The 115,343-nt window shown below is 58.5% G+C and carries 104 protein-coding genes, 1 tRNA gene, 5 pseudogenes and 1 riboswitch (2 of these 111 cut by a window edge); of the genes and pseudogenes, 54 read left to right on the top strand and 56 right to left on the bottom strand.

Annotation, left to right across the window (positions count from 1 at the left end; all coding sequences use genetic code 11):
* Positions 1–7: the start of an AraC family transcriptional regulator gene (locus ACA055_RS23865; protein ID WP_497680865.1), read on the bottom strand. The gene continues 923 nt to the left of window position 1, outside the view; only the first 7 of its 930 coding nucleotides appear in the window; its start codon is at positions 5–7; the stop codon falls past the left edge of the window.
* A gap of 333 nt (positions 8–340) precedes the next feature.
* Here ACA055_RS23865 and ACA055_RS23860 point away from each other — a divergent pair, with 333 nt between their 5' ends.
* A complete protein-coding gene (locus ACA055_RS23860; RefSeq protein ID WP_497680864.1) occupies positions 341–694 on the top strand; it encodes a putative quinol monooxygenase in 354 nt (117 codons plus the stop codon).
* 41 nt (positions 695–735) lie between these two features.
* The gene (locus ACA055_RS23855; protein ID WP_497680863.1) at positions 736–966 is read left to right on the top strand and encodes a hypothetical protein; all 231 of its coding nucleotides are present in this window, start codon (positions 736–738) and stop codon (positions 964–966) included.
* Here ACA055_RS23855 and ACA055_RS23850 read toward each other — a convergent pair whose 3' ends face one another.
* The 6 genes from ACA055_RS23850 to ACA055_RS23825 all read right to left on the bottom strand — a co-directional run bounded on the left by ACA055_RS23850 (position 967) and on the right by ACA055_RS23825 (position 8,775).
* On the bottom strand, positions 967–1,596 hold the full coding sequence (locus ACA055_RS23850; RefSeq protein WP_497680862.1) for a flavin reductase family protein: 630 nt from the start codon (positions 1,594–1,596) through the stop codon (positions 967–969).
* Positions 1,597–1,866: 270 nt separating this feature from the next.
* Positions 1,867–2,058: a hypothetical protein gene (locus ACA055_RS23845; protein WP_497680861.1), complete on the bottom strand. Its 192-nt coding sequence runs from the start codon at positions 2,056–2,058 to the stop codon at positions 1,867–1,869.
* A 324-nt stretch (positions 2,059–2,382) separates the two neighbouring features.
* Complete coding sequence (locus ACA055_RS23840; protein ID WP_497680860.1) at positions 2,383–3,702, bottom strand: MFS transporter; 1,320 nt, start codon at positions 3,700–3,702, stop codon at positions 2,383–2,385.
* Positions 3,703–4,004: 302 nt separating this feature from the next.
* Positions 4,005–5,339 (bottom strand): sigma-54-dependent transcriptional regulator, encoded by a 1,335-nt coding sequence (locus ACA055_RS23835; RefSeq protein WP_497680859.1) that lies wholly within the window; start codon positions 5,337–5,339, stop codon positions 4,005–4,007.
* Positions 5,333–7,099: a sensor histidine kinase gene (locus ACA055_RS23830; protein WP_497680858.1), complete on the bottom strand. Its 1,767-nt coding sequence runs from the start codon at positions 7,097–7,099 to the stop codon at positions 5,333–5,335. The genes ACA055_RS23835 and ACA055_RS23830 overlap by 7 nt, the downstream gene beginning before the upstream one ends.
* Positions 7,100–7,251: 152 nt before the next feature.
* On the bottom strand, positions 7,252–8,775 hold the full coding sequence (locus ACA055_RS23825; RefSeq protein ID WP_497680857.1) for a fumarate hydratase: 1,524 nt from the start codon (positions 8,773–8,775) through the stop codon (positions 7,252–7,254).
* Positions 8,776–9,226: 451 nt separating this feature from the next.
* Between ACA055_RS23825 and ACA055_RS23820 the strand changes: the two genes are divergently transcribed.
* The 3 genes from ACA055_RS23820 to ACA055_RS23810 are packed head-to-tail and all read left to right on the top strand — an operon-like array spanning position 9,227 to position 12,041.
* Entirely contained in the window at positions 9,227–10,333 is a 1,107-nt protein-coding gene (locus ACA055_RS23820; protein WP_497680856.1) for a GGDEF domain-containing protein, read from the top strand.
* The gene (locus ACA055_RS23815) at positions 10,326–11,261 is read left to right on the top strand and encodes an iron-sulfur-binding ferredoxin reductase (RefSeq protein ID WP_497680855.1); all 936 of its coding nucleotides are present in this window, start codon (positions 10,326–10,328) and stop codon (positions 11,259–11,261) included. Before ACA055_RS23820 ends, ACA055_RS23815 begins: the two co-directional genes overlap by 8 nt.
* A gap of 30 nt (positions 11,262–11,291) precedes the next feature.
* Positions 11,292–12,041 carry an enoyl-CoA hydratase-related protein gene (locus ACA055_RS23810; protein ID WP_497680854.1) on the top strand — a complete coding sequence of 250 codons (750 nt, stop codon included), beginning with the start codon at positions 11,292–11,294 and terminating at the stop codon, positions 12,039–12,041.
* A 200-nt stretch (positions 12,042–12,241) separates the two neighbouring features.
* Here ACA055_RS23810 and pyk read toward each other — a convergent pair whose 3' ends face one another.
* Positions 12,242–13,693, bottom strand: a complete 1,452-nt coding sequence (gene pyk / locus ACA055_RS23805; protein ID WP_497680853.1) for a pyruvate kinase — start codon at positions 13,691–13,693, stop codon at positions 12,242–12,244.
* Positions 13,694–13,850: 157 nt separating this feature from the next.
* Between pyk and ACA055_RS23800 the strand changes: the two genes are divergently transcribed.
* Positions 13,851–14,225 carry a tetratricopeptide repeat protein gene (locus ACA055_RS23800; RefSeq protein WP_497680852.1) on the top strand — a complete coding sequence of 125 codons (375 nt, stop codon included), beginning with the start codon at positions 13,851–13,853 and terminating at the stop codon, positions 14,223–14,225.
* A gap of 249 nt (positions 14,226–14,474) precedes the next feature.
* Positions 14,475–14,834: a PilZ domain-containing protein gene (locus ACA055_RS23795; RefSeq protein WP_497684476.1), complete on the top strand. Its 360-nt coding sequence runs from the start codon at positions 14,475–14,477 to the stop codon at positions 14,832–14,834.
* A 190-nt stretch (positions 14,835–15,024) separates the two neighbouring features.
* Here ACA055_RS23795 and ACA055_RS23790 read toward each other — a convergent pair whose 3' ends face one another.
* The 4 genes from ACA055_RS23790 to ACA055_RS23775 form a co-directional block, all read right to left on the bottom strand.
* Positions 15,025–16,356, bottom strand: coding sequence for a DUF58 domain-containing protein (locus tag ACA055_RS23790; RefSeq protein WP_497680851.1), 1,332 nt, complete (start codon positions 16,354–16,356; stop codon positions 15,025–15,027).
* Positions 16,353–17,354, bottom strand: coding sequence for an AAA family ATPase (locus ACA055_RS23785; RefSeq protein ID WP_497680850.1), 1,002 nt, complete (start codon positions 17,352–17,354; stop codon positions 16,353–16,355). The genes ACA055_RS23790 and ACA055_RS23785 overlap by 4 nt, the downstream gene beginning before the upstream one ends.
* A gap of 546 nt (positions 17,355–17,900) precedes the next feature.
* Complete coding sequence (locus ACA055_RS23780; RefSeq protein ID WP_497680849.1) at positions 17,901–18,335, bottom strand: universal stress protein; 435 nt, start codon at positions 18,333–18,335, stop codon at positions 17,901–17,903.
* A 70-nt stretch (positions 18,336–18,405) separates the two neighbouring features.
* A complete protein-coding gene (locus ACA055_RS23775; protein ID WP_497680848.1) occupies positions 18,406–21,138 on the bottom strand; it encodes a cation-transporting P-type ATPase in 2,733 nt (910 codons plus the stop codon).
* A gap of 803 nt (positions 21,139–21,941) precedes the next feature.
* On the opposite strand from ACA055_RS23775, the gene nhaA reads away from it, so the two are divergent.
* The 5 genes from nhaA (at position 21,942) to ACA055_RS23750 (ending at position 28,497) form a co-directional block, all read left to right on the top strand.
* Positions 21,942–23,138 (top strand): Na+/H+ antiporter NhaA, encoded by a 1,197-nt coding sequence (gene nhaA, locus ACA055_RS23770; protein WP_497680847.1) that lies wholly within the window; start codon positions 21,942–21,944, stop codon positions 23,136–23,138.
* Positions 23,139–23,301: 163 nt separating this feature from the next.
* Positions 23,302–24,756 carry a TrkH family potassium uptake protein gene (locus ACA055_RS23765; protein WP_497680846.1) on the top strand — a complete coding sequence of 485 codons (1,455 nt, stop codon included), beginning with the start codon at positions 23,302–23,304 and terminating at the stop codon, positions 24,754–24,756.
* Positions 24,757–25,039: 283 nt separating this feature from the next.
* A complete protein-coding gene (locus ACA055_RS23760; protein ID WP_497680845.1) occupies positions 25,040–25,993 on the top strand; it encodes a TAXI family TRAP transporter solute-binding subunit in 954 nt (317 codons plus the stop codon).
* Positions 25,994–26,074: 81 nt separating this feature from the next.
* Positions 26,075–28,102, top strand: a complete 2,028-nt coding sequence (locus ACA055_RS23755) for a TRAP transporter permease (protein ID WP_497680844.1) — start codon at positions 26,075–26,077, stop codon at positions 28,100–28,102.
* Positions 28,099–28,497, top strand: a complete 399-nt coding sequence (locus ACA055_RS23750; RefSeq protein WP_497680843.1) for a DUF1850 domain-containing protein — start codon at positions 28,099–28,101, stop codon at positions 28,495–28,497. Before ACA055_RS23755 ends, ACA055_RS23750 begins: the two co-directional genes overlap by 4 nt.
* 67 nt (positions 28,498–28,564) lie before the next feature.
* On the opposite strand, the gene dctM is transcribed toward ACA055_RS23750, so the two are convergent.
* From dctM to crcB, 5 genes and pseudogenes are all read right to left on the bottom strand, one after another.
* Positions 28,565–29,848: a C4-dicarboxylate TRAP transporter large permease protein DctM gene (gene dctM / locus ACA055_RS23745; RefSeq protein ID WP_497680842.1), complete on the bottom strand. Its 1,284-nt coding sequence runs from the start codon at positions 29,846–29,848 to the stop codon at positions 28,565–28,567.
* Positions 29,845–30,477, bottom strand: a complete 633-nt coding sequence (locus tag ACA055_RS23740; RefSeq protein ID WP_497680841.1) for a TRAP transporter small permease — start codon at positions 30,475–30,477, stop codon at positions 29,845–29,847. Before ACA055_RS23740 ends, dctM begins: the two co-directional genes overlap by 4 nt.
* Before the next feature lie 67 nt (positions 30,478–30,544).
* Positions 30,545–31,540, bottom strand: a complete 996-nt coding sequence (locus ACA055_RS23735; protein ID WP_497680840.1) for a TRAP transporter substrate-binding protein — start codon at positions 31,538–31,540, stop codon at positions 30,545–30,547.
* A gap of 218 nt (positions 31,541–31,758) precedes the next feature.
* A pseudogene (locus ACA055_RS23730) lies at positions 31,759–31,923 on the bottom strand (DUF190 domain-containing protein); the annotation flags it as partial.
* A 10-nt stretch (positions 31,924–31,933) separates the two neighbouring features.
* Positions 31,934–32,317, bottom strand: coding sequence for a fluoride efflux transporter CrcB (crcB, locus tag ACA055_RS23725; RefSeq protein ID WP_497680839.1), 384 nt, complete (start codon positions 32,315–32,317; stop codon positions 31,934–31,936).
* Positions 32,318–32,459: 142 nt separating this feature from the next.
* Positions 32,460–32,521, bottom strand: a riboswitch (Fluoride riboswitch).
* 245 nt (positions 32,522–32,766) lie between these two features.
* Here crcB and ACA055_RS23720 point away from each other — a divergent pair.
* The 9 genes from ACA055_RS23720 to arsJ all read left to right on the top strand — a co-directional run bounded on the left by ACA055_RS23720 (position 32,767) and on the right by arsJ (position 40,197).
* On the top strand, positions 32,767–34,152 hold the full coding sequence (locus tag ACA055_RS23720) for an NfeD family protein (protein WP_497680838.1): 1,386 nt from the start codon (positions 32,767–32,769) through the stop codon (positions 34,150–34,152).
* 361 nt (positions 34,153–34,513) lie between these two features.
* Entirely contained in the window at positions 34,514–34,852 is a 339-nt protein-coding gene (locus tag ACA055_RS23715; RefSeq protein ID WP_497680837.1) for an arsenate reductase ArsC, read from the top strand.
* Between the two features lie 9 nt (positions 34,853–34,861).
* On the top strand, positions 34,862–35,233 hold the full coding sequence (locus tag ACA055_RS23710) for a metalloregulator ArsR/SmtB family transcription factor (RefSeq protein WP_010455862.1): 372 nt from the start codon (positions 34,862–34,864) through the stop codon (positions 35,231–35,233).
* 27 nt (positions 35,234–35,260) lie between these two features.
* Complete coding sequence (locus ACA055_RS23705) at positions 35,261–35,731, top strand: arsenate reductase ArsC (RefSeq protein WP_497680836.1); 471 nt, start codon at positions 35,261–35,263, stop codon at positions 35,729–35,731.
* A gap of 17 nt (positions 35,732–35,748) precedes the next feature.
* Positions 35,749–36,822, top strand: a complete 1,074-nt coding sequence (gene arsB, locus ACA055_RS23700) for an ACR3 family arsenite efflux transporter (RefSeq protein WP_497680835.1) — start codon at positions 35,749–35,751, stop codon at positions 36,820–36,822.
* A complete protein-coding gene (gene arsH, locus ACA055_RS23695) occupies positions 36,815–37,531 on the top strand; it encodes an arsenical resistance protein ArsH (RefSeq protein ID WP_497680834.1) in 717 nt (238 codons plus the stop codon). The genes arsB and arsH overlap by 8 nt, the downstream gene beginning before the upstream one ends.
* Before the next feature lie 12 nt (positions 37,532–37,543).
* The gene (locus tag ACA055_RS23690) at positions 37,544–37,939 is read left to right on the top strand and encodes a protein-tyrosine phosphatase family protein (RefSeq protein ID WP_497680833.1); all 396 of its coding nucleotides are present in this window, start codon (positions 37,544–37,546) and stop codon (positions 37,937–37,939) included.
* A 23-nt stretch (positions 37,940–37,962) separates the two neighbouring features.
* Positions 37,963–38,967, top strand: coding sequence for an ArsJ-associated glyceraldehyde-3-phosphate dehydrogenase (locus tag ACA055_RS23685; protein ID WP_497680832.1), 1,005 nt, complete (start codon positions 37,963–37,965; stop codon positions 38,965–38,967).
* A 9-nt stretch (positions 38,968–38,976) separates the two neighbouring features.
* Positions 38,977–40,197: an organoarsenical effux MFS transporter ArsJ gene (gene arsJ / locus ACA055_RS23680; RefSeq protein ID WP_497680831.1), complete on the top strand. Its 1,221-nt coding sequence runs from the start codon at positions 38,977–38,979 to the stop codon at positions 40,195–40,197.
* Here arsJ and ACA055_RS23675 read toward each other — a convergent pair.
* Genes ACA055_RS23675 through ACA055_RS23655 form a run of 5 tightly spaced genes read right to left on the bottom strand, consistent with a single transcriptional unit; the run spans position 40,120 to position 45,395 of the window.
* Entirely contained in the window at positions 40,120–40,995 is an 876-nt protein-coding gene (locus ACA055_RS23675; RefSeq protein WP_497680830.1) for a tyrosine-type recombinase/integrase, read from the bottom strand. The two genes, arsJ and ACA055_RS23675, sit on opposite strands and share 78 nt — an antisense overlap.
* A gap of 9 nt (positions 40,996–41,004) precedes the next feature.
* A complete protein-coding gene (locus ACA055_RS23670; RefSeq protein WP_497680829.1) occupies positions 41,005–42,168 on the bottom strand; it encodes a DUF4350 domain-containing protein in 1,164 nt (387 codons plus the stop codon).
* The gene (locus ACA055_RS23665) at positions 42,165–43,709 is read right to left on the bottom strand and encodes a DUF4129 domain-containing protein (protein WP_497680828.1); all 1,545 of its coding nucleotides are present in this window, start codon (positions 43,707–43,709) and stop codon (positions 42,165–42,167) included. The genes ACA055_RS23670 and ACA055_RS23665 overlap by 4 nt, the downstream gene beginning before the upstream one ends.
* Positions 43,696–44,673 (bottom strand): stage II sporulation protein M, encoded by a 978-nt coding sequence (locus ACA055_RS23660; RefSeq protein WP_497680827.1) that lies wholly within the window; start codon positions 44,671–44,673, stop codon positions 43,696–43,698. The genes ACA055_RS23665 and ACA055_RS23660 overlap by 14 nt, the downstream gene beginning before the upstream one ends.
* On the bottom strand, positions 44,670–45,395 hold the full coding sequence (locus ACA055_RS23655; protein ID WP_497680826.1) for an RDD family protein: 726 nt from the start codon (positions 45,393–45,395) through the stop codon (positions 44,670–44,672). The genes ACA055_RS23660 and ACA055_RS23655 overlap by 4 nt, the downstream gene beginning before the upstream one ends.
* Positions 45,396–45,578: 183 nt before the next feature.
* Here ACA055_RS23655 and sbcB point away from each other — a divergent pair, with 183 nt between their 5' ends.
* On the top strand, positions 45,579–47,009 hold the full coding sequence (sbcB, locus tag ACA055_RS23650; protein ID WP_497680825.1) for an exodeoxyribonuclease I: 1,431 nt from the start codon (positions 45,579–45,581) through the stop codon (positions 47,007–47,009).
* Between the two features lie 98 nt (positions 47,010–47,107).
* Here the strand turns inward: sbcB and mvaT are convergent, their stop codons facing one another.
* Positions 47,108–47,485, bottom strand: coding sequence for a histone-like nucleoid-structuring protein MvaT (mvaT, locus tag ACA055_RS23645; RefSeq protein WP_007933316.1), 378 nt, complete (start codon positions 47,483–47,485; stop codon positions 47,108–47,110).
* Between the two features lie 338 nt (positions 47,486–47,823).
* Between mvaT and purU the strand changes: the two genes are divergently transcribed.
* Together purU and ACA055_RS23635 are read left to right on the top strand one after the other, a co-directional pair.
* Complete coding sequence (gene purU, locus ACA055_RS23640; RefSeq protein WP_497680824.1) at positions 47,824–48,672, top strand: formyltetrahydrofolate deformylase; 849 nt, start codon at positions 47,824–47,826, stop codon at positions 48,670–48,672.
* Between the two features lie 86 nt (positions 48,673–48,758).
* A complete protein-coding gene (locus ACA055_RS23635; protein WP_497680823.1) occupies positions 48,759–48,956 on the top strand; it encodes a hypothetical protein in 198 nt (65 codons plus the stop codon).
* Between the two features lie 797 nt (positions 48,957–49,753).
* On the opposite strand, the gene gpgF is transcribed toward ACA055_RS23635, so the two are convergent.
* The 5 genes and pseudogenes from gpgF to ACA055_RS23610 all read right to left on the bottom strand — a co-directional run.
* On the bottom strand, positions 49,754–50,749 hold the full coding sequence (gene gpgF / locus ACA055_RS23630) for a glucosaminyl phosphatidylglycerol flippase (protein WP_497680822.1): 996 nt from the start codon (positions 50,747–50,749) through the stop codon (positions 49,754–49,756).
* Positions 50,746–51,522 carry an N-acetylglucosaminyl phosphatidylglycerol deacetylase gene (gene gpgD, locus ACA055_RS23625; protein ID WP_497680821.1) on the bottom strand — a complete coding sequence of 259 codons (777 nt, stop codon included), beginning with the start codon at positions 51,520–51,522 and terminating at the stop codon, positions 50,746–50,748. The genes gpgF and gpgD overlap by 4 nt, the downstream gene beginning before the upstream one ends.
* Positions 51,515–52,636, bottom strand: a complete 1,122-nt coding sequence (gene gpgS / locus ACA055_RS23620) for an N-acetylglucosaminyl phosphatidylglycerol synthase (RefSeq protein WP_497680820.1) — start codon at positions 52,634–52,636, stop codon at positions 51,515–51,517. The genes gpgD and gpgS overlap by 8 nt, the downstream gene beginning before the upstream one ends.
* Before the next feature lie 199 nt (positions 52,637–52,835).
* Positions 52,836–53,600, bottom strand: coding sequence for a methyl-accepting chemotaxis protein (locus ACA055_RS23615; RefSeq protein ID WP_497684475.1), 765 nt, complete (start codon positions 53,598–53,600; stop codon positions 52,836–52,838).
* A 93-nt stretch (positions 53,601–53,693) separates the two neighbouring features.
* Positions 53,694–54,725 (bottom strand): annotated as a pseudogene (locus ACA055_RS23610) (HAMP domain-containing protein); the annotation flags it as partial.
* Between the two features lie 173 nt (positions 54,726–54,898).
* Between ACA055_RS23610 and ACA055_RS23605 the strand changes: the two are divergent.
* Positions 54,899–56,386, top strand: coding sequence for a helicase HerA-like domain-containing protein (locus tag ACA055_RS23605; RefSeq protein WP_497684474.1), 1,488 nt, complete (start codon positions 54,899–54,901; stop codon positions 56,384–56,386).
* Positions 56,387–56,409: 23 nt separating this feature from the next.
* Here the strand turns inward: ACA055_RS23605 and ACA055_RS23600 are convergent, their stop codons facing one another.
* Positions 56,410–56,865, bottom strand: coding sequence for a DUF721 domain-containing protein (locus tag ACA055_RS23600; RefSeq protein ID WP_008147416.1), 456 nt, complete (start codon positions 56,863–56,865; stop codon positions 56,410–56,412).
* A gap of 307 nt (positions 56,866–57,172) precedes the next feature.
* On the opposite strand from ACA055_RS23600, the gene secA reads away from it, so the two are divergent.
* The 4 genes from secA to ACA055_RS23580 all read left to right on the top strand — a co-directional run bounded on the left by secA (position 57,173) and on the right by ACA055_RS23580 (position 62,962).
* On the top strand, positions 57,173–59,908 hold the full coding sequence (gene secA, locus ACA055_RS23595) for a preprotein translocase subunit SecA (protein WP_497680819.1): 2,736 nt from the start codon (positions 57,173–57,175) through the stop codon (positions 59,906–59,908).
* A gap of 122 nt (positions 59,909–60,030) precedes the next feature.
* Positions 60,031–61,248, top strand: coding sequence for a bifunctional glutamate N-acetyltransferase/amino-acid acetyltransferase ArgJ (gene argJ, locus ACA055_RS23590; RefSeq protein WP_497680818.1), 1,218 nt, complete (start codon positions 60,031–60,033; stop codon positions 61,246–61,248).
* 140 nt (positions 61,249–61,388) lie between these two features.
* On the top strand, positions 61,389–62,021 hold the full coding sequence (locus ACA055_RS23585) for a glutathione S-transferase (RefSeq protein ID WP_497680817.1): 633 nt from the start codon (positions 61,389–61,391) through the stop codon (positions 62,019–62,021).
* A complete protein-coding gene (locus ACA055_RS23580) occupies positions 62,018–62,962 on the top strand; it encodes a Nudix family hydrolase (RefSeq protein ID WP_497680816.1) in 945 nt (314 codons plus the stop codon). Before ACA055_RS23585 ends, ACA055_RS23580 begins: the two co-directional genes overlap by 4 nt.
* Positions 62,963–63,081: 119 nt before the next feature.
* Here ACA055_RS23580 and ACA055_RS23575 read toward each other — a convergent pair whose 3' ends face one another.
* From ACA055_RS23575 to ACA055_RS23565, 3 genes are read right to left on the bottom strand one after another with little or no spacing between them, the layout of a single operon-like run.
* Positions 63,082–63,663 carry a cob(I)yrinic acid a,c-diamide adenosyltransferase gene (locus ACA055_RS23575; RefSeq protein WP_497680815.1) on the bottom strand — a complete coding sequence of 194 codons (582 nt, stop codon included), beginning with the start codon at positions 63,661–63,663 and terminating at the stop codon, positions 63,082–63,084.
* Between the two features lie 2 nt (positions 63,664–63,665).
* A complete protein-coding gene (locus tag ACA055_RS23570) occupies positions 63,666–65,702 on the bottom strand; it encodes a sensor histidine kinase (protein WP_497680814.1) in 2,037 nt (678 codons plus the stop codon).
* Between the two features lie 45 nt (positions 65,703–65,747).
* Entirely contained in the window at positions 65,748–66,665 is a 918-nt protein-coding gene (locus ACA055_RS23565) for a putative 2-dehydropantoate 2-reductase (protein WP_497680813.1), read from the bottom strand.
* 141 nt (positions 66,666–66,806) lie between these two features.
* On the opposite strand from ACA055_RS23565, the gene ACA055_RS23560 reads away from it, so the two are divergent.
* Entirely contained in the window at positions 66,807–67,292 is a 486-nt protein-coding gene (locus ACA055_RS23560) for a YajQ family cyclic di-GMP-binding protein (protein ID WP_032862482.1), read from the top strand.
* Between the two features lie 185 nt (positions 67,293–67,477).
* A complete protein-coding gene (locus ACA055_RS23555) occupies positions 67,478–68,320 on the top strand; it encodes a mechanosensitive ion channel family protein (RefSeq protein ID WP_497680812.1) in 843 nt (280 codons plus the stop codon).
* Between the two features lie 141 nt (positions 68,321–68,461).
* Here the strand turns inward: ACA055_RS23555 and ACA055_RS23550 are convergent, their stop codons facing one another.
* A complete protein-coding gene (locus tag ACA055_RS23550; RefSeq protein ID WP_497680811.1) occupies positions 68,462–69,805 on the bottom strand; it encodes an OprD family porin in 1,344 nt (447 codons plus the stop codon).
* 904 nt (positions 69,806–70,709) lie between these two features.
* On the opposite strand from ACA055_RS23550, the gene ACA055_RS23545 reads away from it, so the two are divergent.
* Both ACA055_RS23545 and ACA055_RS23540 read left to right on the top strand, forming a co-directional pair.
* Positions 70,710–71,135, top strand: a complete 426-nt coding sequence (locus tag ACA055_RS23545) for an HIT domain-containing protein (protein ID WP_497684473.1) — start codon at positions 70,710–70,712, stop codon at positions 71,133–71,135.
* Positions 71,136–71,138: 3 nt separating this feature from the next.
* Positions 71,139–71,345, top strand: a complete 207-nt coding sequence (locus tag ACA055_RS23540) for a SlyX family protein (RefSeq protein WP_497680810.1) — start codon at positions 71,139–71,141, stop codon at positions 71,343–71,345.
* Between the two features lie 115 nt (positions 71,346–71,460).
* Here ACA055_RS23540 and ACA055_RS23535 read toward each other — a convergent pair whose 3' ends face one another.
* Positions 71,461–72,063 (bottom strand): cold-shock protein, encoded by a 603-nt coding sequence (locus ACA055_RS23535; protein WP_497680809.1) that lies wholly within the window; start codon positions 72,061–72,063, stop codon positions 71,461–71,463.
* A gap of 309 nt (positions 72,064–72,372) precedes the next feature.
* On the opposite strand from ACA055_RS23535, the gene ACA055_RS23530 reads away from it, so the two are divergent.
* The 19 genes from ACA055_RS23530 to nadA all read left to right on the top strand — a co-directional run bounded on the left by ACA055_RS23530 (position 72,373) and on the right by nadA (position 87,542).
* Complete coding sequence (locus ACA055_RS23530) at positions 72,373–72,843, top strand: Dps family protein (protein ID WP_497680808.1); 471 nt, start codon at positions 72,373–72,375, stop codon at positions 72,841–72,843.
* A gap of 267 nt (positions 72,844–73,110) precedes the next feature.
* The gene (locus ACA055_RS23525) at positions 73,111–73,449 is read left to right on the top strand and encodes a ribbon-helix-helix domain-containing protein (RefSeq protein ID WP_497680807.1); all 339 of its coding nucleotides are present in this window, start codon (positions 73,111–73,113) and stop codon (positions 73,447–73,449) included.
* Positions 73,450–73,586: 137 nt separating this feature from the next.
* Complete coding sequence (locus ACA055_RS23520) at positions 73,587–73,808, top strand: FmdB family zinc ribbon protein (RefSeq protein WP_010457489.1); 222 nt, start codon at positions 73,587–73,589, stop codon at positions 73,806–73,808.
* A 109-nt stretch (positions 73,809–73,917) separates the two neighbouring features.
* Entirely contained in the window at positions 73,918–75,693 is a 1,776-nt protein-coding gene (gene aspS, locus ACA055_RS23515) for an aspartate--tRNA ligase (protein ID WP_497680806.1), read from the top strand.
* A 125-nt stretch (positions 75,694–75,818) separates the two neighbouring features.
* Complete coding sequence (locus tag ACA055_RS23510) at positions 75,819–76,565, top strand: YebC/PmpR family DNA-binding transcriptional regulator (RefSeq protein WP_497443537.1); 747 nt, start codon at positions 75,819–75,821, stop codon at positions 76,563–76,565.
* A gap of 158 nt (positions 76,566–76,723) precedes the next feature.
* Entirely contained in the window at positions 76,724–77,248 is a 525-nt protein-coding gene (gene ruvC / locus ACA055_RS23505) for a crossover junction endodeoxyribonuclease RuvC (RefSeq protein WP_008147379.1), read from the top strand.
* 115 nt (positions 77,249–77,363) lie between these two features.
* Complete coding sequence (gene ruvA / locus ACA055_RS23500; protein WP_497680805.1) at positions 77,364–77,972, top strand: Holliday junction branch migration protein RuvA; 609 nt, start codon at positions 77,364–77,366, stop codon at positions 77,970–77,972.
* The gene (gene ruvB, locus ACA055_RS23495) at positions 77,973–79,034 is read left to right on the top strand and encodes a Holliday junction branch migration DNA helicase RuvB (RefSeq protein WP_008006678.1); all 1,062 of its coding nucleotides are present in this window, start codon (positions 77,973–77,975) and stop codon (positions 79,032–79,034) included.
* Positions 79,035–79,161: 127 nt separating this feature from the next.
* Positions 79,162–79,629: a tol-pal system-associated acyl-CoA thioesterase gene (gene ybgC / locus ACA055_RS23490; protein ID WP_497680804.1), complete on the top strand. Its 468-nt coding sequence runs from the start codon at positions 79,162–79,164 to the stop codon at positions 79,627–79,629.
* The gene (gene tolQ / locus ACA055_RS23485) at positions 79,619–80,314 is read left to right on the top strand and encodes a protein TolQ (RefSeq protein WP_497680803.1); all 696 of its coding nucleotides are present in this window, start codon (positions 79,619–79,621) and stop codon (positions 80,312–80,314) included. Before ybgC ends, tolQ begins: the two co-directional genes overlap by 11 nt.
* A gap of 23 nt (positions 80,315–80,337) precedes the next feature.
* Positions 80,338–80,790 carry a protein TolR gene (gene tolR, locus ACA055_RS23480; RefSeq protein WP_497684472.1) on the top strand — a complete coding sequence of 151 codons (453 nt, stop codon included), beginning with the start codon at positions 80,338–80,340 and terminating at the stop codon, positions 80,788–80,790.
* Positions 80,790–81,869, top strand: a complete 1,080-nt coding sequence (tolA, locus tag ACA055_RS23475; RefSeq protein WP_497680802.1) for a cell envelope integrity protein TolA — start codon at positions 80,790–80,792, stop codon at positions 81,867–81,869. The genes tolR and tolA overlap by 1 nt, the downstream gene beginning before the upstream one ends.
* 29 nt (positions 81,870–81,898) lie before the next feature.
* The gene (tolB, locus tag ACA055_RS23470; protein ID WP_497680801.1) at positions 81,899–83,167 is read left to right on the top strand and encodes a Tol-Pal system beta propeller repeat protein TolB; all 1,269 of its coding nucleotides are present in this window, start codon (positions 81,899–81,901) and stop codon (positions 83,165–83,167) included.
* 52 nt (positions 83,168–83,219) lie between these two features.
* Positions 83,220–83,717 (top strand): peptidoglycan-associated lipoprotein Pal, encoded by a 498-nt coding sequence (gene pal, locus ACA055_RS23465; RefSeq protein ID WP_003178634.1) that lies wholly within the window; start codon positions 83,220–83,222, stop codon positions 83,715–83,717.
* Positions 83,718–83,723: 6 nt separating this feature from the next.
* Complete coding sequence (ybgF, locus tag ACA055_RS23460) at positions 83,724–84,563, top strand: tol-pal system protein YbgF (RefSeq protein WP_497680800.1); 840 nt, start codon at positions 83,724–83,726, stop codon at positions 84,561–84,563.
* A 166-nt stretch (positions 84,564–84,729) separates the two neighbouring features.
* Positions 84,730–85,377 (top strand): 7-carboxy-7-deazaguanine synthase QueE, encoded by a 648-nt coding sequence (gene queE / locus ACA055_RS23455; RefSeq protein ID WP_497680799.1) that lies wholly within the window; start codon positions 84,730–84,732, stop codon positions 85,375–85,377.
* A gap of 1 nt (position 85,378) precedes the next feature.
* Positions 85,379–86,071: a 7-cyano-7-deazaguanine synthase QueC gene (gene queC, locus ACA055_RS23450; protein WP_497680798.1), complete on the top strand. Its 693-nt coding sequence runs from the start codon at positions 85,379–85,381 to the stop codon at positions 86,069–86,071.
* Positions 86,072–86,134: 63 nt separating this feature from the next.
* Positions 86,135–86,210, top strand: a tRNA-Lys gene (locus ACA055_RS23445).
* Positions 86,211–86,483: 273 nt separating this feature from the next.
* A complete protein-coding gene (nadA, locus tag ACA055_RS23440) occupies positions 86,484–87,542 on the top strand; it encodes a quinolinate synthase NadA (RefSeq protein WP_497680797.1) in 1,059 nt (352 codons plus the stop codon).
* Positions 87,543–87,675: 133 nt separating this feature from the next.
* Here the strand turns inward: nadA and ACA055_RS23435 are convergent, their stop codons facing one another.
* The 12 genes from ACA055_RS23435 to arcD all read right to left on the bottom strand — a co-directional run bounded on the left by ACA055_RS23435 (position 87,676) and on the right by arcD (position 102,447).
* Positions 87,676–88,164, bottom strand: a complete 489-nt coding sequence (locus ACA055_RS23435) for an RDD family protein (protein WP_497680796.1) — start codon at positions 88,162–88,164, stop codon at positions 87,676–87,678.
* A gap of 95 nt (positions 88,165–88,259) precedes the next feature.
* Positions 88,260–88,472, bottom strand: coding sequence for a cold-shock protein (locus ACA055_RS23430; RefSeq protein ID WP_003175786.1), 213 nt, complete (start codon positions 88,470–88,472; stop codon positions 88,260–88,262).
* Between the two features lie 404 nt (positions 88,473–88,876).
* Complete coding sequence (gene gcvT / locus ACA055_RS23425; RefSeq protein ID WP_497680795.1) at positions 88,877–90,001, bottom strand: glycine cleavage system aminomethyltransferase GcvT; 1,125 nt, start codon at positions 89,999–90,001, stop codon at positions 88,877–88,879.
* 42 nt (positions 90,002–90,043) lie between these two features.
* Entirely contained in the window at positions 90,044–91,420 is a 1,377-nt protein-coding gene (locus ACA055_RS23420; RefSeq protein ID WP_497680794.1) for an L-serine ammonia-lyase, read from the bottom strand.
* Positions 91,421–91,621: 201 nt separating this feature from the next.
* Complete coding sequence (gene gcvP, locus ACA055_RS23415; RefSeq protein WP_497680793.1) at positions 91,622–94,474, bottom strand: aminomethyl-transferring glycine dehydrogenase; 2,853 nt, start codon at positions 94,472–94,474, stop codon at positions 91,622–91,624.
* An 11-nt stretch (positions 94,475–94,485) separates the two neighbouring features.
* On the bottom strand, positions 94,486–94,869 hold the full coding sequence (gene gcvH / locus ACA055_RS23410; RefSeq protein WP_497680792.1) for a glycine cleavage system protein GcvH: 384 nt from the start codon (positions 94,867–94,869) through the stop codon (positions 94,486–94,488).
* A gap of 432 nt (positions 94,870–95,301) precedes the next feature.
* Positions 95,302–96,810 carry a transcriptional regulator GcsR gene (gene gcsR, locus ACA055_RS23405; protein ID WP_497680791.1) on the bottom strand — a complete coding sequence of 503 codons (1,509 nt, stop codon included), beginning with the start codon at positions 96,808–96,810 and terminating at the stop codon, positions 95,302–95,304.
* A gap of 201 nt (positions 96,811–97,011) precedes the next feature.
* A complete protein-coding gene (locus ACA055_RS23400; RefSeq protein WP_497680790.1) occupies positions 97,012–97,371 on the bottom strand; it encodes a DUF5064 family protein in 360 nt (119 codons plus the stop codon).
* Between the two features lie 66 nt (positions 97,372–97,437).
* Positions 97,438–98,367: a carbamate kinase gene (arcC, locus tag ACA055_RS23395; protein ID WP_497680789.1), complete on the bottom strand. Its 930-nt coding sequence runs from the start codon at positions 98,365–98,367 to the stop codon at positions 97,438–97,440.
* Positions 98,368–98,519: 152 nt separating this feature from the next.
* Positions 98,520–99,530 carry an ornithine carbamoyltransferase gene (locus ACA055_RS23390; RefSeq protein WP_497680788.1) on the bottom strand — a complete coding sequence of 337 codons (1,011 nt, stop codon included), beginning with the start codon at positions 99,528–99,530 and terminating at the stop codon, positions 98,520–98,522.
* Positions 99,531–99,728: 198 nt separating this feature from the next.
* Positions 99,729–100,985, bottom strand: a complete 1,257-nt coding sequence (gene arcA, locus ACA055_RS23385) for an arginine deiminase (protein WP_497680787.1) — start codon at positions 100,983–100,985, stop codon at positions 99,729–99,731.
* Positions 100,986–101,019: 34 nt separating this feature from the next.
* Positions 101,020–102,447: an arginine-ornithine antiporter gene (arcD, locus tag ACA055_RS23380; RefSeq protein ID WP_497680786.1), complete on the bottom strand. Its 1,428-nt coding sequence runs from the start codon at positions 102,445–102,447 to the stop codon at positions 101,020–101,022.
* A gap of 332 nt (positions 102,448–102,779) precedes the next feature.
* Here arcD and ACA055_RS23375 point away from each other — a divergent pair.
* Positions 102,780–102,902 (top strand): annotated as a pseudogene (locus tag ACA055_RS23375) (AlkA N-terminal domain-containing protein); the annotation flags it as partial.
* 85 nt (positions 102,903–102,987) lie between these two features.
* Here the strand turns inward: ACA055_RS23375 and ACA055_RS23370 are convergent.
* The 10 genes and pseudogenes from ACA055_RS23370 to gap form a co-directional block, all read right to left on the bottom strand.
* Positions 102,988–104,337, bottom strand: coding sequence for a CoA transferase (locus ACA055_RS23370; protein ID WP_497680785.1), 1,350 nt, complete (start codon positions 104,335–104,337; stop codon positions 102,988–102,990).
* Positions 104,338–104,507: 170 nt separating this feature from the next.
* Positions 104,508–105,035, bottom strand: a pseudogene (locus ACA055_RS23365) (methyl-accepting chemotaxis protein); the annotation flags it as partial.
* A gap of 330 nt (positions 105,036–105,365) precedes the next feature.
* A pseudogene (locus tag ACA055_RS23360) lies at positions 105,366–106,373 on the bottom strand (methyl-accepting chemotaxis protein); the annotation flags it as partial.
* A 451-nt stretch (positions 106,374–106,824) separates the two neighbouring features.
* Positions 106,825–107,226 (bottom strand): YbaN family protein, encoded by a 402-nt coding sequence (locus tag ACA055_RS23355; protein ID WP_497680784.1) that lies wholly within the window; start codon positions 107,224–107,226, stop codon positions 106,825–106,827.
* A 69-nt stretch (positions 107,227–107,295) separates the two neighbouring features.
* Entirely contained in the window at positions 107,296–107,922 is a 627-nt protein-coding gene (locus ACA055_RS23350) for a biliverdin-producing heme oxygenase (protein ID WP_497680783.1), read from the bottom strand.
* Positions 107,923–108,049: 127 nt separating this feature from the next.
* Positions 108,050–110,644 carry a TonB-dependent receptor gene (locus ACA055_RS23345; protein ID WP_497680782.1) on the bottom strand — a complete coding sequence of 865 codons (2,595 nt, stop codon included), beginning with the start codon at positions 110,642–110,644 and terminating at the stop codon, positions 108,050–108,052.
* Positions 110,645–110,766: 122 nt separating this feature from the next.
* Positions 110,767–111,732: a FecR family protein gene (locus ACA055_RS23340; protein WP_497680781.1), complete on the bottom strand. Its 966-nt coding sequence runs from the start codon at positions 111,730–111,732 to the stop codon at positions 110,767–110,769.
* A 126-nt stretch (positions 111,733–111,858) separates the two neighbouring features.
* The gene (locus tag ACA055_RS23335) at positions 111,859–112,377 is read right to left on the bottom strand and encodes an RNA polymerase sigma factor (RefSeq protein ID WP_497680780.1); all 519 of its coding nucleotides are present in this window, start codon (positions 112,375–112,377) and stop codon (positions 111,859–111,861) included.
* A gap of 77 nt (positions 112,378–112,454) precedes the next feature.
* Positions 112,455–112,919, bottom strand: coding sequence for a methylglyoxal synthase (locus ACA055_RS23330; protein WP_497680779.1), 465 nt, complete (start codon positions 112,917–112,919; stop codon positions 112,455–112,457).
* Positions 112,920–112,949: 30 nt separating this feature from the next.
* Positions 112,950–113,951 carry a type I glyceraldehyde-3-phosphate dehydrogenase gene (gene gap / locus ACA055_RS23325; RefSeq protein ID WP_497680778.1) on the bottom strand — a complete coding sequence of 334 codons (1,002 nt, stop codon included), beginning with the start codon at positions 113,949–113,951 and terminating at the stop codon, positions 112,950–112,952.
* 220 nt (positions 113,952–114,171) lie between these two features.
* Between gap and edd the strand changes: the two genes are divergently transcribed.
* A protein-coding gene (gene edd, locus ACA055_RS23320; protein ID WP_497680777.1) for a phosphogluconate dehydratase crosses the window boundary here: on the top strand, positions 114,172–115,343 show its 5' portion. Its footprint extends 655 nt past the window's final position; the window shows 1,172 of its 1,827 coding nt (coding positions 1–1,172); it begins with the start codon at positions 114,172–114,174; the stop codon falls past the right edge of the window.

The following is a 115,343-nucleotide window of genomic DNA, read 5'->3' as shown; positions in this document are numbered from 1 at the left end:
ACGACATGCGGGGCATCCTCGTTGAGGCGTTGGTGATGAGCTGAGCTTAAATTTGTGCAAGGCACAGCGGTAGACACATCCTGCCAAAAGATTGCCTGATTCTGCACGGGGTAGACGGGGGGCGCTTCTATGGCAGGTTGTCGCCCGGAAAACTTGCTTGAAAGTCGTATTACAGTGCTGTGACGGGTTTACACGTTGTTACAGGTGCGCGGAACAGCTTCGCAGGATTGTGCAACAAGCCGGCAGGAATCGACTAACGACACATCGCACGGGCGCTTAACCTTGGATCCTGTCGCAGCCCGTCCCACGGCTGCCACTCGACTCCCTGGGAGGGTTGAACATGTCTAATCAGATCCCCGTCAGCCACATGGCCTTTGTCCGTGCCCGCGCCGGGCGTTCGGCGGAACTTGGCGCGCGCCTCAGTGCCTTGATCGAGCCGTCTCGCACCGCACCGGGCTGCCTGAGCTTCGCCCTGCAACATTCGCAATGCGATCCCGAGTTGTGGCTGGTGTCCGGTTTCTGGACTAACCAACAAGCAATGACGGCGTATTTCAGTAGCCCGGCCATGGAGATTTTTGCCGAGCTGGTTCAGGAGTTGGTGGTCAACAGTCTGGATTTCCATACCTTCAAGGAAGTGTCGGCCGATCAGGCGCTGGGTCAGTCTCAGTCGTGGGTACACAAAATGGCGGGTTGAGGGTTTAATGGCTCAATTCTCCATTAGCCAGGATCCGCGACATGGCACGCAAAGCCTTTGAAACCTTCGAAGCCGTATCTGCCGTAGTACCCCGCGAGGGCGGTTATCACGCCGCGATCGCCACCAAAGCCATCGGTGGTACGGGTGCGCCGCGCTTTCATAAGCTGCTCGAAGCGCAAACCTTCAAAACTGCCCACGATGCCGACCAAGCCGCCGCGTTGGAACTGACACGCCTCAAGGGCGTCAGCGAAGACGGCGACCTGATCTGGTAATCACTTGACCGCCCCCGGGCGGAACATCTTGAACAACGCCTCTGGCCCCAGCTGGAAATAATCCGCTGGCCCACCGCCGCGCAGGATCGGTTCTGCCGCGGCGGTGTCGTACACCCCATCCTTCAACAGCCACTTGGCGATATGCACGGCGACCACTTCGCCGAGAATCAGCCAACTCGGCACCACGTCGCCGTCCGCTCGCTGCAACTGAATGATCTGCGTGACCTTGCATTCGAAGGACACCGGACTCTCGGCGACTCGTGGCACCTGAATGATCTTCGAGGCGGCTGGCGTCAGCCCGGACAGCTCGAACTCGTTGACCTCAGGCCCGACCATGGCGCAGCTCTGGTTCATCTGCTCGGCCAGTGGCCGGGTCGCCAGGTTCCAGGCGAACTCGCCGGTCTGTTCGATGTTATTCAGGCTGTCTTTGCGCCCGACGCTGGAAAAACCAATGATCGGCGGAATGTAGTTGAAGGCGTTGAAGAAGCTGTAGGGCGCCAGGTTCAAGCGGCCATTGGCATCCTGTGAAGAAATCCAGCCGATGGGACGCGGGCCGACGATGGCGTTGAACGGATCGTGAGGCAGGCCGTGGCCGTTGGCGGGTTCGTAGAAGTGGATGTCGTCGGGCATGGAGCGAATTCCTGGGGCTCTCGGGAGGCGGTCATGGTGCAAGGACCGGCGGCAGATTTCCAGTCGAACCCTCTATCGGATTCAACGAAAATAAAATGTGGGAGCGGGCTTGTTCGCGAAAGCGGCTTCACATCCAACTCATACGCTGACTGATACACCGCTTTCGCGAGCAAGCCCGCTCCCACCATGGATTTGTGTTGTGTCGAACATTTCGTTTCTCCAGAAACGACGAAGCCCGGCCGAAGCCGGGCTGTAACCTTCCTCCCACTATCAGCCGATAGCCTCTGCGGTGCCGGTTTTATCGAACCCGTCAGCCGCGTAGGTGCCCGAATGAGCGCGGTCAACGGAGGCACTGGCTTCGGCGTTAAAAGAAGCCGAGCCGGTTTTGTCGTAACCGTCGGCGGCGAAGGTATTGGCCGCCAGGACGGAAAGGATCATGGCGAGGAACAGTTTGGTTTTCATCTCAGTCACTCCAGATTCGTTGGCGCTTGTGTCTTGGGCATGAATGCCATGCTGCGCCGATTAAGTTGATTGAAAATCGCCAAATGATGCTAGAAGTAATCGATTAATTAGATGTTAAGACCGTCAGGCTTTTCCGCTTTCAAAGACTGAAGTGGGCGCATAACAATGAATCGATCGAGCAGGTGCAGGATGGATTCCGCGCATTAACCGGTGATTAATCCGGGGCCGTGCTTGAGTGACAGATTTTTCATTCAGCGCTTTCACGCGCAATAAAAAAGGGGCAGACCTCAGCAGGTCTGCCCCTTTTTTGTGACGCTAGCGGAGTTAGTCAGTTTCGATCCGCGAATGCTTGCGGGTGTCTTTCATGGTCACGTAGACCAGCAACGACACGGCAATGCACCCCGTGACATACCAGTAGTAACCGGTTTCCATGCCGATGCTCTTGAACCACAGCGCGATGTATTCAGCGGTGCCGCCGAAGATCGATACGGTCAGCGCGTACGGCAGGCCAACGCCCAGGGCGCGGATTGAAGTCGGGAACAGTTCAGCTTTGACCACGGCGTTGATCGAGGTGTAGCCGCTGACGATGATCAGCGCCGCCATGATCAGGAAGAACGCGCCCCACCAGGTGGTGATGGTGTGGAGGGTGGTGAGGATCGGCACGGTGAACAGCGTCCCGAGGACACCGAAGGCAATCAGGATCGGTCGACGACCGACTTTATCCGACAGCCCGCCGATGATCGGTTGCAGGCACATGAACAGGAACAGTGTGGCGGCGGAAATGGTGGTGGAGTCGGAGATGCTCATGCCGACGGTGTTCACCAGGTATTTCTGCATGTACGTGGTGTAGGTGTAGAACGCCAGGGTGCCGCCCATGGTCAGGCCGACCACGGTCATCAGTTCCTTCGGATGGCGCATCAAGGTGCGCATTGCGCTTTCCTTGGCCTTTTCCTTCTTGGTGAACGACTCGGTTTCTTCCATGCCGCGACGCAGGTAGAGCGCGACCACGGCACACAGTGCGCCGATGGCGAACGGGATACGCCAGCCCCAGGCATACAGCTCTTCGGTGGTCAGGACGTTTTGCAGCACGATCAGCACGCCCAGCGCGATGAGCTGGCCGGAGATCAGGGTCACGTACTGGAAACTGGAGAAGAAGCCGCGACGTTCCTTGGTCGCCATCTCACTGAGGTAAGTTGCCGAGGTGCCGTATTCGCCACCGACCGACAGGCCTTGCAGCAAACGCGCGAACACCAGCAGGATCGGCGCGCCGATACCGATGGTTTCGTAACCCGGGCTCAGGGCGATCAGCAGTGAGCCGAAGCACATCAGGTACACCGACGCCATCAACGCCTTTTTGCGCCCGACTTTGTCGGCATACAGGCCCATCAGCCAGCCGCCGATCGGACGCATCAGGAAGCCCACGGCGAAGATCGCTGCGGTGTTCAGCAGTTGTGCGGTGGTGTCGCCTTTAGGGAAAAAGGCCTTGGCGAAGTACAACGAGAAAGCAGCATAAACGTACCAGTCGTACCACTCGACCATGTTGCCGACAGAGCCGCTGAAGATCGACTTGATGCGGCTGGACGTGGTTCTTGCTTTGGCCGGCGCGACAGCCGACCCAAGGGGCAGGGTATTGGAGTTATCCATTGAAGGATCCTTCGTTTAATTGTTTTTGTGGAGCGCGTTGAAACGCAGCCTGCGTGAGCTATAGCAGGAGCTGTGCCAATCGAGGGAGGGCCGGTTTAGAGGGGGTAGGATGTTTGTTTGAGCGGAAATCCGCTTGCTTTCTGGAGGGTGGTGAGCGGAAATCCGCTTATCTGGCTTATGGATTTGCATTGCCTGTGCTGGCCTCTTCGCGAGCAAGCCCGCTCCCACAATGGACCGGTGTACGCAGATCAAATGTGGGAGCGGGCTTGCCCGCGAAGAGGCCACTACAGGCGCTAAAGAACTCAGTTCTCTTGCAAAAACATCTCCCGACTCAACCCATGCCGCTGCATCTTTTCATTGAAGGTTCGGCGCGGCAGTTGCAGTTCTTCGAGCACCGCTTTCACATCGCCCTTGTGCCGAGTCAATGCCGCGCGCAAGCAGTGCGCTTCAAACGCTTCCTGCTGCGCCGCCAGCGACTGTCCGGGGTCGATGCCCGCAGGTTCCGGCTCGTCCAGCCCCAGCACCTGACGTTCGGCCACGTTCGCCAATTCACGCACATTGCCCGGCCAGTCGTGGCTCAGCAGATGGCTCAACTGCGGGCCGCTGAGCGGTGGAAACTTGCGACCCAAACGCTCGGCGGCGTTCTGGGCAAAGAATTCGAACAGCAACGGAATGTCTTCACGACGCTCGCGCAACGGCGGCAGACGCAACTCGGCGACGTTCAACCGATAGGCCAGATCCTCGCGAAAACGCCCGGCCCGTGCTTCGTCCAGCAGATCGGGTTTGGTGGCGGCGATGATCCGCAAATCCACGCGGATGCTCTGATTGGAACCCAGTCGCTCCAGCTTCTGCTCCTGCAACACCCGCAGCAATTTCACCTGCTGGGCCAGGGGCATGCTTTCGATTTCATCGAGAAACAATGTGCCGCCATCGGCGTATTCAAGCTTGCCGATGCGCTTGCCCGACGCGCCGGTGAACGCACCGCTCTCGTGACCGAACAGCTCCGCTTCGAACAACTGTTCGGGGATCGCCGCGCAGTTCAACGCCACAAACGGCTTGTCGGCGCGGGGGCCGAAGTCATGCAGGCAACGGGCAACCAGCTCCTTGCCGCTGCCGGTTTCACCGCGAATCAACACGTTGACCGGCAGCGCGGCCAGGTCCAGCACCTGCCGGCGCAGCGTCTGCAAACCACGGGACACACCCAGCAGCGTTGCATCGAGTTTGGCGCGGTTGTCCGCCTGTTCGTGCAAGGCGCGGTTTTCCAACACCAGTCGGCGCTTGTCCAGTGCTCGACGCAGACTGCCGAGCAGGGTTTCCGGGCTGAAGGGTTTTTCCAGGAAGTCGTAGGCGCCGTCACGCATGGCGTCGACGGCCATCGGCACATCGCCGTGGCCGGTCAGCAGGATCACCGGCAAGTCGGCATCGCGGCGCTGCACTTCGGCCAACAGTTCCAGGCCCGTCATGCCGGGCATGCGCACGTCGCTGAGGATTACTCCGGGGAAATGCTTGGGCAATTGCGCCAGGCATTCATCGGCACGGCTGAACAGCTGCACCTCGAAGCCCGACAGGCTCAGCCATTGTTCGACCGCGCTGCGGATGCTGCTTTCGTCGTCGACCACCATCACGGAATTCAGCATGGGTCATGAGCCTCCAGATCGATCGGCAGGGTCAGGGTGAACACCGCGCCGTTGGCCTGATTGTCCGCGCTCAGGCGTCCGCCCGATTCGTGCACGATGGCGAACGATACCGCCAAGCCGATGCCCAGGCCGTCACCCACCGGTTTGGTGGTGAAAAACGGATCGAACACCTTCGGCAGATGTTCTTCGGCGATGCCGCCACCGTTGTCGGCGACGGTCAGGCGCCACAGTTGTTCGTCGGCTTCGAGACGGATTTCCAGGCGTTTGCAGGGTTTATCGTGCATCGCATCCAGAGCGTTGCGCAGCAAATTGATCAGTACCTGTTCCAGCCGGATCGCATCGCCGCGCACCCAGGCCGGGCGCGTCAGGTGCAACACCGTACTGACCTGTTCATCGCGTATCCGAGTGTCGAGCAGTTGCAATGATTGGTCTACCACCGCCGCCAGGTCCAGACGTTCGCGCAAGCCGCTGGGGCTTTTGCGGGCGAAGGTTTTCAAGTGGCCGGTGAGGGCGGCCATGCGCGTGAGCATGTCATCCACCGGTTTGAGCGCCTTGTAGGCTTCGTCGACGCGGCCGTGATCGAGCAGCAGGCGCAAGGTCGCCAGTTGCATGCGTTGGGCGGTCAGCGGCTGGTTGATCTCATGGGCGAGGGCGGCGGACATCTGGCCGAGGGCCGCGAGTTTGGCCGATTGCACCAGCCCGTCCTGGGCGGTGCGCAGGTCGCGGGTGCGTTCTTCCACCAGTTGTTCGAGTTCTTCGCGACTGCGCTGGCGCATTTTGGCCAGGCGCCAGCGCTGGTTGAGAAACAGCAACAGAAACACCAGCGTCAGCCACACCCCGGCAGCGGCGAGCGCGGCGTTGCGGCTGTCTTCGAAGGCGATTTGCGGGCGGCGCAGCAGGTGCAGCGTCCAGCCTTCGGCGTCCAGCGGCAGGGACTCCCACAGATAATCGGCCTGGCCGCCAGGGCCCTCGACCCGCGTCAGGTCGCTGTTGTCGTCGAAGCGTCGCAGTGATTTAAATTCAAGGGGTGTCAGAGGTTGCTTGTCGTACTGACGAGTGGCTTTCAGTTCGGCATGATCACTGTCGTTCAGCGGTTTCAACAGGCGATAGCGCCAGCCTGGCTGATTGGCGATGAAGATGACTCCGCGTGCATCGCTGACCAGCAATGTGTCGGTGCCCTGACGCCATTCGCGTTCGAGCTCCGGAAACTCGAGTTTGACCACCATCGCGCCGAGAAACCGGCCATTGTCATTGGTCACGGCGCTGGATAAGAAGTAACCGGGAATTCCACTGGTCACTCCCACCGCATAAAAGCGCCCGGTGCCCTGGGTGCGGGTCTGGCTGAAGTAGGGGCGAAATCCGTAGTTGTGGCCAACGTAACTGCTGGGCAAACGCCAGTTGCTCGCTGCCACGGCGAGGCCGGTGTGATCGAGCAGTTCCAGGGTCGAGGAGTCGGCGACGCCGTTGATCTTTTCCAGTTTGCGGTTCAATGCGTCCTGTTGCTCGGGCGTCACCGGACCGTCGAGCGCCGTGCGCAACTCCGGGTCCAGGGCCAGCACGGCGGGCAGGGCGCGGTAACGTTCGATCAGGGTATGCAGCGACGTCGCGTACAGCCCCAACTGCTGACTGGCGCGGGCAGCGTCTTCCACCAGGGCCTGACGCTCGGCGTGGCGTATGGCCAGGGTGGCGGCGATGGCTGCACCGGCGACGATAACAACGGTATAGAACGTCAGGCGCAGTGGGCGGGATGACTCAAACATGCTGGGCGTTACACACGTGTACGGAGGGGGCGCACGATAGCATGCACAACTTGGGCATTCCCATGTTCAACAAGTCACCGGTCAAAACGCGCGCAATAAAAAAGGCGACAGGAGGATCACCCCTGTCGCCTTTGCTTGGTCAGTCGATGCGCTTACTGCACTTCTACGGCCAGGCTTTCACTGATCTTTTTCTGCCAGATGGCAGGACCGGTGATGTGTACCGACTCACCCTTGCTGTCGACCGCAACAGTGACCGGCATGTCTTTCACGTCGAACTCGTAGATCGCTTCCATGCCCAGTTCGGCGAAAGCCACCACGCGGGATTTCTTGATGGCTTGCGCTACCAGGTACGCCGCGCCGCCGACAGCCATCAGGTAAACGGCCTTGTGGTCCTTGATCGCTTCGATCGCGGTCGGGCCGCGTTCGGATTTGCCGATCATGCCCAACAGGCCGGTTTGCTCGAGGATCTGACGGGTGAACTTGTCCATCCGCGTGGCGGTAGTAGGGCCAGCAGGGCCAACCACTTCTTCGCGCACCGGATCAACCGGGCCGACGTAGTAGATGAAGCGACCTTTCAGGTCCACCGGCAGGGTTTCACCCTTGTTCAGCATCTCGACCATGCGCTTGTGCGCAGCGTCGCGACCGGTGAGCATCTTGCCGTTGAGCAGGACGGTTTCGCCCGGCTTCCAGTTCTGCACGTCTTCCGGGGTCAGGGTGTCGAGGTTGACGCGACGGGCCGACGGGCCGGCTTCCCAGACGATTTCCGGGTAGGCGTCCAGCGGTGGCGCTTCCAGCGAGGCCGGGCCGGAACCGTCGAGCACGAAGTGCGCGTGACGGGTGGCGGCGCAGTTCGGGATCATGCACACCGGCAACGAAGCGGCGTGGGTCGGGTAGTCCATGATCTTCACGTCGAGCACGGTGGTCAGGCCACCCAGGCCTTGGGCGCCGATGCCCAGTTGGTTGACCTTCTCGAACAGCTCCAGGCGCATCTCTTCGATACGGTTGGACGGGCCGCGCTTTTTCAGCTCGTGAATGTCGATGGATTCCATCAACACTTCCTTGGCCATCACCGCGGCTTTCTCGGCGGTGCCGCCGATGCCGATGCCGAGCATGCCCGGTGGGCACCAGCCGGCGCCCATGGTCGGCACAGTCTTCAGTACCCAGTCGACGATCGAGTCGGACGGGTTGAGCATGGCCATCTTCGATTTGTTCTCGGAACCACCGCCCTTGGCCGCCACGTCCACTTCCACGGTGTTACCCGGAACGATGGAGTAGTGGATAACGGCAGGGGTGTTGTCCTTGGTGTTTTTGCGAGCGCCCGCCGGGTCGGCGAGGATCGAGGCACGCAGGACGTTTTCCGGCAGGTTGTAGGCGCGACGCACGCCTTCGTTGATCATGTCGTCCAGGCCCATGGTGGCGCCATCCCAACGCACGTCCATGCCTACGCGGACGAACACGGTCACGATGCCGGTGTCCTGGCAGATCGGGCGGTGGCCGGTGGCGCACATGCGCGAGTTGATCAGGATCTGCGCCATGGAATCGCGGGCTGCCGGCGATTCTTCACGCAGATAGGCCTCGTGCATCGCCTGGATGAAGTCAACGGGGTGGTAATAGGAAATGAATTGCAGGGCGTCGGCAACGCTCTGAATCAGGTCGTCTTGCTTGATCACGGTCATGAGTCGCGCTCCTCTAAAAGACGGGAACATTCAATAAGGTGCTTGCAGCTTGGGTGCATCGGTCGGTTGCAAGCACCTTTCAAGGCACGCCGGGCATGCTGGCGCGACGCTAAAAAGGCGCGGCAGTATACCGCGCCTCGCTGGCGGGTACACGCGCCGACAGTCAAACGTTGGTCGCATAAGCCGGCGATGCAGAAGAACCCTGTGGGAGCGGGCTTGCTCGCGAATGCGGTCTGACATTCAACAGACAAGGTGGCTGACACACCGCTTTCGCGAGCAAGCCCGCTCCCACAGGTTCATGTGCAAATTTGCGGGAACAGGGTCATGACTTTGACGCCAGTTTTTTCGCCCTGAAAATTGAATGGTCATTTATCAGGCACGCCACTAAAGTGGCAGTCGGCCTGTAGAGTAGGACACTCTGACAGCCTCCTTTCGCACGGTGAGTCAACGATTGACGCATAACGCCATCCAGCGCCTGTTACTCAAACGCTTTGCCCTCGCAGCCGGCACCTACGCCCTGGCTTTACTGCTGCTGTGGCTGGCGTTTTTCACTGGCCATTACGATGAACCACTGACCAGCGTGGCCGTCGGCAGTGCGCTGGTGGTCATCAGCCAGGCGACGTTGTTCGCGGTGTTCTACAGCGGCTGCAATTTGCGTTTTTCCGACCCCAGCCTGACCGAAGCCCAGGTGTTGATGGGGCTGGGATGGCAAACCTGGCTGATCGCCAACCTGGATGAGGCACGCGGCACGTTCCTGGTGTTCTATGTGCTGATTCTGTTGTTCGGATTATTTCATCTGTCGCGCCGGGCCTTTTTGCGTTGCGTGTTGTTGGTGTTCTTCAGTTTCAGCGCGATCACGCTGTGGGAGGGCTACCACTTCCAGTTAGCCGACCCGGCGCTGTCCGCGCTGCAAGTGTGCGTGCTGTTCATCGTGCTGGTCTGGCTGGAGCTGTATGCCCGTTACGTCCAGGCCTCCCGCCAACGCATGCGCCAGCGCCGATTCGCCTTGCAGGCGCATCAGGACACCCTGCGCGGGATGATGCGTCAGCTTGAAGACCTGGTCGCCACCGACGAACTGACCGGGCTGTTCAATCGCCGGCATTTCCTGCGCCTGGCCTCCCGCGAGCTGAATGCCATGGACGTTGGTGTCGTGCACGGCCTGGCGCTGATCGACCTCGACCATTTCAAACGCATCAACGATGTGCACGGCCATGCCGCCGGCGATCAGGTGCTGCAAGCCTTTGCCGGCGTGGCCACCGCTTGCCTGCGCGAGGGCGATGTTCTGGCGCGCTACGGCGGTGAAGAATTTGTGGTGCTGCTGCCTGATTGCGACACCGAAAGTTTGACCTCGTGCTGCGAGCGGCTGCGCATTGCGTTCACCGATGTCGAGCTGATCGGTCTCGACGTCAACCATCTCAGTTTGTCGGCGGGCATGACATTGCTGGAGCTGGGCGACGACCTTGACGATGCGTTGCAGCGGGCCGATCAGGCGCTGTATCGCGCCAAGCGTGACGGCCGCAATCGCTGCGCGGCGGCGTGGGAGAATGTCGATGCCTGAGCTGCGCGTCGGTGAACGTCAATGGTCGGTCGCGACCGGCAGCAACCTGCTCGATGCGCTGAATCAGAACGGCGTGTCGGTGCCCTATAGCTGTCGCGCCGGCAGTTGTCATGCGTGCCTGGTGCAGTGTGTGCAAGGGTTGCCGATCGACAGCCGGCCCGATGCCTTGAGCGCGGACCAGCGTCAGCAAGGCTGGCGGTTGGCGTGTCAGTGTCAGGTAGTCGAAGACCTTGAAGTGCACACCTTCGACCCGCAACAGGATGGCAGCCCGGCCGAGGTGGCTGCCGTCGATTGGTTGAGCGCCAGCGTGTTGCGTTTGCGCCTGACTCCGCAGCGGCCGTTGCGCTACAGCGCCGGGCAGCATCTGGTGTTGTGGGCAGGCCACATCGCACGCCCGTACTCCCTGGCCAGCTTGCCGGATGAGGACCGTTTTCTGGAGTTTCACCTCGATTGTCGGCAGTCGGGGGAATTCAGTGATGCCGCCCGTCAATTGCGGATCGGCGACTCTATCCGTCTCGGTGAGTTGCGCGGTGGGGCCTTGCATTACGACCCGGACTGGAACACCCGGCCATTGTGGTTGATGGCTGCCGGCACCGGGTTGGGGCCGTTGTTCGGTGTCTTGCGCGAAGCATTGCGTCAGGATCACCAAGGCGCTATCCGCGTCATTCACCTGGCTCATGATGCCGACGAGCATTACCTGGCCAAACTCCTGCAAGCCATGGCCGGCAGCCGCCCGAACCTCAGTATCGAGCTGTGGACCCCGGCCGAGTTGCCTGAGGCTTTGGCGCAACTGCGGCTTGTTTCCCGGCAAACCCAAGCCTTACTCTGCGGAGCCCCTGACAGCGTCGATGCCTTTGCCCGGCGTCTGTACCTGGCGGGACTGCCGCGCAATCAACTGCTGGCCGACGTCTTCCTGCCCCGCGGTTGAGCGCTGAGTTTTTCAGACGCGAGACCTCCCATGACCGATGCCATTACCGTTGAACGAGAACGCGGCCTGCTGACCTTGCGTCTGAACCGCCCCGACAAGAAAAACGCCCTGACCCGCGCCATGTACAGCCACCTGGCCGAAATGTTGAAGCTGGCCGATACCGACCCGGAAATCAACGCGGTGCTGATCACTGGCTCCAGCGAATGTTTCACCGCCGGCAACGACATCGCCGACTTCCTTCAGCAACCACCGAGCAACCTCGACAGCCCGGTGTTCCAGTTCATGCTCACGCTGCTGGAATGCCGCAAACCGGTGATCGCCGCCGTGGCCGGTGCAGCGGTGGGCATTGGCACGACGATGCTGCTGCATTGTGATCTGGTGTATGTCAGCCGCGATGCACGCTTGCGCATGCCGTTCGTCAACCTCGGGTTATGCCCGGAATTCGCTTCCAGCCTGATCCTGCCGCGTTTGCTCGGGCATGCCAAAGCGGCGGAGTTGCTGTTACTGGGCGAAGGGTTCAGTGGTGAGCAAGCTGCCGAATGGGGGATTGCGACCGAGGCATTGGGCAGTGGCGAAGCGGCGCTGGCCAAGGCGCGGGAGATGGCGCTGCGTTTCGAGTCGCTGCCGCCGGAGGCCGTGCGGATCAGCAAGCAATTGATGAAAGCACCGGACCGGGCGTTGTTGCGTCAGGTCATCGAAGAAGAGGGCGCATTATTTACCCAGCGGCTGCGCTCGCAGGAAGCGATTGCGGCGTTGTCAGGGTTTATCAACCGGCATTGATTTTTCGTTGACTGGGCGGGCCTCTTCGCGAGCAAGCCCGCTCCCACATTCGACCGTATTTTTCCTGAAGGAACTCGGTTAAATGTGGGAGCGGGCTTGCTCGCGAAGACGGCATTCCAGGCAACACTGTCGCTGGACCAGAAACCAAAAAGCCCCGCCATTCACATGGCAGGGCTTTTGTTTTTTCAGCAACCGGTCACTCAGACCATTGGATCGCCAACATGCAGGATCTTCATGCCGTTGGTGCCGCCAATGGTGTGGTAGCTGTCGCCCTTGGTCAGGATGACCCAGTCGCCTTTCTCCACGACGCCGCGCTTGAGCAACTCGTCGATCGCGGCCTGGCTGACTTGCTCAGGCGGCAACGATGCCGGGTCGAACGGAACGGTGTAGACGCCACGGAACATGGCCGCGCGGGCCTGGGTTTCGCGGTGCGGGGAGAACGCGTAGATCGGCACCGAAGAGCGGATGCGCGACATGATCAATGGCGTGTAGCCACTTTCGGTCAAGGCGATAATCGCCTTCACGCCCGGGAAGTGGTTGGCGGTGTACATGGCCGCCAGGGCGATGCTCTGGTCGCAGCTTTCGAAGACCTTGCCGATGCGGTGGCTGGAGGTCTTGCTGGTCGGGTGCTTTTCAGCGCCGATGCAGATGCGGGCCATGGCTTGCACCGCTTCCAGCGGGTACAGACCGGCCGCACTTTCAGCCGAAAGCATCACGGCGTCGGTGTAGTCGAGCACGGCGTTGGCCACGTCGGACACTTCGGCGCGGGTCGGCATCGGGTTCTGGATCATCGACTCCATCATCTGGGTCGCGACGATCACCGCCTTGTTGTGGCGACGCGCGTGCAGAATGATCTTCTTCTGAATGCCCACCAGCTCGGCGTCGCCGATTTCCACACCCAGGTCACCACGGGCCACCATGACAGCGTCGGAAGCGTTGATCAGCGCGTCGAGGGTTTCGTCATCGGCCACGGCTTCGGCGCGTTCGATCTTCGCCACCAGCCAGGCAGTACCGCCGGCTTCGTCGCGCAGTTGACGAGCGTATTCCATGTCGGCAGCGTCGCGCGGGAAGGACACGGCGAGGTAGTCGACCTGCATTTCTGCCGCGAGCTTGATGTCGGCCTTGTCTTTTTCAGTCAGGGCTGGAGCGGTCAGGCCACCGCCGCGACGGTTGATGCCTTTATGGTCCGACAGCGGACCGCCGATCAGCACGGTGCAATTCAGTTCGGTGGCGTTGGCGGTATCAACACGCATCACCACGCGGCCGTCGTCGAGCAGGAGCTCGTCGCCCACGCCGCAGTCCTTGACCAAGTCCGGGTAGTCGATGCCGACAACTTGCTGGGTGCCTTCGGTCAGAGGATGGCTGGTGGAGAAGGTGAATTGATCACCGATCTTCAGCTCGATTTTCTTGTTGGCGAATTTGGCGATACGGATTTTTGGGCCTTGCAGGTCACCCAGCAGGGCGACGAACCGGCCGTGCTTGGCAGCCAGGTCACGCACCAGCTTCGCGCGAGCCTTGTGCTCGTCGGGGGTGCCGTGGGAGAAGTTCAGGCGGGCGACGTCCAGGCCAGCCAGAATCAGCTGTTCGAGAACTTCCGGCGAGTTACTGGCCGGGCCAAGGGTAGCGACGATTTTGGTGCGACGGACGGACATGCATAGACTCCTGAGTTCAAGCGCTGAGTGAGGCTACTATGGTCTTTGGGTGTAGTCATTGTTCATGTGCACTACTTATTCGCTTCTTTCTTTAAACGAACATTCCTGAAGATTTTCGCCAACGGGTCGATACAGAGCTCAAGACAGGAGAACTCCCATGCGATTCGTGCTCATAGCCGTCCTTGCCCTCAGTGTTGTGGGCTGCACCCGTTGGTCGATGAACCATCATTTGAATAATGCCTACAAAGCCTATGATCGCGGCAACTGCGAGCAGGTGATGCTCGAACTGTCCAAGGTCGACCGCGCCAGCCGTGCGCGGCGCTATGTGCAGCCGGAAGTGTCGATGATGCGTGGCCAGTGCCTGGAACGGCAGAAGATGTTCATTGATGCGGCGCAAACCTATCAGTTCATCATCGCCTCGTACCCACAAAGCGAATACGCCTTTCGCGCCCGCGCTCGCCTGGAAACCTTGCAGAGCCTGGGTCACTACCCGACTCGCAGCGCAGCGGCGGTACGTCCGACTCAATTCTGAAACACTTGCCCTTCAAACGGTGGCCGACCGGCGGCGGTGAGCTATAGTCGAATAGAGCGGTTTTAGAGCCTTGTTTCTAAACCGGCGTAACACCTGATATCGGCAGACGTCGGCGGCAGCGGTTTTTTGCACTGTCGCACCGGGATCGGGGAGAGCGCGCTTATGCCTATGCCTATTCAGCAACAGTGGCAGGCGCGTTCCGAAGCATTAGTGCGGCCCTGCTTAAGGGCCTTGCGTAGCGAATTCAGCATGTTCACCGACCGCCGGATCGAGCGGCATCAACTGCCGTATTTTCTGAAAGTGTTCAACAGCGTCACCGACAAACCCATCGGTTATCTGGGCAACGTCTCTGAAGATGGATTGATGCTTATCAGCCAGTTGCCGATGATGATCGGCGCCGACTTCGATTTGCGTCTGAAAATCCCCGCCAGCGACGGCATCCTGCAGGTTATCGACGTGCAGGCGTGTTGCCTGTGGTGCCATGAAGACGAAACGCCCCAACACTATGACGCCGGGTTCAGCCTGAAATCGACGCCCCCGGAATATGGGCAACTGGTGGAGGCGCTGAAGCAGTACTTCAGTTTTCAGCCGTTGCCGGCTTCGGCGTGAGTTGAATCGCTAAAAGCTTCGCGAGCAAGCCCGCTCCCACACTTGATCGGTGTTGTGCACAAATTTTGTGTACGCAGCAGATCCAGTGTGGGAGCGGGCTTGCTCGCGAAGGCGTCAGCTCAAACAAAACATCTGAACGGATAAACGCTAAGCCGCGCCATGTCCCGATCTGCACACCGCATCACAGACACTAAAACACCCCGGCTTTCTTCCATTCCAGGTAGCGCGTCACCAGCGTGGCGCCCAGCTCCTGCGTGGTTGCATCCAGCATCGGCACGCCATGGGCATTCAAGCGTTCATGGAGTTCGGCCCGTGCATTCAAGTAATCCACCGTGCCGCAATAGGTCAGCGCCTCGGGCAAGGTCTGCACCGGCGCCTGACGCAAATGGTCGAGCACGTCTTCGCGCAAACTGGCAACCATCACCCGATGCTGTTTGGTCAGGCGTTTGACGGCGGTGAGCAGTTCTTCGTCGTCCTCGTCCCGCAGGTTGGTCACCAGCACCACCAATGACCGGCGTTTTTGCCGGGCCAACAGTTGGGTGGTGGCGGCTTGATAGTCAGCGCTGCGTTGGGTGCTTTTCAGGTCGTAGACCGTATTGAGCAAAACGTTGAGTTGGCCGGTGCCTTTCACCGGCGCGAGGTAGCGCGGTTGCTCGCTGGCAAAGGTGCTCAGGCCCACCGCATCGCCCTGGCGCAAGGCGACATAACTCAGCAACAGACAGGCATTGAGCGCGTGATCGAAATGCGCCAGCTCGCCGTCCTGGCTGCGCATGCGCCGACCACAGTCGAGCATGAAAATGATTTGCTGGTCGCGCTCGTCCTGATACTCCCGGGCAATCGGTGTGCGCTGGCGGGCGGTGGCTTTCCAGTCGATCTGACGCAGGCTGTCGCCTTCGCGAAATTCCCGTAGCTGATGAAACTCCAGCCCCAGGCCTCGACGCTGCCGCTGACGCACGCCGAGTTGGCTGAGCCAGTTGTCCACCGCCAGTAACTGACCGCCGTAGAGTCGGGCGAAATCCGGGTAGACGCGGGTGTGGTCGGTCACGCTCACGTGACGTTTGTCGGACCACAGCCCTAACGGGCTCGGCAGGTTGACTTCACACTGTTCGAACGTGAAGTGGCCGCGCTTGAGCGGGCGCAGGCGATAGCCGATCTGGCTGTGCTGATCGGGGTGAAGCTCGACGGACAAGGGAAGGTTTTCGAAGCTCAGGCCGTCCGGGACATGATCAAAGATCTGAATCTTCAGCGGGTGGGTAAAGTCGTGCTCGACCTCCAGTCGTACTTCACCCCAACGGCCCAGTGCCAGACTGCCGGGCATTTGGCGTTGCACGCGCGGGGAGGGCAGGCGTTTGAGGCGCATGCCATCGAGAATCGCCAAGGCCAACAGCGCAAGCAGCAAGCCCCAGTGGATCGACACAAGCCTCGATGGAACATCGAACTCCAATGCCCGCAAGGCGCCCAGCACGATACCGATGACCAGCAGGATCGCGAGCCAGATCAACAGCAGGCGGGTCGGTTTCACGCCCGTGGCGCCGGCACTTGATCGAGCAATTGTTTGAGCACCTGATCCACCTCCAGCCCTTCGATGTCCAGCTCCGGCGCGATGCGCACGCGATGGCGCAGCACCGCCAGCGCGCAGCCTTTAATGTCATCCGGAATCACGAACTCGCCACCGCGCAACAAGGCTCGCGCCCGGGCGCAGCGCACCAGGGCAATGGAGGCCCGAGGCCCGGCGCCGAGGGTCAAACCGGGCCAGCTACGGGTGGTCCGCGCCAGGCGCACGGCGTAATCGAGCACCTGATCGTCCAGCGGCAAATCGCTGGCGATGCGTTGCAAGGCCAGCACATCCTTGGCTTGCAGCACCGTGCGCAGCGGTTGCACGTCGAGCATGTCGGCCCGGGTCGAACGGCTGACCTGACGCACCATGTTCACTTCCTGATCGGCGTCGGGGTAGTCCATGCGCACCTTGAGCATGAAGCGATCCAGCTCGGCTTCCGGCAGGGGATAAGTGCCTTCCTGTTCGATGGGGTTTTGCGTGGCGAGCACCATGAACGGTTGAACGATGGGCAGGGCACGGCCTTCGAGGGTGACCTGGCGTTCCTGCATGGCTTCGAGCAGCGCGGCCTGGGTTTTCGCCGGTGCGCGGTTGATTTCGTCGGCCAGCAACAGGTTGGTGAACAACGGCCCTTTGCGCAGTTTGAATTGCTCGGTCTGCAAGTCGTACACCGCATGGCCGGTGACGTCACTGGGCATCAGGTCCGGGGTGAACTGGATGCGCGCGAACTCGCCGCCGAAGCAGCGCGCCAGTGCTCGCACCAGCAAGGTCTTGCCCAGCCCCGGCACGCCTTCGAGCAACACATGGCCGCCGGCGATCAGTGCGGTGAGAACGTCGTCAATCACCGTGTGCTGGCCGATCACGGCTTTTTGCAGTTCGACACGTATCGCTTGGGCCAACTGGCTGGCGCGTTGGCGTTGCTGGACGGCGTGACCCTGTGCGTCAGGCTCGATCTGTTCACTCATCTGTTCTGGAGCCTTGCTAGCTGTTACATGTGTTTTATCTTCCATAATTCAGTCACTTACCTAATTTAACTTTGTTTAAGTTTTTTTCGCGCGTAACGAGTGAGTGATTGCCAATCTGCACGACTGTAATTCGACTGAACAGCCTCCGTGCTTGTAGTGCTCGCGTAGCGACAATCGCGGGTAAGTCGTCCGCACCTTGAGCGTATGCGTGGAGTTTGGAACACGAGAGACTTAGACTCAATGGCGCTTGTACTACAAAAGGAGGGGTGGGCATAGCCGCGAAGGGTGGCGTATCGACCACTAGGGCCGATCACCCTTGCGGGTGCCGACGCGACCCCGCCCAAAAAGCATACATCGCGGTGATGCGGTTACAAAACACCCTAAGCAGTAGTTATCTACCTAAGATTTCTTGTACGGTCAGTTCTAACCTACGCGATATGAAGTCTTTGTTGAGAACATATTCAATATAAAATTTATCAACCGAACTCCCTGTCAGAATGCTCTATGCAGCTTGGGTCGTGCCAGCAACGAGCAATTCACGATCTATTATTTGACTAAGGTTATTGGTATATCCGAGAGTTGAATCACCTTAGCCGCGACAGAACCCAGAAAGATCCCCGCCAGAAAACCGTTACCATGTGAGCCTAAAATGATGCTGTCACATCCGAGGGATTGGGAGCTCGCCACGATTCGGCTGGCTGCATCGCCTTGTAACGTATGGAGTGTGAATGCAATCCCTTCCTGCTTCAGAAGCTCGACAGCCTTTTGTGAATCTTCAGCACTTTTATCACCGTAGTAACAATCAAGCTCATCCTCGCTCATGTCGTGTGCGATTCGAGTTGGTAAAAGTGGCTGCACATTCACCAGATATACCTCAACACTCCCTCCCAGTAATCCGCCATCTTGGATCAGCCCAATAAGGTAACGCACCGCCCGTTCCGAATGCTCGGAACCATCGACAGCTACAAGTATTTTATGCATTTTCTATATCCTCTTTCACTGGCATGAAGATGCTTGTCGTTAGCGTATGGCTAGCTTGCAACCCTCCGTTCTACTCGGACAAACGGATTCGAATCTGTTTTTCAATCTCAATGATCGCAAAGAGCGCAACACCAACCCCGATGATCAGTAGACCATCAAGGAAGGGGATCGCTTCAGTGGCAAACACCCTTTGCAGCGGTGGTGCATACGTGATGGAGAACTGAGCGACGGTAACCACTGCGACGGTCATCCACACGACCTTGGTGCCGCGAATGCCCTTCCAGGTAAGCGATGTGCTGTAGAGATTGCGAATGAAGAACAAATGGAATATTTCCATCACGACTAGCGTGTTCACTGCGATGGTTCGGGCCAACTCCACGGAGTAGCCACGGTCCAGCGCATACGAAAAAATGCCGTAAACGCCGCAGAGAAACAGAATAGAGACAAGCACCATGTGCCAGACTAATGCGCCACTTATGAGTGGCTCTTTGCGTGAACGGGGCGGTCTGCGCATAGTGTTTTCTTCGGTAGGCTCGAACGCCAGTGCAATGCCAAGTGTCACTGCAGTAATCAGATTGATCCACAGAATCTGTATCGGCGTCACCGGCAGTGTAAGGCCGAGTAGCAGGGCCACGATGATGGTCATGGTCTCGCCCGCGTTGGTAGGCAGCGTCCAGCTCAGTACTTTCTTGATGTTGTCGTAGACCGTCCGGCCTTCGCGCACCGCTGCCACGATGGACGCGAAGTTGTCATCTGCCAGTACCAGGTCTGCTGCTTCCTTGGCCGCTTCGCTGCCTTTTTCGCCCATGGCGATACCGGCATCGGCGCGCTTAAGCGCTGGTGCGTCGTTAACGCCGTCACCGGTCATGGCCACTGTCATGCCATTCGATTGCAGCAGCATTACCAGCCTCAGCTTATGTTCAGGGCTGGTGCGCGCAAAGATATTGACATCCTTTACCGCCTCCTTGAGGGCGGCATCATTCATGGCGTCTAGGTCTACGCCAGTCAGCACCTTGTCGGGATTTTGCAGGCCAATCTGGCGACCGATAGCGGCGGCGGTGCCGCCATGATCGCCAGTGATCATTTTTACGACAATCCCCGCCGCTTGGCATTGCTGAACTGCCGTTATCGTCTCGGGTCTAGGGGGGTCAATCAGCCCGACCATACCCAGCAGGGTTAACCTTCCTTGCACGTCCTCAAACTCCAAAACAGTGTGTTCGGGCGGAACTGATCTAACTGCAAACGCCAATACACGCTGCCCCTTGGCAGCAATGGCGTTTGCCTGTGCGTGCCAGTAGTCCGCATTGAGCGGTTCAGTCCCGCCGGCGTTTACGAACTGCTGCGTGCTCATGGCCAATATTTGCTCTGGCGCGCCTTTCACATAGATAGAGGCATGGCGATCGTGGTTGTGATGAAGCGTCGCCATAAAGCGGTGTTTCGCGTCAAACGGAATGGCATCGGTGCGGGGCCAGACCCGATGATCTTCATCGCTATCAATTCCGGTCTTTCCGGAAAATGCTAGCAAGGCACCCTCCATCGGGTCTCCCTCTACCTTCCATAAGTCATCATGCAGGCGCAGCGCAGCATCGTTGCACAGGCCAGCTGCTCGCCCCAGTTCTACCAACGCAGGATAAGTAGATACATCGACTAGCTGATCGGCAAGACTGATGCTTCCCGCTGGCTGATAACCTGCGCCATCGACCGTGAAGATGAGATCGTTCGTGACGACCGATGCCACCATCATTTCGTTGCGGGTCAGTGTGCCAGTCTTGTCAGTGCAGATGACGGATACCGAGCCTAGTGTTTCGATGGCTGGCAGGCGACGCACGATGGCGTTGCGGCGAGCCATTGCCCGAACTCCGACAGCCAGCGTAATGGTAAGGACGGCGGGCAGCCCTTCAGGTATCGCCGCTACCGACATCCCGACCACGACCATGAAGATCTCGGTGAACTCGTAGTGCCCGACATAATGGCCGAACACGAGCAAAAGGCCGCCGACTAACAAGATCAAGATCGTCAGCCAGCGCGCAAATACGTTCATTTGCTGCACCAGCGGGGTTGTCAGCGTTTCTACTCTTGCAAGTAGAGTGCTGATGCGGCCGATCTCGGCTGCAGCTGCAGTGGCAACTACAACGCCTGTCGCTTGTCCGCAAGTCACGAGCGTACCGCTGAACGCCATGCATGTACGATCACCCAGGGCGGCTTCAAGCCCCACAGGTTCGGTATGTTTTTCTACTGGTATGGATTCACCGGTGAGAATTGCTTCTTGAATTTGTAGTCTTTTCGCGTGCAGCAGGCGTAAATCAGCAGGCACTTTGTCTCCGGCCTCCAGCATTACGATATCGCCCGGTACTAGCTCCTCGCCTACAACACTCGAGCGTTCGCCTGCGCGAATCACTGCGGCGTGCGGTGCCAGCATCTGCCGTATAGCGTCCATGGCTTTTTCTGCTTTGCCTTCCTGGACGTAGCCAATGATTGCGTTTGCGATAACCACCGCAAGAATCACCACCGTATCCCACAGATGTTGCAGCATCGCGGTAATCGCAGCAGATCCTAGAAGTACATAAATCAGAATGTTGTGAAATTGCAGCAAGAGACGCAGCCACGCAGGTCGACGTGCTGCTTCTGGTAGGCGATTGAAACCAGTGCGGTCAAGACGGGCTTGAACCTCGGCGGCCTCTAGCCCGACATGTTCATTGACCTCAAGTAGGTTCGTCACCTGCTCTGCAGGAAGTGTGTGCCAGGCCACGGAATGCGTGGAAGTTGGTGTTTGCTCAGTTGTTGCGTCGGCCACCGCCTTCATCAATGAGTATCTCCTGTGCGCACAGCTCGACTGAACGGGGCTGAGGTGGTCATGGGCAGGCGTGGGTATAGCAGAACGCTAAAAAATCGTTGGATGTTCTTACATTCTCTCAATTATCCAGTTGATACGAACTAAAAGACCCATGCAAACAACAGCTTGATGATTATTGACTCAAATCAGGTTTTTAGCGGTCGGTAGTGTGACAAGATATTTTAATTGGTAATCCAATCTCGGTGTCATTAATGGTGCTGGCTCATAATATTGCTCAGATTAGGAGCGGCAATATATAAAATGTGAAATGCCGCAATTTGCGTCAGTCTCATCCATTAAATGTATGGCACGCAGCTGCAATGCTTTGATAGTTAATTACTTTACAGTCCGCATATGGGTTGTACCCAAAGTAGGAGACTATTGATACGAAGTCCCCTAGCTTGATTGAATACTGCTATCGACCGAGGTCTGTCCAGCACCCCTGGTGCTTCTGGTAACCGGGAAATCAACCCAAACTGTATCTCGGCAGATGGACCAAGAACACCTTGCGCGATTGTGGATTGTCGAACTGAAGTCCATCTCCAGTGGCTGCTCTGCAGTGACAACCATTTCTTCCGGCACGTCCAATCACGTATCGGCTCCAGCTCCTTTGCCTTGAAGGAGGTAGATGGTATGGATATCGTTGCTCGCGCAGCTCTGTTAGCCCCCAATCCAGAGCGCCGAGAGTGGAATGTTTTGAGGCTGTTTAATACAGCCATGTTTATCTAGGCCAGCTGTTAATATATTACCTTTTAAGTGATCCAAGGACGCTGATGACCAAGCAACAAGCTACCGCCGAAACCCCTAGAGCTGCCGCAATTCTGGCCCGCTTCCTATCGTCGGAATCCGCGGGAGGTCTTGTGCTGATGGGCGCAGCGCTGGCAGCTCTGATTGTGGCTAACTCCCCTCTATCCCAGGGTTATTTTGCAGCCCTGCACACGGCTTGGTTGGGCATGTCTGTTGCGCACTGGGTGAATGACGGGCTGATGGCGATCTTCTTCCTGATGGTCGGCCTCGAGATCAAAAGAGAAGTGCTGGCGGGCGGGCTTTCCACCTGGGGCCAGCGCGCTTTACCAGGGTTTGGTGCCTTTGGCGGCATGGTTGTCCCTGCGCTGATCTACATCGCAATCAACTGGGGCCATCCTGAGACCCTAGGTGGGTGGGCCATACCTGCTGCTACCGACATCGCATTTGCCTTGGGTGTCTTATCGCTGCTGGGCAAGCGAGTCCCGATTTCACTGAAGGTATTCCTCGCCGCCTTAGCGATAATTGACGATCTCGGTGCGGTCGTGATCATTGCCTTTTTCTATACATCGGGCCTTTCCATGCCGATGTTGCTGGCATCACTCGCGACTCTGGTCATTCTTATCGCAATGAATCGATTGGGCGTAAGACGGCTGCTCCCGTATCTCCTGGTTGGGGGCGTGCTGTGGTTCTTCGTGCTGCAATCGGGTGTGCATGCCACCTTGGCGGGCGTCGCACTGGCAATGTGCATTCCAATGGGCAAGCCGGAAGAAGAAGCACGTTCCCCATTGATGTTCCTAGAAGAGAAGCTGCACTCATGGGTAGCGTTTGCTGTAGTGCCTGTATTTGGCTTCGCCAACGCAGGTGTTTCATTGAACGGTATTTCCATGGAAAACCTGGTCGACCCCGTTCCGCTGGGTGTCGCGCTGGGTCTGTTGGTAGGCAAACAGGTCGGTATTTTTCTGTCGGCTGCGCTGGCTATTCGTTTTGGCCTGGCCAAATTGCCGGAAGGGAGTAGCTGGATACAACTTTATGGCGTAGCGCTCTTGTGTGGCATTGGCTTCACCATGAGCTTGTTCATTGGCAATCTGGCGTTCCCTGGATCGCCTCATTTAGTCGATGAAGTCAAAGTCGGGGTATTGATCGGTTCGATTCTGGCTGCGATTTGTGGCGTCACCGTTCTGCGCCGCTGCAGCGCCCAAGCGAGTGCTGCCGTTGCCAAGTAATCTCGCCTGAGATGACCGCAGTATTTCTCGAGGCGAAGAAATACTGTGGTTTAGTAACCTGCGTCAGTGAACAAGATTCCCGTCGAAATTTTACGCAAAAATTACGGGGGAGATGAGGGTACGTATCTGATACTGCGCGGCGTTGATTTGGCAGGTTACTTTTATGTCCCTCGCGGCAATGCGGCTTATCGGTTTCATCTTAGGTATTTTTCTGATCACGCTGGCCGTAAGCATGGCTATTCCAATGATCACACTGGTGGCCTTCGAGCGTAGCGACGACCTGTCGGCCTTTCTCTGGTCGAGTTTGATTACCTTCATCTGTGGCATTCTGTTGATCGTGCGGGGGCGCCCAGAAACTACCCAGCTTCGTCCGAGGGACATGTACCTGCTGACGACTGCCAGTTGGGTGGTGGTGTGTACCTTCGCGGCGTTGCCGATGGTGTTCATCAGTAACATTAGTTACACCGATGCTTTCTTTGAAACAATGTCCGGTATCACGACCACTGGCTCCACTGTTCTGAGTGGTTTGGATACCGCTTCACCAGGATTGTTGATCTGGCGCTCGATGCTTCACTGGCTGGGTGGTATCGGCTTTATCGGCATGGCTGTGGCGATTCTTCCGCTGTTACGAGTAGGTGGCATGCGTCTTTTCCAGACAGAGTCCTCAGACTGGTCGGAGAAAGTGACCCCGCGCTCCCATGTGGCAGCCAAATATATTCTTTTACTCTATTTGGGGCTCACTGGCGCCGGGACTCTGGCGCTCTGGATCGCGGGGATGACGCCGTTTGAAGCGATCAACCACGCAATGTCGTTGATCTCTACTGGGGGATTCTCAACGTCGGACGCTTCACTTGGGCACTGGGCGCAGCCAGCGATTCACTGGATAGCTGTGGTCATCATGATTCTGGGTAGCCTGCCCTTTACCTTGTACGTCGCGACATTGCGCGGCCATCGGCGTGCGCTACTGAAGGATCACCAGGTACGTGGATTTCTCGGATTCTTGATTGTCACCTGGCTGGCTGTGGGTACATGGCTATGCTTTCACAGCGACTACGTTTGGTGGGATGCATTTCGTATCGTGGCGGTCAACGTGACCTCCGTCGTCACGACCACAGGAGTTGCGGTTGGCGATTACACGCTATGGGGTAGTTTTGCCGTTCTGTTGTTCTTCTATCTGACCTTTGTCGGCGGATGCTCAGGCTCGACGGCTGGTGGACTGAAAATCTTCCGTTTTCAGGTTGCTGCATCTCTACTTGTGAGTAGTTTGAAGCAACTGATTCATCCTCGAGCTGTTATTCAAAAGAAGTACAACGGTCACCCCATTGACGAGGAGATCTTGCGCTCACTCTTGACCTTCTCGTTTTTCTTCACCGTCACCATTGCCATAATCGCCTTAGGGCTAGCTCTGATCGGGCTGGATTGGACGACTGCCTTAAGTGGCGCTGCTACTGCGGTGTGTAACGTTGGGCCAGGCTTGGGCACGATTATCGGGCCTGCCGGTAACTTCTCATCATTACCTGATGCAGCGAAATGGTTACTCACTATCGGTATGTTACTGGGGCGCTTGGAAATCCTCACCGTACTGGTACTTATTACTCCGGTCTTTTGGAGGTATTAGCCGACCAATTGTGAGTTTGAGCCGAGTGCGGTGCAGACGTTGTTGAGTCGTGGCGCACTCAATAACATCATTTGTAAGTACAAAGGGCCCTGTGAGGGTAATGCCAGTCAGCTAAGCTGACTGGCATTTTTTTTTCGGGGGTGAGAATCCCGATTAGGCGCCATTGCAGCGACCGATTGAGATGCCCAAAATTATTAGGCTAACTCAGCTACCCACTCAAGGCGTTGGTTTCGACTACAGTAGAAAGACTCTGCATAAAGCCATAACAAGACGGAGAGTTTCCATGCGAGTAAACAAACGCTTTAGCCTCTTTGCGGCCACCGCTGCGTTGACAGTCTCGTGCGCAGCTAACGCCGCACCTGTGTTCATAAACATCCTTACAGGTGGTACTAGCGGGGTTTATTACCCCATTGGGGTTGGGCTGTCACAGATATACAGCGATGGGATTCCGGGGGCGAAGACTTCTGTCCAAGCGACCAAAGCCTCAGTGGAAAACCTCAACCTTTTACAAGCTGGTCGTGGGGAGCTCGCTCTGGCGCTTGGGGACTCTGTGGCTGATGCAAAAAGCGGCGTGGAAGATGCCGGATTCAAGGCCCCGCTGACAAAGTTGCGAGCAATTGCAGGAGCCTATCCGAATTACATTCAAATTGTTGCGAACAAAGAGTCCGGCATCAAAACCTTGGCGGATTTGAAAGGGAAAACCATCTCCGTCGGCGCCCCGAAGTCCGGTACCGAGCTGAACGCGCGTGCGATCTTCAAAGCTGCGGGATTGACGTACGAAGACATGAGCAAAGTCCAATACCTACCCTTTGCGGAGTCGGTCGAGCTGATCAAAAACCGTCAGTTAGATGCCACGCTTCAGTCCTCGGGGTTAGGAATGGCAGCCATCCGCGACCTTTCCTCAACCATGCCATTGAACTACGTCTCCATCCCTCCTGATGTGGTTTCGAAAATCGGCAATGCCGCTTATCAGCCTGCACAAATTCCAGCCAATACCTATGACGGACAGCCTGAGTCAGTGCCTACGGTGGCGATCACTAATATTTTGGTGACGCGCGAGGACGTCTCGGATGACGTTGCCTACCAGATGACTAAGCTGATGTTCGAAAACCTCACTCGCTTAGGTAATTCTCACTCAGCCGCCAAGGACATCAAGTTGCAAAATGCTGCCAAGAATCTGCCCATTCCACTTCACCCCGGCGCCGAGCGCTACTACAAGGAAGCTGGAGCGCTGTAATCCAAAAATGCGCCACGGGGATGGTCGCTAGAGCGATAGAGCGGTTCGTACCCTTCTATGTAGTTTTGAGGCAGGTACCCAATGAGCGAAGATCATCATGGCATCGCCGCCAACCCACGCGACTGGCCTAAGACGCTGTTCTATGTGGCGTTGTTGTTTTCAGTTTTCCAGATTGTCACCGCTGCGTTTGCGCCTGTTTCCAGCCAGGTGCTGCGCGCGGTGCACGTTGGTTTCTTGCTGTGGGTGGTGTTTCTGAGTTACCCGGCGTATGGCAGAGCACGTCCTTGGCAGCCGTTGGCCTGGATATTGAGCCTCGCTGGGATTACCACTGCCTTATATCAATGGTTCTTCGAGGCGGATTTGATCCAGCGCTCAGGTGACCTGACATCTGCAGACATGGTGGTTGGGCTGGTATTGATCGCATTGGTGTTTGAGGCGGCCCGTCGGGTGATGGGGATCGCGTTGCCTGTCATCTGTGGACTGTTTTTGGCATACGGTCTATTGGGTGAATACCTGCCAGGCGACCTGGCACATCGAGGCTACGGATTCGATCAAATCGTCAACCAGTTGTCATTCGGCACCGAGGGGCTCTACGGCACACCAACTTACGTTTCCGCTACCTATATTTTCCTGTTCATTTTGTTCGGTTCCTTTCTCGAACAGGCGGGAATGATCAAATTGTTCACTGACTTCGCGATGGGATTGTTTGGCCACAAACTCGGGGGGCCGGCAAAAGTATCAGTCGCGTCATCGGCTTTGATGGGGACGATCACAGGCTCAGGCATTGCAAACGTTGTCACGACCGGACAGTTCACGATTCCATTGATGAAGCGCTTCGGCTACAAGGCAGCATTTGCTGGCGGCGTAGAGGCAACTTCGAGCATGGGCAGCCAGCTGATGCCGCCTGTGATGGGGGCTGTCGCCTTCATTATGGCGGAAACAATTAATGTCCCGTTTGTAGAGATCGCCAAAGCTGCGTTAATTCCAGCCATCCTGTATTTCGGTTCGGTGTTCTGGATGGTTCACCTTGAGGCAAAACGCTCCGACCTTAAGGGGTTACCCAAAGACCAATGTCCCAGCGCATGGGGTGCGGTAAAGGAAAGCTGGTATTTGCTGATTCCGCTTTTTGTCCTGGTCTACCTACTGTTTTCGGGACGTACTCCCCTATTCTCCGGAATGGTGGGTCTGGCGCTAACAGCCATCGTTATTCTCGGTTCGGCAATCATTCTTCGGGTGTCCAGTTTCGCGTTGCGGTGTGCGTTTTGGATCGCTCTTGGTGTCCTCTGCGTCGGTTTTTTCCAGTTGGGTATCAGCGTGATCTTTGCGGTGATCGCCACGTTAGTGGTCATCTGTTGGTTCATTCAGGGGGGCCGAGAAACCCTGAGTATTTGCCTGCATGCGTTGGTCGAAGGTGCTCGTCATGCTGTGCCGGTCGGGATTGCTTGCGCGTTAGTGGGAGTCATCATCGGTGTAGTGTCATTGACGGGCATAGCCTCGACCTTCGCCGGTTACATACTGGCCATTGGCAGGGATAACTTGTTGTTGTCACTCATACTGACGATGGTTACCTGCCTTGTGTTGGGTATGGGTATCCCGACGATTCCCAACTACATCATTACCAGTTCGATTGCAGCACCCGCTTTGCTTGAGTTGGGTGTGCCGCTGATCGTGTCGCACATGTTCGTTTTCTATTTCGGAATTCTTGCAGACCTTACTCCACCGGTTGCTTTGGCATGCTTTGCCGCAGCGCCCATCGCCAAGGAAACAGGATTCAAGATCAGTCTGTGGGCGGTTCGTATTGCACTCGCTGGCTTTGTCATTCCTTTCATGGCGGTCTACAACCCTGCGCTCATGATGCAAGGCGACAATTTGTGGATGACTGCCTACATGTTGGTGAAGACGGTGTTGGCCGTTGGCCTCTGGGGAATGGCGTCCACAGGCTATCTGCAACAGAAGATGCCGATTTGGGAGCGTCTATTGAGTTTCGCCGCAGGTGCTTTGTTGGTCGTTGCGCTGCCGTTGACTGACGAAATCGGTTTCGTGCTGGGTGTGTTGATAATACTTCAGCATGTCTGGCGGTCTCGTCGTGTCGGACCGGCCATAGCATGATTGGCTTGTGCCTGGGTTTGGCCGGCGTCGCCTGGGCCGAACTCCCTGTTTCAAGCTTTACACTGGCTTGGAATCACACAATTGAAAAAATTCGTTGGGAAGAAGACTACCGCGTCTCGGAACAGGGACTTGTGCTCACCGAGGCCAGGGTCAAAGGGAATGGCGCAGGAATGGAAATTCCCCCTGGGGCCAGGTTGGTAAAAGGCAGTTGGCACTATCAGCGCCAACTGCCGCCCTTACAACCGCTGAACCTTGGACGTACCCCGCAAGCAGGTGACTACCAGTTATGCTTCGATCAGCAATGTCATGAGATGAGCGAGTGGCTGGGGCCACCTGTCAGCAATCCGTCCTCAGTAGAGCTATGGAGTTGCTGGACGGACTCAGGACAACAATAAGTGGCCAGAAGCACAAACGTGAAAGCCCTGTCCGGATACGAACGTCCAGTACCCGGACAGGTAGGCATCAACTCATGCCCAGCCAGTTTGGCAAAACCAGGGAGATCCAAGGCACATAGGTAATCAGGATCAGGAACAGGAACAGTATCATCAGCCAAGGCATGGCTGCTCTGATCGTTGCAGGCAGCGTCATACCTGTCACAGCAGAGGTCACGAACAGGTTCAGACCCACGGGCGGCGTGATCAAGCCGATCTCCAGATTCACCACCATAATGATGCCCAGGTGAATGGGATCGATACCCAGTTTCATGGCGATGGGGAAAAGGATCGGTGCCAGGATCAGGATGATGGCCGAAGGTTCCATAAAGGCCCCTGCAATCAACAGCACAATGTTCACCACCAGCAGGAACATTACCGGTGTCAGGCCCGCTTCAATCACCCACGCGGTGATCTGTTGCGGTAGCTGCTCGGTGGTCAAAACGTGCGCGAAGAGCATGGCGTTGGCAATAATGAACATCAGCATGATGCTCAGCTTGGCCGAGTCCAGCAGGACCTTTGGCGTTTCGCGGAACGTTAAGTCTTTGTAGACGAACAAGGCGATGAAGGCCGAGTACACGGCCGCCACCGCCGCAGCTTCGGTGGGGGTGAACATCCCGGAGTAGATACCCCCCAAGATGATGAACATCAGCAATAGACCCCAGATCGCCTGGCGTGCCGTGCCAAGCCATTCACGGAACGTCGCGCGCGGCATGGCGGGCAGTTTTTTCTTCACGGCGACGATGTAGATTGCCACCATCAACGCCAGCCCCAGCAGCAGGCCCGGTAACACGCCCGCCATGAACAATTTGCCGACAGACGTTTCGGTCGCGGCTGCGTAGACCACCATGACGATCGAGGGTGGAATCAGGATGCCCAAGGTCCCCGCGTTACAGACGATCCCTGCACCGAAGGCCTGCGGATAACCGGAGCGGACCATGCCGGCAATGGCAATCGAACCCACCGCGGCGACAGTGGCCGGGCTCGATCCGGAAAGGGCAGCGAACAACATGCACGCCAACACGGCAGCGATGGCCAGACCACCACGGATATGGCCGACGCAGGCATTGGCAAAGTCAATCAGTCGCCGAGCGACGCCACCGGTGGTCATGAAGGCCCCCGCGAGCAGAAAGAACGGGATGGCCAGCAGGGTGTAGTGCTCGGACGTCTCGAACAGTTTGATCGCCAGAGAGCGCACGGAGTCAGGACTGAAGAAAACGATGGTCAGTGAGCCCGCCAACCCCAGGGAGATGGCAATGGGAACGCCGATCAACATCAGCACGAACAGCGATGCAAACAGGAAGGCAATGGTCATGACTTGTCATCCTCGTGTTCGGTCAGTTTCATCGCATCTGCGGCTTCATCGGCCAAGCCCAGGCCGGTCTGCCTGTTTTGCAGGATGCGCACGAGAATTTCAGCGAAACGGATGAAGACCAAGGCGAACCCTACGGGGACGATCAACCCAATGTGCCATTGCATGATCCCGTACTGGCCCAGGTCTTCGGCACCTATGCGCGCAATCATCAGGGTCTGGATCCACCCGAAACTGGCAATGCTGAGCAGTCCGGCATAAGTCAGGCAGAAAATACAGGCGATGATGCCAATGAGCCGTTGCACCCGTTTACTAGCCAGCCTGACCAGCGCGTCGACGCCGATATGGCCTGCCGTGCGCACGCCGTACGACAGGCCGAAAAATATCAGCCAGCCAAACAAGGCCTTGGTCAGTGAGGTGCTCCAAGTCATAGCCTGGGCCATTCCCATGACCCCATCGCCGATGGCGAACAGCGATTCGCTGGCGCCTTCCCAGCTCTCGGCGAGGCTGTAGAACAGGGTGTAGAGATTGTTGAGGACAACGTAGACGAATGTTACCAACGTCATGGCGGCCAGCAGGAAGACGATGAAGCCTTCCTCGAAGTGTTCCCAGATGCGCCGAATAGCATTCATGGATGGCATCTCCTGTAGCGGATGACAGGCAGGTGCTGCCAGGGCGGCAACACCTGTCGTCCACCGATCATTGGGCCTGGTTGGCAGCTTCAGCAGCAGTGATCAGCTCGGCGCCGATATCGCCTTCGAACTTCTTCCACACTGGCTTCATCGCGACACGCCATTGGTCGCGCTGCTCAGGCGTCAGGGTGATGATCTCGGTGGTTTTGGCCGCAATGATGCTCTGCTTGGCGTTCTGATTCAGTTGCTCGGCCTCTTTGTTCACATGGGCGGTGACTTCGACGAGGATCTTGTCCAGCTCGCCACGAAGCTCCGGCGATAAACCACTCCAGAACTTGGTGTTGGTGATTAGCATGTAGTCCAGTACACCGTGGTTGGATTCGGTGATGTACTTCTGCACTTCATGCATTTTCTGGCTGTAGATGTTCGAGTAAGGATTCTCCGCGCCGTTGACGACACCGGTCTGCAAGCCTTGATAAACCTCGGCGAAACTCATCTTGCGCGGATTGGCGCGTATGACCTTGAACTGCTCCTCGAGCACTGCAGAGGCCTGCACCCGGAACTTCAGGCCACGGGCATCACCCGGCACTCGTAGCGCTTTGTTCGCGGACAGTTGTTTCATCCCGTTGTGCCAATAGGCCAGTCCTGTGATGTTTTTGTCTTCCATGGACTTGAGCAGTCCCTGGCCCTGCGGACTCAGCTGGAAGCGGTCAACAGCGGTGATGTCATCAAACAGGAAAGGCAGGTCGAACAGTTGAACGGTCTTGGTGTAGTGCTCGAACTTGGCCAGCGACGGTGCAATCATCTGTACGTCCCCGAGCAGTAAGGCCTCCATCTCTTTGCCATCGCCAAACAACGAGGAGTTGGGGTAGACCTCGACTTTGACCTTGCCGGGCAAGCGTTCTTCCACCAATTTCTTGAACAACAGGGCGCCCTGGCCTTTGGGAGTCTGCTCTGCAACGACGTGGGAGAATTTTATAATCACCGGATCTGCAGCCATGGCCGTGCTCATGGTGCCAAGGGCAAGGGCGCAGGCGACTGCTTTCCACATAGGTTTGAACATTGGGGGGGATTCCTCTTGTTTTAGTTTTTCGTACAATTCCATGCTCTGAAAAGCATGTGCACGGCGGACAAGAGCAAGTCTAGGCAGAAAACTGCCATTTGGAGGGTGATGACTGAATGTAGTTAGAAATCTTGCATGTAATATGCTATTTCCCCTGGAAACACCCTCTTACATATGAATGCTTGGGGCGATTGCGCTAAGGGTTAGCGGTGTGCGGTGTTGGAGTGCAACCGCCCGGTGTGCCCAAAACCCTGGATGCCTGTGGAGAGGGTCGCACCGCGGAGCCCCATTTCTTTGGCCAAATCAACGATCCAGTCGCCGAGCATCTTTCCCTGATAACGACGGTTCTGTTGGGTAAAGAAAATCACCAGAAAACCTTTCATTCTCATCTCCTCAACGCGTGCCAATCATTTGATAGGAAAGAAGCCCGGCAGCCGTCATCGTCAACGAGCCTAAGACATGCAATGAAATTGAGCCGAGTGCCCACAGAAGTCTGCCTTCCTGAATCAGGGCGACTGTTTCGGCGGAAAAAGTGGAAAAGGTGGTAAGTCCCCCACAGAAACCCGTAATGATCAGCAGGCGCCATTCAGGGCTTAGGGAGGGGGAGGCAGCCAAGAACGCGATGGCCAAGCCAATGATGTAGCCTCCCACCATGTTCGCTGCCACAGTCCCAGGGGGAATCGTAGGGAACAGGGCGTTGAGCTTCATGCCCAAGAGCCAGCGCAACCAGGCACCCAACGATGCGCCGACAGCGATGACTAGAAATGATTTCAGCATGGTTGTAAGTCTCCTCTGGGCTGATATGGCCGAGGAGGTGTCGATAACCGCACGATACGAGGGGGCGCTGATATGAGCTTGGAAGTCACGATCCTGTCCTGAATTGGGGGACAGGGAGACACACCTACGCACCCTGTCCAGGGTTCACGTAGGCATCATCAGCACAAAGGCGGTTAAAGGAGGAATGCCATCTCCTGTTTTCATCCTATAGCGGCGGCGCTAAGACTTTCAAGCTAACAAACACTCGTATCAGTACAGCCCGTAGAGCCGAGATTGCTTTGGTACACCATTTGCCCTCCGAGAGGCGCTGTACGGTGACGCGAGATCTTGGCGAACAGTTTCGGCACATGCCCTGCATTAACCGCCGCGTCTGCATCACCTCCACAACTGACTCAACTACGCTTTAAGTGAAGGTTGCAGGCTGCCGAACCCGCAACCGGGAGGGTCCCATGAACAGTCGCTGGTGGTGCCGCCTGCTCCTGCTGATGATACTGGTCGGGTTGCCGATGGGGTCGGTGACGGCTGCGGGCAGCATCGTGGTCCTGACGGTCAACGATGCCATTGGCCCGGCCAATGCCGATTACGTGGTGCGGGGCCTGACGCGTGCGGAGACCGAGGGCGCACAGTTGGTGGTCATCAAGCTCGACACCCCCGGCGGGCTGGACACTTCGATGCGCTTGATCATCAAGGCGATTCTGGCCAGCCCTCTGCCAGTGGCCAGTTTCGTCGCCCCCAGTGGCGCACGCGCGGCCAGCGCCGGCACCTATATCCTATATGCCAGTAACATTGCCGCCATGACCCCGGGCACCAATCTAGGCGCCGCTACGCCGGTGCAGATCGGCGGCCTGCCCGGGACCGCGCCAGATCCACCGCGCCCACCAGCCGCACCTGCCACCGACAAAAACTCACCGCCCGAGCCGCAAGATACCTTGACTCGCAAACAGATCAACGATGCAGCGGCTTACATCCGCGGCCTAGCACAACTGCGCGGACGTAACGCCGACTGGGCCGAACAAGCGGTACGTGAATCGCTCAGCCTGTCGGCCGACGAAGCGCTCAAACTCAAGGTGGTCGATTATGTAGCCAATGACGTGGCAGACCTGCTCAAGCAACTGGACGGTAAGAGCCTGAATGTCGCGGGTCAGACGTTGAAGCTGAGTACCGCCGGGGTTGCACTTCTCGATCATGCACCTGATTGGCGCACACAACTGCTGGCGGTGATCACTAACCCCAGCGTGGCATTGCTGCTGATCATGTTCGGGGTCTATGGGTTGATATTCGAATTCATGAACCCAGGGTCGGGCGTCGGTGGAGTGCTCGGTGGTATCTGCCTGTTGCTGGGGCTGTATGCCCTGCAACTTTTGCCCGTGAATTACGCCGGGGTCGGACTGATTCTGCTGGGACTCGCCTTCATGATCGCCGAGGCGTTTCTACCGAGTTTCGGTGTAATCGGCTTCGGTGGGGTGGTTGCTTTTGTAGTCGGCGCAGTGATTTTGATGGACACCGATGTACCGGGCTTCGGCATCCCGTTGGCGCTGATCATCGGCATGGCACTGATCAGCGCCCTGTTGCTGATGACTCTGGTTGGCATGGCGCTCAAGGCCCGACGCCGTGCCCTGGTCAGCGGCGATGCGGGCTTGGTCGGCAGCCTGGTCACGGTGACGGGGTTGCTGCCGGGTCTGCCGATGAGCGGCTGGGTGCAACTGCAGGGCGAAAAATGGCAAGTTCAGAGCCGCTCGCCCCTGCACCTGGGCCAACAGGTCCGGGTGGTGGCGCGCACGGGCGTGATGCTGGACGTCATTGCGCCGGATGAAACGCCACCGCGAGGAGGTTGATCCGACCGATTGAATCCACAGTTGAATGCAGTCTTTGGTGAACGACCGTTATGGGCGTTCTCTGCTGGTGATATCAGGATGTGTGCAGCCAAGTCCGATGCAAGCTGCTGGTTGGGTGGAACAGGAGTGAAGCTATCGTTGTGTGAATGACAGGTACATTACAAAAAACGTATATGTAATTTTCTAAATATTTCTAAAGCGTTCTGCCCACTGAATACCTATTCAGCTTGAAATTAAGGGCTTTTATAGGATGCTTTTCGGCAGGAATTAGGACCCTGCAGAACTATTTCGAAGCGGGGGCTTTACCTTATATGCGGGAAAACATATATTCGTTATGCCGTATATGAGCTGAGACTTCACAATGACCACCGACTCAAAGCATTTGGAGGCGTTCAGCGCCGGCACACCTCCGACTCAGGTAGATCCACGCACCTTTGAGGCGCTTTCACACATCGGTGTGAGCACCGAAGGATTACGCAGCAAGTCGATAGACGAGTTCCGTGGTGAGCGTTTCGATTACGTCATCACCTTGTGTGATAAAGCCGCAGCGGAATGCCTGTCTTTACCAAGCGCGGGTGAGGCACTGGCCTGGAGTTTTGAGGACCCGGTCACCAGCACCAAACTCGCCGCCTTCCGTCACACCCTTCACGAAATTCATGAGCGCATCAAGATGTTCGTCTTGGTCAAAAACAAACACTGAGAAAACGATATGGCTGACCATCTGACACCGACCACTGTTTTCAAATGCCTGGCTGACGACACTCGGGTGCGCACGATGATGCTCATCACTCGTGAAGGAGAGCTTTGTGTTTGCGAGCTGACCTGCGCGTTGAATGAAAGTCAGCCAAAAATCTCCAGGCACCTGGCGCAACTGCGTACTTGCGGCTTGTTGTCGGACCGTCGGCAAGGCCAATGGGTGTATTACCGACTGCACCCAAATCTCCCAGATTGGGTTCATCAAGTGCTGACCACCGTGCTGGAAAGCAACAAGCATTGGTTGAGCCCTGATGCCAAACGCCTTGATGAAATGGGTGACCGTCCTGAACGGGCAGCCGTGTGCTGTGAAAGCAAAATCGCCTGATTCCGCCTTCGACTACGAGATCGCTCGATGAAAATCCTGTTCCTCTGCACTGCCAATAGCTGTCGCAGCATTCTCTGTGAAGCGGTCTTCAATCACTTGGCACCGGAAGGCATGAAAGCCTACAGCGCGGGCAGTCAGCCCAAAGGTGAAGTGCATCCGCTGAGTCTCAAGACTCTGGAAAACGCGGGTATGTCGACGCTCGGGCTGTTCAGTAAGTCCAGCGATGTCCACGTGAACTTGGCACCTGATTTCGTCATCACTGTGTGCGACAAGGCTGCCGGTGAGGCCTGTCCGGTATTTTTCGGGCCGGCCACCAAGGCCCACTGGGGGCTGGCTGACCCTTCGGATTACCACGGAACTCAAGAAGAGATCGAGGCGGCTTTTGAAGCCACTTTGGAGCAGATCAAAACCCGTATTGAAGCCTTCCTGGCTTTACCGCTTTCGCAACTGAGTGCCCAACAGCTCAAGGCAGAGCTGGCCCTGATTGGCACGCTGTAACCACAGGAGCAATGACCATGAGTAAAAGCCGCCTTTCCTTTCTAGACCGTTACCTGACGCTGTGGATTTTTCTCGCCATGGCCCTGGGCACCGGTCTGGGGAGTCTGTTCGAAGGCTGGCCGCAGTGGCTCAACAGTCTTTCTGTGGGCACAACCAACGTCCCCATCGCTATCGGCTTAATCGTGATGATGTATCCGCCTCTGGCCAAGGTTCGTTATGAGGAACTGCCGGAAGTCTTCAAGGACAAGCGCATTCTTGTTTTGTCTTTGGTTCAGAACTGGGTCATCGGCCCGGTGTTGATGTTCGCACTAGCGATCATCTTCTTGCGGGACCAGCCGGAATACATGACGGGCCTGATCCTGATCGGCTTGGCTCGTTGCATCGCGATGGTGCTGGTCTGGAATCAGATCGCAGGTGGCAACAATCAGTACGTCGCCGGGCTGGTGGCGTTCAACAGCATCTTCCAAATCCTGTTTTTCAGTGTGTATGCCTGGGTCTTCCTTGGTCTGCTGCCGCCGCTGTTTGGGTTAGAAGGCAGTGTGATTCAGACCAGCTTTGTCAGCATTGCCGAGTCCGTCCTGATCTACCTGGGTGTGCCATTCCTGGCGGGCTTCCTGACCCGCAAGATTCTCATCGCCCGTAAAGGCGAAACTTGGTTCCAAGAACGCTTCATTCCGAAGATCAGCCCGCTGACGCTGGTGGCGCTGTTGTTGACCATCGTGGCCATGTTCAGCCTCAAGGGTGACGTGGTGCTGCAATTGCCATTCGATGTATTGCGCATCGCGATCCCTCTGACGATCTATTTCGTGGTGATGTTTTTCATCAGCTTCTGGATGGGCAAGCTGCTCAAGGCTGACTACCCGCGCACCACCGCATTGGCTTTCACCGCCGCAAGCAACAACTTCGAACTGGCGATTGCCGTGGCCATTGCCACATTTGGCCTGGCTTCTCCGGTCGCCTTTGCCACGGTGATTGGTCCGCTGGTGGAAGTACCGGTACTGATTTCCCTGGTCGGTGTGGCCCTCTGGTTGAAGCGCCGCTGGTTCGATGAATCCAAGAGCGCTATTGCGCAGGACAAAGACTATGTTTGATGACCATATCCCCCAACTCGATACCGAACTGGTTGATCTCCCATCGACAGACAAACTCGGTATCGAAAAGACCTCCATTCATAAACCGCGAATTTTGCTGCTGTACGGATCAATCCGTGGGCGCTCCTTCAGTCGCCTGATGGTCGAGGAGGCTGCTCGACTGCTGGAGCACTTCGGCGCCGAGGCGCGGATTTTCAATCCTTCAGGCTTGCCGCTGCCAGATGACGCCCCCGACGATCATCCCCGTGTGAAGGAACTGCGCGAGCTGATGCTGTGGTCCGAGGGGCAGGTCTGGTGCTCTCCAGAACGTCACGGCTCCATGAGCGCAGTGTTCAAAGCGCAGATCGACTGGGTGCCGCTGGCCATGGGCGCAGTGCGCCCGACCCAGGGCAAAACCCTCGCCGTCATGCAGGTGTGCGGTGGCTCGCAGTCGTTCAACGTGGTCAATCAGCTACGAGTGCTGGGACGTTGGATGCGCATGTTCACCATCCCCAACCAATCCTCTGTGCCGAAGGCCTATATGGAATTCGACGACAACGGCCGGATGAAGCCCTCTCCGTTCTACGACCGTGTCGTGGATGTGATGGAAGAGTTGGTGAAATTCACGCTGCTGCTTCGCGACCGTCAAGACTATCTGGTGGATCGTTATTCCGAGCGCAAGGAGTCGGCGGAAGAACTCATGAGCCGTGTCAATCAGCGCTCCATCTGAGGAATTTTCACTGTGCAACAACACCCATATTCCGTACTGCCCCTGGCACAGTTCAATGGCCAATTAATCTTCACTCCGTGCCCAGGCACGAAGGGCACCCGACCTTTCGAGGCGTTGCAAACCCTCAAGGATGCGGGGACCTCGGCGTTGCTGACGCTGATGCCAACCGAGGAGTTGCTCCAGAACGAAATCGACCTGCTGCCCGAAAAGTGCCAAATGCTTGGCATCGAGTGGTTTCACCTGCCCGTCGAAGATGATCAAGTGCCTGGCGAAGCATTTAAAGCCGCCTGGGAACAGCATCATCCGCGACTCCAGCAACTGCTGACCGATGGGAAAACCATTGCCATTCAGCATCCTGCCCACATTGAATACATCGGCAAGTTCGACACCCAGTCGAACTCCCACTGACAGCAGATACAGAGCACAACAACATGACTATCAAAGTTGGCATCAATGGTTTTGGACGGATTGGTCGCCTCGCGCTGCGAGCCGCCTGGAACTGGCCAGAATTCGAATTCGTGCAGATCAACGATCCGGCGGGTGACGCGGCGACCCATGCGCACCTGCTGAACTTCGACTCCGTGCATGGCCGTTGGAATTACCAGGCCGACTCCGAGGGTGACAGCATCGTCATCGACGGCAAACGCATCAAGGTAACGGCCAACAAGGCGATTGCCGACACTGATTGGTCGGGCTGCGATCTGGTGATTGAAGCCAGCGGCAAGATGAAGACCGTCGCGGTGCTTCAGGCTTACCTCGACCAAGGCGTGAAGCGCGTAGTGGTCAGCGCCCCCGTGAAGGAAAAAGGCGCGCTCAACATCGTCATGGGCGTCAATCATCAGCTGTTCAATGCGGCGGAACATCGCATCGTCACGGCGGCGTCATGCACCACCAATTGCCTCGCTCCAGTAGTCAAAGTGATCCACGAAAAGCTGGGCATTCGCCACGGTTCGATCACCACCATCCATGACCTGACCAATACCCAAAGCATCCTCGATCAGCCACACAAGGATCTGCGTCGTGCGCGTGCATCCGGGATGAGTTTGATTCCGACCAGCACCGGCTCGGCCACCGCGATTGCGGAAATCTTCCCAGAGCTGCGCGGACGCCTGAATGGTCACGCCGTACGCGTACCGCTGGCCAACGCGTCGCTGACTGACTGTGTCTTCGAGGTTGAGCGAGCCACAACTGTCGAAGAGGTGAATCAATTCCTCAAGGACGCTGCCGAGAACGAGCTGAAAGACATTCTCGGTTTCGAGGAGCGTCCATTGGTGTCCATCGACTATCGAACCGATCCGCGCTCATCGATCATCGACGCGCTGTCGACCATGGTCATCAACGGCACCCAGGTCAAACTCTATGCCTGGTACGACAATGAATGGGGTTACGCCAACCGCACAGTCGAACTGGCCAGAATGGTCGGTCTGGCAGTCTAAGGAGCGGTCATGAAAGCGTTGTCAGCCCTCGCTCCGCAAGTGCGGCAGTACCTGCTCGTCACGGGCAACTACTGGGCCTTCACCCTCACCGACGGCGCTTTGCGCATGTTGGTGGTGCTGCACTTTCACGCGTTGGGCTACAGCCCACTGCAAATCGCGGCGTTGTTTCTGTTCTACGAACTCTTTGGCGTGATCACCAACCTGGTGGGTGGCTATCTCGGCGCCCGGCTGGGGCTGAACCGAACCATGAACATCGGGCTGGGCATCCAGGTCGCGGCGCTGCTGATGCTGACCGTTCCTGTGGCTTGGCTAACCATCCCGTTGGTGATGGGTGCTCAGGCGCTGTCGGGGATTGCCAAAGACCTGAACAAGATGAGTGCCAAAAGCTCCATCAAGCTTCTGGTTCCGGATGGGCAACAGGGCAAGCTCTACAAGTGGGTAGCGATCCTCACTGGCTCGAAGAACGCACTCAAGGGTGTTGGCTTCTTTCTTGGTGGAGCCTTGCTGGCACTCATCGGCTTCAAAGGCGCCTTGCTGGCCATGGCGGGTGTCCTGGCGCTGATCTGGATCAGCAGCTTGATCCTGTTGAAGAAGGACCTGGGCAAAGCCAAAGCCAAGCCCAAATTTCGCGACATCCTGTCCAAGAGCCGGGCGATCAATATCCTCTCAGCGGCCCGAATGTTCCTGTTCGGCGCCCGCGATGTCTGGTTTGTAGTGGCCTTGCCGGTATACCTGAGCAGCGTGTTCGGCTGGGACTTCTGGAGGGTCGGTGGATTCCTCGCAGCCTGGGTGATCGGCTATGGCATCGTGCAATCGTTCGCACCGCGAATCACCGGCAAGAAACGTGGGCACGTACCGGATGGTCGTGCGGCATTTCTTTGGGCACTTGCACTGGCGGGTCTGCCGGCGGCAATTGCTCTCGGGCTGAACACCGGACTGTCGCAACAGGTGGTGTTGTTGGGGGGGCTGATGGTTTTTGGCGTGCTGTTCGCGGTGAATTCGTCGTTGCACAGCTATTTGATTGTGTCCTACGCCAAGGAAGACGGCGTGTCGCTGGATGTGGGTTTTTATTACATGTCGAACGCCATGGGGCGACTGATCGGCACAGTGCTCTCCGGCTGGGTTTATCAGGTGTATGGTCTGGGCGCGTGCTTATGGATATCGAGTACATTCGTGCTGTTTGCAGCTTTGATTTCGATTGCATTGCCTCGTCATGCGGTTAGTAAATGACTGCTTTTGGCCGATAGCTACTTGTGTGGGACGTTGTTGATCCCCTCGGTTGGAAACGGCACTCAAGTCGAGACAGGTCCCGCCCGAGGCGTGGGGGCCAGTCTCGCTGATAATCCGGTTGAGGCTCTTGCTGTCGTCGCCATAAGGTTCCCCGGACTGGTTTAGGAACAGCGCCTTTTGCAGGATCTTGCTCAGAGAGGCGCGCTCGCCGCGTAGCTTCGTCACATAGCGATAGAGTTCGGCCATGAACTGGCGGCTGACGTAAATATCTCGCGGCTTGCTGCCCTTAGTCACCATGCCGCTGCCGTCGAACGGATCGAGCCGAATGCGGAGGTTGCGTTCGGTTCGTTGAGCCTTGTCCGGGTCAAAAACATAGGCTAGCGGGATGGCGGCGATTTCCTCGCGACACAGACCTGTATGCAGGGCCAGACGCATCATCATCCGTTGATGGGGATTCTCCGTTGCGGCCAAGAGACCTTTGATCTCGGCCATGCTCAGGAACTTGGGCAGGGCCTTGTGACTACGCGGCATCACATCGTTTGCCATGGCCTTGCCGCCACTGGCATCGACAAGGAAACCTGTTTCGCACCTCACGATGCGCTCTTCGTAGGCGAAAGGCAGGCGCTTAACCCACCCCTCCTTCAGCGCGAACTCGTAGAATTTGCAGATGTACTGCAGGCGCTGGCGAGTGGTGTTCGGTGCCAGCTCGCACGCCACCAGGCAGTAGTCCCGATAGGCACTAGCTATGAGAGCTTGTAAGTGGCTGTTTCTAATATAGTGGATGTCTAACGCTTGCAAGGCGCCGGATCATAAGGCGTTCCTCAAGGTTTGCAGGTGGGCGACCAGACGGCTGAATTCAACGCTGGAAAGCCGTTGCTTCGGTCGCGGGCTCATGGCCTGGCTGATAGCGCGTGTGGGTTGGCCGGTCAGTCGCGCAAGCACCAGCCATTGTTCGGCAACGCCGAGTTGTTCGAAACCGGGATGACGCCGCCGCACGCGCCGCAGAATGTCTTGCTGCAAGGCGCGCAGCAGGCTGCTTTGACCGTTGCGGCGCAACATGAAATCGGCGCTGGCGCGCAGGTGTTCCTGAAGTTGTCGACGGGCTTTCGGGGCCGGTTCCACCAGCGGACCCTCGCGCACGCCAACGTGCCAGGCACCCAGGCCGATCAGGGCGACAAGGGCAACCAACGCCTGGGGGAAATAGCGAAGCAGCAGCGTCAGCAGACTGTCGTGCTCGGTGTTGAACAGTAGGGTCACGTTGGTATCGGCGGTCAGGTACCAGAGCAGCCAGGCATTGTCGTATTGGTCGATAGCTGGGGTTTTCCACAGATCAGCGTCGGTGACCACGATGATCGAACCGAGCCCGTGATTGAGCTGCATCATGTGCGTGGCTTTGCCACTGTTGGCCCAGGCCTGGGCGAGGTTTTTCGGATCGTCGAGATGGAACGCGGTATCGAAGCTGGCGTAGGCCGGCGCGTTTTCGTCTTCCAGGTACAGCTTGGTCAGTTTGGGGTAGGGGTCGTCGAGAATGTCGGGCGGCGGGTCTTTGAGGTTTTTGCTCAGTGACTGGCGCAACTGCACCCGGTCGAGCAGCAGGTCATTGCTCTGGCCGGTCTTTTCATCCCACAGCGATTGGGCGACGAACATCAAACGCCCGCCGGCGCGGGTCCAGTTCATCACTTGATCAATCTGGCGCGGGGTCATGTTGTAGCGGTCCCCGAGCAACAACAGGCTGCGTTGATGCGGCTCCAGGGAGGGCAGGATGTCGAGGCTGTTGGCATGGCTGACGGCCAGTCCCTGTTTACGCAGGAAATGCTCTGCGGCCAGATACGGATTGGCCAGGGCTTCGGGCGAGGGGCCGTGATCGATTTCTGCCGGATAGGGTGTCACGTTCAAGTAAAGATAAACGCTCAGCGCACTCACCAGCACGGCGATGACCGCGCCTGCCGTCAGCCATCCCCGCCGGTTCAACGCGAGGCTCCCGAACCGAACAAGGCACGCCAGCCGTCACACAGTTCCTGTTGCAGATGCGCGGGTGGCAAGTGATGCCCGTAGGCCATGTTCTGCCAATGCCTGGTCAGGATTTTGCTGAAGGCCAACAAGGCGGGTTGTTGCAGTTGCTCGACGCGCTCCAGCACCTGGCCTTCGGTATCGGCGGCTTTGAGCGCAATGTTGAAGTCGTGCAGCAGGTGGCTGAGCAGGGCGCGATAGAGCAGCCCGAGCGCCTCGCGCGGGTTGGACTGCCAGAGGCTTTCGGCGCTGGCGGCAATGTCGGCGGGCAGGGTTTCGCGATTGAGGTCCAGGCGAAACGCCTGCTGTGGTGGCGGTCGTTCGAGTTTACTGTTGAGGGCCGGTCGCTGACTGACGAAGGCTTGCAACCAGTCACGGTAACGCCAGATCACTAAACCGATGGCGGCGATCAACGCACCCCACAGCATGACTTCAAGCAGGGCGGCCAATGTGCCGAAACGTTGGCTGTCCAACAGCTTTACCAGCGCTTTGAGCCATTGAGGTGTTTCGTCGTCGTGCTGTGTTTCGGCGGTCGGCGTGTCCTTGCCAAAACGATAACGCGTGACGGTTTCCGTGTTCTTGAACGGCGGCTGATCGAGTATCGCCTTGATACTGTCCCGCGACGCCTGACTGGTCAGCGGCTGGTCCAGCAGCCGCGGAGTGTCTGGCGTAACAACCGGCTCGGCAGCCCAGACGCTGTGCGGCGTCGACATCAGCACACAGGCCGCGAGCAGCAGGGTGACGGCTGTCGTGCTCAGCCGTTGGCGCATGCGGCGAAACACCAGTTCGATGTCCCAGGCCTCCAGCACCGTGCGCCGGTTCAGATACAGGCTGAAGCCGCAGGCCACGTAGATAGGTTCCCAAATCACCAACACCAGTGCGTAAAAGGCATTGGTCAGGTGTTCCAGCCAACGCCAGTCCTGTGTGGCAGCGGTCAACAGGGTCTGCCAGCTCCAGTCGACTTCGACCTGTTGCGGCAAGAACATGTAGAACAGCACCATCAGGCCGATCCACAACGCGGTTTCCAGATGTACGCCAATGATCGTCAGCCACCGCGCAGCACCGGCATTACGCTGCAACAGCACCTGCAACCGCTGTTGCCGTGCCTGACCATCCAGGCCTTCGAGCTGCACCACCGGCATCAGGAAACTGCGGCTCAGGCTCAGGCGTCGCCAGGTCAGGCTCGCCAGCAGTTGCGGTTTGAGCAGTTGCGGCCATTGGCACAAGGCTTCCTTCAAAGTGGGCGTTTCACCGAACATGGCTTTGGACAAGATGTACAGCGGCAGCCGTTCGTAGGCCGGCTTCAGCCACCAGAAGATGAACACGGCGAGGGAAGGCGAGTCCCAGAGCCCCCAGCTGAGCAGGGCGAAAATCGGCAAGGTGACGATGGCCCAACTGGTCATCAGCAGGCGTCGGTGCCGTTGACTCAGCAGCACCCCCAGGTCCATGGCTTCCCAGGTTGTGCGTGGGCGGATCACGACGCTGGCATCACTCAGGCGCATGGCGGTTCCGTCCGGCAAACAGCAGATATGCGGCCACCAACAACCAGAGCAGCGCCCCCACCAGGTATTTGATCATGGGCGCGGGCGCGGTCATCGACGACCAGTAGGCTTCGATAAACGCCGCAATCAACAGAAACACCATGACTCCGCAGATCAGCAGCACACTTTTGCGCGCCGCACGTTGCAAGGCTTCAGCACGGGTCAACCGGCCCGGCGCGATCAAGGACCAGCCCAGTTGCAGGCCCGCCGCACCCGCCAGGCAGATGGCGCTCAGTTCGAAGGCGCCGTGGCCGATCACGAACGACCAGAAGGTTTGCCCGTAGCCAATGTGCGTCAGGTGCCCGGCCACCGCGCCGATGATCAAACCGTTGTAGAAGAGGAAAAACGCGCTGCCCAGGCCAAACAGCAAACCACTGGCGAAGGTCTGAAAGGCAATGCCGATGTTGTGCATGATGTAGTAACCGAACATCACCCAGTCTTCACTGGCCGCCCGTTCCGCCGAGCGCCCCAGGTGACCGGCTTCCGGGTCGTACATGCTTTGCATCTCGCTGACCTGTTCGGCGGGGATCAGGTTGTAGACCAGTTCCGGGAAGAGGTACACCAGCAAAGCAATGCCGATCAGGCTGCCAAAAAAGATCAGGCCGGAGGCGAGCACGTAACGCCACTGTTCGCGCACCAGGCGCGGAAAACCGGCGAGGATGAACGCCAGCACGTTTGCCCCCAGTCGACTGCGATGCCGGTAAAGCTGTTGATGTCCGCGCAGGACTTGTTGCTGTAATGAGTCGATCAGAAAACTGCTGTAACCACGTTCCTGAGCCAGCGCCAGGTGTTGGCAGAGACGTCGATAATCCTTTGGAAAACTGTCGACACGTGAGGCCGACTTGTTCTGTTCCAACTGATCAAGGGTGAGGGCAAATTGCGCCCAATCGGCCTTGTGGCGACTTTCGAAAAGGCTTTGCTTCATGCCGGGCCCAACAAGCCGCGGGCGATGCCGTTGAGTTCGGCCACCGTCCGTGGCGCGGCAACTTGCAACGGTTGGGCGAGAATGGACGCCAGTTCGCTGACGCGCGCCTGGGAGAGTTCACCCTGACGTTCGGCAAAGCCGAGGATGGCCCGCTGCTCGGTCAATGTCAGGGTAAACGCCGCGCGTCGAGGCTCGGCGTCGGGCAACTGCGGTCGGGTGAGTGGCTTTTCGCGGTAAACCACCAGCGTGCCGGCGGCCAGGTCGCCGAGGCGCTTGAAGTTGGGATGTTGCAGGCAACTGATGGCCCCGAGGAAATAACCAAACGGCAGCATGTCGACAAAACGCAGCAGGTTGCGCAGCAGCGAAGCGGACCAGCCGATCGGCGTGCCATCGTCCTGCACCACCCGCAAGCCCATCCACTGCTTACCCGGCGAGCGGCCCTGGTTGAGCACCTCGAACAGCACCATGTACCACCAGCTCACCACGAACAGCAGAATCGAGCCGAGCCCGGCACCGAGTTGTCCCAGAAACGCCAGGACAATAAATAGCAGGCCGAGGATCAACCCTCGCAGCCCCAGGTCAATGGAGAACGCCAGCGCACGAACCATCAACCCGGCAGGACGCAGTGGCAAGTCGATGCCTTCGGGCGTTTCAACCTGATACCGCGTATCCAGTGGCGGGGACAGCGTCGCTTTCCTTGGCTGTGCTGTGGTCTCGAGCATGGGCTACCTGATGATGTGGCCTGATCGGGAATGTCTGTCCGTCGATGCTAGCAGTCTCTCGGGGGAAAACGACATAACTATGTAGTGCACGTTGGCTGGCCAGAGGTGATTGAATGACAGATTACTGGCCGGGGCGGGATGTGAACGCCTAGACTTTGCCGATCTTCAGTTCAGGAATCGCCCGTGACCTCCATCTTCTGGTACGACTATGAAACCACTGGCATCAACCCCCGTTGCGACCGCCCGCTGCAAATGGCGGGGCTTCGCACTGACTTCGATCTCAATGAAATAGACGAGCCGGTCAATCTTTACTGCCAGCCCAGTGACGACATCCTGCCGCATCCGGCGGCCTGCGCGATCACCGGCATTACGCCCCGCCAACTGGCCGAACAAGGCTTGAGCGAAGCCGACTTCATGACCCGAGTGCATGCCCAACTGGCTGCGCCGGGTACTTGTGGCGCGGGTTACAACACCTTGCGTTTCGACGACGAGATGACCCGTTACAGCCTGTACCGCAACTTTTTCGACCCCTACGCACGTGAGTGGCAGGGCGGCAACAGCCGCTGGGACCTGATCGATGTGGTGCGTGCGGCGTACGCGTTGCGTCCCGATGGCATCGTTTGGCCGACGGACGAAGAGGGGCGAGTGACGCTCAAGCTCGAACGCCTGACCGCCGCCAATGGCATTGATCACGGAAATGCCCACGAAGCACTGTCTGACGTTCGCGCCACCATTGCCCTGGCCCGTCTGATTCGGGAAAAGCAGCCGAAACTGTATGACTGGCTGTTTCAGTTGCGTGGCAAACAGAAGGTGATGGATCAGATTCGGCTGTTGCAGCCGATGGTGCATGTTTCCGGACGGTTTTCGGCGGCGCGCAGCTATATCGGCGTAGTGCTGCCCTTGGCTTGGCACCCGCGTAACAAGAACGCCTTGATTGTGTGTGACCTGCACCTCGATCCACAGGGCCTGCTCGATCTGGATGCCGAAACCCTGCGCCAACGGTTGTATACCCGCCGGGATGACCTGGCCGATGGCGAGTTGCCGGTGCCGCTCAAGCTTATCCACATCAATAAATGCCCGGTGGTGGCGCCGTTGTCGGTGCTCCGTGCTGAAGATCAGCAACGCCTGGGGCTGGATATGGCGCTTTATCAGGAGCGCACGCTGCGGCTAAGTGACGCACAGAAAGTCTGGCGCGATAAAGTACAGGCGATTTATGCCAGCGAGGCTTTCTCCCCGAGCCAGGACCCGGAGCAACAGTTATACGATGGTTTTATCGGTGACCGGGATCGACGTCTATGTGAGCAAGTCAGGGCGGCCGACCCTGCGCAATTAGCACAAGAGCAATGGCCTTTCGATGACGAACGTTTGCCAGAATTATTGTTTCGATATCGCGCACGCAACTTCCCCGATACGTTGAATTTCGAAGAGCAAGAGCGCTGGCGAATATTCTGTCAGCAACGTTTGTCAGATCCTCAGTGGGGGGCACCAAATACGCTGGAAACTTTTGTAGATGCCGCCGCTCAATTGGCGATTGCTGCTACATCGTTTCAGCGGGAGGTGCTGGATGAATGGCACGATTATGTTCAGGGACTACGCAAACGTTTAAATCTTTGAAAACGAAAATACCTGGAGTGAATTCCGGGCATAAAAAAACGCCAGCATCAGCTGGCGTTATTTTTTGTCGCGGATGAGTCTTTGACAAACTCTGGGGCTTAGCCCAGCAGAGTTGCCCAACCTTCAACCACGTCACCGCCCCACTTGGCTTTCCACTCTTTCAGAGTCTTGTGGTTGCCACCTTTGGTTTCGATGACTTCACCGTTGTGCGGGTTTTTGTATTGTTTAACTTTGCGAGCACGCTTGGTGCCGGTAGTTTTTACTGCGCCGCCACGTGGAGCCTTGGTTTTAGACTCTGGATCCAACAGTGCGATGATGTCACGCAGGGACTTGGAGTATTCGCCCATCAGGGTGCGCAGTTTGCCTTCGAATTCCAGCTCGGTTTGCAGTTTGTCGTCTTGGGACAGGTTCTTCAAACGAGCTTGCAGCTCTTTGATAGCTTCTTCGGTGGCACGATATTCGTTGATCAAGGACATGAGGACTACCTTATGTTGGGCGCTGGATGGCAGGTGACAGTGCGGCAATAATAGTCAGGCTGTTTCATCAAGTAAACATTAACCGGTGTTTTATTTAATTTAGTTGCGGTGAATAGGGCGCAAATTGCAGGTGCAGTTAAATAGTGTCATGCAATGATCACAGATAATCACAATTGAGCTCTTGAAGATTGGCTGAAAGAGCACCATCGCGCGGGCAATGAACGCCACCAGAACCTGTGCTGTCGACCTTCGTGCAAGGCAGGCTGTCATCAATACTGCAGTTTTGCTGCGCAATCGCTAGAATGACGGCCTTTGCGAAGTTCTGGAGTTTCCCCCTCATGCGCACTTTTCGGCTGGTGATTGCTTGCCCGGACCGCGTCGGCATCGTTGCTAAAGTCAGTAACTTTCTGGCGTCACATAACGGCTGGATCACTGAAGCGAGCCATCACTCGGACAACCTCAGTGGCTGGTTCTTCATGCGTCACGAAATTCGTGCCGATTCGCTGCCTTTCGGTATAGAAGCATTCCGCGAAGCGTTTGCACCGATTGCCGAAGAGTTCTCGATGGACTGGCGCATCACCGATACCGAGCAGAAGAAGCGCGTGGTGCTGATGGCCAGTCGTGAGTCCCATTGCCTGGCAGATTTGCTGCATCGCTGGCACAGCGATGAACTGGACTGCGAAATTTCTTGCGTGATTTCCAACCATGACGACTTGCGCAGCATGGTCGAGTGGCACGGCATTCCGTTCTACCACGTACCGGTCAATCCGCAGGACAAACAACCTGCCTTTGCCGAAGTCTCGCGCCTGGTCAAACAGCACGATGCCGAAGTGGTGGTACTTGCTCGTTACATGCAAATCCTGCCGCCCGAGTTGTGCAGCGAATATGCCCACAAGGTCATCAACATTCACCACAGCTTCCTGCCGTCGTTTGTCGGTGCCAAGCCCTATCACCAGGCATCCTTGCGTGGCGTGAAGTTGATCGGCGCTACTTGCCACTACGTGACCGAAGAGCTGGACGCCGGCCCGATCATCGAGCAGGACGTTGTGCGCGTCAGCCACAGTGACAGCATCGAAGACATGGTACGCTTCGGCCGCGACGTCGAGAAGATGGTACTGGCCCGTGGTCTGCGTTATCACCTGGAAGATCGGGTGTTGGTGCATGGCAACAAGACTGTTGTGTTCTGACGGAGATACAGCACGGTTGAAATTCGAAGGGCCTGGGCGTTCAATCGCTTCAGGCCCTTCGCCGTTTCTGCATTGAGGACATGACCATGGCCGATCCACTCGACAAAGCGACTTCCAGGGCACCTGCCACGTTAGGCGAGGGGTGTTTGAGTCGCTTTGATCCGGATGACTTGAGCACTGAAGATGGTACGGAGTTTCCTGGGGCGCAGGAGTTGTGGGATGCGTTGCATCCCGAGCCTGACCTTGTACTTGCGGGGGGTGGGTTACCGGTGAAGAAGACGTGAAGTCTGGCGATATTTTCCCGGGTTCTGGTTCCGCGACTCTTTGATTGTGTACATATCCGTTGCTTCGGTGATGGCGGTTTTTTTTGATCGTGTACATATCCTTTGATCGTGTACATATCCGTTGCTGCGGTAGCGGCTGCTGGCGGTTTCGCTTTTACAGCGAGTCACTTGGAAGAGCCCCAAGTAACCAAGGGCTTTTGCCCCTTTCGTTCGGCCCTTCGCCTAGGCTCAGGGTGCCCTCGCTCCGGTCCTGCTCCGTGGGCCCGCCGCCATCGGCCATCCATGGCCGGGGGCGGCTAACCCGGCATCCATGCCGGGTTGCCCACTGCGCAGAACCTCCACTCTGCCTCTCGAGGGGGCGTGCACCGCAAAAGCGAGGCGGCCTACCGGCCGGCCTGATCTTTCAAGCGCACGCGTTCCCCTGTGGGAGCGGGCTTGCTCGCGAAGCTGTCGATCTTGCCGTTGCCGTTGCTTTGCTTTGCTTCGGCTTCAGATCTGCCGCCCCTTTCCCAGAGGCCGAACGCAGGCGTTGCGCAGGGGGCACCGCGGCAGGGATGCCGCGGTAGCCGCCCCCGGCCATGGATGGCCGATGGCGGCGGGCCCCCGGAGCAATGCCTTCGTTACGGCATGCCGAGCCTGGGCGAGGCACCGAATGGCGGGGTAAAAGCGCTTTGGTTACTTTCGCGCTTTTCGAAAGTGACTCGCTGTAAAGCGAAACCGCCAGCCGCCGTTACCGAAGGAATGGATATGTACACGATAAAAAACCTCAGCCCTAGCAAGACCAGGCGCCCTAACCCCTAAGCCTGCTTGAACTTCATCAACTTCTTCAACAACGGCCGCCCAAGCATCAACAAAAACACCGGCCCACCGACTACCAAATAGAAGTAATAAGTCACCGCCCGCCAAATCAGAATCGCCGCCGCTGCAGTCGATTTCCCCACCATGGGCGCCAACAACGCCGCCGAGGTCAATTCCGCCGCTCCGGCACCGCCCGGCAACAGGCTGAACTGCCCCGCACTCAGCGAAAGCATCTGAATCAGAAAACTCCAGGCCCACTGCAAGTCCGCGCCGAGCCCCCGCAGTGCCAGATACAACACGCTATAACGCAAAAGCCAATGCAGGCAGGTCAAGGCAAACACCGTGATCAACGTCTGGAAGGGCAACTTCAGCGTGTCCGTAAACGCCGCCAGGAAGTGCAGGAGTTTTCGCGCCCAGCGTAGGCGCGTGGTCACTTTGACATTCAGCCGGGCGAGCAATCGACCGCTCAGGCGAATCAGCAAACGGTGGTAACGGGCCACCACCACGCAACTGAGCAATCCACCGAACATTGAAATGGCACTGATCGTCAGCAACCACTCCAAGCGCTCGCTGAGATGCTGGAACAGGGCATAGATCAGAATCCCGCTCAGTGCGCAGAGAAAAAACAGCAGATCGCTCAGTTGATCCATGGCAAATACGGCGCTGCCCCTTGCCGGACGCACGCCGTTGCGCGCCAGCAGCGCCATGATGGTCAGTGGTCCGCCGCTGCCGCCGGGAGTGGCGCAGTAGGCGAATTCAGCGGCCATTACCACCCCGAGGCTTTTGAGCCGACTCACCTTGTCGCACTGATCACCCAACAGCAGGCGCAAGCGCAGCGTGTTCAGCACCCAGCACAGCAGGATCATGCCGAACATGATCAGCAACCAGTTCAGCGGAAAACTTTGCAGGCGATACCAGGTTTCGCTACCGCCCAACAGCGACGGAATGAGCACCGCAGCGAGCAGTGCGACGAGCAGCAGAATCCCCCGACTCATGCGGCGCGACCGACACGGTCGTTTTGCAGCGTCAGCCAATGGGATTTGGTCATGGGAATGCGGCCCTCCTCAAGCAAGCGTTTCAGGGTATTGAGCCAGTAAGTGCGCGAGAATTCATGGCGCATGTCAACCGGGTGCAGACCGAGACGAATCACCGGTGCGTGTCGCCAGTGTTGTTCGAGCTGGTCGCTGACGAGCTTCGACAACCCCCGGCGCCAGGCGCTGCGCGCACTCCAGACCAGGCCCGGGGCATCGATCGCGGTGAAGTCTGGCAGACGATATAAATGCTGTGGGCCACTGGTATAGCTCACAGGTAGCTGGCGCAGGGCCTGGCGAGTGCCTTCGCTCATCAACCAGGCGGGGGCGACGAAGCCCTCTAGCGGCCAGTTGTAACGGTGGAACATTTCAATCCCGGCGCGAAGGCGGGCGAGGGCCGCGTCCCGAGACAGGCTGTAAAACTCGCCTTCGTGGGTGTAGATCCGGCGCATGAACCAGTCTCGGGGATTGCCGGGAGGCGTTTCTTCATCGCAATGAAAATAGCCATGCAGTGCCAGTTCGTCCCCTCGAGTGACACGGCTGCTCAGCAAACATCGAAATCCGGGGTGGGCTTGCAGGTCATTGTGTTTATGGAAGTCGGGCACCACCAGCCAGGTCATCGGAACGTTGCCCATGGCGTCGACGGCTTCCACAAAGGGTTGGTAATCGCCCCAAGTTTGCGGCGCGACGTCGTGCAGCACCAGAAGCAGGCCGGGGGCGTTCATAGGCTCAACCATTGACGGCCAGCGGCCATTGGCTGCCGAGCACGGCGTGATAGTGCCCCAACAAGCTGTTGACCACCGTGTCCCAGGCGTAATGCTGCTCCACATGGCTTCGGGCCTGCTGGCCCAAAACGGCGCTGCCCGAACTGAACAGCTCGCGCACGGCGTTGGCCATTGCCAAGGGATCGTTCGGCGCGCAGAGCAGGCCGCATTGGTTGGTCACGATTTCCTGAAAAGCCCCGGCCGCCACGGCCACCACCGGAATGCCACTGGCCATGGCTTCGAGAATCACCAGCCCGAAGGTTTCCTGGTCACCGGCATGCAGCAGCGCGTCGGCACTGGCCATCAACCGCGCGACCTGCGCCGCCGGGCAGAACTCATCGACTACCGTGACGTTGTCCGGCACCACGGCCGGCATCGACGAACCCACCAACAGCAGGTGATAGCGACGACCCAGGTGTTTCATGCAGTCGAGCAGGACCGGCAGGTTCTTTTCCTTGGAACCGCGCCCGGCGAAGATCAGCAGGTGGGTGTTTTCATCGATGCCCAATTCGGCCCGCAGGCCCGGGTCCCGTGCATCGGGATGGAAGGTTTGCAGGTCGACGCCCAGCGGTTGGACGAAAACGTTCTTCACCCCCAGGCCGATCAGTTTGTCGGCCATGACCTGGCTCGGCGCCAGAACCCGGTCAAAGTTGCCATAGAGCCTGCTGACATAGGCTTCGACATTCGTGGTCACCCAATTGCCCATGCGATTGCTGACCAGCATTGGCAAGTCCGAGTGATAAAAGCCGATCACCGGCACATCGAGTTGCCGTCGGGCGTCCAGAGCTGCCCATGCGGTGAGGTAAGGATCGCCGACTTCAATCAGGTCGGGTTGCAAATCCTGCAGAACATTGCGCCAGGGCGCGAGACGGAGGGGGAATCGATAGCCTTTGCCGAAGGGCAGGGCGGGGGCCGGAACCGTATAAACGCCATCCTGTTCACTCAGGTGTGATCCCGGGATCAGAAGACTGTGGCGGATGCCTGGCTTGATGCTCAGGCGACGGTGCTTTGCATCCAGATAAGTGCGCACGCCACCGCTGGCAGGGGCGTAGAACATGGTTATGTCAGCGATATGCACGATGAACATCCCTCCGGGCCGTTGTTCTCCCTTGGTTGACCTATATGAAGGATAGATGTTCGGTTGGAGTTTTGTGGCGGGGGTGTCAGCGGGTTTTGCGGTGTTTGAAAGGTCGCCTTCGCGAACAAGCCCGCCCCCACACGGGTAATGTGTAGAACACAAATCCAATGTGGGAGCGGGCTTGCTCGCGAAGAGGCCAGTTCAGACGCTAGATACGGAAACTGCCTACCAACTGTTTCAACCGCGCCGCCTGCTGCTCAAGATCCGCACAAGCACGCAACGTCGATTGCAGGTTTTCCACCCCTTCCTGGTTCAGCGTGTTGATCTCGGTGATGTCCACATTGATCGACTCAACCACAGCATGCTGTTCCTCGGTCGCGGTCGCCACCGACTGGTTCATGCCGTCGATTTCGCCGATGCGCAAGGTCACACTGTTCAGGCGCTCGCCTGCCAGGTTGGCGATTTCCACGCTGTCCTGACTGTGGCGCTGGCTGTCGCTCATGGTGCTGACGGATTCCCGGGCGCCGACTTGCAGTTCCTCGATCATGGTTTGCACTTGTTGCGCCGATTCCTGAGTGCGGTGCGCCAGGTTGCGAACCTCGTCGGCTACCACCGCAAAACCGCGACCGGCTTCACCCGCCCGTGCTGCTTCGATGGCCGCGTTGAGCGCCAGCAGGTTGGTTTGCTGGGAGATGCTGGTGATCACTTCGAGAATCTGCCCGATATTCACGGTTTTGCTGTTTAGCGATTCGATATTGGTGCTTGAAGCGCTGAGCATGCTCGACAGCTGATTCATCGCGACGATGCTGCGATCCACCACTTGTTGACCGTCTTCGGCCAGGCTGCGGGCGTCGCTGGCCTGACTCGACGCTTGCGCGGCGTTGCGGGCGATTTCCTGGGCCGCGGCCCCGAGCTGATTGATCGCCGCGGCCACGCTGCTGGTGCGCGAGGCTTGCTGGTCGGAGTTGAACATCGACGAGTTAGAAGCCGCGACCACCCGCAAGGCCACTTCGTTGACTTGCCCGGTGGCCGAGGACACTTCACGGATCGAACCGTGAATACGTTCCACGAAACGGTTGAACGCGGTACCGAGGACGCCGAATTCATCGTTGTTCACAATGGCCAGGCGTTTGGTCAGGTCGCCTTCACCGTCGGCGATGTCGGCCATGGCACGGGTCATGACGTGCAGCGGCTGGATCAGGATGCGGATCAGCATGCCCAGCAGGGCGATGATGATCGCCACGGCAATCACCGTCGCAACGACCGCCGAGGCGCGGAATTCGCTGAGCATCGAGAAGGCTTTGTCTTTATCGACTGACAGTCCGATGTACCAGTTGACGGATGGCAGGCCTTTGATCGGGGTGAACGTGACGATACGGGTCTTGCCGTCGACGTCCACTTCACTGAAGTCGCTGCTGATACGCGGGGTGTTTTTCGGGTACGCCTCGCTCAGGGACTTCATCACCAGCGCTTTGTCCGGGTGAACCAGGATCTTACCGTCAGCGCTGACCAGAAAGGCGTAGCCCATGCCGTCGAAATCACGGGCGCTGAGGGTGTCGATCAGGGTTTGCAGGCTCAGATCGCCGCCGACTACGCCGACGCTTTGTCCGGCCTTTTTCGAGGCGCTGGCGATGGAGATGATGGTCTGGCCAGTGGCCGCATCGATGTAGGGTTCCGTCAGGGTGGCGGTGCTGCTGCTTTCGGCGCCTTTGTACCAAGGGCGCACTCGCGGATCGAAGCCAGCGGGCATTTTGGCGTCGGGGCGAATCGTGAAGCTGCCGGTGGCATCGCCCAGGTAGGACGCCATGAAGGTCGACGTCAGGGCTTTCTGATCAAGCAGGCTGGCGACGATGGATTGTTCCTGGTTGAGGGCGATGTTCTGGGCGAGGTTATCGATCAGCAGGATGCGCCCGGCCAGCCAGGTCTGGATGTTATTGGCGGTAACATCGCCCATCTCGTTGAGGTAGTTGTCCAGGTCTTGGCGAATGGCGTTGCGCTGCAGATAGTCGTTGTACAGCGTAAACGAAGCAAAGGCGGCAATGACGATGAGGGCGGCGGCAAGCAGGATTTTATGGCTGAAGCGCAGATTTTTGTTCATGGCTTGGGGTTCCGCTAAGGTCTTAATGTCCAGGGCGTGCTTTTATAAAGGCACGCAAAACGGGCAGTGTTGAATGCAAGCTGATATTTCCGTCCTCTCCTTAGGGAATTACCGACGCTATTCAGTCTTTAATATCGGCCGTGAACGATCAAAGATTAACCATGGGTGACAAAATGCCTGACTCATCGCAACTCGTTATCGGCGCCGACCTCGCAGGCCAGGCCATCGCCCAGGCCATGCGCCTGGCCAACCGTCACGGCTTGGTCGCGGGCGCGACCGGGACGGGTAAAACCGTCACGTTGCAGCGGCTGGCCGAGGCCTTCAGCGATGCCGGCGTGGCAGTGTTCGCCGCCGATATCAAGGGTGACCTGTGCGGTCTGGGCGCCGCGGGCGACCCTCAAGGCAAAATCGCCGAGCGGATCGCCGGGATGCCCTGGCTGAACCACAAACCTCAGGCTTATCCGGTGACCCTGTGGGACATTCACGGTCAGTCCGGTCATCCATTGCGCACAACCTTGAGCGAAATGGGGCCGTTGCTCCTGGGTAGCCTGTTGGAGCTGACCGACAGTCAACAGTCGGCTTTATATGCCGCCTTCAAAGTTGCGGACCGCGAAGGTCTGTTGCTGCTGGATCTGAAGGATTTGAAGGCGCTGCTCAATCACCTGCGTGACAACCCTGAATTGCTCGGCGACGACGCGGCGCTGATGACCACCGGTTCCAGCCAGGCATTATTGCGGCGCCTGGCAACCCTGGAACAGCAGGGCGCAGAAGCGCTGTTCGGCGAACCGGCACTGCAACTCGAAGACATTCTGCAGCCGGCCGCTGATGGTCGCGGGCGCATTCACTTGCTCGATGCCAGTCGTCTGGTCCACGAAGCGCCGAAGGTCTACGCGACGTTCCTGCTGTGGCTACTGGCCGAACTGTTCGAGCAACTGCCGGAGCGCGGTGATTCCGACAAACCGCTGTTGGCGCTGTTTTTTGACGAAGCGCATTTGTTGTTCGCCGGTACGCCGAAGGCATTGCAGGATCGTCTGGAGCAGGTGGTGCGGCTGATTCGCTCCAAAGGTGTGGGCGTGTATTTCGTCACCCAGTCGCCGGGCGACTTGCCGGATGACGTACTGGCTCAACTGGGCCTGCGCATCCAGCATGGATTGCGCGCGTTTACCGCCAAGGAGCAGAAATCCCTGCGCGCGGTGGCCGAGGGCTTCCGGCCGAACCCAGCGTTTGATGCCCTGTCGGTATTAACCGAGCTTGGGATCGGCGAGGCGCTGGTCGGTACGTTGCAGGACAAGGGCACGCCGGGGATGGTCCAGCGGGTTTTGGTCGCGCCGCCGCAATCGCGGATCGGGCCGTTGAGCGAGACTGAGCGCACGGTGTTGATCGCCGGATCGCCATTCAAGGGGCGTTATGAAAAACCGATCGATCGTGAGTCGGCTTATGAAGTGCTGATGGGGCGCAAAGGTCTCGCGCCTGAGCCTGACGCCGCGCCGGGTAAATCTGCGCCAGAAGAGCCGAGCTTCACCGACAAGGCCGGGGAGTTCCTCGGCACGGCAGCCGGGCAAGCACTGAAGTCGGCGATGCGCCAGGCGGCCAATCAACTGGGCCGACAGTTGGTACGCGGGTTGATGGGCTCATTGCTTGGCGGCAGCAAACGCCGATAGCGAGCGGCCAATCAAAATTTTTGTCAGGTTTTGGGTTTGGCGTGAGCCGCCAACCGCTCCAGCGCCGCCCGCAAATTAGGATCGCTGATGCCATCGGCCGTCGCCTGAATGGTCGCGCCCGCATCGGTCGACAAGCTGATGGTATGACCCGCCGCCCCTTGCTGAACCGTGGGTGGCTGCACCTTGAATAGAATCCGCGTCAGGCTGGCAAATTCATCAAACATTTGTAACTGCCGTTGCAGACGCTTTTGCTGGTAACGCAGACGGGTAGCCCAATGACCGTCGGTGACAATCAGCAACAAACTACCTTCGCGCCACGACGCTACATGGCAATGCTCGCGGGCGGCGGGCTGCAATTGGCTTTCCAGCAGACGTTGTAAATGACCCAGGCGTTGAGCATGGCCAAAGATGGCTTTCAGCGGTTTGGCTTCGCGAAGCAGAACGGCGGGTGCTCTGGCCGTAAGAGGGCGAAATGCCATGATCAGACACCTGAAGTAACAGAGCCGCCATGGTAGCAGAAAGCACCGGATGCACCCGACCCATTGCTTTGCGGGCGCTTTACCCATTAAATCAACGAGTAACTTCTGCTGTACATGGCTTGAAGTTCAGCAAAAAGCCCTTATTTTAAGTGAGCCCCGTCACAGCGCTGTGCCAGCATCGTGGAATAACGCCACTTTCCTCACCACCGTTTCCGGGTAGAATGCTCGTTCGCATGCGGCCATGAGGGCTGCACGGGCGACTCACGGGGCCGCCCTCCATCCCTTTAGTGTGGAAGATCCTGCCGATATGTTTGCGCCTTTGTTAAAGAAACTTTTTGGAAGCAAGAACGAGCGTGAAGTCAAACGCATGCTCAAGACGGTGCAATTCGTCAATGCCTTCGAAGAGCAAATGGTGGCCCTTTCGGACGATCAATTGCGTGCCAAGACAGATGAGTTCAAGGCCCGCATCGCCAACGGGGAAACCCTCGACAAACTGCTGCCTGAAGCCTTTGCGGTCGCTCGCGAAGCCGGCAAGCGGGTCATGGGTATGCGCCACTTCGATGTCCAGCTGATCGGCGGCATGACCTTGCATGAAGGCATGATCGCGGAAATGCGTACCGGTGAAGGCAAGACCCTGGTGGCAACACTGGGCGTTTACCTCAACGCACTGTCCGGCAAGGGCGTGCACGTTGTGACGGTGAACGACTACCTGGCCCGCCGTGACGCCAACTGGATGCGTCCGCTCTACGAATTCCTCGGCATGACAGTCGGCGTGGTAACGCCGTTCCAGCCGCCGGAAGAGAAACGTGCCGCTTACGCCGCCGACATCACCTACGGCACCAACAACGAATTCGGTTTCGACTACCTGCGCGACAACATGGCGTTCAGCATGGAAGAAAAATTCCAGCGCGAACTCAATTTTGCCGTAATCGACGAAGTCGACTCCATCCTCATCGACGAAGCCCGTACCCCGCTGATCATTTCCGGTCAGGCCGAGGACAGCTCCAAGCTGTACATCGAGATCAACAAACTGATCCCGCAGCTGGAATTGCACGTCGAAGAAGTTGAAGGCGAAGTCACCAAGGCGGGTCACTACACCGTCGACGAGAAGACCCGTCAGGTCGAACTCAACGAAGCTGGTCACCAGTTCATCGAAGATATGCTCACCCGCGTCGGCCTGCTGGCTGAAGGCGAGAGCTTGTATTCGTCGCACAACCTTGGCCTGCTGACCCACGTTTATGCCGGTCTGCGTGCGCACAAGCTGTTCAATCGCAACATCGAATACATCGTGCAGGACGGCCAGGTCGTTCTGGTCGACGAACACACCGGTCGTACCATGCCGGGTCGTCGTCTGTCCGAAGGCCTGCATCAGGCTATCGAAGCCAAGGAAGGTCTGAACATCCAGGCCGAAAGTCAGACCCTGGCCTCGACCACCTTCCAGAACTACTTCCGTCTGTACAACAAACTGTCCGGCATGACCGGTACGGCCGACACCGAAGCGTTCGAATTCCACCAGATCTACGGTCTGGCGGTGATGGTTATCCCACCGAACAAGCCGTTGGCGCGTAAAGACTACAACGACCTGGTGTTCCTGACCGCCGAAGAGAAATACGCGGCGATCATCAACGACATCAAGGAATGCATGACCCTAGGCCGTCCGGTGCTGGTGGGTACTGCAACCATCGAAACTTCCGAGCACATGTCCCGCCTGCTCGAGAAGGAAGGCATCGAACACAAGGTTCTGAACGCCAAGTTCCACGAAAAAGAAGCCGAGATCATTGCCCAGGCCGGTCGTCCGGGCGCACTGACCATCGCTACCAACATGGCCGGTCGTGGTACTGACATCCTGTTGGGCGGCAACTGGGAAGTGGAAGTGGCGTCGCTGGAAAACCCGACACCTGAGCAAGTTGCCCAGATCAAGGCCGACTGGCAGAAACGTCACCAGCAAGTGCTCGAATCGGGTGGCTTGCAGGTGATTGCTTCCGAGCGTCACGAGTCGCGCCGTATCGACAACCAGTTGCGTGGTCGTGCCGGTCGTCAGGGTGACGCCGGTTCGAGCCGTTTCTACCTGTCGCTGGAAGACAGCCTGATGCGTATCTTCGCCTCTGATCGGGTGAAGAACTTCATGAAGGCCCTGGGCATGCAGCCTGGCGAAGCGATCGAGCACCGCATGGTGACTAACGCCATCGAAAAGGCTCAGCGCAAGGTTGAAGGCCGCAACTTCGACATTCGCAAGCAACTGCTCGAGTTCGACGACGTCAACAACGAACAGCGTAAAGTGATCTATCACATGCGTAACAGTTTGTTGGCCGCCGACAACATCGGCGAAACCATCGCCGATTTCCGTCAGGACGTACTCAACGCGACCGTCAGCGCTCACATTCCACCGCAATCGCTGCCTGAACAGTGGGACGTGGCCGGTCTGGAAGCGGCGTTGCAGAGCGACTTCGGTGTGGCGCTGCCGATCCAGAAATGGCTCGACGAAGATGATCACCTGTACGAAGAAACCCTGCGCGAGAAACTGCTGAACGAATTGCTGGCTGCGTACAACGAGAAAGAAGAGCAGGCGAGCGCCGAAGCGCTGCGCACCTTCGAGAAGCAAATCGTTCTGCGTGTGCTCGACGACCTGTGGAAAGATCACCTGTCGACCATGGATCACCTGCGTCACGGTATTCACCTGCGTGGTTATGCGCAGAAGAATCCGAAGCAAGAGTACAAGCGCGAGTCCTTCACGCTGTTCTCCGAACTGCTGGATTCGATCAAGCGCGACTCGATCCGTGTGCTGTCCCACGTTCAGGTCCGCCGCGAAGATCCGATCGAAGAAGAGCAGCGCCTGCGTCAGGAAGCCGAAGCACTGGCGGCGCGCATGCAGTTCCAGCACGACGAAGCCCCGGGTCTTGAGCAGCCGGAACTGCTCGGTGAAGAGGTCGATGTAGCCCTCGCCACCGCGCCGGTACGCAACGAACAGAAGCTGGGCCGCAACGAACTGTGCTACTGCGGTTCGGGCAAGAAATTCAAGCATTGCCACGGGCAGATCCAGTAAAACCCGTTTCATACGCTGAAATACCCGCGCCGCGACCGGCTTATGCCGTCGCGGCGTTTTGCCATTTAAACCACCGTTCTTCCTGAAAGCGGTGCTGACATCATTTATTAAGGAGCGCATTCATGGCTGTTGGTCTTGGTCCTTTGCCAACGTTGCACCCGGTTGCCGGTTTTGAACTCGGTATCGCCTCGGCCGGCATCAAGCGCCCTGGGCGCAAGGATGTCGTGGTCATGCGCTGTGCCGAAGGTTCCACGGTGGCGGGCGTGTTCACCCTGAACGCGTTTTGCGCCGCTCCCGTTATCCTGGCCAAGCAGCGTGTGCAAGGCCCGGTGCGCTACCTGCTGACCAACACCGGCAATGCCAACGCCGGCACCGGCGAACCAGGCCTGGCTGCCGCCGAGCGTACCTGCGCGAAACTGGCTGAGCTGACCGGTGTCGATGCCAGTCTGGTGCTGCCGTACTCCACGGGTGTGATCGGCGAGCCGTTGCCTGTCGAGAAAATCGAAGGCGCGCTGCAAGCCGCCCTCGACGACCTGTCGATCAACAACTGGGAAGCCGCCGCCACCGGCATCATGACCACCGATACCCTGCCCAAAGGCGCCAGTCGGCAGTTCCAGCATGACGGCGTGACCATCACCGTCACCGGTATCAGTAAAGGCGCGGGCATGATTCGCCCGAACATGGCGACCATGCTCGGCTACATCGCCACCGACGCCAAAGTTGCTCGCGACGTATTGCAAAACCTGCTGCTGGACGGCGCCAACAAGTCGTTCAACCGCATCACCATCGATGGCGATACGTCGACCAACGACTGCTGCATGCTGATCGCCACCGGTCAGGCTGCACTGCCGGAAATCACCGAGGCCAGCGGTCCGTTGTTCGCCGCACTGAAACAAGCGGTGTTCGAAGTGTGCATGGACGTAGCCCAGGCCATCGTTCGCGACGGCGAAGGCGCGACCAAGTTCGTGACCGTTGAAGTCAACGGCGGCGGCAATCACCAGGAATGCCTGGACGTCGGCTACACCGTGGCGCACTCGCCGCTGATCAAGACCGCATTGTTCGCCTCCGACCCGAACTGGGGTCGCATTCTGGCCGCCGTCGGCCGTGCCGGCGTTCCGAACCTGGACGTGAGCAAAATCGACGTGTTCCTCGGCGACGTGTGCATCGCCAGCCGGGGCGCTCGCGCATCGACCTACACCGAGGCCCAGGGCGCGGCGGTGATGCAGCAGGAAGAAATCACCATCCGTATCGAGTTGGGTCGCGGTGATTGCAGCGAAACCATCTGGACCACCGACCTGTCCCACGAATACGTGAAGATCAACGCCGAGTACCGTACTTAAGTCAGACCGTGTCGCCCCCATCGCGGGCAAGCCCGCTCCCACAGGATTTACACTGACCCTGTGGGAGCGGGCTTGCCCGCGATGACGGACGACCAGACACTAAAAATTCTGGCCTGCACCCCTATCAAAAGGTCCCGAACATGAGCCTTCACCTGATCATCGGCGACAAACTGCATTCCTCCTGGTCCCTTCGCGCTGCGCTGGCCCTCGACCTGGCCGGCGCTCCTTACACAGAACAACTCATCAAGCTGAACCAGCCGGACACCCGCGAACGTCTGCTCAAGCACTCGCCAACCGCAAAAGTCCCGCTGCTGAAAACCGAACATGGCACCATCGCCGATTCGATGGCGATTGCCGAATACCTGGCCGAACAGTTCCCCGACGCCGGCCTCTGGCCCAAAGACACCGCCGCCCGTGCCCAGGCGCGTTCGGCCTGTGCGCAGATGCATGCCGGATTCTTTGCCATGCGCGGCAACATGCCCTTCGACCTGAGCCACGATGCACCGCTGGCGCCGGTCCCGGCTGACGTCCAGGCAGATATAGAGCGCATGTCGGCGTTGTGGGCCGAGTGCCGAGCGGCAGCGGTCGAAACCGGTCCGTTCCTGTTTGGCGGCGCGACCCTGGCCGACGCGTTTTTCGCGCCGATCGCCGTGCGTCTGCGCACCTATCAGGTGAAGTTGTCGGCGGCCGACGAAGCCTACATCAACACTATCTACCAATGGCCAGCCTTCAAGGCCTGGCAGAAGGCGGGTCTGGAGGAGGTCGGGCAGTGAAACGAGTACACGTAGCCGCTGCAGTTATCCGAGATAGCAGCGGCAAGATTCTCATCGCCCGCCGTGCCGATACCCAGCACCAGGGCGGTCTGTGGGAGTTTCCGGGTGGCAAGGTCGAGGACGACGAATCCGTCGAAACCGCCTTGGCCCGGGAGCTTCACGAAGAGTTGGGCATTGTGGTCAATGCGGCGCGACCGCTGATCAAGGTTCGGCACGATTACCCGGACAAGCAAGTGTTGCTGGATGTCTGGGAAGTCTCGGACTTTGCCGGCGAGCCTCACGGCGCTGAAGGCCAGCCATTGGAGTGGGTGGCGCCCCGTGATCTGCTGAACTACGAGTTCCCGGCGGCCAATCAACCGATCGTCGCGGCGGCACGGTTGTCCGCGCAGTACCTGATTACCCCCGAAGACCTGGAAACCCCGGCCTTGCTGCGAGGCATTCAGAAAGCCCTCGCGGGCGGCATCAAGTTGATCCAGCTGCGGGCACCCAACGGCTACGATCCGAAGTATCGCGATCTAGCGGTGGATGCGGCGGGGCTGTGTGCCGGCAAGGCGCAGTTGATGATCAAGGGGCCGTTCGAATGGCTGGGGGATTTCCCGTCCGCCGGTTGGCACATCACCTCGCAACAACTGCGCAAGTACGCGTCGGCGGGTCGACCGTTGCCGGCCTCGCGCTGGTTGGCGGCGTCCTGCCATAACGCGGAAGGGCTGGCGCTGGCCGAGCAGATGGGCGTGGACTTTGTAACCCTGTCACCGGTGCAGCGGACCCAGACTCATCCGGATGCGCAGCCATTGGGTTGGGAGCAGGCCTCAACGTTGATCGATGGCTTCAGCAAACCGGTGTTCTTGCTCGGTGGTGTTGGTCCGGCGGATCTTCAGAAAGCCTGGGCTGCGGGCGCGCAAGGTGTGGCGGGGATTCGGGCGTTTTGGCCTGAGGCCTGATTCTGCGGTGTAACTACTGGCCCCTTCGCGAGCAAGCCCGCTCCCACAAGGGTTCTGTGTCGAACACAAATCCAATGTGGGAGCGGGCTTGCTCGCGAAGACGGCCTGACAGGCGCCGGTTAAGCCTCAGGTTTCGCTGCTGGCTGCCACAAAATCTCGGCAACCCCCTGACGCTTGGCAATCAACCGCGCGACCACGAACAACAAGTCCGACAACCGATTGATATAAGCCAGGCCAACCCCGGCCAATGGCTCTACCGCATTCAAATGCTGACAGCGCCGTTCGGCACTGCGCGCAAGACTGCGGCATACGTGCGCCTGGGCAATCAGCGCTGATCCGCCCGGTAAAATGAAATTCTCCAGCGGCCCCAGCTCTTCATTCCACACATCGATCGCGGCTTCCAGGCGTTCGATTTCCGCTGCATTCAAAGCCTGATAAACCGGCATCGCCAGTTCGCCACCCAAGTCGAACAACCGATGCTGACAGGGCGCCAAAACCTCAATGACTTCATTCAGCCCCGGAAATTTTTCGCTTTGCGCCGCCAGTCCGGCCAATAGCACGCCCACCTGACTGTTCAGCGTATCGACCTCGCCAATGGCTTCGATCCGGGGATGGTCCTTGGGCACGCGACGGCCGTCGCCCAGCCCGGTTTCGCCTTTGTCGCCGGTACGGGTGTAAATCTTCGACAAGCGAAAGCCCATGGTTACCTCGATAGCTGATTGAGTTCTTGAGAGACGAGCGTGGTGCCCGCCAGGGGCAGGCGCAAGGTGAAGCACGTGCCTTGGCCCAGGGTCGATTGCACTTCCATCTGACCCTTGTGGTTGTTGGTGATGATGAAATACGAGACCGACAGACCAAGGCCCGTACCCTGACCGATTTCCTTGGTGGTGAAGAACGGCTCGAAAGTGCGTTTGCGCACGCTCTCACTCATGCCGATGCCATTGTCCTCGACCTGGATTTCCGCCCAGGGCGGATTCAGCTTGGTTCGCAGGATGATCCGCCCCGGTTCACTGTCGTCTTCGCGCTGGTGAATGGCTTGAGCGGCATTTTTCAGCAGGTTGAGCAGTACTTGTTCCAGTTCGTTGGCGGTGCCGGGCACCGGGCCGAGCGCCGGATCGAACTGGCGGATGATCGCCTGACCCTTGAAGTCGAAACCGATCGCAAGGTCGAAGTCGTTACCGGCGATTTCCACCGCTTGATCGATCAGCGCGGGCAGGTCGCACGGTGCCATTTGTCGGGTGCTGCGGCGGCTGAAGCTCAGCATGTGCGTCACGATCTTCGCCGCCCGGGCTCCCGCCTGTTGAATGCCATCGAGCAATTGCGGTACTTCCCGCGCTTGCAGGTACTGGTTAACCGTGTCCAGTTCAATTCCGACTTGCTCGGCCTGTTCGAGGTTCTTCGGTAGATCGGGTGACAGGCGCCGGCGAATGTTTTGCACGTTGTGCAGGATCGCGCCCAGCGGGTTGTTGATTTCGTGGGCCATGCCAGCGGCGAGGCCACCGACCGAGAGCATTTTTTCCGACTGCACCATCATTTCCTCGAGGGACAGGCGCTGGGTGATGTCGTCGATCCGGATCACCACGCCACGCCCGGCACCGCCCATCAACGGATAGAACGTCAGTGCGTAATGCCTGGCTTCTTCGTCCTTGAACCAGGTCACGCGCTCGATCTTGGCCACCGTGTGCTGCTCGACGGTTTGCTTGAGCTGCGGCAGAAAAGGCTTGAGCGGTTCGAAGGCGAGGAAAATCGGCTGGTTCAGGGCTTCGTCGAGGCGCGTGCCGGACAGGGCGCTGGCCTCCTGATTCCACTGCGTCACGTAAAGCTGCTCGTCGAGGGCAATCAGCGCCGACGGCATGGAATCGATGATGCTGTTGAGGTAGTTCTGGAAACCGGTGAGCTTCTTCTCGATCTTGCTGCGCACCTGGACTTCGAGTTCCAGTTTTCGATTGGTATGACGGGTTTCTTCGGCCAGCCCCTGAGCCTGGTCATAGGCGGCCTGGGAATCGTCACGGGCCCGTTTGAGTTGCTGCTCGCGAGCTTCGATGCGCGAAAGCATGGTGTTGAACGCTTCGGCGAGGCTGCCGATTTCATCATGGTTGCCCCGGGAGGCGCGCAGGGCGTAGTTCTCTTCCCGGGTCACTTGCCGGGACAGCTCCTCGAGTTGATGGATCGGCCGGGTGATCAGGCGTTTGATCTGCCGGGCGATTACCAGCCACAACAGCACGCTGAAGATCAGAATCCCCAGGCTGGCGGTGAGGGTCCCGGTGTAGAACGCCATCGGCAGTTCGCTGCTGGCGACCAGCAATAAGTGACCGGGCGCAGTGCCGGGACGGGGCAGGGTGATCACTTGATTGCTGCGAAACTCCGTGGCTTGCCAGGATTCAATGTGCCGGTAACGTTCCGGCAGATTCAGCTTGTCGCCATGCTGCAATTGCGCCAGTCGCTCACCTTTGCCGTCGTAAAGGGCTGCCGCACGCAGTGGCGAATAACTGTTGAGTTCGTTGAGCAGGCGTTCGGCGCTTTGCGGCGACTTCAGGGCGTCGGACACCAGGCTCGGGTTGGACACCAGTCGGCCGATGGTCTGCAACGCCTGGGGCGCCATGCTTTCCTGGGAAATGTAATACGCGGCGCTGATAAAGGTCAGGTTGGCGACCAGCAGGACAGTGGTCAACAGCACCAGCAGGGCGGCCAGCAGTTTCTGGCCGACCGGCAGGTTTTCAAGGCGCTGGCGCAATGGCATCGGGTTCGTCGCAGAGAAGGAACAAGTGGCCAGCGTAGCCGCTGCTCAGTCGCTGGGCAATCCAAGGCTGTGCAGATGGGTGATCAGCCGCTGTTGCAATTGATTGAGGTGAGGCAGGTTCAGTCGATGGCGCGACGCGACTTTACAGGCATGGCCCAATAGATAGCTGATCTCGGTCCGGCGCTGATTCGCAACGTCCTGGTACATCGACGAGTAATTGGCGGCGGTGGCATGAATCACCCGTTCGACTTCCTGTTGAAGGTCCTCGGCCGCTGCCGGCTGACCGCAACGTTCAAGCAGCTCGGTCAGCTCCCCACAGAGGGTCGCGACTTCGCAATGGTGCTCCTGCAAACCGCCGTTGCGGCAATCGTGGAGCACCGTCAGCGGATTGATCGCGCAGTTGAGTGCGAGTTTTCGCCACAGCCTTGTCAGAATGTCGGTGCTCCACTCGTGGGGAATGCCGGCAGCGCTTACGTCGTCCAGCCAGATCGGCGCCACCGGATGCCCCGCGTCCCCCAGCCAGGTGTAGCCGTGGCCGGCAAATACCACACGCCAGTCGCCTTCGCGAAAGGCGCCTTCAGTGCTCGATGCCCAGATGCAGCGCGCTTGCGGAACCTGCGCCGCGACGGCGTCCTGGCTGCCAAGACCGTTCTGCAACAAAATCAGCTCGGCGTCGGGAGCCAGGCGCGGTGCGAGTTGGGCCACCGCGTGTTCGGCATCGTAGGCTTTGCAGGCCACCAGCAGACGGGTGATCGGTTCGCTGCTGTCCGGCGTTTGTGCCGGGATGGCATAAGTGTTTGCCTCGCCGTGCTCCACCAGCGTCAGGCCGCCTGCTGCTTCGTAAGCCTGTAAGCGCGCGGCGTCACGTACGATCAGGCTGACCGGCACGCCGGCCCGTGCCAGGCGTGTGGCCCATAAAGTACCGAGGCTGCCGGCGCCCAGAACATGCCAGGTGGTGGACATCAGCTTTTTGCTCTGTTTATCGCGCGCATGGGAGGCTCGCAGTGAATGATGGGAAAGACCCGTTATAATCAGCGCGGATTTTAACCGCAAGCCAGGCGTGCTCCATCGTGATCGAGCGCGCCCTTTTATTGGAGAGATTACATGCCGTCGTTCGACGTGGTATCCGAACTGGACAAACACGAAGTCACCAACGCGGTCGAGAACGCCGTCAAGGAACTCGATCGTCGTTATGACCTGAAAGGCAAAGGCAGCTTCGAGTTCAAGGAAAAGGACCTGACCGTCAACCTGACCGCTGAAGCCGATTTCCAGCTCGAAGCGATGATTGAGATCCTCAAGCTGGCGCTGGTCAAGCGCAAAATCGACGTGCAGTGCCTTGAAGTCAAGGACGCCTATGCGTCGGGCAAGCTGATGAAGCAGGAAGCAGTCCTCAAGGAAGGCATCGACAAAGAGCTGGCGAAGAAAATCGTCGCTCACGTCAAGGACGCCAAGCTCAAGGTGCAAGCTGCCATCCAGGGCGAGCAGGTACGCATCACCGGCAAGAAGCGTGACGATTTGCAAGACGCCATCGCCGCGCTGCGGGCCAAGACCTTCGATATGCCGCTGCAGTTCAACAACTTCCGCGACTGACCTTCGAAGCGGGAACCTGTGGGAGCGGGCTTGCTCGCGAAGGTGGTGTGTCATTAACAGCGATGTTGACTGACACACCCTATTCGCGAGCAAGCCCGCTCCCACCGGGATTGTGCATAACGCGGCGGGTCTTTTCTGCCGCTTATTTTTCGCGTGCCGGGTAGCCGGAAATCAGGAGAACGTAGATGGATTTAAATGCTGAAGTAGACAACCTGGTCAAGGCGTCTCAAGCCTGGATTCCGATGATCATGGAATACGGCAGCCGCGTATTGCTGGCCGTGATCACTCTGGCCGTCGGCTGGTGGCTGATCAACAAGCTGACGCAAAAACTTGGTGGCCTGCTGGCGTTGCGTAACGCTGACCTGGCGCTGCAAGGGTTTATCAGCAGCCTGGCAAACATCATTCTCAAAGTTTTGCTGATCGTCAGCGTGGCGTCGATGATCGGGGTGGAAACCACTTCATTCGTCGCGGCCATCGGTGCGGCCGGCCTGGCCATCGGTCTGGCGTTGCAGGGCAGCCTGGCGAACTTCGCCGGCGGCGTGCTGATTCTGTTGTTCCGCCCGTTCCGCATTGGTGACTGGATCGAAGCTCAAGGTGTCGCTGGTACCGTCGACAGCATCCAGATCTTCCACACCGTGCTGCGTACTGGCGATAACAAAACGATCATTGTCCCTAACGGCAACTTGTCGAACGGCATCATCACCAACACAAACCGTCAGCCGACCCGTAAAGTGGTCTTTGATGTGGGCGTGGACTACGAAGCGGACTTGCAGAAGGCCCGTGAAGTGTTACTGGAACTGGCCAACGATCCGCGTGTATTGACCGACCCGGCTCCACAAGCAGTGGTTTCGACGCTGGGTGACAGTTCGATCACTCTTTCGCTGCGAGTTTGGGTGAAAACGGCGGATTACTGGGATGTGATGTTCATGTTCAACGAACAATCCCGTGATCGTCTCAAAACTGCCGGTATCGATATCCCGTTTCCACAACGGGTCATTCGAGTGGTTCAGGAATCCGCTGTACAGTGATCCGCTTTTCGAACAATGTCTGACTCTTAAGTCAGGCATGTTCTGGAAAAAGTCGATCATTTAAATGCAGTGTTGTAGCCAATAAAAAGGCCCATCCGAAGATGGGCCTTTTGTTTGTTACCGCAAATTAACTGCTTGCGATTACAAGATCGACAGCGGGTAGTCAACGATCAGACGGAACTCTTTGATATCGCCTTCACCTTGGTCAGCGTTAGCGAAGTGCCATGCTTGACGAATGCGGAAGGAGAGGTCTTTTGCCGGGCCAGTCTGAACAACATACTTGGCTTCGAAGTTGGTTTCGTTGTGTTTGCCATCTTCACCGTACAGGCCGGCGTAAGCGCTGCCTGCTGGAGTGTTGGTACCGTCGATGTCCCAACCTTTCACGTAACGGGTCATGAAGCTCAGACCTGGAACGCCGTACTCAGCCATTTTCAGGTCGTAACGGACCTGGGCAGACTTCTCGTTCGGACCGTTGAAGTCAGAGTACTGGATGGAGTTGGCGAGGAAGATCGAGTCGCCGCCGCGGTTGTTCTTGCCCACACCGATGTAGTCGAACGGAGTGTCGCCGTTGACCTTCTGGAAGCCGACGGTAATGGTGTGTGCTTTCAGGAACGAGAAAGCAGCTGCCAGGGAGAACGTGGTGTTGCTGATTTCGCCTACGTTCGCGTCACCGGTATCGGTAGTGCGGTAGATGTTACCGTCCAGGTTAACCGACTGATCGCCACCCATTGGGATGGTGTAGTTCAGGTTGGCGTAGTACTGGTTCCAGATGTCTTCCAGCTTGGCGCCGTACAGGGATGCGCTCAGGTTGTCAGTGATGCCGTACTTGCCACCGAAATAGTCGATGGATTTGGCTTCTTCGCCGGCGTAGTTTGCGTACAGGCCGCCATCGCTGGAGTTGTTATCCTGGCTGCTGGCCGAGTAGAAGTGACCTGCTTCCAGATCAAGATCTTTGACTTCGCTGCTCTGCAGCTGGAAGCCCGTGGCAGTTTGAGGAAGGATCCGGGAGCCGCCAACAGCGAACACCGGTGCGGTGCTTGGCTGCATTTCGCCGAACTTCAACTCGGTTTTGGAGATACGGGCCTTAATGGATCCGCCTGCCTTACCTTGGCTGTCGCCGGCGTGGCGAATACCGTTTTCATCGGCGACGCCGCGGGTCATGTTGCCCGAGCCGCTTGTGCCATCACCACCGTCCAGTTTGACGGCCAGGTAACCGAATGCATCAACGCCGACGCCTACAGTACCTTGGGTGTAACCGGAGCTGAAATTGCCCCAAAGACCCTGAGTCCAGTCTTTCTGGTCTCTGCCGCCATCTTTGTTGTCACGGTTGAAGTAGTAGTTGCGAACCAGCAAGTTCAGATTTGCGTCTTCAACAAAGCCTTTGGCTTCAGACTGGTCACTTACAAAAGGTGCGGCCGTAGCCAATTGAGTACTGGCTGCTGCTGCAACTGCCAGTGCGATCATGCTCCACTTCATCACGCGCATCGTGATTTGCTCCTTTGGTTTTAGAAGAGTACTGCCGTCCCACCTGTTTTATTATCTGGGCGGCTCTTTCTTTTTGTGTCGGCGCAAACTTATATCACGCCGACCATGTTGGCGATACTTGCGCATCTAACCTTTCAGCTTCTTTACGACCCTGTCGCAAACAGCTTGGTAGATGTCGCAAATTTACAGCCTCGACGCAAGCCGACTGACAACTTCAGCGCTGTTTTCCAAGGCTTGAGCGTCGGTAAAAAGAGTCCCTGGTGAAACGTTTGAATCTCCATCGGGCTACCCTGCCACTGTTTTTATTTGCCTTGGGGCTTCCACTTCCAGCGGATGCTTTCAAGGCGATGTGGGTGTGAATGCAACAAGCGTGCACAAATCAGAATTCCACTGCTGTTTTTTTCTGAAAGCCTGCTTGTCGCTGTAAAAACCTCATAAAACCGGGGGTTTCAAGCACCTTTTGGTTGGGCTTGACGCCATGGTTTACATCGTGTTGCGCCCACTTGGCCGACAGCAAGACAACCAAAAACGTTACCGGTTCACCCCGCCAGTGAGTAAAAGGCGGATGCCCGACGCACTGAGCGTAGACGCAATGTGCGGTTTTGGTGCAAAAAATCTTAATCGCTGTGCTGAATTCATACAGCGTGGCCTTTCGGCGGATTCGAACACATCGTTGTTAATCAGTCATTTCGGTGTGTTTTGTGAGGTCGTTGGTTCTGTGTTGGTGCGTCCTGGTGAAAAATGTCTCATGTCGGGGCGTGCTTTCGATTTCCGGACTCGCGTTGACGTGGTTCATCGTGAAGCGCGCGGCGATCGCAGGTATGCTGCCGTCCTGTCGCTTGGTGCGCCGTCTTTCGGGAGGGGCGCTAAGCTGAAAAATGATGACCAGGCGGGAGTGCGCGCAGTGTTCGCTTTAGATCCACGACTTCAACAAGACTCGCTACCGATCGGGGATTTCCCCCTCTGCCGGTTGCTGTTGTCCAACGATTCGAACTACCCCTGGTTCATCCTGGTGCCACGCCGGGAGGATATCAGCGAGATATTTCAGTTGGATGTCGCAGATCAACAGCTGCTGTGGCAGGAAACGACCGCGTTGGCGGAGATGCTCAAGGACTCGTTCGACGCGGACAAGCTGAATGTCGCAGCCCTGGGTAACGTCGTCAGCCAGTTACACATGCATGTGATTGTGCGCAAGCGAGAGGATGCCGCCTGGCCCGCCCCGGTCTGGGGCAAACACCCGGCCAAACCCTACAGTGCAGAACAGATCGCGGTGATTCGCGAACGACTGCGCCTGGTATTGACCGAAGATTTCACGTTTCTGGAGGGTTGAATCATGAGCCTGGAAGATCGCGTTACCGATCTGGAGAGCCAATTGGCGTTTCAGGATGACACCATCCAGGCATTGAGTGATGTGCTGGCAACGCAGCAGCGTTCGGTGGAGCGTCTGCAACTGCAAATGGCCGCATTGCTTAAGCGGCAAGAGGAAATGGCCGGCCAGTTCGAGACGTTTGAAGAAGAAGCGCCGCCGCCACATTATTGAGTCCGTCCGCTGCTGCCGGCCAGTAAACCGCCGGTCAATAGAAGCAGCGCAATAAAAGCCGGGCAATAAAAAACCGCGAACAGCCAGGCTGTTCGCGGTTTTTTTCAGCCTTGAATCAGCGTCGCGGCAGTGCGGCGATCACATCTTCGGCTTGCAGTCCCTTGTCACGATTCATGACGGAGAACTCCACGCGCTGGCCTTCGACCAGGACGCGGTGACCTTCGCCGCGAATGGCCCGGAAGTGCACGAAAATATCATCGCCGGAGTCGCGGGAAATAAAGCCGAAGCCTTTGGAGGTGTTGAACCACTTGACGGTGCCGGTATCGCGGTTGCTCATGTCATAGCTTGGCGAGGCGGCGGCCGGTGACGATTTGTAGAAGCTGATGGCCAGATGCAAAAGAACGGCGACCAGAGCGGCGACCAGACTGAACAGAACGGCAGGTTGACCGGCGATGACAGGCATCGGTGCGATCAGCGTCAGGGTCTGCAGGACTACGGTCAGAACCAGCAAGGCGCTGACCAGGTTTTGCAGTTGATGGCGCGGGCCTTTGTTCCAGTAAGGGATAACAGGAGCGAGGGTCAGGTTAAGCAGGCCGAAAAAGGCCAGGTACAGCGCATCGGGTTGTTGCAGGTAAGGAACAGCTTCGGATTTCAGGCTAGGGATGAAGGACAGCAGCAAAGCCGCTGCGCCCATTAGCAGGTGGACGATTTTCAACATTTTGATTAACTCACGTTAAGACGGATCACAAGGAAGAGCTGATGGGGGCACGGTTCGCTTCAGAACAATAAGAGGCGTTGGGCACGTACCCGGTATCAGCCTATGCGCAGCGCCCGGAAAAATAGGCGCTGGCGACACACTGCCTATTTAACAGTAAAGCTTGCGGCTACTCAAATCAGGGAGTCCAGCGGTGCACCGGGGGCGATTTGTCGCAGGTGGCCAGCTCATCCAAAGCTGCGGTGCGGCGACAGGCTTGCTAGAGTGGTTCTGCACCTGTCGGATGAATCTCATCACCTTTAGGGGAAACACATGGCAATCGATATCGGAATCAGTGAAGAGGATCGCAAGTCCATCGTCGACGGACTTTCGCGTCTGTTGTCGGACACTTATGTACTTTATTTGAAGACCCATAACTTCCATTGGAACGTCACCGGTCCCATGTTTCGGACCCTGCACCTGATGTTCGAGGAGCAATATAACGAGTTGGCCCTGGCGGTCGATTCAATTGCCGAGCGCATTCGCGCTCTTGGATTTCCTGCCCCGGGTGCCTATTCCATTTATGCACGCCTTTCTTCCATCAAGGAAGAAGAGGGCGTTCCCAGTGCCGAAGCCATGATCAAACAACTTGTCGAGGGTCAGGAAGCGGTCACGCGTACCGCGCGCGGGATCTTCCCGTTACTCGACAAAGTCAGTGACGAGCCGACCGCGGATCTGCTGACCCAGCGCATGCAGGTCCATGAGAAAACCGCGTGGATGCTGCGCTCCCTGCTGGACCAGTAACCCTGCCAGTGCGCGGACGACACCCGTCAGGTGTGTTCGCGCGCTGTCCTCCTGCGTCGATAACTACCGTTTCATTGAATGATCTTGCGCCAGACTGTGTAGGAAACTATCCGGAGTAGGACGCTCTCCACGATCCGCCTTCAGTTGTTGGCTTATCCTACGTTGATGGTCATAAAGTCATCTGGATATAACTTTGCGCCTGCGCTTTTATAAGAACACAACATTGCTCTTATAAAGAACCAGGGATGGCAAAGGAGTGTCAACGGTATGGTTTATGAAAGCAGGCGAAGCGAGGGGAGGGACGGTCCGCTTAAGGATATAAGGATCGACCCGTTTGTCAGCGAATTCGATATGGGCTTGGCCCAACCTTTATCCCGATCCGTGCGATTGAATGGATTTGCGACCTGTTTGCGGCTGGAACAGGTTTATTGGGATATTTTGGGCGAAATGGCCAAGATCAATTGCTGCTCGGTCAGTGCGCTGTTGTCCCACGTGGATCGCGAGGTGCATCTGCGTCACGGCGGGGTGAAGAATTTCAGCGGGTTGGTCCGGGTTGTCTGCGTTGTGCACAGCCTCAAGGAGGGGAATTGCAGTGTCATGGCGTAGTCGCCGGCGGGGAAATGGGTAGAGTGTCGGTCTGTGCCGTCTTACGGCTGCACAGGCCGCATTTAATGGATATAATCCCGCTCTTTGCCGCAAAACCCAGCGTGCGCGGTAGCAATCTGATCGCCGAGACAACCCCCATGCCGATGTACGACTATCAATGTGCTTCCTGTGGTCATCAGTTGGAAGCCATTCAAAAGATCAGCGCAGCACCGCTGGTCGACTGCCCTGCCTGCCAGGCGCCAGAGCTTAAAAAGATGCTGTCCATGCCGGGTTTCCGCCTCAGCGGTACCGGCTGGTACGAAACCGATTTCAAGACCGGCTCCAAGAAGAACCTGGCCGGCGGCGACAAAGCTGACTAGGGTCTAGGGCCTGAGTTGAACGACACGTGCGAGCTCTTGCATCATCCTCCACCCGATGTGCGCAAGGCCTCCAACCGAATTTCGAATTACGAGAAGTGAAACCACTACCATGATGCGCAGCCATTATTGCGGCCAACTGAACGAAAGCCTGGAAGGCCAGGAAATTACCCTTTGCGGATGGGTCCACCGTCGTCGTGACCACGGTGGGGTGATTTTCCTCGATATCCGTGATCGTGACGGTCTGGCCCAAGTGGTGTTCGATCCGGACCGCGCTGAAACCTTCGCCGCCGCCGACCGTGTGCGCAGCGAATACGTGGTCAAGGTCACCGGCAAGGTGCGCCTGCGTCCGGCCGGTGCCGGCAACGCCAACATGGCGTCGGGCATGATCGAAGTGCTGGGCTACGAGCTGGAAGTATTGAACGAAGCGGAAACCCCGCCGTTCCCGCTCAACGAGTTCTCCGACGTCGGCGAAGAAACCCGCCTGCGTTATCGCTTCATCGACCTGCGTCGCCCGGAAATGCTCGAGAAGCTGCGTCTGCGTTCGCGCATGACCACCAGCATCCGTCGCTACCTGGACGAGAACGGCTTCCTCGACGTCGAGACACCTATCCTGACTCGCGCCACCCCTGAAGGTGCCCGCGACTACCTGGTGCCGAGCCGTACCCACGCTGGTTCCTTCTTCGCCTTGCCGCAATCGCCACAGCTGTTCAAGCAACTGCTGATGGTTGCTGGCTTCGATCGTTACTACCAGATCGCCAAGTGCTTCCGCGACGAAGACCTGCGTGCCGACCGTCAGCCTGAATTCACCCAGATCGACATCGAAACCAGCTTCCTCGATGAAAAAGACATCATGGGCCTCACCGAAGGCATGATCCGCAACCTGTTCAAGGAAGTGCTGGATCTGGAATTCGGTGACTTCCCGCACATGACCTGGGACGAGGCCATGCGCCGTTACGGTTCCGACAAGCCGGACCTGCGTAACCCGCTGGAACTGGTTGACGTTGCCGACCAACTGAAAGACGTCGACTTCAAAGTCTTCAGCGGTCCGGCCAACGACCCGAAATGCCGCGTTGCCGCCCTGCGCGTTCCTGGCGCGGCGAGCATGCCGCGCAAGCAGATCGACGACTACACTAAGTTCGTCGGCATCTACGGTGCCAAGGGCTTGGCGTACATCAAGGTCAACGAGCGCGCCAAAGGCGTCGAAGGCCTGCAATCCCCTATCGTCAAGAACATTCCTGAAGCCAACCTCAATGTGATCCTTGATCGCGTTGGTGCGGTCGATGGCGACATCGTGTTCTTCGGTGCCGACAAAGCCAAGATCGTCAGCGAAGCCTTAGGCGCGCTGCGGATCAAGGTCGGCAACGATCTGAACTTGCTGACCTGCGAGTGGGCACCGATGTGGGTTGTCGACTTCCCGATGTTCGAAGAGAACGACGACGGCAGCTTCACTGCATTGCACCACCCGTTCACCGCGCCGAAGTGCACCCCGGAAGAACTGGAAGCCAACCCGGCGACAGCTCTGTCCCGTGCCTACGACATGGTGCTGAACGGCACCGAGCTGGGTGGCGGTTCGATCCGTATCCACCGCAAGGAAATGCAACAGTCGGTGTTCCGTCTGCTGGGTATCAGTGAAGCGGAACAGGAAGAGAAATTCGGCTTCCTGCTCGACGCCTTGAAATACGGCGCGCCACCGCACGGTGGCCTGGCCTTCGGTCTGGACCGTCTGGTGATGCTGATGACCGGCGCCCAGTCGATCCGTGAAGTGATCGCCTTCCCGAAAACCCAGAGCGCGGCTTGCGTCATGACTCAGGCGCCGGGTGTGGTAGACGCCAAGGCACTGCGCGAACTGCACATTCGTCTGCGCGAAACGCCTAAAGCTGAGTAAGGCAGTCCCTGCGGGCGCATCTTCGGATGCGCCCTTTCTTTTATAGACAGGGTCTAGATTTTTGTTTGCCGGCTGGCGCGTCATGGCGCGGCGGGCAATGTTTCAAAGAGAATTCGGAGCGAGTTATGGCGGGTCATTCCAAGTGGGCGAACATCAAGCACCGCAAAGAACGTCAGGATGCCAAGAAGGGCAAGATTTTCACCAAGTGGATTCGAGAACTGACCGTCGCTGCCCGTCAGGGCGGTGCTGATCCGGGCTCCAACCCGCGTCTGCGCCTGGCGCTGGACAAGGCGCTGGGTGCGAACATGAGCCGCGACATCATCGACCGCGCGGTTGCCCGTGGCGCCGGTGCTGCCGACACCGACGACATGGTCGAACTGACCTACGAAGGCTACGGCCCGGGCGGCGTGGCAGTGATGGTCGAGTGCATGACCGACAACCGCAATCGCACCGCCGCCGCTGTTCGCCACGCCTTCAGCAAGTGCGGCGGCAACCTCGGTACGGACGGTTCGGTAGCTTATCTGTTCGAGCGCAAGGGGCAGATTTCCTTCGCGCCGGGCGTTGATGAAGATGCGCTGATGGAAGCGGCCATGGAAGCCGACGCCGATGACGTGGTCACCCATGAAGACGGCTCGATCGACGTGTTCACTTCGTTCGCCGGTTTCTACTCCGTGCGTAATGCCCTGGAAGCAGCCGGTTTCAAAGGCGATGATGCGGAAATCGTCATGCTGCCGACCACCAGCGCCGAACTGGATCTGGAAGGCGCCGAGAAGGTGCTCAAGCTGATCGACATGCTTGAAGACCTGGATGACGTACAGAACGTTTACTCCAACGCGGATATTCCAGAGGCGGTGGCCGCACAGCTCGGTTAAGCGCGACTAAGATTCAATGTGGGAGCTGGCTTGCCTGCGATAGCAGTGTGTCAGGCGACATCAGTGTTTGATGTGCCTGCGCCATCGCAGGCAAGCCAGCTCCCACATTTGTTATTCGCTGTATTGAATATCGTGCTCTTACCTAATCCGCAGGCGTTATGACTTTAATTCTTGGTATCGACCCCGGTTCGCGCATTACCGGTTATGGCGTGGTACGCGATACCGGTCGCGGCTGCGTTTACGTGGCGTCGGGCTGCATACGCACGGGCTCCGGCGAGCTGCACGAGCGCCTGCAAATCGTCTATCGCGGCGTGCGTGAAGTCATCCAGACCTACGGCCCGGTGACCATGGGCATCGAAAAAGTCTTCATGGCACGCAACGCAGACTCTGCACTGAAACTCGGTCAGGCCCGTGGCGCAGCAATCGTCGCTGGGGCCGAAGAAAGCCTGGAAATCGCCGAGTACACCGCGACTCAGGTCAAGCAGGCGGTCACCGGGACCGGTGCGGCAAATAAAGAACAAGTGCAGATGATGGTCATGCATATGCTGAAATTGACCAGCAAACCGCAAATCGATGCTTCGGATGCCCTGGCCATCGCCATTTGTCATGCTCACACCCGTTCCAGCCTGTTACCCCATGGGCTGGGCACGGCACGCAGTCGTGGCGGGCGCCTGCGTCTCTGATAGCATCAGCAATCATTTTTTATGGAGTGAGGGTTCTGTGCCTGTGTTGTCGGCGCGAAACCCTTGCTCTGTCAGTCGCCAGCACTGATCTGGCCAACGCTCAAGGATCTGAAACGTGATTGGACGCTTGCGCGGCACACTGGCTGAGAAACAGCCGCCGCACCTGATTCTGGATGTAAACGGTCTGGGGTATGAGTTGGAAGTGCCCATGACCACGCTGTATCGCTTGCCGTCGGTCGGTGAACCGCTGACCTTGCACACCCATTTGGTCGTACGCGAAGACGCGCAGTTACTCTATGGCTTCTTCGGAAAGCGCGAGCGAGACTTTTTTCGCGAGTTAATCCGTCTCAATGGTGTAGGCCCGAAATTGGCCCTGGCCTTGATGTCGAGCCTGGAAGTCGACGAACTGGTCCGTTGTGTGCAGTCCCAGGACACCTCGGCGCTGACCAAGGTGCCGGGCGTGGGCAAGAAGACTGCCGAGCGTTTGCTGGTAGAACTCAAGGATCGCTTCAAGGCCTGGGAAACCGTGCCGAGCATGTTCGCGCTGGTTCCCAATCAGCCGGATGCGCCAGCGCCAGTCGCTACCGCCGAAAACGACGCGGTCAGCGCGCTGATCTCCCTGGGCTACAAGCCACAGGAAGCCAGCAAGGCGATTTCCTCGATCAAGGAGAAAGGTTTGAGCAGTGAAGACATGATTCGTCGTGCCCTGAAGGGAATGATCTAAGTGATTGAAGCTGATCGTCTGATCGCCGCCACGGGTGGTCCCCGTGACCGCGAGGAAGTCCAGGACCGGGCGATTCGTCCCGTCAGCCTGGCCGAATACATTGGCCAGCCGACCGTTCGCGAGCAAATGGAGTTGTTCATCCAGGCTGCCCGTGGGCGCAACGAGTCGCTGGATCACACGTTGATTTTCGGCCCGCCGGGCCTGGGTAAAACCACCCTGGCCAACATCATTGCCCAGGAAATGGGGGTCTCGATCAAAAGCACCTCGGGTCCTGTGCTTGAGCGTCCGGGTGACCTGGCCGCGCTGCTGACCAACCTTGAACCTCACGACGTGTTGTTCATCGACGAGATCCATCGCCTCTCGCCGATCGTCGAAGAAGTGCTGTACCCGGCCATGGAAGATTTCCAGCTCGACATCATGATTGGCGAAGGCCCAGCGGCGCGCTCGATCAAGCTTGATCTGCCACCGTTTACGCTAGTAGGTGCGACGACGCGGGCCGGGATGCTGACCAATCCGTTGCGTGACCGTTTCGGCATCGTCCAGCGCCTGGAGTTCTACAACACTGCCGATCTGGCAACAATTGTCAGTCGCTCGGCGAATATCCTCGGTTTGCCGCTGGACCCGGAAGGCGCCTTTGAAATCGCCCGCCGTGCCCGTGGCACCCCGCGGATTGCCAACCGATTGCTGCGCCGTGTACGGGATTTCGCCGAAGTTCGCGCCAAGGGTCACATCACCAAGCCGATCGCCGACCTGGCACTGAACCTGCTGGACGTCGACGAACGTGGCTTTGATCACCAGGACCGACGTCTGTTGCTGACCATGATCGAGAAGTTCGACGGCGGTCCGGTCGGAGTAGACAGCCTGGCGGCGGCCATCAGCGAAGAGCGCCATACCATCGAAGACGTGCTGGAGCCGTACCTGATCCAGCAGGGCTACATCATGCGCACACCGCGGGGGCGGGTGGTTACCCGGCATGCGTACCTGCACTTCGGTTTAAACATTCCGTCACGATTGGGCGAGATGCCCGTGGTAGACGAGTTCCTCGATGCCGTAGACGATTAATTAACTTTTGCGCGCTGAATTTTCGGGCATTGTGCTGTCCTAGGACCGTACTTTCGCGAGAAAGCCGCAGAACAATGAAAAACAGTTGCCTGGCCGGATTGGCAACCTGAGGAGTAAGCACTAGAGTATGCGCGCGCAAAACGGGCTTGAGCCTTTCGCACATCGTTGTCGCGTTTATTACGAGGACACCGATGCGGGCGGCATCGTGTATTACGTCAATTACCTCAAGTTTATGGAACGGGCTCGAACCGAGCGGCTCCGGGAGCTGGGCTTTGCCCAGTCGGCGCTTGCGGGGGAGGACCTGTTGTTTGTCGTGCATTCCAGCGAAGCGCGTTACCACGCGCCGGCGCGACTGGACGACGAGCTTCTGGTAAGCGCTGAAGTAATCGAATTGAACCGTGCCAGCCTGCGCTTCAAGCAGCAGGTCAGGCGGGCTACGGATAATGCGCTGCTCTGCGAAGGGCAGTTTTTGGTGGCCTGTGTGCGCACTGACAGTTTAAAACCCCGGGCCATTCCCGAAGCTCTACGTGCGGCCTTTGCCGACGTGAGCGGCGCGGGTACACACTCAAAGCAGGAGATAAAGCGTGGAAGCTAACGTCGTCGACCATTCCTCCATGTGGAGCCTGGTCAGCAATGCCAGTATCGTGGTGCAACTGGTAATGCTGATCCTGGTAGCCGCATCGGTGACCTCATGGATCATGATCTTTCAGCGCAGCAACCTGCTGCGCGCCGGTCGACGTGCCCTGGAGAGCTTCGAGGAGCGCTTCTGGTCGGGTATCGACCTGTCCAAACTCTACCGTCAGGCCGGCAGCAATCCTGACCCGGATTCGGGCGTCGAGCAGATCTTCCGTGCCGGCTTCAAGGAATTCTCCCGTCTGCGTCAGCAGTCAGGTGTCGACCCTGAAGCGGTCATGGAAGGCGTAGCCCGTGCCATGCGCGTGGCCATTTCCCGCGAAGAAGAAAAGCTCGAGCAGGCCCTGCCGTTCCTCGCGACCGTCGGTTCCGTCAGCCCGTACATCGGTCTGTTCGGTACGGTCTGGGGCATCATGAACTCCTTCCGTGGTCTGGCAACTGCCCAGCAAGCGACCCTGGCCACTGTGGCCCCAGGTATCGCCGAGGCACTGATTGCCACTGCAATCGGTCTGTTCGCAGCCATCCCGGCCGTTATCGCTTACAACCGTTTTGCTGCCCGCAGCGAAACCCTGCTGAGCCGTTACTACACCTTCGCCGACGAATTCCAGGCGATCCTGCACCGCAAAGTGCACACCAGCGAAGAATAAGCAGGTAATTTCCAATGGCTTTAATCGCTCGAGCTCGACGCAAGCGCAAGCCGGTCGCCGAGATGAACGTGGTGCCTTACATCGACGTGATGTTGGTACTGCTGGTCATCTTCATGGTGACCGCACCGATGCTCAATCAGGGCGTGAAAGTTGATCTGCCCAAGGTTTCCAGCGAAGCCTTGCCGCAGGACAACAACACCCAGGTCCTGACCATTTCGATCAAGTCTGACAAGACCTACTACTGGAACCTTGGCAGCGAAGTCGATACCGAAAAGCAGCAAGACAAGGCCATGACCTTGCCACAGATGACCGATGCGGTGACCAAGATCATTCGCGCCGGTACTGAAGGCGGCAAGCGTACCCAGGTATTCATCCGCGGTGACAAGACCGTTGATTACGGTTCCGTGATGGGCGCCATGGGCGGGTTGCAGAAAGCCGGGGTCGGTAATGTTGGCTTGATTACCGAGGCACCCTGATGCAGCAAATGCGAGAGCCGTCCGCCTCGGAAAGCTATTTCTGGCCTAGTGTCTGGGCGCTTGTCTTGCACGTGCTGGTTTTTGGCATGCTGTTCGTCAGTTTTGCCTTCACACCGGAACTGCCGCCTGCCAAGCCAATTGTCCAGGCGACCCTGTACCAGCTGAAGTCGAAAAGCCAGGCGACCACCCAGACCAATCAGAAGATTGCGGGTGAGGCGAAGAAGTCCGCCGCGCGCCAGACCGAAGTCGAACAGATGGAACAGAAAAAGATCGAGCAGGAAGCGATCAAAGCCGCGGAACAAAAGAAGGAAGATGCGGCTCAAAAAGCCGAAGAATCCAAGAAAGCCGACGAGACGAAGAAAGCGGAAGAGGCAAAAAAGGCTGATGAAGCCAAGAAAGCCGATGAAGCGAAGAAGACCGCCGAAGCCAAAAAGGCCGAAGAGAAACAATTGGCTGATATAGCCAAGAAGAAGTCTGAAGAAGAAGCCAAGAAAGCTGCTGAAGAAGAGGCCAAGAAAGCGGCCGCTGAAGAAGCGAAGAAAAAGATAGTCGAAGACGCGAAGAAGAAAGCCGCGGAAGACGCCAAGAAGAAATCTGAAGCTGAAGAGGCGAAGAAGAAAGTCGCCGAAGATGCGAAGAAGAAAGCTGCTGCCGATGCCGCGAAGAAAAAATCGCAGGAAGCGGCACGTAAATCGGTCGAAGATAAAAAGGCTCAGGCCTTGGCAGATTTGCTTTCCGATACGCCGCAGCGTCAGCAGGCCTTGGCGGATGAGCAGGGTGATGAGGTCGCGGGTAACTTCGACGATCTGATTCGCTCGCGGGCTTCTGAGGGTTGGGCGCAACCACCGTCGGCGCGCAAGGGCATGAAAGTGATCCTGCAAATCAACATGCTGCCTGACGGAACGATCTCCGGAGTGTCGGTTGCCCGTTCCAGCGGTGATGTTCCGTTCGACAGTTCAGCGGTAGCGGCGGTAAAAAATATTGGTCGTTTGACCGAAATGCAGGGTCTGAAGCCAGCTGATTTCGCACCCTATCGTTCATTCAAGATGACATTCACACCTGAGGATCTAGCCTTGTGAGAAACCTTCTTCGAGGACTGTTCGTAGTCATGTTCTGCTTTGCAGGACTGGCCATGGCAGAAGAAAAAAATATTCTGGTCAGCAGTGGTAGCTCCCAGGCAACTCCGATTGCCGTCGTACCATTCGGCTTCCAGGGTGGCACCGTGCTGCCGGACGACATGGCCGAAATCATCGGCAATGACCTTCGTAACTCGGGTTACTACGCGCCGATTCCAAAGCAGAACATGATCAGCCAGCCGAGCCAGGCCAGCGAAATCATTTTCCGTGACTGGAAGGCTGTTGGCGCCCAATACATTATGGTCGGCAGTATCGTTCCAGCAGGCGGTCGCCTGCAGGTTCAATACGCTCTGTTCAACGTCGCCACCGAGCAGCAAGTGCTGACCGGCAGCGTGTCGGGCAGCGTCGATCAACTGCGCGATATGTCGCACTACATCGCCGACCAGTCGTTCGAAAAACTCACCGGTATCAAGGGTGCGTTCTCGACTCGTCTGCTGTACGTGACCGCCGAGCGTTTCTCCGAGAAGAACACTCGCTACACGCTGCAACGCTCGGACTATGACGGTGCCCGCGCCGTGACCCTGCTGCAATCGCGCGAGCCAATCCTGTCGCCGCGTTTCGCACCGGATGGCAAGCGCATCGCTTATGTTTCGTTCGAGCAGAAGCGTCCGCGCATCTTCATGCAGAACATCGACACCGGTCGCCGTGAGCAGATCACCAACTTCGAAGGCCTGAACGGTGCTCCAGCATGGTCGCCGGATGGCAATCGCCTGGCCTTCGTGCTGTCGAAAGACGGCAACCCGGACATCTACGTGATGAACCTGGGTTCGCGCCAGATCACGCGCGTCACCAACGGTCCCGGCATTAATACCGAACCGTTCTGGGGTAAAGATGGTTCGACTATCTACTTCACTTCCGACCGTGGCGGCAAACCACAGATCTACAAAACCAGCGTTGGCGGTGGCGGTGCGGAGCGTGTGACCTTTATCGGTAACTACAACGCCAACCCTAAACTTTCGGCTGACGAAAAGACCCTGGTGATGATTCACCGCCAGGATGGTTTCACCAATTTCAAGGTGGCAGCCCAGGATTTGCAGCGAGGTAGTGTAAAGATCCTCACTGATAGCACTCTGGACGAGTCGCCTACTGTTGCGCCCAACGGCACCATGGTAATCTACGCCACCCGCCAGCAGGGCCGGGGAGTCTTGATGCTCGTGTCCATTAATGGACGCGTAAGGCTCCCGCTTCCTACCGCACAAGGCGAAGTCAGAGAACCTTCCTGGTCCCCTTACCTGAACTGACGCGGCGCTACACGTTTTACTTAACACACTGGGGTTCATTAGGAGTTTCACGATGGAAATGCTGAAGTTTGGTAAATTTGCTGCGCTGGCTCTGGCCATGGCTGTAGCTGTAGGTTGCTCGTCCAAAGGCGGCGACAACGCCGGTGAAGGCGCTGTTGATCCAAACGCTGGTTACGGCGCTAACACTGGTGCCGTTGACGGTTCCCTGAGCGAAGAAGCTGCTCTGCGCGCAATCACCACCTTCTACTTCGAATACGACAGCTCGGACCTGAAGCCAGAAGCCATGCGCGCTCTGGACGTTCACGCCAAAGACCTGAAAGCAAACGGCGCTCGCGTTGTTCTGGAAGGCAACACCGACGAACGTGGTACTCGTGAGTACAACATGGCACTGGGCGAGCGTCGTGCGAAAGCCGTTCAGCGCTACCTGGTACTGCAAGGTGTTTCCCCAGCTCAGCTGGAACTGGTTTCCTACGGCGAAGAGCGTCCAGTTGCTACCGGCAACGACGAGCAGTCCTGGGCTCAAAACCGTCGCGTCGAACTGCGTAAGTAATTCGTCATGCGAACGTGCCGTCGTGCTGTAACTGTTCTGGCTCTCAGTCTCGCACCGCTTGCGGTGTGGGCTGCGGTTCCTGTGGTCGAGGACAACTCTGGCTATAACAATAGCGGGAGTAGTTATCCGCCTGCGGGTTACGGTACGAACGGCGCCTATGCCGGGGGAGGGGTTTCGGCCCCTGTCTCGGCACAGGGCGAGCTGTTCAACCAACTGCAATCCATGCAGGAGCAGATCTCACGCCAACAGGGTGTGATCGAAGTTCTGCAAAATGAAGTAGCGCGCATGAAGCAAGAGAACCTGGAGCGATATCAGGATCTTGATCGGCGCATAGGAACCGGCGTTGCACCAGCCGCGACTCCTGATAATTCTTCCCCCGGTGGCGACTTGAACGCCCCCGGTGCAGCAGCTGGCGCAGGTGCGGGAGCGGCAGCCGCTCAGGCACCCGCCGCGGGTAGCGAGCCAGCTGATCCAGCGAAGGAAAAGCTGTATTACGATGCAGCCTTCGACCTGATCAAAGCCAAGGATTTCGACAAGGCCAGCCAGGCTTTTGCCGCTTTCCTGCGCAAGTACCCGAACAGCCAATACGCGGGCAATGCCCAGTACTGGTTGGGCGAAGTGAACTTGGCCAAAGGCGATCTGCAAGGTGCAGGTCAAGCATTTGCCAAAGTTTCGCAGCTGTACCCAAAGCACAACAAAGTGCCTGATTCGCTGTACAAGCTTGCTGATGTAGAGCGCCGTCTGGGTCATCCCGACAAGGTCAAAGGCATTCTGCAGCAGGTTGTGTCGCAATACCCGGGCACTTCCGCCGCTCAGCTGGCCCAGCGCGATCTGCAGCGCATGTAAGCCTGCTTGACCCGTTTTGAAGAAACCCGCGCTTGTCGCGGGTTTTTTCGTTAGAATTCACGCCCTTTTTATGAAACACGCTTTTTGGGATCTGCGCGTTGGCGGGGTTCCTTGAAGTGCCTGACGGAGGCGGACAGCCTGTTTAGCTGTTATGCCCGTGGCGACTATGCAAGACACATTGAGAATCACCGAAGTTTTCTACTCGTTGCAGGGTGAAACGCGGACTGCCGGGCTGCCCACTGTTTTTGTGCGCCTGACCGGTTGCCCATTGCGTTGTCAGTACTGTGACAGCGCTTACGCGTTCTCCGGCGGCACGATCCGCACGCTCGACGATATCCTCGAGCAAGTGGCCGGTTTCCGTCCGCGTTATGTCTGCGTCACGGGCGGCGAGCCCCTGGCGCAACCCAACGCCATTCCCTTGCTCAAACAATTGTGTGACGCCGGTTACGAGGTATCGCTGGAAACCAGCGGTGCCCTGGATATCTCGGCGGTCGATCCACGGGTCAGTCGCGTCGTCGACCTGAAAACCCCAGGCTCGAAAGAAGCCCACCGCAACCGCTACGAGAACATCGAGTTGCTCACGCCCAACGATCAGGTGAAATTTGTCATCTGCTCGCGGGAAGACTACGACTGGGCCGTGTCCAAACTGATTCAGTACGGCCTGGACCAGCGTGCCGGAGAAGTCCTGTTCTCGCCAAGTCACCATGACCTCAATGCTCGGGATCTGGCTGACTGGGTGGTGGCGGACAACCTGCCAGTGCGTCTGCAATTGCAGCTGCATAAATATCTTTGGAATGACGAACCGGGGCGCTGATATGACTGATCAACTGAACACTGCTGAAAAACGTGCGGTCATCCTGCTGTCCGGTGGTCTGGACTCAGCAACCGTCGTGGCCATGGCTCGTGCTGAAGGCTACAGCTGCTACACCATGAGCTTCGACTACGGTCAGCGGTCTCATGCCGAATTGCACGCCGCTGAACGTGTCGCCCGCGACTTGGGTGTGGTCGAACACAAGGTTATCGGTCTGAACCTCAACGGTATCGGTGGTTCAGCGCTGACCGACAGCAGCATCGACGTGCCGGAAGTGCCGGGCGAAGGTATTCCGGTGACTTACGTGCCGGCTCGCAACACGGTGTTTCTATCCCTGGCGCTGGGTTGGGCTGAAGTGCTCGGCGCGCGTGACATCTTTATTGGTGTGAACGCAGTGGATTACTCCGGTTACCCGGACTGCCGTCCAGAGTTCATCGAGTCCTTCGAGCGCATGGCCAACCTGGCGACCAAGGCCGGTGTAGAGGGGCTGAGTTTCCGTATCCGGGCACCGCTGCAGAACCTGAGCAAGGCGCAGATCGTCCAGGCAGGCGTGAAGTTGGGCGTCAATTATGGCCTGACCGTTTCCTGCTATCAGGCCGACGATAAGGGCCGTGCATGCGGCAAATGCGACAGCTGCCGACTGCGCGCAGAAGGCTTCGCAGTGGCCGGAATCAGCGACCCAACACCTTATTTTTGATTTAATTCAAATTAGGTGTTGAATAGTCCTTAAAAATCAGTATTATACGCGCCACCACACAGCGGGTCGTTAGCTCAGTTGGTAGAGCAGTTGGCTTTTAACCAATTGGTCGTAGGTTCGAATCCCACACGACCCACCATTTTTGTAGCAGTTTTAAAAGTCTGGAAGGCCCACGCAAGTGAGGATTTCCGGATTTTTTTTTGCCCGCGATTTGAGCTTCGCTCAGTCCGGGTCTGCATCGAGTGACGCAGGTCAGAATCATCTTTTGCATCCACGGGATATTCTGTAGCCTTGCGCAGCTTCAACGCTGTCCGTGCCTGATGATACTCACTCTCCCGGCGGTACCCCTGAAGGGGCCGGAGCCGGGTGTATACTCGACTTTCGCGCGAAAGCGCCTGCAGGTCTTGCGAACATGACGCAGATTTCCGAACGCCTTCTGGTTCAAGCCCATCTCGACGCCAAGCAGCCCAAGCCGCTGACCGCCGAGGAGGAGGCCTATTACCGTGCCGCCATCGCTGCCGAGCTCAAGGCTCAGGACGCGGTGCTGGTTGCTCACTTCTATTGCGATCCGGTCATTCAGGCCCTGGCCGAAGAAACCGGTGGTTGCGTCTCCGACTCGCTGGAGATGGCCCGCTTCGGCAACGCTCACCCGGCCAAGACCGTGGTGGTCGCCGGTGTGAAATTCATGGGTGAGACCGCCAAGATCCTCAACCCTGAAAAGCGCGTGCTGATGCCGACGCTGGAAGCGACCTGCTCACTGGATCTGGGTTGCCCTGTAGACGAGTTCTCGGCGTTCTGCGATCAGCATCCAGAGCGTACGGTAGTTGTTTATGCCAACACGTCGGCGGCGGTCAAAGCCCGGGCGGATTGGGTGGTGACTTCAAGCTGCGCGCTAGAGATTGTCGAAAGCCTGATGGATAACGGCGAAACAATCATCTGGGGTCCTGATAAACACCTGGGCACTTACATCCAGCGCAAAACCGGCGCGGATATGTTGCTGTGGGATGGTGCCTGCATCGTCCACGAGGAGTTCAAGTCCAAGCAGCTCGAAGACATGAAGGCGCTGTATCCGGATGCGGCGATTCTGGTACATCCGGAGTCTCCGACGTCGGTGATCGAGTTGGCGGATGCCGTCGGTTCCACCAGTCAGTTGATCGCGGCGGCGCAGAGCCTGCCGAACAAGACGTTCATCGTGGCGACCGATCGCGGCATCTTCTACAAAATGCAGCAGCTATGCCCGGATAAGGTCTTCATCGAGGCTCCTACGGCGGGTAACGGCGCAGCGTGCCGCAGTTGCGCGCATTGCCCGTGGATGGCGATGAACACCCTGGAGCGCACGCTGAAGAGCTTGAAGGAAGGGACAAATGAGATCTTTGTTGATCCGGCGTTGATTCCCCAGGCGATTCGACCGCTCAAGCGGATGCTCGACTTCACTCAGGCTGCGCGGATGAAGTTGGCGGGTAACGCCTGAGTTCTATCAGTCCATCGCAAAACTGTGGGAGCGGGCTTGCTCGCGAAGAGGGCGTATCAGTCGACATCGATGTTGTCTGACACACCGCTTTCGCGAGCAAGCCCGCTCCCACAGTGATTTTCGTACGGCTGAATTACTTGGTCTTCTTCGGAATCCGCACCAACTGCGTGTTGGAATACATGTCATGCCAGCTGCGCTTCTGTTTATCGAACAGCGGCCAGAGAAACCCCAGCCCCACACACAACCACGACGCGATTGACACCACAAAGCGCAGCAGTGCCTGCCACAGGCTGATGGAGGAGCCGTCGGCGTTCTGCACGCGGATGCGCCAGACTTGCATGCCGAGGGTCTGGCCAGACCAGGTCCAGAACTTGGCGAAGAAACCGAACAGCACAAACAGCAGCACCGTCGACAGCAATGGATCGCCGTCCAGCGCGCCGGCTTCGGTCAGGGTGCGCATTTTGTCTTCACCGATGATCGCCATCTGGATCATCTTGTAAATGCCGCTGGTAACGATCAGCAGGGCAGTACACAACAGAAAGTCATAGAACATCGCTGCCAGACGACGACCCAGGCCAGCGGCGGGAAATTCGCCCTGGGGAGTAAGCAGGTGTTTCGACATGGCAGGCTCTCGGCGGAAAAAGAAGCCATTTTACGGATTTACGCGCACAAAAAAGCCCCTGATGTCAGCATCAGGGGCTTTTTCGTTACAGAAGGTTAGGCTTCTGCTTGTACTTCGTCAGCCTGCATGCCTTTCTGGCCTTGCACAGCAACGAAAGTCACTTTCTGGCCTTCTTTCAGGCTCTTGAAGCCGTTGCCCTGGATGGCGCGGAAATGTACGAACAGATCCGGACCGCTTTCAGGAGTGATAAAACCAAAACCTTTCTCGTCGTTAAACCACTTGACGGTACCGCTCTGACGTTGGGACATTTCTTATTTCCTTTGACGCAAAAATTAATGACAGTCTCCTTCTCATGAAAGAGTACTGGGGCTGGTTGCAGGAGAGTAAGAAGACGTCGAACGGGATGTAGCTAACTTGTAGGCTACTGCCCAGGTCACGATTCCAAGCGACCCATGCAAACACAGTGAACAAACTCTACGCCAACTACGGGAGAAAAAACAAGCCCTGTGAGAGGCCCGGTTTTGCTCAGGTTGAGGGCACTAGTCGATCCACTAGAGCCGTCTTATTCTTTGATGTTGATCAATTGTTTTCGATTGTTATAAGCAAAGTTCATAAACGAAGCTTACAGTCGAAGACTTGCACTGTTTTATGGCGGTTGCGTTACACATTAGTGCACTGTTAACGCAACCGCGTTACTTATAGAAACAGTCAATCAACCGCGATAGTAGCGTTGTGGAACAAATGGCATTTTGCTTACAAGCAATGGCACCTTTTTCCCACGAACGATGGCCCATACCGGCGTATCCAGCGTGATGTAGGCGCTGTCGACGTAACCCATCGCCAGAGGACCGCCGAGGGTTGGACCGAAGCCGCCGCTGCATACAGTACCGATGATGTCGCCCGCTTCGTTGACGATTTCTGCGCCTTCACGCACGGGGGTGCGTTCCTGAGGCAGCAGGCCAACGCGCTTGCGGCTAACGCCACCTTGCTGTTGAGCGAACACAGCTTCTGCCCCAGGGAAGCCGCCAGCCCGAGCGCCATCGGCACGACGAGGCTTGGAGATGGCCCACAGCAGGCTCGCTTCGATCGGAGTGGTCTCGGTGTTCATGTCGTGGCCGTACAGGCACAGACCGGCTTCAAGGCGCAGCGAGTCGCGAGCGCCAAGGCCAATGGCGGCTACTTCCGGCTCAGCCAAGAGGGCGCGAGCGAGGGCTTCGGCGCTGGCGGCGGGTACCGATATTTCGAAACCGTCTTCACCGGTGTAACCGGAACGGCTGACAAAGCAGTCCACGCCCAACAGTTTTACGCGAGCGAACTGCATGAACGTCATCTTCGCCACTTCCGGCGCCAGGCGCGCGAGCACGGTGACGGCGGCTGGGCCTTGCAGAGCCAGCAGAGCGCGCTCTTCGAACAGCGGCTCGATAGTGCACTGGTCGCCAATGTGCTTTTGCAGGTGCGCCAGGTCCTGATCCTTGCAGGCGGCATTGACCACCAGGAACAGTTCGTCGTTACCGAGGTTGGCGACCATCAGGTCGTCGAGGATGCCACCGGTTTCGTTGGTGAACATCGCGTAACGCTGCATGCCCACCGGCAGATCGATGATGTCCACCGGCACCAGGGTTTCCAGGGCCTTGGCGGCATTGGCGCCTGTCAGGCGGATCTGGCCCATGTGCGAAACATCGAACAACCCGGCCTGATCACGGGTGTGCTGGTGTTCTTTCATCACGCCCAGCGGGTATTGCACGGGCATGTCATAGCCGGCGAACGGCACCATGCGGGCGCCGAGCTCGATGTGCAGTGCGTGCAGCGGGGTTTTCGACAATTGTTCGGTGGACATATTCAGCTCCTGAAAAAGTGTGCAGATGCAGATGAGCGCACATCAGCACTCGATAATGTTGACCGCCAAACCGCCACGGGCGGTTTCCTTGTATTTGCTTTTCATGTCGGCGCCGGTCTGGCGCATGGTGCGGATGACCTTGTCGAGGGAGACGAAGTGCTGACCGTCGCCGCGCAAGGCCATGCGCACCGCATTGATCGCCTTGACCGAACCCATCGCGTTGCGCTCGATGCAAGGCACTTGCACCAGCCCGCCAATCGGGTCGCAGGTCAGGCCGAGGTTGTGTTCCATGCCGATTTCGGCAGCGTTTTCCACTTGCTGCACGGTGCCGCCCAGGACTTCGCACAAGGCACCTGCCGCCATGGAGCAGGCTACGCCGACTTCACCCTGACAGCCGACTTCAGCGCCGGAAATCGAGGCGTTTTCTTTATAGAGAATGCCAATCGCGGCCGCCGTCAGCAGAAAACGCACGACGCCGTCGTCACTCGCGCCGGGAATAAAACGCATGTAGTAATGCAGCACTGCCGGGATGATCCCGGCCGCACCGTTGGTGGGCGCAGTGACCACGCGCCCGCCGTTGGCGTTTTCTTCGTTGACTGCCAGGGCGTACAGGTTGACCCAGTCCAGCACCGACAACGGGTCACGCAGGGATGATTCCGGGTTCTTGCACAGTTGCCGGTGCAGCGCCGCCGCACGACGTTTGACCTTCAATCCGCCGGGCAGGATGCCTTCATTGCGACAACCGGCAGCGACACAGTCCTGCATCACTTGCCAGATTTTCAGCAGGCCGGCACGGGTTTCCGCTTCCGGGCGCCAGGCACTTTCGTTGGTCAGCATCACCTGGCTGATCGACAAACCATAGGTGGCGCAATGACCGAGCAGGTCCTTGGCGCTTTTGAAGGGAAAGGTCAGCGGTGTGGCGTCTTCGACAATGCGGTCGGCGCCAGCGGCGTCTTCATCGACCACAAAACCGCCGCCGACCGAGTAGTACTCGCGGCTGCGGATTTGCAAACCCGCTGCGTCGAACGCGCGAAAAATCATGCCGTTGGGGTGATAGGCCAACGGTTTGCGAATCATCGCCAAGTGTTCTTTCTCGTTGAACGCAATGATGTGTTCACCGAGCAGGTTCAAGCGTCCGTTGCCGCGAATCTCTTGCAGACGAGCGGCGACGGTTTCGGTGTCCACGGTGTCCGGGTGTTCGCCTTCCAGGCCTAGCAACACAGCCTTGTCGCTGCCGTGTCCCTTGCCGGTGGCGCCGAGTGAGCCGTACAGCTCGACTTTGACGCAGGTGGTTGCATTCAGCAGGTTTTCACGGCGCAAACCTTCGGCGAAACGCGCAGCGGCACGCATCGGGCCGACGGTGTGGGAGCTGGAGGGGCCGATGCCGATCTTGAACAGGTCGAACACGCTTAAAGACATGGTTGTTCTCCGGTTTCTTGTTATAGGGATCGGCACGGATCCTTTGGAGATACGGGATCCTGTGGGAGCGGGCTTGCTCGCGAAAGCGGCGGGACAGACATCATTGATGGTGACTGAGCCACCGCTTTCGCGAGCAAGCCCGCTCCCACAAGGGGATATGCGGTGTTCTTGAGTGGGGCGGATTAACCGCCCCACACAGGTTTAAGCGTAGCTTTCGATCGACGGGCAAGCGCAGATCAGGTTGCGATCGCCAAACACGTTGTCGACGCGACCGACCGGTGGCCAGTACTTGCCTTCGATCAGCGACGCAACCGGATAGACCGCTTGTTCACGGCTGTACGGATGGGTCCACTCGCCGACCAGTTCCGCCGCGGTGTGCGGAGCGTTTTTCAGCGGGTTGTCTTCCTTGTCCAGGGTGCCGTTTTCCACCGCGCGGATTTCTTCGCGGATGCGGATCATGGCGTCGCAGAAGCGGTCCAGTTCTTCCTTGGATTCGCTCTCGGTCGGCTCGATCATCAACGTGCCGGCGACCGGGAACGACATGGTCGGGGCGTGGAAGCCGAAATCGATCAGGCGCTTGGCGACGTCATCGACGCTGATGCCGCTGCTGTCTTTCAGCGGACGCAGATCGAGGATGCATTCGTGCGCCACCAGGCCATTGCTGCCGGTGTAGAGCACTGGGTAGTGCTCTTCGAGGCGACGGGAAATGTAGTTGGCATTGAGGATCGCCAGTTGCGAGGCACGCTTGAGGCCGGCGCCACCCATCATCCGAATGTACATCCAGGTGATCGGCAGAATGCTTGCGCTGCCGAACGGTGCCGCGCAGACCGCGCCTTCCTTGCGTTCCATTTGCGCGTGGCCCGGCAGGAATGGGGTCAGGTGCGATTTCACGCCAATCGGGCCAACGCCCGGGCCGCCACCGCCGTGGGGGATGCAGAAGGTTTTGTGCAGGTTCAGGTGCGACACGTCGCCGCCGAACTTGCCCGGTGCGCAGAGGCCGACCATGGCGTTCATGTTGGCGCCGTCGATGTACACCTGGCCGCCGTTGTCATGAATGATGCCGCAGATTTCGCGGATGCCTTCTTCGAACACGCCGTGGGTCGACGGATAGGTGATCATCAGCGCGGCGAGGTGTTCGCGGTGCTCGATGGCCTTGGCGCGCAGGTCTTCGATGTCGACGTTGCCGCGGGCATCGCACGCTGTCACGACTACGCGCATGCCAGCCATGTTGGCGGTGGCCGGGTTGGTGCCGTGGGCGGACGAAGGGATCAAGCAGATGTCGCGACGGTCTTCGCCACGGCTCTGGTGATAGGCGCGAATCGCCAAGAGACCTGCGTATTCGCCTTGCGAACCGGCGTTCGGTTGCAGGGAGATCGAGTCGTAACCGGTGGCGGCGCAGAGCATCGCTTCCAGTTCATCGGTCAGCTGCTGGTAACCGGCACTTTGCTCGGCTGGGGCGAACGGGTGCAGGGCACCGAATTCAGCCCAGGTCACCGGGATCATTTCGCTGGCGGCATTGAGTTTCATGGTGCACGAACCCAGCGGGATCATGGTGCGATCCAGCGCCAGGTCCTTGTCGGCCAGCTTGCGCAGGTAGCGCATCAGCTCGGTTTCCGAGTGGTAACGGTTGAACACCGGGTGGCTGAGGATCGGCGACTGGCGCACGAGAGCGGCCGGGATTTTGCTTTCGATCGAGGCGGCCAGCGCGGCGAAGTCCGGCAGGGTTTTGCCGTCGGCCAGCAGGCTCCACAGGGTTTCTACGTCGGCCTGGGCGGTGGTTTCGTCGAGGGACAAGCCCAGACGTTCGCCATCAACGACGCGCAGGTTGATCTGCTGCGCACGCGCCTGGTCGTGCAACGCGGCAGTGTTTGCACCGGTTTTAACCGTCAGGGTGTCGAAGAAGTTTTCCTGCTCGACGCTCAGGCCCAAAGCGCTCAGGCCTTTGGCCAGAATGGCGGTCAGGTGATGCACGCGATTGGCGATCTGCGTCAGGCCTTTCGGACCGTGATACACGGCGTACATGCTGGCGATGTTGGCCAACAGGACTTGGGCGGTGCAGATGTTGCTGGTGGCTTTCTCGCGGCGGATATGTTGCTCGCGGGTCTGCATGGCCAGGCGCAGGGCCGGCTTGCCGAAACGGTCCACGGAGACACCGACCAGACGACCCGGCATGTCGCGCTTGAACGCATCCTTGGTGGAGAAGTACGCCGCGTGCGGGCCACCGAAGCCCAGCGGCACGCCGAAGCGTTGTGCGCTGCCGATGGCCACGTCGGCGCCGAATTCGCCCGGCGGGGTCAGCACGGTCAGGGCCAGCAGGTCAGCGGCGACCGCGACCAATGCGTTGGCGGCGTGGAAGCGTTCGGTCAGTTCGCTGTAATCGAACAGGTCACCGTTGCTCGCCGGGTATTGCAGCAGGGCGCCGAAAAACGCGCTGACGTCGGTCAGTTCACGCTCGTCGCCAACCACCACATCGATGCCCAGCGGCTCGGCACGGGTGCGCAGCACGTCGAGGGTCTGCGGGTGGCAATGCACGGAGGCGAAGAACGCGTGGCTGCCCTTGTTCTTGCTCAGGCGTTTGCAGAAGGTCATGGCTTCGGCAGCGGCGGTGGCTTCATCCAGCAGCGAGGCGTTGGCGATCGGCAGGCCGGTGAGGTCGCTGATCAGGGTCTGGAAGTTCAGCAGCGCTTCGAGACGACCCTGGGAAATTTCTGGCTGGTACGGGGTGTAGGCGGTGTACCAGGCCGGGTTTTCCAGCAGGTTGCGCAGGATTGGCGACGGTGTGTGAGTACCGTAGTAACCCTGGCCGATGTAGGTCTTGAACAGCTGGTTCTTGCCGGCGATGGCCTTGATTGAGGCCAGGGCCTCGGCTTCGCTCAGACCGTCGTCCAGGCCGAGTACGCTGGTGCCTTTGATGCTGTCCGGAATGACGCTGGCGCTCAGGGCTTCCAGGGAGTCGAAACCAAGGCTGTTGAGCATGGCTTGCTCGTCGCCGGCACGCGGGCCGATGTGACGGGCGATGAATTCGTTGGCGGTCGTCAGGTTTACTTGAGTCATGTCTGCGCTCCTCAGGCTTCGGCGTTGGCTTTGATCAGACGGTCGTAGGCGTCCTGATCAAGCAGTTTGGCGACAGCCGAGGCGTCGGTTGGACGGAAGCGGAAGAACCAGCCTTCACCCAGCGGATCTTCGTTGACCAGTTCAGGGCTGCTGTCCAGTGCCGGGTTGGCTTCCAGCACTTCACCGTCCAATGGCATGTACACGCCGCTGGCGGCTTTTACCGATTCCACTGTGGCGGCTTCGGCGCCTTTGTCGTAGGACTGCAGCTCAGGCAGTTGTACGAAAACCACGTCGCCCAAGGCGTTCTGCGCGAAAGCGGTGATGCCGACTGTGACGCTGCCGTCAGCTTCGGTGCGCAGCCATTCGTGATCTTCAGTAAAACGCAACTCGCTCATGGAAACTCCTGATGGGGGCCAGACTTGTCTGGTGGACGCGATTGAATGCTTGGGCAAAGCCCTGCTTTATGAGCGGTTACTAAGCAATTTCGCGGCCAATGTTATTTATTCTTTATAAATCAATATCTTATGCATTTTTTGAGGATATGAATGTTTGCCGGCTGTAGCGAAATCGCTACAGTCAGAGGCGAAGAAAAAAGCCTAGGCGGATCAAAGCCTTGCACAGCGGTGATCAGGGGAGGGTGTATCGATATCGTTCCGCTGTAGCGCTTTCAGTACAGATAGAGGTCGTTTTTGAGCTCGATTCTGAAGTCACCGCAGAACCTGTGGGAGCGGGCTTGCTCGCGAATGCGTCCTGTCAGGCAACATTGATGGTGACTGACACATCGCTTTCGCGAGCAAGCCCGCTCCCACATTTGATCTGAGTGAGGCTTACGGCTTGTTGGGAATGCCGTACTTGCGCAACCGATGGGCAATCGCGGTGTGGGAGGTTTGCAGGCGGTTGGCCAGTTGCCGGGTCGAGGGGTAGCTGACGTAGAGTTTTTCCAGCAGGGTTTTTTCGAACTCTTCCATCGCCTGTTCCAGGCTGTCGACTTCGGTATCGCTCTGGCGCGCCACGGAGGTGCCGGCGATGTCGAGGTCGCCGATGTCCACGAGGGTGCTTTCGCAAATGGCCGCCGCGCGGAAAATCACGTTCTGCAATTGGCGTACGTTGCCCGGCCAGCGGTTGCCCAGCAGCGCAGGATAAGTCCCGGGAGCCAGTCGACAGACCGGGCGCTGAATCTGCGCACAGGCCTGCTGCATGAAGTAGCGGGCCAGCAGCAGAATGTCCTGGCCCCGTTCGCGCAGGGGCGGGACTTCGACATTGAGGACGTTGAGGCGATAGAACAGGTCTTCGCGGAACGTGCCTTCGCTGACCATTTTTTCCAGATTCCGGTGAGTGGCGCTGAGGATCCGCACATTGACCTTCACCTCGCGATCCCCACCCACCCGACGGAAACTGCCGTCGTTGAGAAACCGTAGCAATTTCGCCTGCAAGTACGGTGACATCTCGCCGATTTCATCAAGAAATACCGTGCCCTGGTTGGCCAGTTCCATCAGCCCTGGTTTGCCGCCTCGTTGCGCGCCGGTGAAGGCGCCGGGGGCGTAGCCGAACAGTTCGCTTTCAGCGAGGTTCTCCGGCAACGCCGCGCAGTTCAGCGCCAAAAACGGTGCACTGTGGCGGGCGCTGATGGCGTGACAGGCGCGCGCCACCAGCTCTTTGCCGGTGCCGGTTTCACCTTGGATCAACAACGGCGCATCGAGGGCCGCGACGCGCTGGGCGCGGGCCTTGAGGGTCCGAATCACCGGGGATTCGCCCAGCAGCGCATCAAACCCTTCGGCGTGATCGTGGTGCAACGCCGAGAGGCGTTCGCCGATGCGGTTCGGTTGGTACAGGGTCAGCAAAGCGCCGGCATCGGTGATCGGCGTGGCGTCCAGCAGCAGGGTCTGACCGTTGACGGTGATTTCCCGCAGCGGCAATCGAAAACCGTGTTCCAGCAACGCATCCAGCAAGGCCGGGTCGGCAAACAGATCGGCGACGCTTTCACCCGCCGGTTCGCGGCCATACAGCGCGATCAGGGCCGGGTTGGCTAGCAAGATTTTACCGGCACTGTCCAGAGCCAGCACCGGGTCGGTCATCGCCGCCAGCAACGCATCGAGCTGCAAGTGCCGACGCTGGCCGGGCAGGATGTCGACCACCGTTACCGCTTGCACGCCACGTACGCTGAACAGCGCATCGCGCAGCTCTTCGAGGACTTCCGGACTCAGGGTCGGGGCGTCGATGTAGACGTTGGGCGGGACCATTTCCACCGCATCCAGATTGAGATTGCGCCCACCGAGCAGGGCCAGGACTTCCTGGGTAATGCCGACGCGGTCGATGAAGCTGACGTGGATACGCATGAGGCGGTATTGGGTTCTGGAGTGCGGAGGGTGGCAAGTATGCCTTGGGGCGGGCCAATGGTGAAATCCTGCGGGGGACTTCAGCTCAACACCACACCCATGTGAGAGCGAGCTTGCTCGCGAAGGCGGTGTGTCAGTCGACATTAATGGTGAATGTCAGACCGCTTTCGCGAGCAAGCCCGCTCCCACAAGTGATAGGTATTATTCGAGGTGTTCTGGCTTTACCGGATCGCCGGATTTGACGTCGAGCTGCGCCCTTACATCTTCAAACATCGCGTCGTATTCCTTGTGCATCGAACCGATGCTGGCTTCCTTGGGCAGGCCGTATTTTTGTGCGATGCGCGTGGCGTGTCGGGCGAAGTCGAATGCCTGGTCTTTGGCCAGGAAGAATTCTTCCTTCAATTCCTTGTCCTCGACCGTGCCATGCATTTTAAACAGCATGCCCTGGCCTTCCTTGGGATCCTGAGTGACTTCATAGTCGATGCTCAGGTTGTAGCTGAAATCTTCCTTGTTCAGCGCATGACGTTCGATGTGCAGGTGACCGGGCTCAAATGTAGCCATTGTTCGTCTCTCCTTCAAAAAGGCATTGAATCAGGGCAGACCTCAGGCCTGCCCCCGGAGTTTCTTTTATTGGTAGCTGATTCCAGGCGTCGCCGTGCTGATGCGGGTGCCGGCCTTGCCCTGGACGATCGCTTCGATGTCCGAGAGTGAGCCGATCACAGCGACTTTTCCAGTATGACGGGCAAACTCGCAGGCGGCCTGGACCTTCGGTCCCATGGAGCCTGCCGCGAAGCCGAGTTTTTCCAGTTCGTCCGGGTGCGCCTGGGCGATGGCTTTCTGGGTCGGCTTGCCAAAGTCGATGAAGGCGGCGTTGACGTCGGTGGCGATCACCAGCAGATCGGCTTCAAGTTGTTCGGCCAGCAGCGCCGAGCACAGGTCTTTGTCGATGACCGCTTCCACGCCTTGCAGTTTGCCGCTGGCGCCGTACATCGTCGGGATGCCGCCACCACCGGCACAAATCACGATGCTGCCTTTTTCCAGCAGCCATTTGATCGGGCGGATTTCGAAGATGCGCTTGGGTTTCGGGCTGGCCACCACGCGGCGGAATTTGTCGCCGTCCGGGGCAATCGACCAGCCTTTTTCAGCCGCGAGTTTTTCTGCTTCGACCTTGGTGTAAACCGGGCCGATGGGTTTGCTGGGGTTCTGGAACGCCGGGTCATTGCCGTCGACTTCAACCTGGGTGAGCAGGGTCGCGAACGGCACTTCGAAGTCCAACAGATTGCCCAGTTCCTGTTCGATGATGTAGCCGATCATGCCTTCGGTTTCGGCTCCGAGCACGTCCAGCGGGTAAGGCGAAACCGAGGTGTAGGCAGCGGCCTGCAGCGACAGCAGGCCGACCTGCGGACCATTACCGTGGGCGATCACCAGTTGGTTGCCGGGATGGACTTTGGCGATCTGTTCGGTAGCGATCCGGATGTTGGCGCGCTGGTTGTCCGCGGTCATGGGTTCACCCCGGCGGAGCAGGGCGTTACCGCCCAGAGCAACGACGATACGCATAGTGCAGTCCTTCTGGAGAGGGTGCGAGCAACGCGATTTCCTTGTGGGCGCGTGGCTTGCCCGCGATGCAGACACCTCGGTGTATCTGATACACCGAGTCGATCCCATCGCGGGCAAGCCACGCTCCCACAGAGAGCAAAGCGTCACCATCGTTAGATATCCGCCAACGCCGACACCAGGATTGCCTTGATGGTGTGCATGCGGTTTTCCGCTTGCTCGAAGGCGATGTTGGCCGGCGATTCGAAGACTTCCTCGGTCACTTCGACACCATTGGCCAGGTGCGGATAGCGCGCGGCGATGTCTTTGCCGACCTTGGTTTCGCTGTTGTGGAACGCCGGCAGGCAGTGCATGAATTTCACGCGAGGGTTGCCCGCGGCTTTCATCATGTCGGCGTTGACCTGGTACGGCAGCAGTTGCTCGATGCGCTCGTCCCATGCTTCCACCGGCTCACCCATCGATACCCAAATGTCAGTGTGGATAAAGTCAACGCCCTTGACCGCTGCTTTCGGGTCTTCGGTGATGGTGATACGCGCGCCGCTTTCCTCGGCGAAGGCCTTGCACTGGTCGATGAAATCCTGATGCGGCCACAGGGCTTTCGGTGCGGCAATGCGCACGTCCATGCCCAGTTTTGCGCCGATCATCAGCAGCGAGTTACCCATGTTGTAGCGGGCGTCACCGAGGTAGGCGTAGCTGATTTCATGCAGCGGCTTGTCGCTGTGTTCGCGCATGGTCAGGGTGTCGGCGATCATTTGCGTCGGGTGGAATTCCGCAGTCAGGCCGTTGAATACCGGGACGCCAGCGAACTTGGCCAGCTCCTCGACGATTTCCTGTTCGAAGCCGCGATACTCGATGGCATCGAACATTCGCCCCAGCACGCGGGCGGTGTCTTTCATGCTTTCCTTGTGGCCGATTTGCGACGACACCGGGTCGATATAGGTGACGTGGGCGCCCTGGTCATGGGCCGCGACTTCGAAGGCGCACCGGGTGCGGGTCGAAGTTTTTTCGAAGATCAGCGCGATGTTCTTGCCTTGCAGGTGCGGACGCTCGGTGCCGGTGTACTTGGCGCGCTTGAGGTCGCGGGACAGGTCCAGCAGGTAGTTCAGCTCGCGAGTGGTGTGGTGCATCAAACTCAGCAAGCTGCGGTTGCGCATATTGAAAGCCATGATTGGATCTCCTTGCCCGACACTGTGAAAGCTACTGCAGGCTGTGCGCCTTCGGCGTTACGCACGAAATACTGCGTTAAAAACAGGCTCGGAATGCTCATTTACAAGCAGTAGACTCCGCTTCCTCGCCTGTTTTTGCCTTGTCTTTCCTGCGCTCGCTACGCTTTCACAGCGTCGGGTCGTCATTAGTCAAAATAATCAATAGTCGATAGGGTCGCGAATGATCGGGCAGGTCATGCAGTGGCCGCCGCCGCGCCCGCGGCCGAGTTCGCCGGCGCTGATGGTGATGACTTCCACGCCGGCCTTGCGCAGCAGGGTGTTGGTGTAGGTGTTGCGGTCGTAGCCGATGACGACGCCCGGTTCCAGGGCCACCACGTTGTTGCCGTCGTCCCATTGCTCGCGTTCGGCGGCGAAACTGTTGCCACCGGTTTCGACCACGCGCAGCGCTGGCAGGTTGAGGGCTTTGGCCACGGTGTCGAGGAAGCTGGTTTCTTCGCGGCGGATGTCGATACCGCCCGGTTTGCTTTCGTCAGGGCGCAGGGTGAAGGCGACGATCTGGCTCACCACTTCCGGGAAGATGGTCACAAGATCCCGGTCGCAGAAGCTGAACACGGTGTCCAGGTGCATCGCCGCGCGGGACTTGGGCAGGCCGGCAACGATGATGCGCTCCACGGCTTTGTGCTTGAACAGGCTGATCGCAAGTTGACCGATGGCCTGGCGGGACGAGCGTTCGCCCATGCCGATCAACACCACACCGTTGCCGATCGGCATCACATCGCCGCCCTCCAGGGTGGCATTGCCGTGATCCTGATCGGGGTCGCCGTACCAGATCTGGAAATCGGCGTTGGTGAACGCGGGGTGGAATTTGTAGATGGCGCTGGCCAGCAGGGTTTCCTGACGACGCGCCGGCCAATACATCGGGTTCAGCGTCACGCCGCCATAGATCCAGCACGTGGTGTCGCGGGTGAACTGGGTGTTGGGCAACGGCGGCAGAATGAAGCTGGAGTGGCCAAGGAAGTCGCGGAACATCGCGAGGGTCTTGCCGCCGAAGCTGTCCGGCAGATCATCGGCCGAGACGCCGCCAATCAGGAATTCGGCGATCTTGCGTGGCTCCAGGCTGCGCAGCCATGAACCCACTTCGTGGACAAAGCCCAGGCCGACCGAGTTGGCGGTGATCTTGCGTTCCAGGATCCAGTTCAGCGCTTCAGGGAGGGCGACGATGTCGGTCAGCAGGTTGTGCATTTCCAGCACATCGACGTTGCGCTCGCGCATTTTGGTGACGAAGTCGAAATGATCGCGCTTGGCCTGGGCGACCCACAGCACATCGTCGAACAGCAGTTCGTCGCAGTTGTTCGGGGTCAGCCGCTGGTGGGCCAGGCCTGGGGAGCAAACCATGACTTTGCGCAGTTTGCCGGCTTCGGAATGGACGCCGTACTTAACTTTTTCCGTGGTCATTACAGTGATCCTCCAGTGACAAAACAATCAGTGATTACAGAGTCAGGAAGCCGTCGTAGAGACCATAGGCGGCCACCAGGGCGCCCGCGACCACTGCGGCGAAAATCAGCTTCTCGACGTGGGTGAAAACCGGTTTGTTGACTTCAAGTTTGGCCTTGGCGAACAGGATCGCGCCGGGGGCGTAAAGCAGGGCGGAGAGCAGCAGGTATTTGATGCCGCCGGCATACAGCAGCCAGACCGCGTAGATCAGGGCGATGGCACCGATGATCAGGTCTTTGCGGCGTTCGGCCATGGCGTTTTCATAACTCTCGCCACGGACCGCCAGCAGCAGGGCATAGGCCGCTGACCACAGGTACGGGACCAGGATCATCGAAGTGGCAAGGTAGATCAGCGACAGGTATGTACTGGCCGAAAACAGCGTGATGATCAGGAAAATCTGCACCATCGCGTTGGTCAACCACAGCGCGTTGGCCGGCACCTGGTTGGCGTTTTCCTTGCGCAGAAACGCCGGCATGGTGTGGTCCTTGGCAGCGGCGAACATGATCTCTGCACACAGCAGCACCCATGACAGCAGTGCCCCCAGCAGCGAGATGATCAGGCCGACGCTGATCAGCGCCGCGCCCCACGGCCCGACCACGTGTTCCAGCACGGCAGCCATCGACGGGTTCTGCAGTTTCGCCAGCTCTGGCTGAGTCATGATGCCCAGCGACAGCACGTTCACCAGCACCAGGAACAACAGCACGGTGATGAAGCCGATCACAGTGGCTTTCCCCACGTCGCTGCGTTTTTCTGCTCGGGCCGAAAAGATACTCGCGCCTTCGATGCCGATGAACACCCAGACCGTGACCAGCATCATGTTGCGCACCTGGTCCATCACGCTGCCCAGGTCAGGATTCTTCAAACCCCAGATGTCGGCGGTGAAGATGTCCAGTTTGAACGCGAACACCGCGATCAATACGAACAGCACCAGCGGCACGATCTTGGCGACCGTGGTCACCAGGTTGATGAAGGCCGCTTCCTTGATGCCTCGCAGCACGAGAAAGTGCACCGCCCAGAGCAGCACTGATGCACCGATCACGGCGGCAACGGTATTGCCTTCGCCAAAGATCGGGAAGAAGTAACCCAGGGTGCTGAACAGCAAAACGAAGTAGCCGACGTTGCCCAGCCAGGCACTGATCCAGTAACCCCAGGCAGACGAGAAACCCATGTAATCGCCGAAACCGGCTTTGGCGTAAGCGTAAACACCACCGTCCAGATCAGGCTTGCGATTGGCCAGGGTCTGGAAGACGAACGCCAGGGTCAGCATGCCGACGGCCGTGATGGCCCAACCGATCAGAACCGCCCCCACATCGGCACTGGCGGCCATGTTTTGCGGCAAGGAAAAAATCCCGCCACCAATCATTGAACCGACGACCAGCGCAACCAGTGCGCCCAGTTTCAGTTTTACGGGGGATTCAGACATTGCATGACTCCAATGCAGGAGAAGAGAGGCAACAGACTAATTCTGTTGGCTAAACAATCAGCTGATCTGGATCAGTGCATGGGTACATTCCATTGTTAATGAAAGACTTGAGACATAACTGGAAAAGCCCTATTCCAGAGGCTTTGGGCAGATCAGAGAGGCGCAGCGAGTGTCGCGTGGAGCTTTGAAGTTAGTTCGCTTTGGTGATTTCGCAACTTTCCTGAATTGATCAGTTATAAATAAAAGACTCAAGTGCGCGTTATCCGAAAACGTTATTACGCGTTATCTATTTAGTTCAACTTATTTGTGTGATGAAGCCCCGCCGGAAATTGGAGCCATTGGAAGTGACGTTGGACTTTCCTGATGCCTCGGCCGTGCCCGAGATCGTCACGCGATTGCGACGGATGTTTGATCTGGATGCTGATCTTGTATGTGTGTTGATTGTCCGGCCCCTTCGCGAGCAAGCCCGCTCCCACACTGGATCGAAGTTTACTCAGATCCCATGTGGGAGCGGGCTTGCTCGCGAAGGGGCCGGAACAGTCACCACCACTGCGCGCGATGGGACCCCAATTCTCCGGCCGCAATCGACCACTGCAACGGCGTCCCGGTCATCTTCAGCGGCACTTGCAAGCGATGCGCCGGCCCCCAGGGCGTCTGTTCGACCAACATGCCCTGATCGTTTTCATCTTCCGCCCGCAACGGCTGATCTGTCCCGGCGCCATGCTCGATCAACAGCTTCGCCGTGCGCGCCAATGACAACCTGGCCGATCCACCACGCCCGCTACTCAATCGCTGCGCCAACAACTTGATCGCACTGGCGGCCATCAAATACCCGGTGGCGTGATCCAGTGCTTGCAGTGGCAACGGTGTCGGTTTGTCCGTGTGCTTCCAGCGCATACCGGCTTCGGCAATCCCGCTGCTCATCTGCACCAGGCTGTCGAAGCCGCGCCGGTTTTGCCACGGGCCGCTCCAGCCGTAGGCATTGAGGCACACATCAATCAGGCCAGGAGCCATTTGTTGGCGTTCGGCGACGCCGTAACCCAGGCGTTCCAATGCATCGGCGCGGTAACCGTGAAGCAGAATGTCGGCGTTCTTGAGCAGGCTTTCGAACACGGCACGGTCGGCCTTGTCATGCAGGTCCAGTCGCGCGCAGCGTTTGCCCAAGGTGACTTCCGGCACCACGCCCGGCTCGTTCCAGGTTGGTGGATCGATGCGCAAGACATCGGCGCCGAGGCCGGCCAGAAAGCGGCTGGCGACGGGGCCGGCGAGCACCCGGGTCAAATCCAGCACCTTGATCCCGGCCAGGGGTTGCGCCATCGAACCTTGCCACGGCTTAGCGTTCTGGCTGCTGTTGGCCGCGAACTGAATCAACGGCTCGGCGTTCACGGCCTGGCCTTGGGGATGTGCCTGCCATTGCTTCCAGCTTCGCATCTCGGCGGCGCAGCCACCGGCCGCGACCACGGCGTGTTCCAGATCGCTTTTGGCCCATTGCGCCACTTTGCTCGCCATCGCTGGGCGATCGGCACAGGCGCCGAGCACTTTTTCGGCGGCGGCGCGATGGTGGGGTGCATTGGTGTGCAGACGGATCCAGCCGTCCTGGGTGGCGTAGTCGCCCGCGACCGGGTCCCACAGCGGTGGAACGCTCCAGCCCTGCGGCCGGATCGAAGTGGCGAACCAGAACGAAGCCAGGCGTCGGTCGACTTCAATGTTGGGCAAGCGACCGGTTTGCTGATTCAGCAATTCGCTGATGGCCTGGCCGGCGGCGGCAATGCTGGCGCAGGCCAGGTCGGTGACGGCAAACGCCGAGGGCAGGGCGCCACTCGACGTGAACGAAATCGGGGTGTTAGGCAAGCCGAGTGCGGCTTGAATGGACGTGAGTAAATCAGTCATCGAAGGCCCTCCGGAACGAGAGCCCGATCATAGATCAAATTAGGTGACAGGCCGGATGAAACCTGTGGGAGCGGGCTTGCTCGCGAAGGCGAAGTGTCAGGCAACATCAATGTCGACTGACACTTCGCCTTCGCGAGCAAGCCCGCTCCCACATTGTTCGGCGGTGTTATCTACACCCGAAACTGATCCATCAATTTCATCTGCTGAGTGGTCAGGGAGTTGAGGTGGCTGCAGATCTGCGCCGATTCGGTGGCCTGGCCGGTCAGGGTTTCGGTGACGGTGCGGATCGCCGAGACGTTGCGATTGACCTCTTCGGCCACGGCGCTTTGCTGTTCGGCGGCGCTGGCGATTTGCAGGTTCATGTCGCTGATCACGGTGACCGCGTCGCTGATTTTGCTCAAGGCCTGGACCGCTTGCTGGATCTGGCCGGCGTTGCTGTGGGCCTGGGTCTGGCTCGAATGCATGGTGGCGACCACGCCGCGTGTGCCGGTCTGGATGCGCTCGATCACGATGCGGATTTCTTCCACCGAATCCTGGGTCCGTTTGGCCAGGTTGCGCACTTCGTCGGCGACCACCGCAAACCCGCGACCGCTTTCACCGGCACGGGCCGCTTCGATGGCCGCGTTGAGGGCCAGCAGGTTGGTTTGTTCGGCGATGCTGCGGATCACTTCCAGCACCGAACCGATTTGCTCGCTGTTGACCGCCAGCGCTTCGACTTCGGTCACCGCTTTGCTGACTTCGTCGGCCAGTTGATTGATGTCGCGGGTGCTGCGCTCGATGATCGACATACCGTCGCGGGCCGACTGATCGGCTCCCTTGGCGGCATTCGCCGCGTTCGAAGCGCTGTTGGCGACGTCGTGGGCGGTGGCGCTCATTTCGTTGGACGCGGTGGCGACCTGGTCGATCTCGCGGAACTGCACCTGCATGCCTTCGCTGGTCTGGCGGGCGATTTCCGACGATTGATCGGCCGTGCCGCGGGCGTCGGTGATGCTCTGTTTGATCTGTGCGATGGTCGGTTGCAGCTTGTCGAGGAAGCGGTTGAACCAACTGACCAATTCGCCCAGTTCGTCTTTCTTGCTGTAGTGCAGACGCTGAGTCAGGTCGCCGTCGCCGCTGGCAATCGCCTTGAGCATTTGCGCCACGCTGTTGATCGGCCGCGTCACGCCGGATGCGGTAAGCCAGATCAGCAGCAAACCGACCAGGCCGGCAATGACCGCCACCACGACGGCTTTGATCGTGCCGCTTTGCTGGGCGTCATCGAGTACCGCTTGCAGCTTGACCGAGTCAGCCAACAACACTTGTTTCGGCAGGTCGATCACCACGCCCCAGGCTTTGGAGTCGGTAATCGGGCTGACCGGGTACACCGCGCGGATCAGGTCGCCTTGTTCGAGAATTTTTGGCGAACCACCGCTGAGCAATTGCAGGACGTCCTTGCCGTCTGCGCCCAGGGTGTCACCGATGCTTTTACCGACCTTGCTCGCATCGACACTGTAACCGGCAAGTACGCCGCTGCCGGAGACGATCAGCATGTGCCCGGCGCTGTTGAACAGATCACGCTGCGAATCGACCGCTGCCGCTTGCAAAGCGTCGAGGGCGATGTCCACACCGACCACACCGATGGATTTTCCGTCCACCAGCAGCGGCACGGAAATGGTGGTCATCAGCATTTCCTTGCCGGCGACGGTGTCAGCGTACGGGTCCAGCAGGCAGGTGCGCTTGCTGTCGCGAGGGCAGGTGTACCAGCTGTTGTAAGGTGTTCCGCTGAGGCTCAGGGTGGTTTTGGTCATGTCGTCTTCGACCATGATCGTATTGATCCCGACCCCGCCGGCACGGCTCCAGTAACTGGCGAAACGTCCGGCTTCGTTGGACTGCCGAGCGGCATCGTTGGCGAACTCGCTGTCCTTGCCATCCAGGCCATTTGGCTCGAATGCCAGCCAGATCCCCAGCACTTTGCTGTTGCGCTCGAAGGCGGTTTTCAGGCTCTGGTTCAACTCTTCACGCAGGGCGCCAGCTTCAAGGGAGCGCTTGCTCGCCATGGCCCGCATGTCGTTGATCTGATCGGCCAGGGCCGTCACCACCAACAGGCTTTCACCGAATGTCTTCTGCACCCGCACCGCTTGCTCGGCAGCCTTTGCCTGGAGCAGGTTCTGCACACTGGCGGTGAGCATCTTGCTGCTGGAGGCGCTGACCAGTTCATCGTTCTGATTGGTCTGGTAGATGTTCATGCCGACGATCAACGCGACCACGCCAAGCAGGCACAGGCCGGACAGCAGAACTATTTTCAGGCGGATAGAGAGAGCGTCGAACATAAGGCGAACTCGCGAATGGATGAGGTGTTGGCTGTGAGTCGGGGGTGACTCGATTCGCCAAGTCCATTCAGCGCCATTCAATGCACATCGGCGTGGGCAGAACTTGCATGAATGGCGAGCCGACGAGCGGTATCAGGTGAACGTTTGCGCAGGTAAATACCCTGAAAAGGACTGGAATTCAGGAGATTTCCGGCACCGATTCCGGCCGCGACCAAATCCACAGATTGCCCAAGCTCATGCCAGCGATGGCCAGGTAAATCGGCCAGCCGTGATCGAGCATGACCAGCATCAACCCGGCGCACAGCAGCATGCTGACGGTGGCGCTGACCTTGGCCCGACGGGCGATGATTTTACCGTTGCGCCAGTTGTAAAGGATGGGCCCGAACAACCGATGATTTTCCAGCCAGGCACTCAGGCGCGGTGAGCTCCTGGTCGCGGCCCAGGCGGCCAACAGGATGAACTCGGTGGTCGGCAGGCCCGGTATGACGATGGCGATCAGGCCGATGCCGAGGCTGACGTAAGCCAGCAGGCCGAAGAGGACGCGGGCGAGTTTTGAAGTGGAGGTTGGAAGTTGAGTCATGACCAACAATACGTGGAGGGTATCCGGTCGCGATCAGCGACCGTTTTTTCGACGGTGACGATGGCTTGCTTAAGCCGGCTGAGCAGTGGTCTCGCGTTTTCCCACCGTCCTGAGGAGCAGCTCCAGGCGTGCGAAAGCAGCTCTGGAAGCCTGATCCACCTGGGCTTCTTCTTCGGCGCTCAATTGCAGATTGTCGAAGATAGCATTGAACGCTTTCCAGCCTCTTGCGCGACCGCCTTCCGGTTCTGCCAGGTGACGTGCGCCCCTGGTTTCGCTGTAGCCCAGGTTGACAGCCTGTTTGAACAGGATGGCTGCACCCAGTTTCGAGCCTTCCGAAACCCGTATCCAGGCCAGCGCCTGGGCCCGAGTCGGCGCCTGTAGTGCGCCCGGAACGGCTTCCGGGATTGCAGAACCGAGATCTGCGAGGTCGGCCTCGGCCGCTTTTACCCGGCAGAGCTCTGGCAAGTCTGGGAAGAGCTTGATCAGCTCCGCGTCGTGGTACAGCGACTGGATTTCCGATTGAAACAAGTACTGCATTTGGACAAAGCGAGTGAAGCCAGCATGCGTGTCGGTAGGCGCCCACTTGCTCACGGTGTCCTCAAGACTTTTGTGCAGGTCATGCGTGAGCGCTCTGACGCGCTGGGAGCGTAATAGCGTTGGCTGGCTGGCGTCGGAATCCGGGGTTTGGGAGGTCATGGTGTTCTTTCCTTGAGAAGACGGTGTACGGGTGGCATTGGCTTATGAACTAGACGAACCAGACGTCGCGGCACAGTAAAAAAACTCACTGCGCGGCGTTATCGCCCGCGCAATGAGGTGGCCGGGGTCAGATATCCCAGACCAGATTGACCGCGAAGTTGCGACCCGGCTGAGTCAGGCGATCAAGGTTGGCCGGGCTCAACACGGCAGCTTCGCCGACGCTGTCGTAACCGCGCACGTCATCCCACAGCCAGTATTTCTTGTCGGTGAGGTTGTAGAGGCCGGCGCTGACGGTCACATCGTCGGTCACCTTGTAGAACCCGGTCAGGTCCAGCACGCCGAAGCCTGGCGACTTGAATTGGCTGCTGACGCCGTCCGGCGATTTGAAGTTGCTGTCGTCGACGCGATCCTTCTTCTTCACCAGCGTCCAGCTGAGCAAGCCGCCGTAGTTGTCCTGGTCGTAACCGAGGCCAAACACTCCGGTCAGCGGATTGACGCTGTTGAGCGGCTCGCCGGTGTCGTTGTTGCGGCCGTAGGCGTAGGCCACCGAACCCTGGGTATAGAGACCTTGCGGCGCGCCAAATGCATCGAGGTTCAGACGGCCCTTGATCTCTGCGCCCTTGATGGTGGCGCGCTTGATGTTGTTGCTCTGGAAGGTTGGCTCGTCATAGCCCGGTGTGATCGCGTCTTCGTTGATGAAGTCGCGATACTTGTTATAGAACACCGCCACATCGAACGAGCCGGATTCGAAGTTACCGCGCAGGCCGGTCTCGAAGCCTTTGCTTTTTTCCGGTTCCAGATCCGGGTTGGGTTCCACGCGGTAGCCTTCGGCGGTGTTATCGAAGCGCCCGTACAACGCCTTGGCGGTCGGCGTGCGGAAACCTTCGGCGTACTGGCCGTACCAGGTGTATTGATCGGTCAGGGCGTAGGTCAGGCCGAACTTCGGTGAGACTTTGTGCCAGGTTTTGTTTTCGTCGCTGACCGTGCCGCGACCGTCGGCCGCCACGGTGTTGAGGAATTCCTGGGTGATGTGCGGCTTGAGCTGGGTGTAGTCGTAGCGCAGTCCCGGCAGGAAGGTCCACTTGTTCCAGCTGATCTGATCCTGGGCGAACACGCTGTAGGTGTTGATGGTCGGGTCCGGGAAGTCGCTGGATTTTCTCAGCACGTCCGCTGCGCTGGTGGCGCCGATGGCGGTGCAGCCGCGACCGACCGCCAGGCAAATGCCGTTGCCGCTGCGCGAGCCGGTGACTTTCTGCTGCTTGAGGGTGGTGCCGTAAGTCAGCACGTGTTCGGTGTCGGCGATGTTGAAGGCTTTATCCAGTTGCGCGTCGAGTACCCACTGCTTTTCTTCGTAGATCGTGTCCCGTGTGCGTAGCACCTGTCGGGTGATCGGGAAGTAGAACTCTTCGGTGCTCTGGTCGGTTTTGGCGGCCTGGTGGTTCAGGCTCCACTTGACGTTGTCCGCCAGCAAGCTGTCGAGGGCGAAGCTGTTTTCCAGGCCGAAACGCTCACGGGTGATGGTGTCGTTGCCGGTGCGCCACTGGTACATGCCACCGGGCAGCACGCTGTTCGGAATGGTCGGCTGGCCGTTGAAGTACGGGCCGCCGTAAGCGCTTTTCAGATCCGCATCGCGATCGTCCTTGTACTTCTCGTAGGTCAGGCCCAAGCGCGAATCTTCGTTGTAGTTCCAGCCGATCTTGGCCAGCACGTTGGTGGCTCGCACGTCTTCCGGGTTGGCGGCGGTGCGCGCCAGACCGGTGCCGTTGTTGCTGCCATAGGATTCGGTTTCGTGACCGTCGCGCTGACTGAAGTGCAGCAAGCCATCGAACTGATCGGCGCGGCCGGCAACGGTCGCGGATTTCAGCCAGCTCTCGTCAGCGGAGCTGTAGCCGGTCTTCAGACGCGCACCGACATCCTGGCCTGGCTTGATGATGTCGTCCGGGTCGAGGGTGAAGTAGCTGACCGCGCCGCCGATGGCGTTGCTGCCGTACAGCACCGAGGCCGGGCCGCGCAGGATTTCCACGCGCTTGATGATTTCCGGGTCGACGTAGTTGCGTTGGGTCTTGGCATAAGGGCCGTTGAAGAAATCGTTCGGTACTTCGACGCCGTCGACCTGGGTCAGAATCCGGTCGCCGTCGATACCGCGAATGTTGTATCCGCTGATGCCGCCGCGCTGACCGGCGCCACCCACCGAGACACCTGGCTCGTAGCGCACCAGGTTCTTGATGGTGTTGACGTTGTTGCGGTCCAGTTCTTCACGGGTGTGGACGGTGACGGTGCCGGGCACGCTTTCGATGGTCTGCTCCTGACGGGTGGCGCTGATGGTCACCTGTTGCAGGTTGAGTGCGCCGCCGCTGCTGCTGCGCTTCTCCAGGACAATGTTGTTATTGCCCAGTTTGCGATAGCTCAGGTTGGTCCCCACCAACAGGCGATCGAGGGCTTTTTCCGGCGACAAGGACCCGCGCACACCCGGCGAGGCCACGCCTTCAGCCAGTTCGGCGGGCAAGCCGACCTGCCAGCCGGTCACGGCGGTGAAGGCATTGAGTGCCGAGACCAGCGACTGCTGAGGAATGGCGAACGAGTAATCGCCCATGTTGCGGGTCGGCTGGTCGGCGGCGGTAGCGGCCATCAGCGGCGCGCTGCCTGCCATCAGGATGGCGGCGGTCAGCAGCGACAGCACGCGGGAGGGTGAAGAGGCTTGGCGGGTAAGGCGAGAGGACATCGATAGCGCTCCGTGTCGCACGAATCTTTATAGGTGCTGATTGGCATTCTTAGATGCGAATCAATTGCATTGGCTATAACGAGACGAACGAGCTTCAGCTATCGAGTAAAAATAATTCTCATTTAGTTCAGAATCACCAGCGCCGGGAATTCCTGGAGCCGTGCCGAGGTGATGTGGGCCAGGGAGCGGACCACGTCCAAAGGTTGATCAAGACGATAATTGCCGGTCACTGCAATGTCGGCCAACTGCTCGTTGGTGTTGATGATCCAGCCCGGATAGTAGCGACGCAGCTCCGCCAGCACCTCGCTCAGCGGACAGTTTTCGAACACCAGTCGACCCTGGACCCAGGCCAGGTCGGTGGCGGCATCGAGCTTGGCCGGTCGGTCGAAACCGTTGGGACCGATTCGGATGCTTTCCCCGGCGGACAACCGGACCCGTGCGTCGTCGCGGGTCGCACGCAAGTCGACATCGCCACGCTGCACCCGAACCTGCGCTACGCCGTCGAGGTAGCGCACCGCAAACGCCGTGTCGTGCACACTGGCTTTCACCGGCCCTGCATCGATTTCCAGCGGCTGGCCGCGATTGGCCGGCACTTCGAAATACGCCTCGCCCTGATACAAACGGGCCACGCGCAGTTGATCGTTGATGGTGCTGGAGAAGGCCGAGTTGGTATTGAGCAGGACCTTCGAGCCGTCCTCCAGTTGCAGCCGCTGACGTTCACCGACCACCGTCAAGTGGTCGGCCTGGATGCGCATCGGCAGGTTGCTGAAACTGAACAGGCCGAGGATCAACACGGCAGCGGTGGCCAAGGGTTTCCAGTGTGGTCGCAGGCGTGACAGGACGGTCAGTTTCGGCGGTCGGGCAGCCAGGTTTTGCGCGCATTGCGTGACTTGCGGGCCGTCCCAGATCGCCCGGGCCTTGGCGAACGCCTCGGCATGCAGCGGGTCGGCGGCCAGCCAGTCATGGAATTGCCGGGTCTGTTCTTCGCTCGGACTGCCCAGCACGATCAGCCAGTCCAATGCCTGGTCCATCGCGCTTGCGGGGTCCCGCGCCGGGGAGGGCGGAGGGGAGCGGTGGGTGTCCGTCACGGTGTTTCCTCGGCAGTGTCTGTGCACGGCTGTTTTATGAGTGAAGCTTGAAAAGAGGGGGCAAGGGTAGCAAAGCCCGATGGTCTGCGCAGTCGATGCAGGCACGTAGGGAGTAAATCTACAGACTCAATCCCCGTTTAACCGTTCGGCCACGCCGATGCAGATGGCCATGATCAGCTTCAGTTCCTTCTGCACCGTGCTCAACGACACGTCGAGCTTCTCGGCAATCTCCAGGTAACTGTGCCCGTGCAGGCGACTGAGGATGAAAATCTGCTGCTGACGTGAGCTGAGTTCATTGAGGCTCACGTTCAATCGCTCCAGCAACTGTTCGGCATGGGCAGCCTCCTCGGCACTGCTGGCGGGGGCGGCGACGCTTTGCACCACGTCCAGTGGCACGTCGTCGAGCATCGTGCGCGATTGAATTCGACGCGCACGCAAATGGTCCAGTGCCAGGTTGCGGGCGGTCTGGAAGACGAAGGGTTCAAGGTGATCGATGGCCCGTTCACTCAACGCCCGGGTCACCCGCAGGTAGGTTTCCTGCAAGAGGTCTTCGGCGGTGCTGTGATTGTTGACCATCCGCTCCAGCGTGCGCAGCAGAGAAACTCGCTGGGCGATGAAGACGTGATTGAAGCGCGATTGACTCACGGGAGGACCTGATCCATTTCGAGCTAATGATAATGCTTATCATCCGCTCGAGTGGTCAAGTACTGATTTGTGAAGGTTTACGTACGACCCAGCAAATAGGTCGCGTAGTCTGGGATGCGGTGCGGGTGAGCCTGGTCCATCAGCGGGCTGCTGAGCAAGTAGTCGGCGCTGCATTCATTACAGGCCACCGGGATGTTCCAGACCGCCGCGACCCGCAACAGCGCCTTGATGTCCGGGTCGTGTGGCTGCGGCTCGAACGGGTCCCAGAAGAACACCAGCATGTCGACCCGCTGCTCGGCGATGCGCGCGCCGAGCTGTTGGTCGCCACCCAATGGTCCGCTGATCATGCTTTCCACCGGCAGGTCGAGGCGTTGTTGCAACAACAACCCCGTCGTGCCGGTGGCGACCAGTTCATGTTGCGCGAGCTTGTCTTTGTGGCGCTCAGCCCAGTCGAGCAAAAACACCTTGCAGTGGTCATGGGCGACCAGGGCGATACGCTTGCGCGCCGCCACGGTCTTTTGCGTAAAGCTGATACCGATCATCGATTGTTGCCCCTGCTTCTGCAACGAACGTTATTCGGCGTTGCAAAGCGCCAGGCAGTTATCGAGCATGCGGTTGGAGAAGCCCCATTCGTTGTCGTACCAGGCCAGCACCTTGAGCAGCTTGCCGCTGGATTTGGTGTGGTTGGCGTCAAAAATCGACGACAGCGGGTTGTGATTGAAGTCGCTGGAGACCAGCGGCAAGGTGTTATAGCCGAGGATCTTCGAGTGCTGGGCGGCTTGTTTGAGCAGTGCGTTCACTTCATCGGCCGACGCTTCGCGCTTGAGCTGTACGGTCAGGTCCACCAGGGAAACGTTGATCACCGGAACACGCACCGCCATGCCGGTCAGTTTGCCCGCCAGTTCCGGCAGCACCAGGCCGACCGCTTCGGCAGCGCCGGTCTTGCTCGGGATCATGTTCTGGGTGGCCGAACGGGCGCGGTACGGGTCGGTGTGATAGACGTCGGTCAGGTTTTGATCGTTGGTGTAGGCGTGGATAGTGGTCATCAGACCGCTTTCGATGCCCAGCTCGCGATGCAGCACCTGGGCTACCGGGGCCAGGCAGTTGGTGGTGCACGACGCGTTGGAAATAATCTGGTGCGATTGGCGCAGAATGTCGTGGTTAACGCCATAAACCACCGTGGCGTCGGCACCTTTGGCCGGGGCCGAGATGATGACTTTGCGCGCGCCGGCCGTAATATGCGCGGCGGCTTTGGCACGGTCGGTGAACAGACCGGTGCATTCGAACACGACATCAATTTTTTCCGCGGCCCAAGGCAGGTCGGCCGGGTTGCGGATCGCGCTGACCGCAATACGGTCGCCGTTGACGGTCAGGCTTTCCTGATCGTGCTGGACATCGGCGTCGAACGTGCCGTGAACAGTGTCGTATTTGAGCAGATGCGCGTTGATCGCGCTGTCGCCCAGATCATTGATCGCGACAATCTGCAGATCCTGACGATAGCCCTGGGTATACAGTGCGCGCAGGACGTTACGGCCAATTCGGCCAAAACCATTGATTGCGATTCGAAGAGTCATTTAACAGGGCCGCCGTCGTTTTGTTGTTGGAATTACAAGATTATTCGCATAAAAATAGAAAACAAGCCTTTTTAATGGCAATATTTTGTTCAATCTACAACGAGTGACCTGAATCAACTGGTCCGACCGATCAAGAAAACCGTCTGTCATCCCATCGACAACGGCTCTTGCTCAGCATAGACAATCAGGTCGCCACATCCGTTAGCCTGGAGTTCTACACATGCATCCCCGCGTCCTTGAGGTCACCGAACGGCTTATCGCCCGCAGCCGCGCCACGCGCGAGGCTTACCTTGCACTGATTCGCGGAGCAGCCAGCGACGGTCCGATGCGCGGCAAGCTGCAATGCGCCAACTTCGCCCACGGCGTAGCCGGTTGCGGCACAGACGATAAGAACAGTCTGCGGATGATGAACTCCGCCAACATTGCGATTGTTTCGTCATATAACGACATGCTCTCGGCGCATCAGCCGTACGAAGTCTTTCCTGAACAGATCAAAAAAGCCCTGCGCGAGATCGGCTCCGTCGGCCAGTTCGCCGGTGGCACTCCGGCCATGTGCGATGGCGTGACTCAGGGCGAGCCGGGCATGGAGTTGAGCCTGCCCAGCCGCGAAGTGATTGCGCTGTCCACCGCCGTGGCGTTGTCCCACAACATGTTCGATGGTGCGCTGATGCTCGGCATCTGCGACAAGATCGTGCCGGGCCTGATGATGGGCGCACTGCGCTTCGGTCATCTGCCGACGATCTTCGTGCCGGGTGGGCCGATGGTCTCGGGCATTTCCAACAAGCAGAAAGCCGACGTTCGTCAGCGCTACGCCGAAGGCAAGGCCAGCCGCGAAGAGCTGCTGGAGTCGGAGATGAAGTCCTACCACAGCCCTGGCACCTGCACCTTCTACGGCACCGCCAACACCAACCAGTTGCTGATGGAAGTCATGGGCCTGCACTTGCCGGGCGCATCATTCGTCAACCCGAACACGCCGTTGCGCGATGCTCTGACACGCGAAGCGGCGCATCAGGTCACGCGCTTGACCAAGCAAAGCGGCGACTTCATGCCGATCGGCGAAATCGTCGACGAGCGTTCGCTGGTCAACTCCATCGTCGCCCTGCACGCCACCGGCGGTTCGACCAACCACACCTTGCACATGCCGGCGATCGCCATGGCGGCGGGCATTCAATTGACTTGGCAGGACATGGCCGACCTCTCCGAGGTGGTGCCGACCCTGAGTCACGTCTACCCGAACGGCAAAGCCGACATCAACCACTTCCAGGCAGCGGGCGGCATGTCGTTCCTGATCCGCGAACTGCTGGAAGCCGGGTTGCTCCACGAAAACGTCAACACTGTGCTCGGCCACGGCCTGAGCCGCTACACCATGGAGCCATTCCTCGATAACGGCGA

This window comes from Pseudomonas sp. LBUM1657, assembly GCF_059716075.1.
The sequence above is the reverse complement of the archived record's forward strand: the minus strand, read 5'-3'. Positions and strand labels throughout refer to the sequence as shown.

Bases quoted from the DNA above. Each gene is read 5' to 3' on its own strand.
- ACA055_RS23780 (WP_497680849.1), bottom strand. From the start codon at position 18,335: ATGCATAAAATACTTGTAGCTGTCGATGGTTCCGAGCATTCGGAACGG.
- ACA055_RS23350 (WP_497680783.1), bottom strand. From the start codon at position 107,922: ATGACCTCCCAAACCCCGGATTCCGACGCCAGCCAGCCAACGCTATTA.
- ACA055_RS23660 (WP_497680827.1), bottom strand. From the start codon at position 44,673: ATGAAGCAAAGCCTTTTCGAAAGTCGCCACAAGGCCGATTGGGCGCAA.
- gap (WP_497680778.1), bottom strand. From the start codon at position 113,951: ATGACTCTTCGAATCGCAATCAATGGTTTTGGCCGAATTGGCCGTAAC.
- ACA055_RS23575 (WP_497680815.1), bottom strand. From the start codon at position 63,663: ATGGGCTTTCGCTTGTCGAAGATTTACACCCGTACCGGCGACAAAGGC.
- ACA055_RS23750 (WP_497680843.1), top strand. From the start codon at position 28,099: ATGATTGGCTTGTGCCTGGGTTTGGCCGGCGTCGCCTGGGCCGAACTC.
- tolA (WP_497680802.1), top strand. From the start codon at position 80,790: ATGCAGCAAATGCGAGAGCCGTCCGCCTCGGAAAGCTATTTCTGGCCT.
- ACA055_RS23740 (WP_497680841.1), bottom strand. From the start codon at position 30,477: ATGAATGCTATTCGGCGCATCTGGGAACACTTCGAGGAAGGCTTCATC.
- ACA055_RS23775 (WP_497680848.1), bottom strand. From the start codon at position 21,138: ATGAAGGCGGTGGCCGACGCAACAACTGAGCAAACACCAACTTCCACG.
- tolB (WP_497680801.1), top strand. From the start codon at position 81,899: ATGTTCTGCTTTGCAGGACTGGCCATGGCAGAAGAAAAAAATATTCTG.
- ACA055_RS23685 (WP_497680832.1), top strand. From the start codon at position 37,963: ATGACTATCAAAGTTGGCATCAATGGTTTTGGACGGATTGGTCGCCTC.
- queC (WP_497680798.1), top strand. From the start codon at position 85,379: ATGACTGATCAACTGAACACTGCTGAAAAACGTGCGGTCATCCTGCTG.
- ACA055_RS23720 (WP_497680838.1), top strand. From the start codon at position 32,767: ATGAACAGTCGCTGGTGGTGCCGCCTGCTCCTGCTGATGATACTGGTC.
- ACA055_RS23710 (WP_010455862.1), top strand. From the start codon at position 34,862: ATGGCTGACCATCTGACACCGACCACTGTTTTCAAATGCCTGGCTGAC.
- gcsR (WP_497680791.1), bottom strand. From the start codon at position 96,810: ATGCGTATCCACGTCAGCTTCATCGACCGCGTCGGCATTACCCAGGAA.
- ACA055_RS23815 (WP_497680855.1), top strand. From the start codon at position 10,326: ATGCCTGAGCTGCGCGTCGGTGAACGTCAATGGTCGGTCGCGACCGGC.
- nhaA (WP_497680847.1), top strand. From the start codon at position 21,942: ATGACCAAGCAACAAGCTACCGCCGAAACCCCTAGAGCTGCCGCAATT.
- ACA055_RS23825 (WP_497680857.1), bottom strand. From the start codon at position 8,775: ATGACCGTGATCAAGCAAGACGACCTGATTCAGAGCGTTGCCGACGCC.
- ACA055_RS23430 (WP_003175786.1), bottom strand. From the start codon at position 88,472: ATGTCCCAACGTCAGAGCGGTACCGTCAAGTGGTTTAACGACGAGAAA.
- queE (WP_497680799.1), top strand. From the start codon at position 84,730: ATGCAAGACACATTGAGAATCACCGAAGTTTTCTACTCGTTGCAGGGT.
- ACA055_RS23435 (WP_497680796.1), bottom strand. From the start codon at position 88,164: ATGTCGAAACACCTGCTTACTCCCCAGGGCGAATTTCCCGCCGCTGGC.
- ACA055_RS23345 (WP_497680782.1), bottom strand. From the start codon at position 110,644: ATGTCCTCTCGCCTTACCCGCCAAGCCTCTTCACCCTCCCGCGTGCTG.
- ACA055_RS23330 (WP_497680779.1), bottom strand. From the start codon at position 112,919: ATGATCGGTATCAGCTTTACGCAAAAGACCGTGGCGGCGCGCAAGCGT.
- ybgF (WP_497680800.1), top strand. From the start codon at position 83,724: ATGCGAACGTGCCGTCGTGCTGTAACTGTTCTGGCTCTCAGTCTCGCA.
- gpgD (WP_497680821.1), bottom strand. From the start codon at position 51,522: ATGGTTGAGCCTATGAACGCCCCCGGCCTGCTTCTGGTGCTGCACGAC.
- nadA (WP_497680797.1), top strand. From the start codon at position 86,484: ATGACGCAGATTTCCGAACGCCTTCTGGTTCAAGCCCATCTCGACGCC.
- ACA055_RS23810 (WP_497680854.1), top strand. From the start codon at position 11,292: ATGACCGATGCCATTACCGTTGAACGAGAACGCGGCCTGCTGACCTTG.
- ACA055_RS23370 (WP_497680785.1), bottom strand. From the start codon at position 104,337: ATGACTGATTTACTCACGTCCATTCAAGCCGCACTCGGCTTGCCTAAC.
- ruvC (WP_008147379.1), top strand. From the start codon at position 76,724: ATGACTTTAATTCTTGGTATCGACCCCGGTTCGCGCATTACCGGTTAT.
- ACA055_RS23840 (WP_497680860.1), bottom strand. From the start codon at position 3,702: ATGGATAACTCCAATACCCTGCCCCTTGGGTCGGCTGTCGCGCCGGCC.
- ACA055_RS23565 (WP_497680813.1), bottom strand. From the start codon at position 66,665: ATGTCCACCACCTGGCATGTTCTGGGCGCCGGCAGCCTCGGTACTTTA.
- ACA055_RS23555 (WP_497680812.1), top strand. From the start codon at position 67,478: ATGGATTTAAATGCTGAAGTAGACAACCTGGTCAAGGCGTCTCAAGCC.
- gcvP (WP_497680793.1), bottom strand. From the start codon at position 94,474: ATGACTCAAGTAAACCTGACGACCGCCAACGAATTCATCGCCCGTCAC.
- ybgC (WP_497680804.1), top strand. From the start codon at position 79,162: ATGCGCGCGCAAAACGGGCTTGAGCCTTTCGCACATCGTTGTCGCGTT.
- ACA055_RS23665 (WP_497680828.1), bottom strand. From the start codon at position 43,709: ATGCGCCTGAGTGATGCCAGCGTCGTGATCCGCCCACGCACAACCTGG.
- aspS (WP_497680806.1), top strand. From the start codon at position 73,918: ATGATGCGCAGCCATTATTGCGGCCAACTGAACGAAAGCCTGGAAGGC.
- ACA055_RS23845 (WP_497680861.1), bottom strand. From the start codon at position 2,058: ATGAAAACCAAACTGTTCCTCGCCATGATCCTTTCCGTCCTGGCGGCC.
- ACA055_RS23530 (WP_497680808.1), top strand. From the start codon at position 72,373: ATGGCAATCGATATCGGAATCAGTGAAGAGGATCGCAAGTCCATCGTC.
- ACA055_RS23615 (WP_497684475.1), bottom strand. From the start codon at position 53,600: ATGTTCAACTCCGACCAGCAAGCCTCGCGCACCAGCAGCGTGGCCGCG.
- arsH (WP_497680834.1), top strand. From the start codon at position 36,815: ATGTTTGATGACCATATCCCCCAACTCGATACCGAACTGGTTGATCTC.
- ACA055_RS23585 (WP_497680817.1), top strand. From the start codon at position 61,389: ATGAGCCTTCACCTGATCATCGGCGACAAACTGCATTCCTCCTGGTCC.
- ACA055_RS23835 (WP_497680859.1), bottom strand. From the start codon at position 5,339: ATGCTGAATTCCGTGATGGTGGTCGACGACGAAAGCAGCATCCGCAGC.
- gpgS (WP_497680820.1), bottom strand. From the start codon at position 52,636: ATGTTCATCGTGCATATCGCTGACATAACCATGTTCTACGCCCCTGCC.
- ACA055_RS23735 (WP_497680840.1), bottom strand. From the start codon at position 31,540: ATGTTCAAACCTATGTGGAAAGCAGTCGCCTGCGCCCTTGCCCTTGGC.
- ACA055_RS23525 (WP_497680807.1), top strand. From the start codon at position 73,111: ATGGTTTATGAAAGCAGGCGAAGCGAGGGGAGGGACGGTCCGCTTAAG.
- ACA055_RS23605 (WP_497684474.1), top strand. From the start codon at position 54,899: ATGCCTGACTCATCGCAACTCGTTATCGGCGCCGACCTCGCAGGCCAG.
- arcD (WP_497680786.1), bottom strand. From the start codon at position 102,447: ATGTCTGAATCCCCCGTAAAACTGAAACTGGGCGCACTGGTTGCGCTG.
- ACA055_RS23570 (WP_497680814.1), bottom strand. From the start codon at position 65,702: ATGCCATTGCGCCAGCGCCTTGAAAACCTGCCGGTCGGCCAGAAACTG.
- pal (WP_003178634.1), top strand. From the start codon at position 83,220: ATGGAAATGCTGAAGTTTGGTAAATTTGCTGCGCTGGCTCTGGCCATG.
- ACA055_RS23705 (WP_497680836.1), top strand. From the start codon at position 35,261: ATGAAAATCCTGTTCCTCTGCACTGCCAATAGCTGTCGCAGCATTCTC.
- ACA055_RS23635 (WP_497680823.1), top strand. From the start codon at position 48,759: ATGGCCGATCCACTCGACAAAGCGACTTCCAGGGCACCTGCCACGTTA.
- arsB (WP_497680835.1), top strand. From the start codon at position 35,749: ATGAGTAAAAGCCGCCTTTCCTTTCTAGACCGTTACCTGACGCTGTGG.
- ACA055_RS23755 (WP_497680844.1), top strand. From the start codon at position 26,075: ATGAGCGAAGATCATCATGGCATCGCCGCCAACCCACGCGACTGGCCT.
- pyk (WP_497680853.1), bottom strand. From the start codon at position 13,693: ATGTCCGTCCGTCGCACCAAAATCGTCGCTACCCTTGGCCCGGCCAGT.
- ACA055_RS23535 (WP_497680809.1), bottom strand. From the start codon at position 72,063: ATGTTGAAAATCGTCCACCTGCTAATGGGCGCAGCGGCTTTGCTGCTG.
- ACA055_RS23860 (WP_497680864.1), top strand. From the start codon at position 341: ATGTCTAATCAGATCCCCGTCAGCCACATGGCCTTTGTCCGTGCCCGC.
- ACA055_RS23715 (WP_497680837.1), top strand. From the start codon at position 34,514: ATGACCACCGACTCAAAGCATTTGGAGGCGTTCAGCGCCGGCACACCT.
- ACA055_RS23400 (WP_497680790.1), bottom strand. From the start codon at position 97,371: ATGGCTACATTTGAGCCCGGTCACCTGCACATCGAACGTCATGCGCTG.
- argJ (WP_497680818.1), top strand. From the start codon at position 60,031: ATGGCTGTTGGTCTTGGTCCTTTGCCAACGTTGCACCCGGTTGCCGGT.
- ACA055_RS23550 (WP_497680811.1), bottom strand. From the start codon at position 69,805: ATGCGCGTGATGAAGTGGAGCATGATCGCACTGGCAGTTGCAGCAGCA.
- ACA055_RS23355 (WP_497680784.1), bottom strand. From the start codon at position 107,226: ATGACTCAACTTCCAACCTCCACTTCAAAACTCGCCCGCGTCCTCTTC.
- ACA055_RS23390 (WP_497680788.1), bottom strand. From the start codon at position 99,530: ATGGCTTTCAATATGCGCAACCGCAGCTTGCTGAGTTTGATGCACCAC.
- ACA055_RS23510 (WP_497443537.1), top strand. From the start codon at position 75,819: ATGGCGGGTCATTCCAAGTGGGCGAACATCAAGCACCGCAAAGAACGT.
- ACA055_RS23765 (WP_497680846.1), top strand. From the start codon at position 23,302: ATGTCCCTCGCGGCAATGCGGCTTATCGGTTTCATCTTAGGTATTTTT.
- ACA055_RS23855 (WP_497680863.1), top strand. From the start codon at position 736: ATGGCACGCAAAGCCTTTGAAACCTTCGAAGCCGTATCTGCCGTAGTA.
- crcB (WP_497680839.1), bottom strand. From the start codon at position 32,317: ATGCTGAAATCATTTCTAGTCATCGCTGTCGGCGCATCGTTGGGTGCC.
- ACA055_RS23655 (WP_497680826.1), bottom strand. From the start codon at position 45,395: ATGCTCGAGACCACAGCACAGCCAAGGAAAGCGACGCTGTCCCCGCCA.
- ACA055_RS23800 (WP_497680852.1), top strand. From the start codon at position 13,851: ATGCGATTCGTGCTCATAGCCGTCCTTGCCCTCAGTGTTGTGGGCTGC.
- gcvH (WP_497680792.1), bottom strand. From the start codon at position 94,869: ATGAGCGAGTTGCGTTTTACTGAAGATCACGAATGGCTGCGCACCGAA.
- arcC (WP_497680789.1), bottom strand. From the start codon at position 98,367: ATGCGTATCGTCGTTGCTCTGGGCGGTAACGCCCTGCTCCGCCGGGGT.
- arsJ (WP_497680831.1), top strand. From the start codon at position 38,977: ATGAAAGCGTTGTCAGCCCTCGCTCCGCAAGTGCGGCAGTACCTGCTC.
- ACA055_RS23830 (WP_497680858.1), bottom strand. From the start codon at position 7,099: ATGTTTGAGTCATCCCGCCCACTGCGCCTGACGTTCTATACCGTTGTT.
- ACA055_RS23520 (WP_010457489.1), top strand. From the start codon at position 73,587: ATGCCGATGTACGACTATCAATGTGCTTCCTGTGGTCATCAGTTGGAA.
- gcvT (WP_497680795.1), bottom strand. From the start codon at position 90,001: ATGTCCACCGAACAATTGTCGAAAACCCCGCTGCACGCACTGCACATC.
- purU (WP_497680824.1), top strand. From the start codon at position 47,824: ATGCGCACTTTTCGGCTGGTGATTGCTTGCCCGGACCGCGTCGGCATC.
- ACA055_RS23540 (WP_497680810.1), top strand. From the start codon at position 71,139: ATGAGCCTGGAAGATCGCGTTACCGATCTGGAGAGCCAATTGGCGTTT.
- ACA055_RS23560 (WP_032862482.1), top strand. From the start codon at position 66,807: ATGCCGTCGTTCGACGTGGTATCCGAACTGGACAAACACGAAGTCACC.
- ACA055_RS23850 (WP_497680862.1), bottom strand. From the start codon at position 1,596: ATGCCCGACGACATCCACTTCTACGAACCCGCCAACGGCCACGGCCTG.
- ACA055_RS23760 (WP_497680845.1), top strand. From the start codon at position 25,040: ATGCGAGTAAACAAACGCTTTAGCCTCTTTGCGGCCACCGCTGCGTTG.
- ACA055_RS23420 (WP_497680794.1), bottom strand. From the start codon at position 91,420: ATGTCTTTAAGCGTGTTCGACCTGTTCAAGATCGGCATCGGCCCCTCC.
- secA (WP_497680819.1), top strand. From the start codon at position 57,173: ATGTTTGCGCCTTTGTTAAAGAAACTTTTTGGAAGCAAGAACGAGCGT.
- ACA055_RS23785 (WP_497680850.1), bottom strand. From the start codon at position 17,354: ATGAGTGAACAGATCGAGCCTGACGCACAGGGTCACGCCGTCCAGCAA.
- dctM (WP_497680842.1), bottom strand. From the start codon at position 29,848: ATGACCATTGCCTTCCTGTTTGCATCGCTGTTCGTGCTGATGTTGATC.
- ACA055_RS23795 (WP_497684476.1), top strand. From the start codon at position 14,475: ATGTTCACCGACCGCCGGATCGAGCGGCATCAACTGCCGTATTTTCTG.
- arcA (WP_497680787.1), bottom strand. From the start codon at position 100,985: ATGACCACGGAAAAAGTTAAGTACGGCGTCCATTCCGAAGCCGGCAAA.
- gpgF (WP_497680822.1), bottom strand. From the start codon at position 50,749: ATGAGTCGGGGGATTCTGCTGCTCGTCGCACTGCTCGCTGCGGTGCTC.
- ACA055_RS23600 (WP_008147416.1), bottom strand. From the start codon at position 56,865: ATGGCATTTCGCCCTCTTACGGCCAGAGCACCCGCCGTTCTGCTTCGC.
- mvaT (WP_007933316.1), bottom strand. From the start codon at position 47,485: ATGTCCTTGATCAACGAATATCGTGCCACCGAAGAAGCTATCAAAGAG.